The organism is Nocardia sp. PLKS1-43 (assembly GCF_059510335.1).
Window position 1 is genome coordinate 575,861 of record NZ_JCAJZQ010000002.1, and the last position, 115,343, is coordinate 691,203.

Below are 115,343 nucleotides of genomic sequence, written 5' to 3' on the forward strand. Positions count from 1 at the left end.
GAGAACGAATACCTATCGAATCGCCGCCGGTGCAGTCGATCGAGGATCATCGAGCTGTGCGGATTCCGGTACTTCGATGCAATCGAGAAAGGCAGCTACCGCGGGATTCGTTTCGCCCGACCGCCACACCACGTACAAATCCAGCGTCGGTACCGGATCGATCAATTTCACCGCAACCGCAGGGCTGCCGGGTTCGCCCATACCCATGGAAATCGCGCGGGGTAACGACGCGAAACCGACCAGCGGCCGTACCGACACGATGTGCGCGGTCGCGCCCGGATCATCGGCGCGATGGGACACCGACAGCGAGATCTGTGTCTGCGCGGCCGCGTGGAAGATGGCGTCGTACATGGCCGGACATTGCTCGCGGCCGAAAAGCACGCACTGCTGATGCTGTAATTCGATGAACGAGACACCCGCCCGATCCGCCCACCGATGCCGCCGCCCGACGACCGCGACCAGCGGTATCCGGTGCAGCACCCTGCGGTACCGGAACTCCACAGTGCCGGGATGGCCGTAGACGACGGCGATATCCAACGATCCGTCCGCGAGCGCGGCGAGCTGCGGCCCGGTGCGCTTTTCCCACAACGACACCACGACGTCCGGATGCCGCTCGGTCATCCGGGTCAAAGTCCGCGGTAGCACGTGACGGCTGGCGGGCAGGTTGTAGCCGACCGCGACCGTGCCCGCCCGGCCCTCGGCGGTGGCCTTGGCCACCTCGGCCGCGCGGTCCATCCGGGCCAGGATCTGACGGGCCTGTAGCTCGAATTCCCTTCCCGCCGCGGTCAATTGCACCTCGTGCGAGTTGCGGGCGACCAGTTGTACCCCGAGCGACTTCTCCAACTTCTGGAGTTGGGCGGAAAGACTCGGCTGAGTCAGATGAAGGCGCTGCGCCGCACGGCCGAAATGCAACTCTTCGGCGATGGTGATGAACGAGACCAGATGTCGGAATTCCATGACGCCGCTCCTTCCGAGCAATCGCCACGCTAGCCCCGAGAGATAACCAGCGATGAACCGCAGGGGCACGGCGATCACCAACCAGGTTGCGCACCAGTGAATCCCGAGCAGCACGCCCACGAGGCGAATAATTGCGAAGTGCCGACACCGGCAATCAGCTCTGCAATTCACCGAGCGCACAAGGCATCACGACCGGTCGTGACGTGGAACTACGCGTCCTGGACCGAATTCGGAACCGGCTCAGCGCATTCGATGATATACCGTTTTCACCAAGCGTCCAGTTATGCCGTCGCCGGAATCGGGATGATCCCACCGGCGGAGGCAGACCGCGCGATACGTCTCAGCCCCCCGACAGTGCGACGGGCATGGAACGGTAGGCGTGCAGGTTCCGCAGCGGATGCGGGATCGGCGGGCCGTCCAGGCGCAGTGCCGGATAGCGCTCGAAGAGGGCTCGCAGCGCGATGACACCTTCCGTTCGGGCGAGCCTGGATCCCAGGCACCCATGTATTCCGCTGCTGAACGCGAGATGCTCGGGGGCGTTTTCCCTGGCCACGTCGAAGCGCTGGGGGTCGGCGAAGACCGCCGGATCGCTGTTGGCTCCCGCCAGCGACAACAGCACCAGCGACCCCGATGTGATGCGCTGCTCCGCGAGGTCGACGTCACAGTTCGCGACCCGGCCGGTCATTCGCACGGGACCGTCGTAGCGCAGGATCTCCTCGACCGCGTTCGGCCACAGTTCCGGTTGCGCGAACAATAGCTCCAGCTGGTCCGGATGGCTTGTCAGCAGGGCGATCCCGTTGCCGAGCATATTGACCGTCGTCAGGAATCCGGCGTCCAGCAGCAGGGTCGCGTTGGCCACCTGCTCACGCCGGGTGAGTTCGCCGTTCGCCACCAGCAGGCTGAGCAGGTGATCGTCCGGTTCGGCCGTGAGCGCGTCGAGGCGCAGGTCGAAGTACTCTTTGACCTCGGCCAGATCTTCGATGGCGTGCCGATAGGTGGCCCAGGACAGACCCCGTTCGAGCAGCGGCGCACCGGAATCCCCCCATTTCAACAGGGTCGCGTGCATATCGGCCGGCAGGCCGAGAATCTCGGCGATGATCGTGACGGGCAGCTGCGCGGAGAAGTCGGTGATCAGGTCGGGTCGAGGATTCGATCGCAGGCGTTCGACGAGGTCATCGGCGACTTCGGTGATTCGCTGCTCCAGCGCGGCGATCGCCTTCGGGCCGAACGCATGTCCCACCAGGCGGCGGTACCGGGTGTGATCGGGCGGATCGGTCACCAGCATCGAGGGCGGTTCGCCGAGGTTCGGAAGGCCCGGATCCGTTTTGCTCAGCAGCGCGCGGATCGGCTTGGGCAGGGCCGGATGAGTCGGCGTGACGACCCCGAAACGCCTGTCCCGCAGGATGAGCCGGCACAGTTCGTAGTCGGCGGTGACGCGGGCCCCCGACATCCGGGGAATTCGGCCGCGCCGCCGGATCTCCTCGACGTACGGCGAGGAGCCGAGCAGGCGATCCGGGCCGAAGGCGATTTGCCCGAGCGGATCGCCCCGCCGCGCCGACCATCGGAGATAGGTGCGCGGCAGCCCGTGCGTGAGCAGCCACCTGGTCCAAGCGCGAGTCAACATTGTCACCTCCTGCGGCCATCCCACCACTTATGATAGAGAGCCGCTATTTCTTGGGGTTGCTGATCGTCACACTCGGGATCGAGAGAGGTGATAGAGGCCACCATGGACAGGCGCGGCTTCCTCGAGAGTGCCGGTTCGGCTGCGATGACGCTGTGGCTCGCGAGCGCGAACCCGGCCAGGTCCCTCGCGGCGCCCGGCGCCGCCGGCCCCAGTCCGAGAACGCCGGTATATCGCGCGCTGGTGCCGGAGATCTTCGCGCCCGTGCCCGATCCGGCCGACCATGTCCAAGCGATCGTGATCGGATCGGGGTTCGGTGGGGCGGTCACCGCGCTGCGCTTGTCGCAGTCCGGCACGAATGTCGCGGTGCTCGAGCGCGGGTCGCGCTGGCCGAATGATCCGTGGCGCGACATCTTCGCCACCGACACGATCCCCGATGGCCGTGGCTTCTGGCACCGCACCGGCTTCACCGGGGCGAACCGGATCCCGCTGGCCATCGATCCGTTCGGCGGGGTGCTCGATGTCTGCAGCTACCCGGGCATCGATGTGTGGCGCGGAGCGTGTGTGGGCGGCGGCTCGGTGGTGTTCACCGGGGTGATGGTGGAGCCGGAGCAGCGGTTCTTCGAGCACGTTTTCCGGGGCGTCGTCGACTACCGCGAGATGCACGAGGTCTATTACCCGAGGGCCCGGAAGATCTTGCGGCCGAGCCCGATGCCGCTCGACATCTACAACTCCGTGGCCTTCGCGCACTCCCGCGCCTGGGACGAACAGGTCCGCGCGGCCGGCTACCGGCCGCAGCCCGTGGCCGGCGCGTGGCGGTGGGATGTCATCCGCGATGAGCTGGCCGGACGATCGAGGCCGTCCGCCACGGTCGGCTGTTCGAACCTCGGCAATTCCAACGGCGCGAAATTCGATGTGAACCAGAACTATCTGCGCGCAGCCGAGGGCACCGGCCACGCCCGGATCTACCCGGGCCACCGCGTGGACGCCATCGCCGGGGAACCCGGTGCACCGGGCCGCTACCGAGTCGCGGTGACCAAGCTCGCTCCCACCGGCGAGGTGCTACGCACCCGCACATTGACCTGCGACATGCTGTTCCTGGCCGCGGGCTCGATCGGCACCTCCGAGCTGCTGGTGCGCGCGCGGGCGACCGGCGCACTGCCGAACCTGAACGAGGACATCGGCGAAGGCTGGGGCAGCAACGGCGACGTCGCCTTGGCTCGGCCGCTCGACACGTTCGAGGCGGGTTTGCAGGGCGCACCGTCCGCGAGCCGGATTCTCGACGACGCGGGCGGCGCTCCGGTGGCGCTGGAAAGCTGGTTCATCCCCGGCACGACTCCCTTCGACACCACGATTCTCGGGACGCTGGGCATCGTGCTCGACGACACCCGCGGACGGTTCGTCTGCGACCCGGCCGACGGGCGCGTGGACCTGCGGTGGCCGCGCGACGGCTCGGCCGCCGCTCTCGCGCGAGCCCGGCAAGTCAACGAAAACTCCGGCTGTGACTGCCGGTCCTTTTCCCGGACGACCCTGGACGCGGATGCCTCGTTCACCTCTCATCCGCTGGGCGGCGCGGTGATCGGACGCGCGACGGACGAATACGGCCGGGTTCGTGGTTATCGCAACCTCTATGTGATGGACGGGGCAGCGGTGCCCGGCAGCACCGGAACAGTGAATCCGTCGTTGACGATCAGCGCGCTCGCGGAACGCAACATCGAACAGATCATTCGTTCCGGGGGCTAGCGGCAACGGCCGGGCGATACAGTCGACAGTTGTGGACGAGACGCCGGTCACACGTCGTGAGCGGTCGCTCACCCAGCGGGTGGCGATCCGGCTGTTCTACCCGACATTCCGGCCGAGCGACAAGGCGCTGCGCGCGGCCGTCGCCGGCAGGACGGTACTGGTAACCGGCGCCTCGCACGGTATCGGCAAGGCCACTGCCCGCAAACTCGCCGCAGCGGGGGCGGTGGTGATGCTGGTAGCGCGTTCCGGTCCCGAACTGGAACAACTGGCCACAGACATAACAGCCGGCGGCGGCACGGCCCGCGCGTACCCGGCCGATCTGACCGATATGGCCGCGGTCGATCGACTGGGCCGGACACTGCTGGCCGAATACGGGCATATCGATATGGTGATCAGCAATGCGGGAAAGTCGATTCGGCGGCCCATCGCCGAGTCCTACGACCGTTTCCACGATTTCACCCGCACTATCGACGTCAATTATCTCGGCCCGGTTCGGCTGCTGCTGACGCTGTTGCCGCATATGTGCGCACGCAAGCAGGGACATATCGTGAACGTCTCCACCTGGGGCGTGCTCATGCCGCCGAGTCCGCGCTGGTCGGCGTACGGCGCATCGAAGGCGGCCTTCGACGTCTGGTTGCGCAGCATCGCCGCCGAAATCGCCGGCGACGACGTCACCACCACTTCGGTCTACATGCCGTTGGTACACACCAGAATGAGCGCACCGACCGACTTCCGGCACATCGCCGCGTTGACCGTCGAGGAAGCCTCCGACCTCATCGCGTACGCGGTCACCGCGCGACCCCGTGCCGTCGCGCCCTGGTGGGCAGTCCGGGTCCAAGCCTGGTCCGCGGTGCACCGCGACCGCGTGCAGCGTTTCCTGGAACGACGCAATCGATAGATCGCCATCTGGCGTAGGACTTCCGGCACCGGGACAAGTGGACGCCGGTTCACCGAACAGGTATAAATTAATGGTCGAGGAAATCGAAAATATCGGCCCGGAAACCGGCGGTGCGAATGCCGGATGAAAAGGGCATATAGTCGTCTCGTCGGAAGACGAAAGTCACCAATAGATCGCGACCACCGGAAAAATATTCCGGCGTACGGCGATGTACACCGATGCAATCTTCTGCTTATACTGTGGGCGGTCGGGGTTAGAAGGAAACAATGACCGTTCCGCGACTCCCGCTCGACTCCACCCCGGGATCGAGCGAAATTACCGAGCCGGACCTGTCAGCCATACAGCCGATAGCGCTCTCTGCCGGGCAGCAGGGATTTTGGCTGGCGCAGAAATTCAGTCCGGATGTGCCCATATCAGAGGCGCAGTACATCGAGTTCCGAGGTGATCTCGAGATAGATCTGCTGCGCGAGGCAGCGATTCGAGCCGGCCAGGAGTTCCAATCGGGATATCTACGACTTGTCGAGACCGATGGTGCGCCCTACCAGCTGTACGACCCGTCACTGAAGTCGGCGGGACCGGTGATCGATGTGCGGGCCGCGCCGGACCCCGTCGCGGCGGCGTTGGAGTGGATGCGACGGGAGTACACCGCACCGCTGGTGATGACTCGCGACCGATTGGTCGCCACGGCGATCGTGCAAGTCGGGGATCGGCATTATCTGCTGTATTGCCGGAGCCACCACGTCGCACTGGACGGCTACGGCGCGATGATGATCGTGAATCGGATCGCGGCGCTGTACACGGCGGCGGTGCAGGGCCGCGAGCCCGAGCCCAGCCGGGCCGCGGATATCCGCACTCTCTACGAGGCCGACCGCAGTTACCGGGGGTCGAAGCGGTTCACCGATGATCAGCAATATTGGGTGAACAGACTCGCCGGCGTCCGTACGGAGTTCAGCCTGGCCGCCGCGAGCGTGCCCGCCGGCGCGGACAGCGTCGTCGCCGTCACCGAACTGCCGGCGACGACGATGGAGCGGATCGATCGTTCGGCACAGGCACTGGCAGCGAGCCCGGTCGCGGTCGTGGTCGCCGCATTCGGCTGCTACTCGGCCCGCCGGACGGGCCGTGACGAGGTTCTGGTCAACATCCCCGTGTCGGGTCGCACGACCGCCGTACTGCGGCGTTCCGGGGGCGTATTCGTCAATGTCGTACCGCTGCCGATCGTCCTGGACGTCGGGGACACGGTCGCCACGCTCGCGCGGCGGGTGCAGTCCGATCTGGTGGGTGTGCTGCGGCACCAGCGGTTCGGCCTCGCCGACATCCGTGCCGCCACCGGGACCCCGGTAACGCAGCGGCGGTTCGCGGGACCGGTGGTGAACGTCATGCTTTTCCCGCAGCGGATCCAATTCGGTTCGGTGACAGGGGAATTCCACATCCTCAGCTCCGGTCCGGTCGAGGATCTGCTGGTCGACATGTACCAGACCGGGGATCCGCCGCGAACGATCCTGCAATTGATGGCCAATCCCCGCCTCTACACCGACTCGGAGCTGTCGGGACACTGCGCGCGATTCGCCGAGTTCGTCGACGAATTCGCCGCTGCGGCTCCGGACACCGGGCTCGGGCACATCCATCCCAGCAGCGCCGCGCTCGGCGCCCGGATCCGCCGTCGCCGCGAGAACCAGATGTACTGGCGCTCGGCACTCGCGGACCTTCCCGAGGCCCTCGACCTTCCGTCGGGCCGGGCGCGGCCGGCGCTGACGTCGAATCGGGGCGCCACTGCCCGCTACCCGTTGCGTGCCGGACTGCCGCGGGCGTTGGAAGACCTGGCGCGAGAGCACGATTGCTCACTGTTCACGACGATTCACGCCGCATTGTCGATCCTGCTCGCTCGAATGAGCGGCACCACCGACATTCCGATCGGCACACCCGTCGCACGCCGCGGCACGGCGCGACTCGACGGCATGGACGGAGTATTCGTCGGCCCGCTCGTGCTGCGAAGCCGGATGGACCTCCGAGAATCCTGCGCCGACCTGCTCGACAGCATCCGGCGCCTCGACCTCGAAGCATTCGACCACGCCGATATCCCGGTCGAACAGGCAGTGGCCCGGCCACCCCGAGTCATGCTGACCTCGGGGACCCCGGACCCGCTCGAACCGGGGATGGTGCGCCTGGAATCCCCGGCTGCCGGGCACTCCTGCGAAATATCCTGCGCGGACCTGCGATTCGAACTGTCGGCAGAGCACGACACCGGTGCGGTGACAACCACGATCACCTATGCCGCCGACCTGTTCGAGGCCGCGACGATCGACTCTCTGGCCCGGCGATGGAACCGGATACTCGAATCGCTGGCCGCCGACCCGGCGATTGCGGTCGGCGCGATCGAGGTGCTCGAGCCCGCCGAGCGGGCCGATCTGGTGTCGCGCTCGGGCGATCCAGGCAGCACCGTGACGATGACATTGCCGGATCTGCTGGCCGAGGCGGTGCGGCGGAATCCGGACGCACCGGCGGTCGTGTTCGAGGGGCGGTCACTGAGTTACCGCGAGTTGGACGAGCGTTCGAACCGGTTGGCCCGGTTACTCCTCCGGCACGCTGTGGGCCCGGAAGACGTTGTCGCGGTGGGTATTCCGCGAAGCCTGGATTCGGTGACGGCCGTCTGGGCGGTGGCGAAGTCGGGAGCGGCTTTCGTGCCGATCGATCCGGGCTATCCGGGCGAGCGGAAAGCTCACATGGTGGCCGATTCCGGTGCGGTCGTGGGCGTGACGGTGGCATCCGCGCGTGCGCGACTGCCGGACGGAATCGATTGGCTGCCGGCCGACGAACTCGACGAGTCCCCGGATACCCGGCCGATCTCCGACCGGGACCGGACCACCGTGCTTCGCCCGGAGCATCCGGCGTATCTGATCTACACCTCGGGCTCCACCGGTGTGCCCAAGGGCGTGGCGGTGACACATGCGGGGCTGGCCGCACTCCGCGACGAACAGCGGGAACGCTATGGGACAACAGCACTTTCGCGGACTCTGCACGTCGCATCGCCGAGCTTCGACGCCTCGGTCTGGGAGTTGCTCCTGGCAGCGGGCGCCGGGGCGACGATGGTGATCGCCTCCCCCGGCAGCTACGCCGGCGCCGAACTGGCCGAGCTGCTGCGCCGCGAACGGGTGACGCATGCGGTGGTCACACCGGCCGCATTGCTGTCGATGGATCCGGCCGGTCTGGACGCGCTGCGCGTCGTCGTCACGGCCGGTGACGCGTGCCCGCCGGAGCTGGTGCGGCGCTGGGCCGCCGACGGTCGTTCGCTGATCAACGCCTACGGCCCCACCGAGACCACGATCATGACGAACCACAGCCTCCCGCTCGCGGAGGATGATCCGGTGACGATCGGTGGTCCGATTCGCGGTGTGGCGGAATGGATTCTGGATCAGCGGTTGGAGCCGGTGCCGGCCGGTGTCGCGGGTGAGCTGTACGTGGCGGGGCGATCGCTCGCCCGCGGGTATCGCGGCCGGCCGGGACTGACGGCGGAGCGCTTCGTCGCGTGTCCGTGGGCGCCGGGTGAGCGGATGTACCGGACCGGAGACGTGGTTCGATGGACTGCCGCCGGCACGGTCGAGCATCTGGGCCGATCGGACTTCCAGGTGAAGATTCGAGGTCTGCGGATCGAGCTGGGCGAGATCGATGCGGCTCTGACGGCTCACGCGGCCGTGCAACGCGCGGTGACCATCGGTTTTCGCGGGGATTCGGGGGCACCGTCGCTGGTTTCGTATGTTGTTGCCGCACCGGATCATTCGATCGATACCGCGATGTTGGGCAAGTATCTGGGCGATCGGTTGCCGGCGTACATGGTTCCGGCGTCGATCATGGCGTTGGATCGCATTCCGTTGACACCGGCGGGCAAGGTGGATCGCCGGGCGTTGCCGCAGCCGGTGTTCGATGGCGACCTACCGTACCGGGCGCCGGAGACCGCGACCGAGCAGATCGTTGCCGGGTGTTTCGCGCACACTCTGGGTGTCGACACGGTGGGCGTCGACGATTCGTTCTTCGCCCTCGGCGGAGACAGCCTGACCGCGACCCGCATCGCCGCGCGAATCGGGGCCGCGCTGGATACCGATGTCCCGGTCCGATTGCTGTTCGAGGCGTCCACGGTCGCTGCCCTCGCGGCTCGCATCGACAGCCGCTCCGGTACCGGGCGACGACGCCCGCCGCTGATCGCCCGGCCGCGTCCCGATCTCATTCCGCTGGCCCCGGCCCAGCAGCGGATGTGGTTCTTCAACCAGTACGACCCCGGCTCGGGCGCGTACAACGTGCCGATCGTCATCCGGCTGCGCGGAGAGTTGCACGTCGAGGCGCTGCGAGCGGCCATGATCGACGTGCTGGACCGGCACGAATCCCTGCGAACCCGGTACCCGGATCACGACGGAACGCTCATCCAACTGATCGAACCCGTCGAGGCGGTGGACCGCGAACTGCCTCTGGAGTCGGTCCCGCCGGACCGGTTGGTCGCGGCGCTGACCGAATTCGTCACCGAAGGCTTCGACGTGAGCGTCCGGCCGCCGGTGCGCGCCCGGCTGTTCCGCACGGCCGGCGCGCAGGAGCATGTGCTGGCCGTGGTGGTACATCACATCGCCGCGGACGGCTTCTCGATGACGCCGCTGGCCCGGGACGTCGCGGCGGCCTATTCCGCCCGTCTGCGCGGCGCGGCCCCGTCGTGGACTCCGCTGCCGGTTCAATACGCGGACTACGCGCTGTGGCAGCGAGCTGTGCTGGGCGCGCCGGACGAACCGGAATCACTGTGCGCCCAGCAGATTCGCTTCTGGACGCGAACGCTGAGCGGAGTTGCCGAAGAGCTTCGCCTGCCGTTCGACAGGCCGCGCCCGGCCGTGATGTCCAACCGGGGCGCCACCGCGAGCTACACCGTGCGTTCGGACACCGTACGCGCTTTGGAAGCCATTGCCCGGCAACATAATTCGTCGTTGTTCATGGCGATCCACGCGGGATTGGCGGTCCTGCTCGCCCGCATGAGCGGCAGCACCGACATCCCGATCGGCACCCCCGTCGCGGGACGCGGGGTCGCCGCGCTGGACGACATGGTCGGAATGTTCGTCAACACACTGGCGTTGCGCACCGAGGTCGATCCGCACGAATCCTTCGCCGACCTGCTCGACCGGATCCGGCACATCGACCTCGAGGCTTTCGACCACGCCGATGTCCCGTTCGAGCAGGTGGTGGACCGGCTCGTGACGCATCGGTCCCAGGCTCGCCATCCGCTGTTCCAGGTGATGCTGGCGTTCCACAACCTGGAGCCGGTGACGCTCGGACTGCCCGGCCTGGACCTGTCGGTGGTCGACCTACCCGTGCAGGCGTCGCGCTTCGACCTGCAATTCGTGCTCGCACAGGACCACGACAGCGGCGATATGACCGTCGCTGTCACCTTCGCCACCGATCTATTCGACGCCGGGACGATCGACTCTCTCGCGCGCCGCTGGATCCGGATCCTCGAATCGGTCGCCGCCGACCCGGCGATCGCGGTCGGGGCGATCGAGGTGCTCGAACCCGCCGAGCGAGCCGATCTGCTGACCCGGCACGGCCCGTCTCCGGCGGACCCGGTCACCCTGCCCGAATTCCTCTCCGCAGCAGTCGAATCCGCCCCCGATGCGCCGGCGGTCGTGTTCGAGGGACGGCGATGGAGTTACCGCGAGTTGGACCAGCGGTCGAACCGATGGGCCCGGCAGCTGATCGAGCGGGGCATCGGTCCGGAGGATGTCGTTGTGATCGGCATGCCGCGTTCGGCGGATACGGTGCCGGCGGTGTGGGCGGTGGCCAAGGCGGGCGCCGCGTTCGTGCCGATCGATCCGAACAATCCGGTCGAACGCGTCGGCTACCTGCTCGCCGATTCGAGGGCGGCCGTCGGGCTGACGGTGGCATCCGCGCGTGCCCGGCTCCCCGAGGGCGAAATCGACTGGTTGACACCGGACATCCTGGACCAGGGCGATGCCGGGCCGGTCGCCGACGGCGATCGGACGCGTCCATTGCGCGTCGACGACGTCGCCTACGTCATCTACACCTCCGGATCGACCGGAGTGCCCAAGGGCGTCGCGGTGACCCATCGAGGACTGCAGAACTGCGCGATCGAACACATCGCCACGCTGGGCATCGACACGGGAAGCGAACCCCGCACCCGCACACTGCAACTGGCTTCGCCGAGCTTCGACGTCTTCGTCCTGGAGCTACTGTTGGCGCTGCGCTCCGGCGCGACGATGATCGTCGCGGCCGGTGACAGCGTGGTGGGCGACGACCTCGCCGAACTCCTGGACCGCGAACACGTCGGCCTGGCATGTCTGACCCCCTCGACCCTGTCCACGATCGACCGGACCCGTTGGCCGCTACCGGATCTGGGCCGTCTGATCGTCGGGGGCGAGCACACCGGCACCGAGCTGGTCGAGCAGTGGGGCGGCAACCGGAAGCTGTTGAACTCCTACGGGCCGACCGAGGCCACCGTCACCGCGACGCTGACCTCTGCCATGGTCTCGGGGCAACCGGTCACGATCGGGCACCCGATCCGCGGCGTCTCGGCGTGGATACTCGACGGGCGATTGGAGCCGGTGCCGGTCGGCGTGGCCGGTGAATTGTACGTTGCGGGTGGATTATTGGCTCGTGGGTACCACCACCGGCCGGGTTCGACCGCGGAACGTTTCCTCGCGTGTCGATGGTTGCCGGGTGAGCGGATGTACCGGACCGGTGATGTGGTCCGCTGGTCGCCCAGTGGTGCGATCGAGTATCTGGGCCGGTCCGATTTCCAGGTCAAGATCCGGGGGCTTCGGGTCGAGCCGGGTGAGATCGATTCGGTGCTCGCCGGTCACGAGACGGTCCGTCATGCCGTAACGATCGGTTGTCACGCCGAATCGGGGGCTCAGGCGCTGGTGTCGTATGTCGTTGCCGCGCCGGGGCATTCGGTCGATACCCGAGCGTTGACCGACCATCTGGCCGGTCGCGTGCCCTCGTACATGGTCCCGGCGGCGATCGTGGTGCTGGAGCGGATTCCGTTGACGTCCTCGGGCAAGCTCGATCGCGGGGCACTGCCCGATCCGGTATTCGCCGACGACACACCGTACCGGCCACCTCGAACTCCGATCGAACACCTCATCGCCGACGAGTTCGCCGCTGTGCTGGGCATCGACACCGTCGGCATCGACGACTCCTTCTTCGCTCTCGGCGGCGACAGCATCATGTCGATCCAGCTGGTGACGCGGGCCAAGGCGGCGGGTGTGGTGTTCTCGCCGCGAGATGTGTTCGAGCGCAAGACGGTTGCCGGACTGGCCCAGGCCGCGATCCGGGACAGCGCCGCGGCGTTGTCCCTGCCGGCGGAACTGCCCGGCGCGGGGGTGGGCCCGTTGGCGCTGACACCGATCATGCGCTGGTTGCTCGAGCGGGCGGGGCCCGGATTCGCCCGCCTCTCGCAGACGATGTCACTGGATCTGCCGCCCGGGATCGACCGGCGCCGGCTCGCCGAGGCCGTACAGGCGGTACTCGACCGGCACGACATGTTGCGCGCGCGACTCGGCCGGAGCGCAGACGGGTACTGGACATGGGATGTGCTGCCGGTCGGCACGATTCGATCCTACGACGTTCTGGTACGAGTGCCGGTGGCAGGGCGGCCGAGCCGCGGCGAGTTGCACGCACTGGCGGCGGCCGAGGTGGATGCCGCCGCGGATCGGCTCGATCCTGCCGCCGGGATCGTGGCGCAGCTGGTCTGGTTCGATCCGGCGGACACCGCGCAGCAGGGCGCGATGCTGGTCGTGGTCCACCGGACGGCGATCGATCGGAACTCCTGGCGGGTACTGGCGGCGGACCTCGCGGCCGCGTGGGCGCGGATCGAATCCGGCCGGCCACCCGATCTGGCCCCGACCGGGACGTCGATGCGGCGGTGGGCGTACGGGCTGGTCGAGGCGGCCCACAGTGCGGAACGGGCCGCGGAACTCCCGCTGTGGCAGGCGATGGCGGCCGGGGACGATCCGTTGATCGGGTCGCGGCCGCTCGACCCCGCGATCGATACGGTCGCGACGGCCCGGACGATCCGGCTCGATGTCGACTCCGAGGTGACCGAGGCGCTGCTGACCCAGGTGCCCGCGGCTTTCCACAGCGGTGTCGAGGACGGGCTGCTGGCCGCCCTGGCGGTGACGATGATCGGGTGGCGGCGCGAGCGCGACACGGCAACCACCACCGGACCGCCGGCGGAGATCGTGATCCGGCTCGGCGGGCACGGCCGTGCGGCGGATGTGGTCCCGGGCTCGGACCTGACCCGGACGGTCGGCTGGTTCGACACGAATTTCCCACTGCGCCTTGCACTTTCGGACATCGACCTGGACGACGCGGGCGGGCCGGCGATGGGCGCCGCGCTGAAGTCGGTCAAGGAACAGCTGCGAGCCGTGCCGGACCACGGAATCGGCTACGGCTTGTTGCGGTATCTCAACGAGGGCACCGCACCGATTCTCGCGAGCGCGCCGCCGCAGATCGCGTTCGGCTATGCCGGGCGCGCCGAGGGTACCGCCGAGCAGATGCCGGCGGCGGCGTGGACCCCGGTGCCGATCGGCGAGGGCGGGGGTGCGGACGGGCTCGGCGCTACCACGGATCCGGATATGCCGGTGCCGGCGGTGCTCGGCGTCCACGCCGTCGTCCTCGACGAACCGACCGGATCGCGACTGCGAACGACCTGGACATATCCCGCCGGCGTGCTCACCGCCCACCAGGTGCGCGAGATGGCGCATTCATGGCGCCGGATGCTGACCGCCTTGGCGGAACACGTCCGCCGCACCGGGAGCGGGGGCCACACGCCATCGGATCTGGACCTGATCGAACTCGGCCAGACCGAAATCGAAAAGCTCGAGGACCGGTATCCGGCGCTGAGCGATGTCTGGCCGCTGGCCCCCTTGCAACAGGGCCTGCTGTTCCACGCGCTGGTGTCCGAGCAGTCGGTGGACACCTACCTCACACAGCTGGTCCTGGAACTGCGCGGCCGGGTCGACGCACGGCGGCTGCACCGAGCCGCACGCCTGCTGCTCGCCCGGCACGCGAACCTGCGCACCGCCTTCGTCACCGATGCCGGCGCCGGACCGGTGCAGGTGGTCGACGACGAGGCGGAGGCTCCCTGGTCGGAGCTGGATCTGTCCGGGCTGGAGGAGAGCGCGCTCGAACGCGAGTGGGAGCTGCTGCTGGCCGCGGACCGCACCGCCCGGTTCGATCCGGCGCGTGCCCCGCTGCTGCGCTGGATGCTGGTCACGATCGGACCGGAGCGGTACCGGCTGGTGCTGACCGATCATCACCTGGTGCTCGACGGCTGGTCGACACCGCTGCTGCTGAAGGAGCTGCTGGTTCTGTACGCCGCCGATGGCGACGTGGCGTCCCTGCCACCCGTGCGCCCCTACCGGGACTTCCTGGCCTGGGTCGGCCGGCAGGACACGGGGGCGGCACTCGATGCCTGGGCCCGTGCGTTCGGCGGCGCCGACGAGCCTACCCTCGTGGCCGCGGCCGATTCCGGTCGCCGCGACACCGAATCACGGGATGTCGCAGGCGAACTCACCGAGGAGCAGACCGCGGCGCTGAGCGCCCGCGCACGGTCCCGCGGCGTCACGCTCAACACCGTGATCCAGGTGGCGTGGGCGATCGTGTTGGGCGCGTTGACATCCCGGAAGGATGTGACTTTCGGCGCCGTCGTGTCCGGACGGCCCCCGCAGATCGCGGATGTCGAATCGATGATCGGTCTGTTCATCAACACGGTTCCGGTGCGTGTTCGTCTCGACACCACCGAGACCCTCGGACAGTTGCTCGACCGGGTCCAGGCGGAGCAGGCCGCGCTGCTCGATCACCAGTTCGTCGGCCTGGCCGAGATCGAGCGGGTGGCCGGGCCCGGGGCGGTGTTCGACACGATCACGGTGTTCGAGTCCTTCCCGATCGATCGCCACGGGGTGAGCGAGGACACCGACATCGCGGGCATGCGACTGGTCGACGTGGTGGGCGTCGACGCGGCGCACTACCCGCTGGGCGTGGTCGGGCGCCTCGACACCCGGCTGCACCTCGAGATCAAATACCTGCCCCGGTTCTTCGATCACGACACGACAGCCGCGATCCTGCGGCGGCTCCTGGGCATTCTCGACGCCGTCGCGGCGGACCCGGACCTGCCGCCGGCCCGGCTCGACCTGCTCACGCCGGAGGAATATCGCGAGTTCGCGCCGAGGTCGGGCCCTCCCCCGGTCCCCGAGCAGGTTCTGCCGGAGTTGTTCGCGGCCACGGTATCCCGGGATCCGGACGCGATCGCGGTGGTGTTCGGGAACCGGCAGTGGACGTACGGCGAGCTCGACGCGGAGTCGAACCGATTGGCGCGATTGCTTATTCGTCGCGGCGCCGGGCCGGAGACCAGCGTCGCGATCGCGTTGCCGCGCTCGTACGAGTCGGTGCTGGCGGTGTGGGCGGTGACGAAGTCGGGGGCGGCATTCGTCCCGGTGGATCCGCGCAACCCGGAGGACCGGGTCCGGCACATGCTCACCGACTCGGGCGCGGCGACCGGAATCACGTTGTCGGAGTGGCGGAATCGGCTGCCCGGCTCGGTGCGCTGGCTGGTCCTGGACGATCCGGCGGTCGAGGCGGAGGGGTCGGACTGCCCGGCGATCGCGGTGACCGATGCCGAGCGAGATCGGCCGGTCCGGATCGATGACGCCGTCTACGTGATCTACACCTCGGGGTCGACAGGCGCGCCGAAGGGCGTGGTCGTCCCGCACCGAGGGCTGGCGAATCTGGTGGCCGAGCAACGCTCCCGGTTCGGGATCGGGGTGGACGCGCGAGTTCTGCACGCCGCGTCGCCGAGCTTCGATGTCGCTGTCCTGGAACTGCTCTGGGCGTTCACCTCGGGCGGAGCACTGGTGATCGCGCCGTCGGCGGTCCTCGGCGGAACCGAACTGGCACAGGTCATTTCGCAGCACTCGGTGACCCACGCGGCGCTGACTCCCACGGCCCTGGACACGGTCGCCCCGGCCGGGCTCGGGAACCTGGGGACGGTCGTGATCGGCGGCGAGACGCCGCCGCCGCACCTGGTGGCGCAGTGGGCTCCGGGCCGGAAGCTGTTCAACACCTACGGCCCGGCGGAGGCAACGATCCAGACCGATGCCGGTACGCCGCTGGCGCCGGGTGAGGCCGCGACGATCGGCGGGCCGATTCGTGGCGTCCAGGAGGTCGTGCTCGACGCGTGGTTGCGCCCGGTGCCGCTGGGAGTCGTCGGGGAGCTGTACCTGACCGGTCCGGGCCTGGCGCGCGGCTATCGCAACCGGACGAGCCTGACCGCGTCGCGGTTCGTCGCCGACCCGTTCGCGGACCGCGGGCAGCGCATGTTCCGCACCGGGGACCTGGTGCGATGGCTGCGGTCGCCACAGGGCGGTCCGACCCTCGACTATGTGGGCCGGACGGACTTCCAGGTCAAACTGCACGGCTTCCGCATCGAGCTCGGCGAGGTCGAGGCGGCCTTGCTGGCGTGTGCGGGGGTGGCACGCGCGGTGGCGGTCGTGCGCCGGAGTCCGGCCACCGGCGATCGGCTGGTCGGCTATGTGGCGCCCGAGCCCGGCGCCGACCTCGATCCGGCCGCGGTACTCGCGTTCGCCGGGCAGCGGTTGGCTCCGCACATGGTGCCGGCGATCGTCCTGGTGCTCGACGCGCTGCCGGTGACCGAGACGGGCAAACTCGATCGCGCCGCGCTGCCCGAGCCCGACTTCGGCACGGGCCGAAGCGAATTCCGCGCACCGGTCACCGAGACCGAGACGACGTTGGCCGAGCTGTTCGCCGGTGTTCTGGGGGTCGACACGATCGGACTCGACGATTCGTTCTTCGCCCTGGGCGGGGACAGCATCATGTCGATCCAGTTGGTCACCCGGGCCCGGGCGGCGGGGCTGGTGTTCTCGGTGCGAGACGTGTTCGAGGGCAAGACGATTGCCGGTCTGGCCCGGCTCGCGGTCCCCGAAAGCGCCGCGGTGGCGGCACTTCCCGAAGAACTGCCCGGCGGCGGCGTGGGGTCGATGCCGTTGACACCGATCATGTGCTGGATGCTCGAGCGCGGCGGTTTCGACCGCTTCTGCCAGTGGGTGCTGCTCACGCTGCCGGCCGGCATCGACCGGATCGCGATCGCGGCGACCGTGCAAGCGGTGATCGACCGCCACGACATGCTGCGGGCGCGGCTGCGGCCCGAGCCCGCGCATCCGTCCGGCTGGGCCCTGCAGGTGCAACCGGCCGGTGTTTCCGCCGCGGGACTCGTCCGGCGGGTGCCGGTGGACGAGTCGCCGGACAGCAGCGCGTTCGCCGCGATCGCCGACCGCGAGGCACGGTCGGCCGCCGAGCGCCTCGATCCCGCGGCGGGAGTCGTGGTGCAACTGGTCTGGCTGGACTGCGCCGAGCGGCCCGGGCGACTGCTGGTGGTCGCGCATCACCTGGTGGTCGACGGAGTCTCGTGGCGAATCCTGGTTCCCGATCTCGCCATCGCCGGAGCCCAGGTCGGTGCGGGGCAGCAACCGCGGCTCGCGGCCGTGGGGACGTCGATGCGCCGCTGGGCGCACGCCCTGGACACGGCGGCGGCGGACCCCGGCGAACTCGACCGGTGGCGTGCCACGCTCGCCGCCACCGACCCGCCGATCGGGACGCGCCCGCTCGACCCGGCAGTGGACCGGCAGTCCACCGTCGCCACCGTGCGGGTGACACTGCCCACCGATACGACCCGTGCCGTACTCACCACGCTGCCGCAGGTGTTCCGCGGCAATGTGGAGGATGCCCTGATCGCCGCACTCGCACTGGCCCTGACCCGATGGCGCCACCGGCACGGCCAGGACATCGCCGGGGCGCTGCTGACCCTCGAAAGTCACGGCCGCCACGACACGGTCCTGCCCGGCGCCGATCTCACCCGGACCGTGGGCTGGTTCACCACGACGTACCCGGTGCGGCTCGACCTGTCCGGTATCGATGTCGAGGACGCGTTCGCGGGCGGCGCTGCCGCGGGGGCGGTCGTCAAATCGGTCAAGGAACAACTCCGCGCGGTCCCGCGCCACGGCATCGGCTACGGACTGCTGCGCCATCTCAACCCGGAGACCGCCCGCATCCTGAGCGCGCTGCCCGTCCCCCAGCTGAGTTTCAACTATCTCGGCCGGTTCGACACCATTGCGGGCGCGCTGCGCGAGAGCGGGTGGATGCCCGCCGGTGGCGAGGCCGACGGCGGCACCGTCCAGCACCCCGACGCCCCGGTAGCGGCTCTGCTCGGCGTCAACGCCGTCACCGTGGACACACCCGACGGCCCCGCCCTGACCGCGGCCTGGGACTACCCGTCCGGCCCGATCAACTCCGCGGAAGTCACCGGCCTCGCGGAACTGTGGCGCGACGCGGTGACGGCCCTGGCCGGGCACGCGGCGCGGCCCGGAGCCGGCGGGCTGACGCCGTCGGATGTGGACCTGGTCGACCTCGACCAGACCGCGATCGACCGGCTCGAGGCCGAATACCCTGCGCTGCAGGACATCTGGCCACTCACGCCGCTGCAAGCGGGGCTGCTGTTCCACACCGAACTCGCCGACGGAAGCCGTGCCGACTACATCGTGCAACTCTGCGTCGAACTCGGCGGGCGGGTGGACTCGGACCGTTTCGGCCGCGCCGCGCGGACGCTCGTCGGCCGGCACCCGAATTTGCGGGCCGCGTTCGTGCGCGACGTCGACGGCGAGCCGTTCCAGGTGGTGCACTCGCATGTCGACACGCCGTTCACGGCGATCGACCTGACCGAGAGCGAGGACGCCGCCGCCGCACTCGACGAGCTGATGGCGGCCGACCGGCAGGTCGACACGACCGTGCCGCCCCTGCTGCGGCTGACACTGGTCAGCACGTCCGCGGAACGGCACAGACTGCTGCTGAGCATGCACCACATTCTCATCGACGGCTGGTCCACCCCGCTGCTGCTCCGGGAACTGCTGATCCTCTACGCCACCGACAGCGACCTCGGCGCACTGGGCCCCGTGCGTCCCTACCGCGACTATCTGGCGTGGCTGAAAACCCAGGATCAGCAGGCGGCGCAAACCGCGTGGGCGCGGGCCCTGGAGGGCATCACCGAGCCGACGCTGCTGGCCCGCACGAATCATGGCGGCCGCCGCACCGACGCCCGGGATGTCCGTGCGCAGCTGAGCGAACGCCGCACCGCGGCGCTGACCGCCCTCGCCCGCCGGCAGGAGACCACACTCAACACCGTCATCGAAGCTGCCTGGGCGATCGTGCTCGCCGACGCGACCGGACGCGACGACGTCGTATTCGGCACCACCGTGTCGGGCCGTCCGCCACAGATTCCCGGCGTCGAATCGATGATCGGACTGTTCGTCAACACCGTGCCCGTCCGGGTCCGTCTCGACTACGGCGAAAGCCTGGCTGAGCTGCTCCGGCGCATCCGCACCGAGCAGACCGCGCTGCTCGATCACAACCACCTCGGACTCGCCCGGATCCAGCAGGCGGCCGGATCCGGCGCGGTCTTCGACACCGTGGCCGTCGTCGAGTCGTACCCGGCCGACACGAGCGGGTTGTCGCAGGACACCGATATCGCCGGGATGCACGTGCTGGAGATAAACGGCCGAGAGGCCGCGCACTACCCGCTGGGTCTGATCGTGCACCTCGGCGACCGGCTGGAGCTGACCTTCAAGTATCTGCCGGAACTGTTCCCGCACAACGAGATCGAAGCTCTCGCGCGCCGGGTGCTGCGCGTACTCGACGCCATCGCCGAGGATATCGATACCCCGCTGCAGCGAGTGCGGTTGCTCTCGGCCGATGAGCTGGCCGCACTGGTTCCCGTTCGCGGTGATCCCGACGCGGCGACGGTGATGCTGCCGCAGGTGCTGGCGGCCTCGGCGAGATCGGACGCGGACGCGGTGGTCTGCGACGGCGAAACGCTGTCCTACCGCGAACTCGACGAGACCTCGAACCGGTGGGCCCGGGTACTGATCGAGGCCGGAGCAGGACCGGAATCGCTTGTGGCCGTGGCGTTACCGCGCTGCATCGACGCCGTGATCGCCGTCTGGGCGGTGGCCAAGACCGGGGCCGCGTTCGTCCGGATCGACCCCGCCCAGCCTCGAGACCGGATCACCAGCATTCTCGCCGACGCCGGCGCGATCGCCGGGCTGACGGCCCGCGCCCATCGAAACCAGCTGCCGGACAACACCTTCTGGCTCGTCCTCGACAGTCCCGGATTCACCACGGAGGCGGCATCGGCATCGGCCGCCGCGATCGACGATCGCGAGCGCACCGCCGCGCTGCGGCCGGAGCATCCCGCCTACCTGACCTACACCTCGGGCTCCACCGGCGTCCCCAAGGGGGTCGTCGTGACCCACGCCGGGATCGCGAATCTGGCCGCCGAAGCGCGGGAACGGTTCGGCCTCACCGCGGCGTCTCGAATGCTGTCCGCGGCCGCACCGAGCTTCGACGTGTCGGTCCTGGAATGGCTCACCGCCACCGCTGCCGGAGCCACGCTGGTGCTCGCTCCGGCGCATGTCGTCGCCGGCGGCGAACTGGCCGAACGGATCGACGCCGCCGGCGTCACCCATGCCGCCTTCACTCCGGCCGTGCTGGCCTCGCTGCCTCCCGGCGGACTCGACAGCCTGCACACGGTGATCCTCGGAGGCGAGACTTGTCCGCCGGAGCTGGCGAACCGATGGGCACCCGGCCGCACACTGATCAACAGCTACGGGGCCACCGAGACCACCGTTCTGAGCTGCCGCGACACCCCCCTGACCAGCCCCGCCGACGGTCCGCTGCCGATCGGCGGCCCGGCTCGCGGCTTCCGCGCGGTGGTGCTCGACCGCCGGCTGCGCCCGGTCCCGCCCGGAGTGACCGGCGAACTGTATCTGTCCGGACCGGGCATCGCCCGCGGCTACCACCGGCGACCCGCGTTCACCGCGGCCCGGTTCGTCTCCGACCCGTACGGACCGGCCGGGACCCGCATGTACCGCACCGGCGATCTGGTCGCCTGGACCACCGATCGGCGTTTGCGTTTCGTGGGACGCAGCGACCTGCAGCTCGAGGTCAACGGCCAGCGCGTCGAGCCCGGCGATATCGAAACCACGCTGTGCACTCATCCGGACGTCGCCCGGGCCGCCGTCGCGGTCCACCGTCGGCCCGACGGCACCGACCAGCTCACCGGCTACGTGGTACCCGCTCGGGACACCACCCCCGACGCCGCGTCGCTGATCGCGCACCTGGCGACCCGGTTGCCCGCCTACATGGTTCCCACGACCATCGTCACGCTGGACCGGCTGCCGCTCACCAGCACCGGCAAACTCGATCACAACGCCCTGCCCGCACCCGATCCGCGGCGGCAGTCTCGGTTCCGGCCTCCGTCCACTCCGCTCGAGGCCGCCATCTGCGACGCCTTCACCCGGATACTGGAGATCGAACGGACCGGAGCGGACGACGGCTTCTTCGATCTGGGCGGCAACTCGCTGGCCGCCACCCGCCTGGTGGCGCGCCTGGCCGAGTCGACCGGCGTCACCGTGCCGCTGCAGTGGCTCTTCACCGATCCCACACCGCGTGCACTGGCCCGCCGTGTCGAGAGCCGCCGCGACGGCCCCGGCGAGCGGGACTTCGCCGAGCAGGATCTTGCCGAGGCGCTGGCGGTCGTGCTGCCGCTGCGGACCGGTGGCGCCGACGCGCCTCTGTTCTGTATCCATCCGGCGATCGGATTGGCCTGGGGTTTCAGCGGACTCGTGCGGTATCTCGATCCGGATCGTCCCGTCTGCGGGCTACAGTCTCCCGCGCTGACCGACCCTGCCGTCCGGTTCGACACACTCGATCAACTGGCGACGCGCTACGTGCGGGAGATCCGGTCGGTCCAACCGCACGGCCCCTACCACTTGCTCGGCTACTCGCTCGGCGGCACCATCGCGCACGCGATCGCCGTGCGGCTCCGTTACGAGGGCGAATCCGTGGCCACCCTGGCGATGATGGATACCCGTGTCGTCACCGCCGACAGTTTCCGCACGCCCACCCCCTCGGTGGCGACGATGCTCGCGGAGTTCGGCGGCTTCGCCGTCGCGGACGGCCCGGCCGAGCCGACGATCGAGGCCGCCGTCGAATTGCTGCACCGGCAAGGCGGTCTGTTCACCGGCGTGACCGCCGAGCATCTGATCAGGTTGCAACACGACTACTCCCGGCTGGTCGAGCTCACCTGGAACCATCGACCAGCTCTGTTCGACGGCGATCTGATCTACTTCAACGCCGCGGACCGCCGCGCCGAGGACGTCACCGCTCCGGCTCGCGCGTGGAGCGAATTCGTCACCGGACGCATTGCCGAACACCGGATTCCGGTCCAGCACGAACGGATGACCGAGCCGGATTCGCTGCGCGCCATAGGTTTCGTGCTCACTGAGCACTTCCGGTCGACCCGCACCACTTCCACAGACTCACTCAGCCCAGCAAGGACGAGCCGATCATGATCACCGACCGAATCGTCGGAACACGTTCCGGCGTCGAACCTGCCAACCTGTTCGCCGAGGAGACAACGGGTACGGATCTGCCTGCTCGCGCTGCCGAACTGCGCCGGTGGACGCTCGAATACCTCTGCCGGCCCCACCCCGACCTCGGCCGGCCGGGCCCGGTCTGCCCGTACACCAGCCACGCTGTCGCACAGCGATTCCTGTGGGCAGCATTCATCCCGGGGAGGGATATCGACCGCGACCTCATCACCGCGATCATCGACGACCTGTACGACCTGTTCCCCGGCCTGCCACCGCGGAACGAGCCCGATTCCAGACTCAAAGCCGTCCTCGCGGTGTTCCCGGACCTCACCGAATACACCGATATCGAATTCGTGCAACGCGACCAGAAATCCCGGTTCGTCGCACAAGGTCTGATGCTCGGACAGTTCTATCCGGGCTGCACCGTCGCGGGGCTGCACAACCCGGACTTCCCAGCTCTCGACTCACCCCTGCCGTTGCTCGCGATCCGCCATATGGTCCCGACCGATTTCCCGTTCCTCAACGCCCGCCGAGAATGGATGGACTGCTATTTGAAACTCTTCGCCCCGGCCATTCCCCACTTCATCGCCACAACTATGTCCGAGAGACTCGTCCGGGCATCCGACGCTCCCGCACGAACTCGGTCCTGACGGTCCTCCCCCGACTGGCGGCTGGTCGGGGCCGGTCGGAGACCTGTGCCGAGCCGGCGAATCGACCTCGCCCGGCACCGTGTCGGCGAACGATAAATTCTCAGCTTTTATCCGGCATCGCGGCGCCGGGTAAGTCTAATATTGTCCATGTCGGGGGTCGACCAATTCGACACAATGGCGAGTCATGACCCCACGGCATAACCGGCCGGAAGGAGATCTCGCCGGAAGAAGGTAATGACGATGACCGAGAATTCGCGCCGAATCACCGCATTACGATTACTCGCCGAGGTCGCCCTGGTGGCCGCCGCGGCAGCTGTTCCGGTAATGGCGGCCTCTCCCGCCATCGCCGCCGCAGCGCCAGGTCCCGAAGTCGCACGCACCGACCACCACGGCGGCTATGGTCCGGGCCACGGCAACGGCAATAGCTGGGGCAATGGGTATGGCGGCGGTAATGGCTACGGGTACGGCGGTAATAGCTACGGCAACGGATATGGCTACGGCGGCAACGATTATGGCGGCAACGGGTACGGCTACGGCGGAAATAGCTACGGCGACGGGTACGGCGGCGACGGGTACGGCGGTGATGGTTACGGCGGCAACGGCTTGTTCGGCAGCAGCTGACCGAACGGCGTGACCCGCCCGTGACAGGCGGGGCGACCGCCGTACTCCCGGCACTCCCCGGCCGCGCAGACGCTACAGTGCCAGAAAATCGACGATCGACGAGAGCAGCGGATGCGCGAATCACAGCTGATGGCCAATGACGCGGCCTTCTACTATCTGGCGCGGTCGGGGCGGGCGACCGACTGGCCGATGTGGTGGGTGTTCGACAGTGGCGATGCCCCGGCGCCGACCGGTGCGCAGGTCACGGCGTACTTCGGTGCGCGTGCGGCGGCGCTGGAGCCGCTGCGGCGGCGCGTCCACGAGGCGCCGGGCGGGCTCACGCACCCGTTCTGGGGTATCGATGACAGCTCGATCGAGAGTCATATCGTCACGCACCCCGAGGGTCTGGACTGGGCCGCGTGCCAGGACCGGATGGCGCAGGTGCTGACCGAACCGCTGGACGCGCGGATATGCGCCTGGCGCCTGCACGTCTTCCCCGGGGTAACCGGCATCGAGACGCTGACCGGGGCCGGCACCGTCGTGATGGTGCACACCAGCCATGCGCTGATGGCGGGCCCGTCGATGACCTCGCTGGGCGAGGCGCTGTTCGCGGCCGACCCCGCGCCGGTGCGGATCGACGGGCAGCCGGCCGCCGCGCGACGTCCGCGGATGTGGCCCGCCGCCCTGGCCGATGCGGTGCGGATACCTTGGCGCACAGTGCGTTTCATGGCCGGAGCCCGCGCTCTGAACCGGTGGTCCGTACCCGAGGGACAGGACGACTGGCCGGTGATCTCCGCGCGCACCAGGACGGTGCTGAATCAGCGCATCGGCGCGGACCGCGCCCTGCGCACGGTCCCGCTGGAACTCGCGTCGGTGCGCGCCCCCGGCATCACCGTCACCTCGGCCGGATTGACCGCGATATCCCTTGCGCTGCAACGCTATTTCGAGAAGCACACGCTCCCGTGCCCGGAGGACCTCTCGGCCTTCGTCACGATCGCGATCCCCGGTGTGCGGGTGCTGGGGGTCAACCGGATCGGCGCCGACGTGGTGGACCTGCATCCCGGCGAGCCGGACACCGCCGCGCGTGCCCGCGCGGTGGACGCCTCCCTGCGCGCTCGCCGCGGATCGGCCTCGAGTCCGCGCGAACTGGCCCGGCTGGAGCTGATCGACCGCCTGCCCAGCCGCATCTACCGGGCGAAGTTCGGCACGCTGCCGCCCGCGGATCCGGCTCCGCTCGCACCGGCGCATACCATTCTGACAAGTATCAGATGCGATTCGGACACCGCACTGTCGTTGCTGGACAGCCGATTTCGATTCGCCGGCATGCTGCCTCCGGTGTACCCGGACATCGCGCTGGCGCACTCGTTCGTGGGTGCGGGTGAGGTCTTCGCGGTCTCGGTGGCCTGCGATCCGGCGATCGTCACGGATCTGGACGTCTACTGCGACCTGCTGCGGCAGGCCTTCGACGAACTGACCGCCCTCGACTGAGAGCCCCCCGCGGCGGCCGTCGCGAAAACGCTGTGCGCCAAGCCTTTCAGCCGTCGACGCGGTGTCCTGCCTGTGCCAGCGCGTCCTTGGCCTCGCCGAGTCGGTGTTCGGGCACCAGGACCAGGTCCGCGTGGTACGTGGAGGTCACGAAGACCGGGATGCCGGCCTCGCTCAGCGGTCCGACGACCGCCGCGGGCATGGTGGTGTCCCGGCCGTACTTGCCGGGGTCGCCGTACAGGCCGATCCAGACCTCTCCTTCGGCCCACGGCGGCGCATCGCGGACCACGGTCAGGCCCTCCGGCGCCCGCACCAGCGCGATCCACTCGTCGTCCTCGGGAAACGTTGCCCCGGCGACGTATTCGACCGCGAACCGGGAGGGGACGACGTGCAGCCGCTGGACGCTCATCCGGCCATCCTAGGACGCGCCACCGGCGACCGGCCCGCGGGAGGAGGCCCGCCGCGGTGCTCATTCGGCGGGATGAACGACACTGGAATACGCACGGTCCGGCGATCCAACAGCCCGAGGAGGTGCGTGATCATGGTCGACGACGTCGAGAAACGCTGGCACGACCCGGGGATGTACCGGCGGGCGGTCGGGTACTGCGTGGGAGTGCTGATCGTCGCGGCACTGCTGTTCCTGGCGATCGACGAGTGGGCGAGCCGCCGGGAGAGTTGTGCGCAGTCCGCGCGCACCTTCTGCGACGGGGCCTCGCAGGGAGCCATCCTCGGCGGTCCGGGTCTGGTGCTGGTCATCGGCACGCTCGGCGCGTTCGTCACCACCTACCGCATCTGGCGCAGGCACCGCGCCTGGCCCATCTGGCAGGGGGCGGGCTGGTTCCTGATGGTCGTGACGCTCGCCTATCTATCGATCGGCACCGGCAGCGTCATGGGCTGATCGCCAGGGCAGGCTTCGAACCGGCATGGCGGATCGGCGGATTCGCGCGATCCTCCGCGGTCCGAAGGCGGGCCCGGCATGCGCCCGAGCGGAATACGGCGGATCCGCTCTCGCGCGGCCTTCGGCCTGGACCGCCGCCTGCGAGTGTCGGCAGGCTGATCGCGGGGCGGGACGTACCCGTCATCGCTAGCGAACAGGAGTTCCCCATGATTCTCGTGACCGGAGCGACCGGCACCGTGGGACGGGCGGTGGTCGATCATCTGCTGGCCGCGGGCGTGCCGGTGCGCGCGCTGACGCGGCGTCCGCGAACCGCGGCCCTGCCCGAGGACGTGGACGTCGTGCGCGGCGACCCGGCCGATCCGCGCAGTCTCGGCGGGGTCATGGCCGGAGTGGATCGGGTATTCCTGCTGACCGCCGGGCCGGATCTGGCCGAGCACGATGCCAACCTGGCGCGAGCCGCCGCCGACGCCGGGGTCGGCCACATCGTGAAACTGTCCTCGGGCCGCACCGGTGACCCGGCCGCCGACGATCCGATCCCGGCCTGGCATCGCGCCGGGGAACAGGCGGTCCGCGCGAGCGGGGTGGCATGGACCATGTTGCGGCCCTTGGGTTTCATGTCCAACGCCCTGCACTGGGCCACAACGGTGCGAACGCAGAACACGGTGCGCGCGCCGTTCGGGCAGGGGCGGATCGCCGTCATCGATCCCGAGGACATCGCGGCGGTGGCGACCGTGGTGCTCACCGGATCCGGCCACGACGGGCGCGTGCACACCCTCAGCGGCCCGGAACCGCTCTCCCCCGCCGAACAGACCTCGATCCTGGCCGAGGTGCTGGACCGGCCGCTGCGCTTCGAGGAGACCACGCCGTCCCAGGCGCGGGCCGGGCTGCTCGGCGCGGGCCTGGACGACGCGATGGCCGATGCGGTGATGGCGTTGCGCGCCACCGCGCTCGAGGCCTTCACCTCGGTGGTGCATCCCGGCGTCGAGGAGATCACCGGCCGCGCGCCGCGCACCTTCCGGGACTGGGCGCGGGCACACCGGGACGAATTCGCCGCTGCCTGAACGCTTTCGGGCGACGCGGCTACGCGGGGATGCCCATCACCGCACGCGGGCGGACAGCAGAGCAGGGCCGCCGGCGCATATCGTGAATCGGCGGCCCTGTTCCGGCATACTCAGGCGCCCGACGGCTCCCGGCGCCGCACCAGGCTGTTCACCACCGGATATCCGGCGCAGACCAGGACGGTCCACACCACGCCGACGATGATCGCCGTGCGACCGCTGTCGGTGAAGAACAGCAGCACCACGACCAGTCCGAGGAAAGCCAGGGCCAGCACGGTGCTCACCGGCGCACCGGGCAGGCGGTAGTCCGAGGCCGGAAGTTCCCCGCGCCGGACGCGCGCGCGATAAGCCATGTGGCACACCAGGATAACGCCCCACACCACGATGATGCCGATGGTGCTGACCGAGGTGATGTAGGCGAACGCCTGTTTCGGGGAGATCACGTTGACGATCACGCCGATCACCATCGCCGCCGCGGAGACCATGATGCCCGTGTATGGCACCTGCCGACTGCTCAGCGCGCCCAGCCCGCGCGGCGCCTCACCGTGTTGCGCGAGGCTGCGCAGCATACGGCCGGTGGAGTAGATGCCCGAATTGCACGAGGACAGCGCCGCGGTCAGCAGCACGAAATTGATCAGGTCGGCCGCGCCCGGGATGCCGACCTTCTCGAAGACCGCCACGAACGGGCTTGCGCCGGAATGGAAGTTGGTCCAGCTCAGCACCGACATGATGATCACCAGCGCGCCGACGTAGAACAATCCGATCCGCAGCGGCAGGGTGTTGATCGCCTTGCGCAGCGTCTTGCGGGGTTCGCGCGCCTCCCCCGCGGTCACACCCACCAGTTCCACGCCGACGTAGGCGAACACCACGATCTGCAGCGCCAGCAGGGCCTGCCAGGGGCCGTTCGGGAAGACACCGCCCTGGGACCACAGATTCGTCACTGACGGGTTCGGCGCATGACCGAATCCGATGATCAGTACGCCGATGCCAATCACGATCATCGCCAAGATCGCGAAGATCTTGATCGCCGAGAACCAGAACTCACCCTCGCCGAACACCTTGACCGAGATCAGGTTCGCGCCGAAGAGCACGGCCAGAACCACCAGCGCGGTCGCCCACTGCGGCACCGCGAACCAGCGCTGGACGTAGTTCCCGGCGACGGTGATCTCGGCCATGCAGGTGCTCACCCACACCGCCCAGTATGTCCAGCCGGTCACGAATCCCGCGAAGCGCCCGAGGAACTCGTGCGCGTACTCGGCGAAACTGCCCGATACGGGTCGGTAGGTCAGCAACTCCCCCAGCGCCCGCATGATCACGAAGATCGCGATACCCGCCACGAGGTAGCACAGGATCAGCGCCGGCCCGGCCTGCTGGATGGCGCCACCGGCGCCCCAGAACAAGCCGGTGCCGATCGCGCCGCCGATCGCGATCATCTGGACGGTGCGCGGGTTCAGGCCCCGCTTGTAGCCTTCTTCCTCATCCACGGGTTCTGCGGTCACCGTGCCCGGCGCCGCACTCCGGTCCATCGTCATGCGACGAACGTACCGGGCGAGCGTTCAACTCGCAGTACGCCATATCGAATGTTGCACCTCGTGACGAGGCAGCAATCCGTTGGTTCACTCCGTGACACCACACGGTGATCCACTCCACACGACCGTCGATTGCATCCGGAACAGTTGTAGTTTCACAATGCTTGTGTGCCTACAACTGTTGCGGGGTTGAGCGCGCGCGGCAAGACCATCGTGCTGGTGACGTGCTGCCTGAGCCTGCTGATCTCGTCGATGGACTCGACCATCGTCAACGTCGCGATCCCGTCCATCCGCGGCCAGATGCACGCGCCGCTGTCGCGGTTGCAGTGGATCGTGGACATCTACACCCTGACCCTGGCCAGCCTGCTGATGCTCTCGGGCGCGACCGCCGACCGGTGGGGCCGGCGGCGAATGTTCCGCATCGGCCTGAGCATCTTCGCGGCCGGCTCGCTGCTGTGCAGCCTCGCACCCACCATCAATGTGCTGATCGGCGCGCGTTTCGTGCAGGCCATCGGCGGATCGATGCTGAATCCGGTGGCGATGTCCATCATCACCACGGTCTTCACCGACCGGGTCGAGCGAGCCCGCGCCGTCGGCGTCTGGGGTGCGGTGGTCGGCGTGTCCACGGCGCTGGGGCCGATGGTGGGCGGGGTGCTCATCGACGCGCTGGGCTGGCCGTCGGTGTTCTGGATCAACCTGCCGATCTGCGCGGTCGCGCTGGTGCTCACCACGCTGTTCGTGCCGGAATCCAAGGCGTCCAAGGCGCGCGGCATCGACCCGCTCGGGCAGCTGCTGGCCATCGTGGTCATGTTCACGCTGGTCTTCGGGCTCATCGAGCACAAGCCGATCATGCTCGTCAGCACCGCGATCGCCCTGGCCGCGTTCTGCTACGCGGAATGGCGGCATCACACACCGTTCATCGATCTGCGTTTCTTCCGCAGCTTCCCCTTCGCCTCGGCGACGATGATCGCGGTGTGCGCCTTCGCCTGCCTGGGCGCGTTCCTGTTCAGCGCCTCGCTGTATCTGCAAGGCACACGGCATTATTCGGCCGTGCACACGGGTCTGCTGTATCTGCCGATGGCGCTGGGCATGCTGGTGTGCTCACCGCTGTCGGGGCGGTTGGTCGGGCGCTACGGCACGCGGCCGTCGCTGGTGATCGCGGGGACGCTGCTGGCGATCTCCACGATCGCGCTGACCACGCTGCGCGGCGATACGCCGGTGTGGGCACTGATCCCGATGTTCGCCCTGTTCGGCATGGGCTTCGGCACCGTCAACGCCCCGATCACCACCGCCGCGGTCAGCGGTATGCCGCTGGACCAAGCCGGCGCGGCCTCGGCGGTGGCCTCGACCAGCCGCCAGATCGGGGTGAGTCTGGGCGTGGCCTTGTGCGGCCTGTTGGCCGGTGCGAGCCTGTGGTGGGTCCTGGCCGTTCTGGCGGTCGGTGTCATCGTGCTGGGCGTTTCGGCCAGCACCGGCTGGGCCCGGCGCTCCCAGCAGGGGGTCGCCTACCTGCTCGAACAGAAGGTTCCCAGCCATGCCGGATGACGTCCCGACGCCCGACGAGGTGTGGCGGATGCTGCTGCACGTGGTCGGGACCCGCGACAAATGGAAGCGGGCCATCACCGAGCGCACGGGACTGCCGTTCAGCCGGATCAAGATCCTGCGCCAGCTGCGCTGCGGACCGATGACGGTCAAGGAACTCGCCGCCGCGGCCGCGATGGACGCGCCCGCGGCCACGGTCACCGTCAACGATCTCGAGGACCGCGGCCTCGTGCTGCGCTCGGTGGATCCGGCCAACCGGCGCACGAAGGTCGTCTCCATCACCGAACTCGGCAGCGCGGTGGTTGCCGACGCCCTCGCCACGCACGATCCCGCACCGGAAACGATTGCCGCACTGTCGGAATCGGATCTGCGCACCCTGCGCGACCTGTTGCGCAAACTCGACCGCTGAATCCGCGCGCCGGGTCCACAGCAAACCTCGAGCTCGAGCGCTCGCACACCGCCGCAGCGGCGGAATAGGGTGTGCCCCATGACCCCCTTGCAGCAGTACATGGCCGAGGAGATCGCGACCGACCACGCGGACGGCATTCTCGATCGTCGCGAGGCGTTGCGCCGCCTGGGCATGATGGGGCTCGGGGCCGCCGCGGCCTCGGCGCTACTGGCCGCGTGCTCGTCGAATCAGAGTGACAGTCAAGCACATTCGGCCGCTACCTCGCCGGTCACTGCCACCTCGGGCCCGCCCGGCGCGGCGGGCGCGCTCGAATCCAGCGCCGTCACCTTCGCGGGCCCGCAGGGCCGCACCCTGCACGCGGCCTGGGCGCAGGCGAAACAACCGCGTGGCGGCGTGCTGGTGATCCACGAGAACACCGGGCTCACCGATTTCATCCGCTCGGTCACCGGACGTTTCGCGGGTATCGGCTACAGCGCGCTGGCGGTCGACCTGCTGTCCGAAGAGGGCGGCACCGCAACGTTTTCCGAGCCCGCGGCGGCCACCGCGGCGCTGAGCAAGATCCCGCAGGACCGGTTCGTCGCGGATCTACAGGCCGGTGTCCAGGAGCTCGCACGCCGGGTGCCGGACAAGAAGCTGGGCGTGACCGGCTTCTGCTTCGGCGGCGGGCTGACCTGGATGCTGCTCACCGCGGGCACGCCGAACATCGCCGCGGCCACACCGTTCTACGGCCCCTTCCCCGCCGACGGAGATCTGTCCCGGTCCGAGGCCGCGGTGCTGGCGATCTACGGATCCCTCGACGCCCGGGTCGGGGCCACCCGCCCCGCCGCCGAGGCCGCGCTGCGGAAAGCCGGCCTGCCGCACGAGACCTTCATCGCGCAGGGCGCGGACCACGCCTTCTTCAACGACACCGGCCCGCGCTACAACGCAGCCGGGGCCGCGGAGGCGTGGCGGCGCGTCACCGACTGGTACGGGCGCTATCTGGGCTGAGTTCCGGCGCTGTCCGGGTCCAGGCCCGACAGCACGTCGCGGACCAGGCTGTCCACATCGCGGGTGCCGTCGACGGTGCGACCGTACTCCCGCGCGGTCAGCGGCTGCAGGATGGCCAGTTGCGAATCGAGCAACTGCACGTGCATGAAATGCCCGGTGCGCGTGGTCATCCGGCGGACCAGCTCCGCGCGCGGCACGTCCAGGGCGACGAAGTACAGTCCGGGGACGGCGGCCCGGAGACGGTCGCGGTACTCGTGTTTGAGGGCCGAGCAGCTCACCACCGCGCCGTGTTCCCCGCGAGCGGACAGCCAGTCCCCTATCGCGTCGAGCCACGGCAGGCGATCCGCGTCGTCCAGCGGGATGCCGGCCGTCATCTTCGCGATATTGGCCGGCGGATGCAGATCGTCGCCGTCCGCATAGGCCACACCGAGCGCGGTCGCCAGCCGCCGGCCCACCGTCGTCTTCCCGGATCCGGACACGCCCATCACGGCGATACGGGGCTGCGCTGTGGTCATGGGTGTGACGATACGCAGGACACGCGAGCGTCTCGAAGCCGTCCATCCGATGCCGCACCCCGGGGTTCAGACGGAATCGGACATCTCGATTAGGCTCGGTTCGTGGCGCAGGAGAAGACTCCGGAGTGGGCGGCCGACAAGGGTTCCGGCTTCGAATTGGGCACCGACGGGCCGCGCGTGATCATGACCGGCGTGGACGGCACCGAGGCGTCCTGGCGCGCCGCCGCCTATGCCGGGGGCCTGGCCAGACGGCAGAACGCGCTGCTGGCGCTGGTCTACGTGCAGCCGTACATGGCGATGTCCGGGGTGTACGGCGCGGATGTGCAGGGCGCGACCGCGGAGGTCGCCGACGATCTCGCCCGCGAGATCTCCGCACACGCCGAACGGGTCAAGAACGTCTACAACACCCGCTGGAAGTTCTTCACCCGGCGCGGCGACCCGTACACCGGGCTCGCCCAGGCCGCCGACGAACTCAAGGCCGACGCGGTGATCGTCGGGGCGTCGGAGAAGGCCGGGCACCGGTTCATCGGTTCGGTGGCGGTCCGGCTGGTCAAGGCCGGGCGATGGCCGGTGACCGTCGTTCCGTGATCCGGCTCAGATGCGGGTCAGTTCGAACAGCCGGAAAGGGCGTTCGGGGACCATACCCTGCTCCATCGTGTAGCCCGGCCAACGCTCGATCGCACGCTCCCAGGCCCGGTCTCGCTCCGCGCCGCGCAGCCGCCGGACACGCACCTTGAAACGCTCTCCGCGACTGTGGATCTCGGCGTGATCGGCGGCGCACAGATTGGCCGACCACGAAGGATGTTGCGGCCGGCCCCAATTGGAGCCGACCAGCAGGAAGTCATCCGGCCCGTCGGGCACGTACAACAGCGAGACCGTGCGCGGGAGACCGGATTTGCGGCCCAGGACGGTCAGTTCCATGGAGGGCAGACCCGCCACGTCCAGGACGCCGTGCCGGCCCCCGGTGATCCGGCGCACGAGGCGCTCCAGCACGATGATGAATGGGGCGATTCGCATTACCGCCCGACGACGCCCGAGCGTACGGCCTACCGCGGGTAGCGGGTTCCTCAGCACGCGATTCACCGTATCCCTCCGTAAACTCGTGGCGATGTCGCCGAGTGTAACGGGCCGACTGCCCCGCTTATTCCGCCGCGAGCGTGCCTACCGTCATGTGCCCGTGAGGAATTCGCTCATCGCCCCCGCGACGGCGACGGGCTGGTCGATCATGGACAGCACGTAGGCGTCGTCGATTTCGCGCAACCGCCCTTCGGGAAGCAGGCCCGCCAGGCGGGAACCGTGCTCGCGCGGCATGACCTTACCCGCCGAGGACCACAGCACCAGCGCTTGGCCCGCGAAATCGCGCAACGCCTCGGTGGCGGCGATCAGCTCGGCGCGCGGCGGCAGGGATTTTCCGTATTTGCGCAGATCACGGCGGATTTTCGGATCGCGCAGACCCGGCTCGGTCCAGCCATGCACCAGATCGTCGGGCAGCGGGCGGCGCGCCATCCAGCCGAGCATCATCGGCAGCCGCCGCAGCGGGGCGATACGCAGCTGACGCAGCGCCAGTGCCAGCCCGCCGGGCGCGTAGACCGCGATCACGGTCATCTTTCCCGGCAGTCCGGGCGGGAAATTGTCGAATGCCTCACAGGGCATGACGATGAGCCGGGAGACGCGTTCGTCGAGGCCGTATGCGGTCAGGAACAGCCCGCCGCCCCAGTCGGTGTGTACCAGGGTCACCTCGCGCAGATCCAGCGCCTCGAGAAAATCCGCGATCACCTGATTCAGGCCGCGCATGCTCAGATCCGCGTCCGGGCGCATGGGTTCGGGATGGGCGCCGAGCGGCAGCGCCGGGCGGATGTACCGGAAACCCTCCGGCAGCAGCGGCAGCACCCGATCCCACTGGGTGTGGTTCATCAGAACCCCGTGCAGCAGTACCACCGGCGGGCCCTGCCCCTCTTCGACGTAGTGCACCCGGCCCGCTGCGATCTCGACTACCGGCATCCGATCGATCCCTTCGCTAGAACAGTTGCTCTAGAGCATGTGTTCTAGTGTGGTGGTATGGCGGAGAACATGTCAACCAGCACCCGCGAACGCATCCTCACCGCCGCGACCGAGCTGATGCGCCGGCAGGGGTACGGCGCGACCACCGTCAAGGAACTCACCGTCGCGTCCGGTGCGCCGATCGGATCGCTCTACCACCATTTCCCGGAGGGCAAACAGCAGATCGCCGGGGAGGCGCTGCGCACCAGTGGTGCGGCCTACATCCAGCTGCTGCCGCTGCTGATGGATCCGTACGAGGATCTGCGCGAGGCGGTTCCGGCCGCATTCGCCGCCGCGGCAGCGGATATGGCGCAGTCCGGATGGATGAACATGTGCCCGGTCGGCACCGTCGCCGGCGAGATCGCCGACAGTCAGCCCGCGTTGCGCGAGGTGGCCGCGGAGGTCATCGAATCCTGGATCGAGCAGGGCGCCGCCTACCTCGAGGGCCGCGGCCTGCGCCCCGACCCGGCCCGCCGACTGATCCTGGCCATGCTCAGCGCGCTGGAGGGAGCGTTCATCCTCGGTCGCACACTCCGCTCCCCCGAACCACTGCACGCGGCCGGTGAGGCCATGAGCGCGCACCTCGAGATCGCGTTGCGGGACCAGGAGTCCTCCCCCGCCTGAGCGGCCCGGCCGGACGAGTCGAGTCAGCTACCTCCGCAGAGCCGGCGCCGCGCGGCATCCACCACCCAGCCGGGCATTCGACGACTCGAAAACCTCGACGCCCGAGAGCAATTCGCCTGCGCCGACCGCGCACACACGGTCGGCGCCCCACAACGTCGAACTCACCCCGCAGCCAGCACCCGCTGAGCCCGAACCGGAAACAACTACGCCACCGCGAATTCCGCTGACGTGCCGGTGAAACGGGCGCGCTTACCCGCGGCGTCGCGGGAATCGCCGGTGTAGCGGATGCGGTAACGTCCCGTGGGGGTACCGGGTGGGACGGTCCATTGGATGCGGACGATCGACGCGGCGGGTTGCCCGTCCGGGCGCCGCCAGTGCAGTTCCGTGCACCAATCGTTGTCGTCCTGAACTCGTCGCCAGTCGCCGCCGTTCGCGCGCTGGATTTCGAAATAGGTTCCGCCGGTGTGGAAGTCGTTGTTCGGATGCGCACCGCAGAACTCGGCCGCGACGGTCTGTCCCGCGACGCCGTTCGCGGGCTGGGCCAGCACATCGCCGAAGGCATGCCCGGCGACGGGTACGTCCGGCGGTACCGGCGGCAGCAGATTCGGCTGCGGCCCGGAGGTCCAGTCCAGCGGCGCGGGACCCCGGCCGAGGTCGGTGCGCGCGGCCAGAGCCCTGGCCAGCCGGTCGAATTCCTGCATGTAGGCCGGGAGCGTCCAGCGGCCGAACTGGGTCTCGCCGCCCTCGTACTGCTGCGAGACGTACTCCTCGGGTGTGGTCACGTATTGGCTGTAGCCGTTGGCGTACCCCTGCATCAGCACGTTCTCCAGCGGCACGCCGAGCGCGTGGGCGACCAGGCGCCGGATCCGCAGTCCGGCCACGATGGTGTATTCCGCTGGGCCGCAAGCCAATACCAGATCACCGATGCGGATGATCTGAAGCATCAGTACCTGCGGATTCCACGGCCGCGGCGGCAGGATGCCCAGCGGAGCGGCGATCAGTTTGGGCGCCTGCGCATCTCGCATCCACTGCTCGATCGGAGCGTCGAGGCCGCCGAGTGCAGCCACCATCGGATTCGAATCGCCCTCGCTCAGGAACGACAGCTGACTGTTCCAGTTGTCCTCCTCGCTGGTGGCCATGGCCGAGGCGCCCATCATCGCCGGCGCGGTGCGGGCGGGTTTGCCGTCGGGGGTGTAGGAGCCGTCGACGGCGATATCGGCCATGTTCACGTAGTGCGCCACCGCGTCCACACCGCCGCGGCTCATCGGGCGCGCGGAGTCGAAGGCCGCGCGTCCGGCCCGATATTGCCGCTCGCCGATGATCGCGCAGTTGAGCCGGTTGTCCTCGGTCGGCCCGGACGGGTGCATGGGAACGCAGTTCAGATTGGGCGTCATATCCCCCGCGTTGGTCTGGGCGAACGCCGCCAGGAAGCGCGGCTGACCGTCGCCGTGCCGCACCCCCATCTCGTCGTGCTCCCAGCGATAGCTGGCATAGCCCTTGTTGTCGCCGGAGATGAGGGTATTGCGGTCGGTCAGCGAGGTGCCGTGGGTGGCGAACCAGGTGATCGCCCCGACGTCCCGGCCGCCCTGACGCAGCCGCAGCACCGTCACCGCGGGGTCGATCGCATCGGGAAATACGGCCTTGTCCGGCGGCGGATCGAGTTCGAAGGCGACCCGGGAGCGGTTCGCGCTGGCGTCGTGGAGTTCGCCGTGCCCGAGCATGATCGTGCCGGGCGCGAGCCGCTCGTGCGCCCGCACGAGCGCGGTGACGATCCCGTTCACCTCGGCCTCGAACGAGTTCTGTTGAAAGCCGTACGCGGCAAGGGAATACGCGTATTCACAGGCGGTCCCGCCGCAGGAATTGTGGTTGTGCGTGGCGTTGAGGTCGACGTTGCGCTCGGTGTACAGATCGCCGAATCGCGCGGCCAGCCGCCGCAGCACCTCGAGCTGCACCGACTGGAACAGGCACGCGTTGTCGGTGGTGACGAAGGCGATGCGATCCCCGCCGGTCCGGTCCACGACGATGTAGGCACGCGCCCAACATCGCGTGAGCAGCCCGGTGGCGACCTGATCGGCCTCGGAGTAGCCCATCATGCCCTGTCCCGCGGGCGCGCCGGTGATGTCCCCGATTCCACATCCGATCAGGTACCCCTGGCTGTCCGCCCGATGTGGCTGCGCACTCGCGGGATTCGCCGCGGACATACCCGCCGCCACCGCCGCGGCGGCCGTACCGGCCAACACCGATCGACGCGAGACCGTCACCGAGACTCCTTCGTGTCCACACATGCCGTATTCCGTTCGGCGAAGCGTACTGGTCAATTGTCCAGTACGCCAGCCGCCCGGTACATCACCGCGGGAACACGCCGATCGGTCCGGGAAACGCCTCCCCGAAACGCCTTCGCGCACAACGACGAACGCCCGGCCGGATCGGATCGCCGATCTGGCCGGGCGTTCGTCGGCCGGCGCCCGCTCACGGAACACCGGACGCTCGTGCCGGAAGGGGGTCAGACGTTGCCCGCGTACGTGGCCGCACTGCCGAGAATGCCCGCGGCGGCGCTGCCAGTGGCACTGAGTCCGGCGATGATGAGAGCGAGAAGCATGAGAGCGACCTTTCGATTGTCTGGAGACATCCGAAAAGTACAGCCGCGCAAGAGGAGTGACAATGGCCGTTCCCCTTCTCTGCCCGAATTCCAGGCCAACTGACAGGCGGTTCCCAGCAAAGCCGCGATCGGGCGTCGCGCGGGCTCGGCCGTTCTCGGCGGTCAGCGGGAGATCGCTCACCGAGGCACTCGCGTGCGGGGTGTACGCGCCCGGTTCCACCCGCGGGCGCGTAAAGCTTGACCTTCGGGTTACCCGAGGCTTGATGATGACCCGCGTGACCGAATGTGATTTCCAGGACGAGCCGGACGAGTTCGTCACGATCGGGGTGCTGGCCCGCGCGAGTGGGCTCACGGCGACGGCGCTGCGGTTCTACGACGACTGCGGGTTGCTGCCGCCCGCGCGGGTGGATCCTGCCAGCGGATACCGGTACTACACCCCGGGGCAGCGGGAGCGGGCGACGACCATTCGGCGACTGCGGGAGATCGGGATGCCGCTCGATACCGTCGCCGAGGTGCTGGCGGGCGACGCCGAGGCCGGTGCGCGGCTGCTGGACGCACATGTCGCGGGGCTCGAGCAGCGGGCTCGCGAGGCCGCCGCGGCGGTCGAGACCATCAAGGACGCGCTGCGGGCCGAACGGGATCCGCATCTCGTCGTCGTGCGGGGCAACGAATTCGCCGAGGCGATCGAGCAGGTCCGGCCCGCGGCCGCGCGGGACACCGCGATCGCGGTGCTGACCGGAATTCTCGTCGAGGCCGACGCCGACTCGGTGGTACTGATCGCGACCGATCGTTATCGGCTCACCGCCCGGTCCCTGGTTCCGCTGCGCGCCGCGGCGGACCCGTGGTCGCTGGTCGTACCGGCCGGGGACCTCGACGCGCTGACCGCCCGCCTGCGCGAACGGGAACAGGTCCCGCTCTCCTCTTCCGGGACGGATCTCGTGCTCACCGGCACCGAAATCCGTTGTCCGGCAATCACGGAGCCGTTTCCGGACTATCGGCACATGCTCGCCGCACTGCCCCCGGCGCGCACTCGCGTGGTGGTGGACGGCGATCTGCTCCGCGAGGCGGTCGACCAGGCCGGGGCGCGAACCCTGCACTGCGCGATCGATGCCGTCTCGCTGCGAACCTCGACCGCGCCGGACGGACCGGAACGCCGAATCCCCGCGTCCGTCAACGGCATTCGAACCACGCTGGCCTTCGATCCCGCCACCCTGTCCCCCGCGCTGCGCACAGCCGTCGGCCCGGAGATCATGCTCGACATCGCCGCACCGGACCAGCCGGTCGTCATTCGCTCGGCCGCCGCCGGAGATCTCACCACCCTCGCCATGCCCACCCGCGGAAAGGATCATCCGTGACCTCCACAGCCGGACCCGACGACACCATGACCGCGATCACCGTCGCGGTCCAGCACGGCCACGCGGGAGATCCCGACGCCGCTCGTGCGGAACTCCTCGGCCTCTGGGACAGGCTCGGCCCGCTGGGCGACCCCCTGCACCGCTGCACCCTCGCGCACTACCTGGCCGATCTGTACGACGACGCCGCGCAGGCGCTGATCTGGGACGTGCGCGCCCTCGACGCGGCCGGAGCGCTCACCGACGAGCGAACCAGGCGGCACCACCCGACGCTGCGCGTGCGCGGCTTCTACCCCTCCCTGCATCTGAACCTCGCCGACAACCTCCGCCGCCTCGGTTCCTTCGACGCCGCGGACCAGCACCTCGAGGCGGCCCGCGCATATTTCGACGCGCTCGGCGCGGACCCCTACGGTGACGGCATCCGCTCGGCCGCCGACGAGGTCGCCGCGGCGGTGCGCGCCCGTTCGACCCAGCGCCGGGACAGCGCGCCCAACGGGCGGTCGTGAATTCCGCCGCACGGCCCGATCGCCACTCATTTGCTCAAAAGTGTTGTACGCCAGTACTTTATGACCATTAGTTGAATCCGGCGTCAACTTTGATACGGTAGCGAGTACCGCGACCGCGGTGCAGACACTCGGCAGGCGAGGTGGGCGCGAGAAGTGAGTACACGGACTCCGGTACCGGACTGGGCGGCCCTGGGCAGCAGACAGATCGCGGTGAACGGGATCGAACTGCGAGTCGTCGAACACGGCGAGGGTCCGCTGGTGGTCTTCTGTCACGGTTTCCCCGAACTCGGATTCTCCTGGCGACACCAGGTCTTCGCCTTCGCCGAAGCCGGATTCCGCACCCTGACCCCGGATATGCGTGGTTACGGCGGCAGCTCGCGGCCGGACCGGATCGAGGACTACGCGATGGCGGCCCTCTGCGGCGACCTGGTCGGCCTGCTCGACGCGGTCGGCGCGCAGGACGCGATCTTCATCGGTCACGATTGGGGCGCGTCGGTCGTCTGGCAGACCGCGCTGCGGCATCCGGATCGGGTGCGTGCGGTGGCCGGCCTGAGCGTTCCGGTCGCGCCCCGGCCCAAGGCGCCGCCGATCTCGATCTTCCGCTCCCGGCTGGGCGAGGACTTCTACATGTGCTGGTTCCAGGAGCCGGGCGTCGCGGATGCGGCCCTGGCCGCCGACGTGCGGCGCACCCTGCTGCGCGACCAGGTGATCAGCGCCGGGGACCTGACCGGCGACAGCGCGAACCCGCAACCGCCGCAATGGCTTTCCGAGTCCGAACTGCGGTACTACATCGACGCGTTCAGCACGACCGGGTTCACCGGCGGGCTCAACTACTACCGCAACCTCGACCGCGACTGGGAACTGTCCGCCGATCTGGCCGGGGCGAAGATCACCGCGCCCGCCTACTTCATCGCGGGCGCGGACGACGCGGTGCTGCGTTTCACCCCGCTCGCCAAGATGGACGCCGTACTGACCGATCTGCGCGGCACCCTGCTGCTCGACGGCGCGGGCCACTGGATCCAGCAGGAACGGCCCGACGAGGTCAGCGCCGCGCTGATCGACTTCGCCCGTGGTGTGGCCCGGAGCTGATCCGGCCGCCGAACTACAGTTGCATTCACTCCGATGCCGCAGCGGTGCGGCACGCATCGATGGGAGACCCGATGGACCTGTTCACCGGTTCCGAACGCGCTCAGCGGTATATCGCGGACCTCACGGCCTTCATGGACGAGCGGATCTACCCGGCCGAGGCCGTCTATCAGGAGCAGATGCGCGCCGCCGGTGACCCGCACCATCACCCGCAGATCCTCGAGGATCTCAAGGCCGAGGCGCGCGAGCGCGGCCTGTGGAATCTGTTCCACCCGCATCCGGAATGGGGTCCGGGCCTGACCAATCTCGAGTACGCGCCGCTGGCCGAGATCATGGGCCGCAGCCCCGCGCTGGCCCCCGAGGCGTGCAACTGCGCGGCCCCGGACACCGGGAATATGGAAGTGTTCACGCTGTTCGGCACCGAGGAGCACAAGCAGCGCTGGCTCGAACCGCTGCTGGCCGGAACCATCCGCTCCGCGTTCGCGATGACCGAACCGGGCGTGGCGAGTTCGGATGCGACCAATATCGAGATGAGCATGCGCCGCGACGGCGACGACTACCTGCTCGACGGCCGAAAGTGGTTCGCCTCCAACGCTTTGCACGCCAACTGCAAGGTGCTGATCGTGATGGGCAAGACCGATCCCGAGGCCCCGCCGCACCGGCAGCAGTCCATGCTGGTCGTCCCGATCGACGCGCCGGGCGTACAGGTGGTCCGGAATCTGCCGGTGTTCGGCTACTCCGATCGCGAGGGCCACGCCGAGATCGTCTTCGACAACGTGCGCGTGCCGGGCAGCGACGTACTCGCCGGTCCCGGTGAGGGTTTCGCGATCAGCCAGGCCCGGCTCGGGCCCGGCCGCATCCACCACTGCATGCGCGCGATCGGCATGGCCGAGCGCGCCCTGGAACTGATGTGCCGCCGCGCGGAATCGCGCACCACCTTCGGCGCGAAACTCAGTGAGCGCGCCAATATCCAGGACTGGATCGCCGAGGCGCGCATCGAGATCGAGCAGACCCGCCTGCTCACCCTCAAGGCGGCCTGGATGATGGATACCGTCGGCAACAAGCAGGCGCGAGTGGAGATCGCCGCGATCAAGGTGGCCGCGCCGAATATGGCGTTGAAGATCGTCGACCGGGCGATTCAGCTGCACGGCGCGGGCGGGGTGACCGAGGATTTCCCCCTCGCGAGCTTCTGGGCGCACCTGCGCACGCTGCGTCTGGCCGACGGACCCGACGAGGTGCACAAGCGCAGTATCGCGCGGGCCGAGCTGGGTAAGTACCGACGGCGTGGCGACGCGAAGGCGTGAGACTCCTCGCCGCGGCCGCGCATCCGGGCCGCGGCCCGCTCACTCCCGGTCGAGCTGCAGGGCGTTGACCCAGAGCGCGGTCAGCGTCCGCACCAGCTTCTCGAAGGCGATCCGCTGGTCCAGCACGAAGACCAGATAGGCCATCCGGCTCACCATCCCCGACAGCGCGTGCGCGGTGATGGTCGGATCCAGGTCGGCGGCCGCCCGGCCGGACTTCTGCAGGGCGCGGATCATGCGGGCGTTGCGCTGGACGAAGGCGCGGCTGCGTTCGATGCGCATCCGCCGGAAGTTCTCGTCGACCTGGGCGACCTGTTCGAAGACCGCCATCAGGCGGGCATTTCGCTTGTAGGACAACAGGTATTCGCGGTTCGCCGCCTCGATCAGGGCGCACGGATCGGTGATGCCGCTGCGCTCGCGCACGTGCGGATGCAGCATCTCTTCCTGCACCTGCTCGACGACGGCGGCGAAGATCTCGTCCTTACCGTCGAAGTAGGTGTAGAACGAGCCCGAGGCCACACCGGCGGCCGCGGAGATGTCGGAGATCTTCGCCTCGAGGTAGCCGTCGCGTTCGAACACCTGCCGCGCGGCCGCGATCAGCGCCGCCCGGGTCCGCACACCTCGCTGGGTACGGGGCGCGGGGCGACCGGACTCTCCCTCGCCCGCAACGGATTCCGATACCACCCCGATCACCTGCTCCCGGCTCGCCGACACCCCGCTCCCGGTCGCCACGGTATCACCGCGGCCCTCGAATCCGACGTCGGCTTCGGAAAGCAGAACGGTGGGCACATTTGCGTGTGATATACCGACATTCGCATACCGCACGCCGAGCCGGAAGGACCGCATGGACAAGCTCACGGACCTGCTCGAGTTCGAGACGATGCTGCTCGGCCGCTACAGCCTGACCTCGCAGCGCGGTGCGGGACGGCTGGACCGCAGTGCGTACACCCTGCTGTACCGGCTGCGGATGGAGGGTGCGATGTCCATCGGCCAGTTGAGCGAGGCGCTGGGGCTGGACGCCTCGACGGTGAACCGGCAGACCGCGGCCATGCGCCGCGCGGGGCTGGTGGACCGGATTCCGGATCCGGACGGCGGTATGGCTCGCAAATTCCAGGTCAGCGAGCAGGGGGCCGCTCAGCTCGAGGCCGATCGAGCCGCGGCGGTCGGCCATCTGGACGCCATCCTCGCGGACTGGTCCAGGGCGGACCTGGCCGCGCTGGTCGGCTATCTCGAACGCCTGAACACCGATATCGAGCGTTATCACGGGCGTCCCTGGCCACGTCCGTGAGCGGATCTAATCCGGGGCGTCCGCGGTAGTCGCACGGGCCGGAATGTGCCGGGCGAACACCGCCCACAGCGCGATCCCGGCGATCGTGGCGCCCATACCGATCTCGCAGACCCGAAGCCAGCCGCCCGATTCGTAGGCCGTGCCGGCGGTGACCGATCCGACGACGCCGCCGAGGAAGTACATCACCATGTAGGCCGTGGTCAGGCGGCTGCGAGCGGCCGGATCCAGTGCGTAGATCGCGCTCTGATTGGACAGTTGGATGCCCTGGATGCCGAAGTCGAAGACCAGCAAGGCCGCGATCAGCGCGATGATCGAATGCCCGCCCCAGGCCAGCAGCGCCCAGCTGGCCAGCAGCACGACCCACACCAGCGTGGTCACCACGCGCAGATGTCCGCGATCGGACAACCGGCCCACCACCGGTGCACCCAGCGCCCCGGCCACACCGGCGATGCCGAACAACCCGATCACGACCTCCGAATAGTGATACGGGCTCCCGTGTCCCCCGGCGAGCAGGAATGCCAGTGCGGTCCACACACCCGAAAAGCAGCCCATCGCAACGAAACCCAGCACCATGCGATGCCGCAGCATCGGATGCAGACGGATCAGCGACAGGATCGAGACGAGCACCTCGCGATAACGTTCGCCGGCAGCGGCCCGGCCGGTGGCGGGAGTGAGCAAGTAGACGCTCACCGACATCACCAGCTGGATCGCCGCCGCCGCGATCAGTACCGTGCGCCAGCCGCCCAGTTGCGCGATCGCGCCGGAGAGCACCCGCGAGGACAGGATGCCCAGCAGCAGCCCGCTCATCACCGTGCCGACGACCTGACCGCGACGCCCCGGTTCGGCCAGTGACGAAGACCACGGCACCACGACCTGCGCGGCGGAGGCGGTGATCCCGGTGACGAACACGGCCACCAGCAGAATCGGGAAGTTCGGCGCGGCCGCCGAAACGACCAGCGCCAGCACCGACGCGGCCAGCAGGCCCGGCACCATCCGGCGGCGTTCGAGGAAATCACCCAGCGGGACCAGCAGCGCCAGCCCGCACAGATAGCCCACCTGAGCGCCGCTGACCAGCAGCGCCGCGGTGGCGGTCGAGATGCGCAGATCACCCGCTACCTGGTGCAGCAGCGGCTGAAGATAGTAGAGGCAGCCCGCGGACGATCCCGCGGTCACCGCGAACACGAGCACGAGCAGACGGGTGAGCCGGGCCTGCTGCGGCGCGGCGACGGTCGAAACACTCACTCCATCCATGGTCCGGTACCGAGTCGATCAACGGAAGCGATGGATTTCGATAGCCCCATCAACGAGGCAGATGGCAAGTCTAGGCTCGCAGGATGGAGTTGCGTCAGATCGAATGCTTCCTGGCCTGCCGGGAGGCCGGCTCGTTCACCGCGGCGGCGCGTTCGCTCAATCTGGTGCAGTCGGCGGTGTCGACGAGCGTGGCGAAACTGGAACGCGAACTCGGTGCGCGGCTGTTCGATCGCACCCCGCGCGGATTGGAACTCACCGAGGCCGGACGTGCCATCTCCGGACCGGCGACATCGATGGTGCGTGCTCGGCGGGAGGTCACCGACGCGATCGCCGCGGCCCGGGGCGAGGTGCGCGGCGAGGTGGTGATCGGCAATCTGATGAATATCCGTTCCCTGGACCTGGCCGCCGTCCTGGCCGATATGCACCGCCGATATCCGGCGCTGACCTTGCAGATGCGCCAGAGCATCGCGGGCGTGCGCGGCAATATCGCCGGACTGCTCGAGGGCAGTCTCGATATCGCGCTGCTGGCCGGTTCCGCCGACGAGATACCCGGGCTGTGCCTGTATCCGATTCTCGAGGAGACCTTGGTGCTGTGTGTGCGCGCCGACCATCCGCTGGCCGGGCGGCCGTTCCCGCCCGGCGCGCTGGCGGGCACGAGGTTCATCGACTATCCGCCGGGCTGGGGCATCCGGAGTATCGCCGATGAACGATTCCCGTTGCGCCGCACGGTTATCGAGGTCGCCGATCAGGAATTCGCGCTGGAGCTGACCGCTCAGGACTTCGGGGTCACGCTGGTGCCGCGCTCGGTCGCCGAACGGTGGACCGGCCTCGTGCGCATCGAGCCGGCGGACGGGCCGATCCCCTGGAAGCTGGCCGTGGCGCACGATACGCAGCGCACACCGTCATATGCGGCGCACACCGTCATCGAGACGCTGCGCGATCTGGCGTGAGACGCGCATCCGGTCGGCAAGACCGCCCTGCTCCGCCCTGGATCGCCGGCAGTCGCCCGCACCTGTTGGTCCCCGCTGTCACCCCGCCGCCGGGACCGCGGGGATCCGACGGGGATCGGCGAGGACATCGATCTCGACGATCCGGCCGCCCGCGACGACGAATGCCAGGAGAGATGCCGATCGCCCGTCGACGGTGACGAGCACCCCGGCCGCACCGTTCACCAGGACCGGGTGCAGCACCGCGCGGGGGTGCGCGAATCGCACCGCCTGAGCAGCGGCGTCATCGGAACTATCCGTCTCCCAGAGCTTTCCGGTCCCGAGATCACCGCGCAGGACGACGTCCGGGGCGAGCACTCGCACCAGCGCGGCGATATCGCCGCGGCGAGCGGCGGCGAAGAAGGCGTCCACCACACGACGCTGATCAGCCGGACCGCCCTCGGGCTCGGGCGCCGCGCGGACTCGCCGTCGCGCCCGGCTGGCCAGTTGGCGCGCCGCCTCGGGCGAGCGGTCCAGGATCGCCGCGATCTCGCCGAACGGCACGGCGAAACTGTCGTGCCGGACGAAGGCGACCCGTTCGGCGGGATCGAGCCGATCCAACCCGACCTGCAGCGCCATGCCGATCGAATCCGCAAGCAGCGCTTGGGTTTCCGGTGTGCTGTGCCCGTCGGCGGTGACGATCGGATCGGGCAGCGCATCATCGGCCTCGCGCACCGATCCCAGCATCCGATAGGCCATCGCCCGCAACCGGGCCCGGCTCTGCTCGAGTTCGCGCGTGAGCGAATCGGTCATCTGTCACATACTCCGGACGTCATCCGCCATAGCCGTGAGAGGTATGGCCGTATCGACCCTGCCTTCGCCCGGCACGCGCATTCGCTCGACCGTCTACTGGACCGCCACCGTGCTCATCGCCGCCGAACTCGGCGTGGGCGGCGTCTGGGATGTGGCGCGCATCCCACGTATTTCCTGGTGCTGCTGGGCGTTTGGAAGATTCTGGGGGCGCTCGCGCTGCTGGTTCCGGGACGCCCGCTGCCGAAGGAGTGGGCGTACGCGGGCGCGTTCTTCGTCTGCACCAGGGCCATCGCGTCTCATCTGACCGAGCGATACGCGCTCGGCGAGGTCGCGGTGCTGACGGTGATGACCGCGCTGACGGTCCTCTCGTGGGCGCTGCGCCCACCGGGCCGACGACCGGGACCGCCCGTTCGCTGAGGGCGTGAGAAGTTCCCCGGTCCGGTCCGTCGCGTCAGGATATCCTTACAGCATGGCGAAGGCAGACGTACCGGACGAGGGCGGGGCCGCGTGGCGGCGGCTCACCTCCCGTCGCGGCGGACCACGAACAGGTGACGAGGCGCTCACCGCACTGGCCGATATCGGCGCGGTGCGCAGACTGTTGGATCAATGGGAACTGGGCGCGGTGCGCATCGCTCGCCGCCGGGACAAGTCGTGGGCCGAGATCGCGACCTATCTGGGTGTGACCAGGCAGTCGGCCTGGGAGCGCTGGCGCGATCTGGACTCCGAACCCGAGCGCGGCACCTCCAGCGGCCGCACCGAGAGCATCGAATCCGCCGATCCGGCACCGGAATCGGTCGAGGTCACCGAGTGGGAACGGGATCTGCTCGACGCCGGTACCCGGCGGCGGCGTGCGAATGTCGAGGTCCCCTCGGTCGTCGGACTCGAATGGGCCGCCGCGTTGCACGCGCTCACCGCGAAGGGCTTGGTCGCCGCGAACGCCGATCCTGATGCGCCGCTGCCGGATGCGGCCGAATCGGGCTGGTTCGTCACCGACCAGAGCCCGGAGTCCGGCGCGCGAGTGTCGGCCGGTTCGGCGGTGCGACTGTGGTTGCGGCGCAACGGCGGTGCCGGTGTGCGGGAACCGCGTCAGCCGTCTCCGCCGCCGTTGCGATCGATCCCGGAACTACCCGAGCCGACCGGCCGGGCCGCGAGCTGACCGACCCCGGCGGCCGGCGCCGAAACCGGCCGCCACGCTCGTGATTCCGCGTCGTCGGCACCGGTTGGCAGCAAGCTGGCATCGCCATCTCGAGGTCCACACAGGCAGCGCGCCGATCAATGAAGTATGGACTCGATATTGCCGCGCTCGGCGCGACGTGGATGGCTGTGGGTCGTCATCGGCGCTGTCGCCGTCGTGGCGATCGTCGTGGGCGTCATCGCGACGCCGCTGGCTCGGGCAGCGGCGCACAATTCGGTTGCCGCACAGCGCGGTAGCGCAGCCACCGCATCGGCGGTCGCCGCGCCCGTGCCGAGCCTGCCGATCCCGCAGCTGCCGAGCGGTTCCGCCGGAACCGCGCCCAGCGCGCCGCAGGTGTCCCCGGAGGCGTTCGGCCAGAAGATGCAAGCCGCGATCCAGGCCGCGTCTCCCGGCACCCGGGTCGGCATCGATGTCGTGGACACCGCTACCGGGGCGACGGTCGCCGACCTCGACAGTGGTCAGCAGTTCTACACCGCGTCCGTGGTCAAGTTGCTGATCGCCCTGGACGAGCTGAATTCGCAAGGCTGGCAAGCCGATTCGGCGACCGCTGCGCAACTCGAGCAGATGCTCTCGGCCAGCGACGACGATATCGCCGATACACTCTGGGACGCCGACGGAGGCGATGCCATCGTCACCCGCATGGCCGGTCTGATCGGCCTCACCGGCACCAGCGCACCGGGCGATTCCAGCCAGTGGGGCGAAACACTTACCACCGCACAGGATGTGGTGACCGTGTACCGGTATCTCAACACGGTCCCGCAGGCCGCCCGCGATGTCATCATGACCGGTCTGCAGGGCGCCGAGCGGACCGCCGCCGACGGCACCGACCAGTACTTCGGCATTCCGGACGGCCTCACCGGCGCGGACTGGGCGATAAAGCAGGGCTGGATGTCGCTGGCGGACTCCACGACTCTCGACACCACCGGCCTGGTCGGCGCGGGAGCGGGGCAACCGCTGCGCTACGTCGTCGTCGTGCTGAGTTCCCAGCCGGCGAACATCAGCTGGAGCGCGGGTGGCGCCGCGCTCACCGCGGGCGTGCGAGTGCTGCAGGGGACAGTGGACTGAAGCGCGTGACCGCCTGGCGGCTCCCGCGACTACCGGCGCAGCGTACGAACCCATTCCCGGCTGGTCACCAGGCAGCGGTCGCGGACCGCGGCGAACAGTTCGACACTGCGCACACCGGGCCAATCCGGCGGCAGCATCGACGGCGGCAGACCCGGATCGATGTACGGGATGATTCGCCATTCATCCAGCAGCGGAACGAATTCCGCGAATGTCTCGCGCGGCGTCCGGCCGCGGGCAGTGGCCGAGTCCGCGTGGCGGCCGAGGAATTCGCGATGACGTGCCGCGATCGCGTCCAGATCCCACCAGCGGGCCGCGGCCTCCGCCGGCGAGTCCGGAACCTGTGCCGAGGTGGCCAGGAAAGTCGTCACGTAGCCCGAGAGCCCCAGTGCGGCAACGATATCGGTGACCTCGGCGGTGAGGTGCTCCGGCGCGATCCACAGTCCAGGGGAGACGGTCCCGCAGCCGATCCAGCCGAGCCGGCGACGCAGCTGATGCCGTGCGGCGCGCAGCGTCTCGGGGATGGTGAACGAGATCAGCCGCCACGGGTCGGCATCGGTCATCTGCCGGAATCCGAAGATACGGCGATCGCCTCGCGCGTACATCGCCTCGGCCTGCGCGGTCAGGCCGTATCCGGCGCGGCCGTCGCGGACCTCGGAGACCAGTACGCCCCGCCGTTTGAGCCGGTTCACCGCGATCCGGGTTGCATCGGCGGGAACGCCCAATTCGCCCATCAGCTCGACGAGTTCGGCGATGGCGGTCCAGCCGCCCAGCTCGCCCCGGTACGCGCCGAGAACGGTGCGGATCAGCGAGGTGGCGCTGCCCGGACGGGAGTCGAAGTCGTCCAGGACCGCGTGGTCAGGCGAGGAGTTCGTCACGGATCGCCAGTATGCCCGCGGCCACCTCGCCGAAGCCGGTACTCAACGGGCTCAGCCCGATTCGCAGTCCGCGCGGCGGCCGGAAGTCGGGAATCACGCCGCGGCGCCACAGGTTCGCGGTGATATCGGCGAACCGCGGATGGTCGATGATGACGTGACCGCCGCGCCGCGCCGGATCCAGCGGTGAACCGATCTCGACCCCGAGCGGAATCAGCTGCTCGCGCACCAGCTCCAACGCGTATTCGGTCAGCGCGACGGACTTCTCGCGCACGGCGGCCATGCCCACCGCACCGATGAGCGCGAGCGTGTCCTGGATCGCCAGCATGCCCAGAATCGGCGGCGTGCCGCTGATCACCCGCCGAATTCCCGGTGCCGGTCGATATCCCTGCGCCATCGCGAACGGCTGCTCGCGCCCCATCCAGCCCCACACCGGTTGCCGGAACCGGTCCTGATGTTCGCTCCGGACGTAAGCGAAGGCCGGCGATCCCGGGCCGCCGTTGAGATATTTGTAGGTACATCCGACGGCGAGATCCACTGCCCAGGAATCGAGTTCGAGCGGTACCGAGCCGACCGAGTGACACAGGTCCAACAGCAGCAGCGCACCCGCGTCGTGCGTCACCTGTGCCATTTCGCTCGCGTCCAGCAGATATCCGGAGCGATAGGCGACGTGTCCGAGGACAACGAGCGCCGTACGTTCGCCGACCACCGCGGCCAGCTCCGCTACCCCCACCCCGCCGCGCGGATCCGGTTCTATCCAGCGCAGAGTCAGATCATGTTCCTGGGCAATGGATTCCATGATGTATCGATCGGTCGGGAAATTGTCCCGGTCCACGACGATCTCGGTCCGCCCGGGCCGCAGCGCGATCGCGCCGCGGGCGAGTTTGTACAGCAGCACGGTCGTGGAATCGCCGATGGTGGTCTGCCCCGGAGCTGCGCCCAGCACGGTGTCGGCGAGCATGTCCCCGATCGTGATCGGCAGCTCGAACCACTGTTCGTCCCAGCCGCGAATCAGCCGCCCGCCCCAGGCGTCGGTGACGAACGAGCTGATCCGCTCGGCGCTCGCCCGCAACGGGCGGCCCAGTGAATTTCCGTCCAGGTACGCGACCACCCCCGGATCGTCCGAACCGATGAACAGATCGCGGCAGGCGCGCAACGGATCTCGCGCATCCAGCTCGGCGGCGCGGGCGAGCAGTGCTGTGGTCATCGACTTCCGATCTCCGTGCGGACCGCGAACAGTTCGGGAAAGAAGCTCAGCTCCAACGCTTTCCGCAAGAATCCCACACCGCTCGATCCGCCGGTGCCGGGTTTGGTCCCGATGGTGCGCAGAACCGTGCGCATATGACGGAAACGCCAGAGCTGGAAATTCTCCTCGAGGTCGACGAACTCCTCGAACGCCTCGTAGGCCGCCCAGTGCTCGCGATGATGTTCGTAGACGAAGCCGATCAGCGGTATCAACTCCGGATTCATCGTGTAGGGCGCGCGCAGCGCACGGGTCAGCGCGGACTCGGGCACCGCGTAGCCGAGCCGGGACAGACAGCGCCAGAACGCGTCGTACAGACTCGGCTCACCGAGCAGCCCGCGCAACAGCGCGTGAGCCGCGGGGTCGGCCTCGAAGACCTCCAGCATGTCCGCGTTCTTCGCGCCCAGCACGAATTCGACCGCGCGGTACTGATAGGACTGGAATCCCGAGGCATTGCCCAGGAAGCCGCGGAACTGGGCGTATTCGGTGGGTGTGAGCGTCGCGAGGACCGACCACTGCTCGGTCAGCGTCCGCTGGATGTGCTTGACCCGCGCCACGCATTTGAGTGCCGCACCCAGATCGTCCTCGTCCAGAGCCGCACGCGCGGCGAGGATTTCGTGCAGGACCAGTTTCAGCCACAGTTCGCTGGTCTGATGCTGGATGATGAACAGCAGCTCGTCGTGGTGTTCGGGCCTGCTCACCGGCTTCTGCGCGCTGAGCAGCGTGTCCAGATCCAGATATTCGCCATAACTCGGGCGCGAGCGGAAATCCCGGACGACGCCCGGCTCGATGGCTCTGCTGCCGGACCGTGCACCCATGCTGACCTCACCGATGTCGACTACCATCTGATATTACACAAATATGACGGCCGCCGCATATACGTAACCAGGAGTCGCTCGTGCACCCCTCCGCCCCGCCTGTCGACATCGTCTTCGCCCCCGGCACCGTGGCGGACCGCCGCACCGTCGCCGAAACGGCCGACCGGGCACTCAGCACCCGCGGATTGACCGGTGACGTCGTCTTCGCCAGGGACGCAGCACATTTCGCCGACGCGGTGACCGCCGCGGCGCGCCGCGGCGAATTCATCGTGATCCCCGGCGACGGAGTCGGGTTCACCGCGCCACCGGCCGGAGTGGTTCGCGTCGACCTCGGACGCGCGCCCGCCGACCGGTCCCCCGCGGTTCGCGCACACATCCGCGAACGCGGTCTCGACGGCCTGCGCTTCGCGATCGACAGCTGGTACCACCACCGCCTGCACCCGGCCGACCGCGTGCGCTACGGCGACCACCACGAACAGCACGCCGACCTGCGCGTCCCCGACGGGCCCGGCCCGCATCCCGCCGTCGCACTGTTCCACGGCGGCTATTGGCGGTCCCGCTGGGCCGCGGATCTCATGGACGCCCTCGCGATCGACCTGACCGCGCGGGGATATCTCACCTGGAACGCCGAATACCGCCGTCCCGACGAACACGGCTGGGCGGCGACGACACACGACGTCGCCGCCGCCGTGCGGGCACTCGCCGAGGTCGACGGAGCCGATCCCGCGCGCATCGTCCTGGCCGGACATTCGGCCGGGGCGCAGCTGGCGCTGCGGGCCGCGGCCGACGCGGTCGCCGGGCACGCCGCCGTCCGCCCGATCCTCGCGGTCAGCCTGGCCGGCGTGCTGAATCTGCGCCTGGCCGACGACCGCGGACTCAGCGAGGGCGCGACCGCCGCCGCCCTGGGCGGCCACCGGTCCGAATGCCCGGACGTCTATCGATGGTCCTCCCCCATCGACCGGCTGCCGCTCGGGCTGGCACAGCTGGTCGTCAGCGCGGTGCACGACGACCCGAACCTGTTGGAGATGAGTCGCGAATACCATTCCACGGCACAGGCATTCGGCGATCCCGTGACGTATCTCGAAGGTCCGGGCAACCACTTCGCCGTGATCGATCCCGCGGACGACCTCTGGCTGCGCACGGCAGCCGAGATCGCGCGAGCGGTACATCATGACAGATAAACTGTACAGGCTGAGCTGACTAATCTAGACTGGCGAGCACATCCAGCCGACGGAAGGAACACCACCATGCGCTTCGCCGTCCACTACATCGACTTCCTGCCGGGCGATCCGGCCGCACTGGGCCCGACCCTGTCCCGCACCGCCGTCGCCGCCGAACAGGCCGGCGCCGAGATCTTCACCCTGGCCGACCACTTCTTCCAGATGGAGGCCGTGGGCAAGGCCGAGGACCCGTTCCTCGAGGGATACACCAGCATGGGTTTCCTGGCCGGGCGGACCGAGAGGATCACCCTGACCATGCTGGTCACCGGTGTCACCTACCGCCATCCCGGCCTGCTGGCCAAGATCGCCACCACCCTGGACGTACTGTCCGGCGGACGGTCCATGCTGGGCCTCGGCGCGGCCTGGTACGAACGCGAGCACACCGCGCTGGGCGTGCCGTATCCGCCGCTGCGCGACCGGTTCGAGATGCTCGAGGAAACCCTGCAGATCTGCCTGCAGATGTGGAGCGAGAACGACGGCCCGTACCAGGGCAAGCACTATCAGCTGGCGGAGACCATCTGTCAGCCGCAGCCGATCCGCCGCCCGCCGATCCTGCTCGGCGGGAGCGGCGAGAAGAAGACCCTGCGCATGGTCGCCCGGTACGCCGATGTCTGGCATACGAACGCACCGGTGGACGAACTGCCGCACAAGATCGGGGTGCTGCACCGGCACTGCGAGACGTTCGACCGTGACCCGGCCGAAATCCGCATCCACACAGGCAATTTCACCGATCCGTTCACGGACGTCGACGCCTACCTGAAGAACGCGGAGGCGTGCGCGGCGCTGGGGATCGAGCTGATCAACGTCGGCCCGGTCCCCGGCACCCCGGACCCCGCGGGATGGGTCGAACGGTTCGGCGAGCAGATCGCACCTCGCCTCGCCGAGATCGGCTGATCGAGTCCGGCGAACGCCTTCCACGACCCGCGGCGACCGGATGGAACAGCGGCACGCGGTCCCATCCGGCCTGGTCGGCACCCCTGCGGTCGAGCTGTCGGCCGGTATCGGAACGCTACGGGGATTGTATGAGACCCCGAGTCCCATATATCCTGGAGTCACGAGCCGGTGCATCGCGCCCGCAGGAACCGGGGCGGATGCCCGGCACAGGCTCAGGAGGCACCGATGACGTTGTCCGATACCCGCAGCGCCGATCCGTTCGGCGCGCACTACCGTGACATGCTGGCGACCCTGTCCGACGGATCGGTGCGCCGGAATTTCGATCCCTATCTCGACATCGATTGGGACAGCCCGGAACTGGCGATCGACCCGGACGACCCGCGCTGGGTGCTCGATCCCGAGATCGATCCGCTCGGCGCGACCGACTGGTACCGGGCACTGCCCTTGGAACGGCAGATCGAGATCGGCAGATGGCGCGTGGCCAATGTGGTCAAGGTCGGCCTGGCTTTCGAGACGGTGCTGATCCGCGGCCTGATGCAGTACGTGCTCAAGCTGCCCAACGGGGCCGCGGAGTTCCGGTACTGCATGCACGAGATGACCGAGGAGTGCAACCACATCCAGATGTTCCAGGAGCTGGTGAACCGGATCGGCGTGGACGTGCCCGGTATGCGCCCGGTCTTCCGGGCGTTGTCGCCGTTCATCGGCGTGGCGGGTGGATACGCGCACGTCATCCTGGTCATCGGCATCCTGGGCGGCGAGGAGCCCATCGACCACTACCAGAAGGCGATGATCCGGGCCGGTGACCGGCTGCCGCCCGCCGTGCTGCGCACGATGCAGATCCACATCGCCGAGGAGGCCCGGCACATCTCCTTCGCTCACGAATTCCTCACCGCGCACATCGAGAAGATGAGCCCGACCGGGAAAGCGATGTGCGCCTTGGCGTTTCCGCTGGCGATGCGCTGGCTCGCGGGTGAGATCATGGCCCCGCCGCAATCCTTCGCCACCCGCTTCGACATCCCCCGCGAGGTCTTCCGCGAGGCATTCTGGCGAGCGCCGCGGTCCCGCCGGATCCTGGCCGGCTACTTCGACGACGTCCGCAAACTCGCCGACGACCTGGGTCTGCGTCCCCCGCTGGCCCGCAAGGTCTGGCAGTTACTGCACATCGACGGCGACTCGTCGCGCTACCGCAGCGAACCCGCGCGCCGGCTCAACCCGCCCACCGCCCGCTCGGCCGCCGCATCCTGACACCGCCGCCCGGCCGGACCGAGCCCGCACCGTCGCTCGGCCCGGAAAGTCGTTGTGGCCGAGCAGGATTCGAAATGGCCCGGGCCGGGCACGCAACGGTCGTGCGCCGACCGGGATCAGTCCTGCGAGCCGGACGCGGCCAGCGTTTCGATGAGTTGCAGCAGCGGGAGATCCGGATCCAGCACGACACCGTGAGCACGGGCAACGCCGTCCAGAACGTTCCAGGCGTAACCCGCCAGCTCGGCGATCAGGCGTTGCCGGGGCAGGGCCGGGTCCGGATCCCGGGACCAGCGGGTGACCGTGGCCTCGGTCATCGACACGATGGCGAAGGCCATGGTGTCGACCACGGGCGGATCGGCGACGCCGACGATGCCGCCCAGGCCGGTGACCAGGCGCGCGGCGCGGCGGGTGATGCTGCTCAGCAGACCGCTGAGAGCGTCACCGCCCTCCTCGTCGCCCTCGGCGGGACCGGTGCGCAGGAATTCGTGCAGGCGCGGGTGGTCGCAGATCCAGTCCACGACGACGCCCACCGCGCGGGTGAGAATCTGCGCGATCGAACCCTCGCCGATGTCCAGGGCCGTGTCCAGGGCGTCGGTGAAGCGGTCGCCGATCGCCGAACGCACCCGGCGGTCGAGTTCCTCCCGGCCCGAGAATTGCCGGTACAGCACGGATTTGGCCAATCCCGCGCGTGCGGCGATCTGCCGGGCCGAGATGTCGGCGCCGGCCGGAGTCTCCTCCACCAACTCGATCGCCGCCTGGACGATCCGCGCCCGGCGTTGGTCGTTGTGCGGCTGCCAGCGCGTCTGCCGTCCGCCCGCCACCTCCGGGGACGCCGCTGCTGTGGACACCCCAGAAGTGTAGGCCGCCCGCGCCCGCGCGGCGTACCTCTCGGCGAGAGCTCAGCGCGTTTCCCGCCAGCGCGCGATCGCGCGCCCGGCCTCGGTGACCGGCGGTTCGCGGTACATCCACTCCCGGGCCAGCCGGTGCCAATTGTTCGTGCAGTTCAGCTGCCCCAGTGCGGCCAGGGTGAACAGATCCACCCGCCGCGAGAACACGTGTTCCGGCGGCAGGTGTTGACTGCGCATCCCGCGGAACTCCGACGAGCGCGGATCGAGCGCGAGAACGACCGCGCCGGTGGCGAATTCGGGATCGAGGGTGATCTCCTCGTCGAGCAGATGCCAGCCGGTCGCGGCCCAGACGTAATCCAGGCATTCCTGAACGGTCACGCCCGAATCCGGATCGATGATCTCCCGGCTCACCCACCAGTCGTACAGATCCTCACCGCGATATTCGGCCGCGGCCTGCAAGGCGGCGCGTTCGAGTTCGACGTGAGCGGGATCCATGCTGTGATACAGCCCGAAATCCACGAAGGCCAAACGCCCGTCCGCGGCGAGCAGGATATTGCCCGGATGCGGATCGCCGCAGAATTCGTAGTCCGTGAACACCGGCTCGATGTAGAAGCGATAGATCAGCTCACCGAGTCGATCGCGTTCGGCGCCGGGCAGGTCCCGGAGCCGGTCGAAGGACTCTCCGTCGACAAATTCGGACACCAGAACGCTTGGCCCGCAATACTGTTCGATACTGTCCGGCACCACGATGTACGGGTGGCCGCGATAGCGCTCGGCGACGCGATGCTGATTGCGGGCCTCGCGCGGATAGTCGAGTTCGCTGCCGATATTGCGGGCGATTTCATCCAGAACGTCACTGTCGGCCGCGCTCGGCAGAATGGATTTCCACAACCTGCTGAACATCGCGAGATTGCGCATATCCGCCTCGACGGCCTCGTCCACGCCGGGATATTTCACTTTGACCGCGACCTCGCGGCCGTCGCGCAGGGTGGCCCGGTAGACCTGGCCGATCGAGGCCGCGGCGATCGCGGTCTCGTCGAAATCGGCGAACACTTTCGCCAGCGGGCCCAGATCCGCTTCGATGACCGCACGCATCCGGTGGAACGGCTCCGTGGGTGCGTGGTCCCGCAGCTCGGCGAGCTTGCCGCGGAACATCTCCCGATGTTCGGCGGGCAGCAGATCGACATCCAGCACCGAGAGCATCTGCCCCAGTTTCATCGCGGCCCCGCGCAACCCGCCGAGCACGGTGACCAGTTGCTGCGCCGCCTGCAGCGTGGACCGTTCGGCCAGGACCCGGCGGGCCTGCTCGGTGCGGCCCAGCATCGACAACCGTGTGCCCACCCCGCGGATGGTCTGTTCGGCGGCCAGCCTGCCCAGCTTGCCGCCACGCGCCAGGCGGCCCTTCGGCACCCGAGCACTCATTGTGCGAACCTCCCTCACCCGAGCCACGACGCGCGGGTTCGCCACACTCTTCGCACTTTCGGCGATATCGGCAACCCCTGCCGACCTAAACTGAGCGCTGCTCATCTTCTCCGACCCAGGCAGGAGGTAGTGATGCCACCGAAGGCCGCCGGCCAGCGTCGCCGTCCGACCCAGGAACGTTCCAGGGCGACAAGGGAACTCATACTCGACACCGCCGCCCGGCTGTTCGGCGAACGCGGCATCGCGGAAACCTCCACCAACCGGATCGCGGCCGAGGCCGGGATCAGCATCGGCACCGTCTACCGCTACTTCTCCGACCGCGCGGTCATCGTCGAGGAATTGCTGCGCCGGCTGCTGGAGAGCGTGGAACAACGGCTCACCAAACACGCACTGGGACTGCCCGGTCAGTCCATCCTGGAACAGGTGACCCGCATCCTGGAGGTCATCACCGACGAACTGGTGGACAACGCCCGGCTGGTGCGCGCCCTGGTGGCCGGAGTGCAGTTCTACAACAGCGGAATTCCCGAGTTCGAGCCGCGACTGCGGTTGCTGATCAAGGTGATGGTCATCCAGATTCTCGGCCCCGGCGACGATCACCGCTACGACACGATCAGCTTCGTGCTGATGAACACCTGTTTCGCCGCCGTACTGCGCGCCTCGGCACTCGAGGTGGACAGTACCGAACGGCACGAGGCCATCGCCATGACCGCGCAGATGATCGCCGCCTGGTGCGAGGCACAGCTCGCCGAACAGGCGGCGTGACCCGCGTCCAAAGATGAGCACTCCGCCATCTCTCGGTACCTCCGCCACTCCGCAAGGCTGCCCGAACAGCGCCATTCGACCTGGTTGAGGCGATAATCGGCAGCCGCTGAGAATTACCCGAAGAGGAGTAGAAGGTGAGCTATCGCTCGGATTACCGTCTTCGATAGGGCATACGTCCGGTAACAGCAACGGAGCCGGCCGGGCGGACGCCCGCCCCGCGTGCAATCGGCGCGGGGACGACGGTGACAGGAGGTCACACGTGACGATCGACAGCCTCGCCCGCCCCGAACTGCGCGCGGTGAAAAACCCGACGGCGGCCCCGTCGGTGCGTGCAGTCGACACCCTCGCCCGCACCGTACTGGCCCGTCTCGCCGAAGCCGCCGAGATCTGCGAGCAGTCCGAGCAATTCATCGCCGCGGACATCAAGGCGGTCGTGCGGGCCTGCGCCGAATCGCTGGTCCAGGGCATGACCGGTGGCCCGCTGCCCGGCCCCGAACGCCTGGAGAACGCCGCCGCCGGATGCGCCCGCGCCGACATCCCCATCGATGCGGTCCTGTCCGCGGTTCGTGCGGGTTTCACCGTGGCGCTGGATCAGATGTTCGAGCGCACGAGTCCGGCGAACAGCCAAGGCGTGCTCACGGCCACCACCACGATCCTCGAGCTTTCGAAGGTGTTCACCTCCGCGGTGGGCATGGCGTACGTCCGTGAGCGCCGCGCCGAGGCCGCCGAGCAGCAGACCGCCGCGCACAGCCTGACCTCGGCGCTGCTCGCCGGTACCAGCACCGCGAAGGCCGGAGCGCGCGAATTGCCGGTCGCCGACCGCTATTTCGTCCTCGCCGTCGGTTTGGCGGCCCATCCCGACGAGAGCCGGCCGCATCTGGACCGGCAGGTCGTCGCCCGGCGCAAGCTGCGGCGCGTGCAGGCCGAGCTGGCGACGACGCTCGCGGGGCAGGCGCTGTCGCTGCTGTCCGTCGACGGCGGCACCGTTCTCGTACCATCCACGGCCGCAACGGATTCGGATCTCGACGGCCTGGTCGGCGACCTGTCCCGCGCGGCCCAGACGCCGATCACGGTCACCGTCGTCACCGCCGGGCCGCAGAAGGTTCCCGGAGCCGCCCACCTGGCGCACGAACTGCTGGACACCGTGCACCATCTGGGGCTGGGCCCGGGTCTGTACCGATTCACCGAACTGGCCCTGCAGTACCAGCTGACCCGCCCCGGAATCGGCCGCGACGCGCTCGAAACCCAGCTCACCCCGCTGGACGAGCATCCCGACCTGCTGGAAACCCTGCGGATCTACATCGCCGCCAATCTCAGCCGCGTCCGCACCGCACGCCTGCTGGACGTACACCCGAACACCGTCGACTACCGCCTGCGCCGCATCGCCGGTCTCACCGGATTCGACCCCGCTCAGACGACCGGCCTGTGGTATCTGCACTCCGCCCTGGTAGCGCGCATGGGCCGGCACCCCCGCCCGGCCGCACCGCTGCGAATGCCCGCGGGCCACGAGGTGAGCCTCGACAGCGACTGCGCCTGAATCGCTGAACCGCTTGTCCGCCAGCGCTTCCGCGCACCGGCAGCGCCGTCGGCAGCGAGCGGCCACATCCCGCTGGGGTACCCTCGGCTCGGCGGCAGCGACCACGGCGGTCCGGCCGGTTCGGAACGTACCCGAGGGGGGCTCATGCGCAGTTCGGACACAGTGTCCGGTCGGGACCCACGATTGCCCGGTTCGGCATCGCGCGACGCCGACCGGTCGATACGACGGTGAGCCGCCGTCGGATCGTGGTGGCCGGAACCTCCGGATCCGGTAAGACGAGGCCGGCTCGCCGGATATCCCGGGAGCTGGGCGTACCGCACATCGAACTCGACGCCATCTACCATCAGCCCGGCTGGACTCCCATGCCCGAGCGGGAATTCCGGGCCGCGGTCACCGAGCGGATCGCCCCCGACGCGTGGGTGATCGACGGCAACTACCAGAGCAAACTCACGGATACGGTGTGGCGCAAGGCCGATACCGTCGTCTGGTTCGATCTGCCGCGCGCGCTGGTCACCCGGCAGATCGTCCGGCGGACACTCGGCCGGGCACTCACCCGGCGCACGCTGTGGAACGGCAACCGGGAGAACTGGCGCGACCTGCTCTCCCTCGATCCCGGGCGATCGGTCATCGTGTGGTCCTGGAAGACACACTCCGGCAATCGAATACGTTACGAGGCCGCGCAGTCCGATCCCGCCTTCCGGCACATCGAATTCATCCGCATTCGATCACATCGCGACGCGGACGCATTGCTCGCCGGTCTGCGTCGCTCGAACCGAAGGTTTCGCTGTCCGTAGCTCACCCCGGCTGCGCAGGCCGCACCGCTCGGATACCACGCCGACATGGTGGATCGACCGAGCGGGAGAGGTCACGGGACAGCGCGGCCATCATCGTACGGCCCAGGAGCGGACCCGGGTACCCCGTCGGCACGGTCACGCCCGGTCAACGGTCGCGGGTGCGGCGAAGCCCGCATGCGAGCGCGGGTCGGGCTCAGGCGCCCGCGGCCACGCGAGCCGGGGCGAAGCGGCTCTCCACGGGCTCCAGTCCGTAGTGCCCGCGCAGCGTCGTGGCGGTGTACTCGGTCCGGAACAGGCCGCGCTGCTGCAGGATCGGCACCACACGGTCGACGAAATCGGTGAGCCCGCCCGGCAGATACGGCGGCATGATGTTGAATCCGTCGGCCGCACCGCCCTCGAACCAGGCCTGCAACTCGTCGGCGATCTGCTCCGGCGTTCCGGCGAAGGTGCGGTGTCCGCGACCGCCGCCGAGCTTGCCGATCAACTGCCGCACGGTCAGGTCCTCGCGTTCGGCGAGTTCCTTCACCAGGGTGAATCGGCTCTTGCCGCCCTGGATGTCGCTCTCGGCGGGCAGCGGCGGCAGCGGTGCGTCGAGGGCGTGCTCGGTCAGATCGACACCGAGCATGCTCGACAGCTGCCGCAACGCGTAATCGGGCGAGATCAGGTCGGTGAACTCCTGTTCCAGCGCGCGGGCCTGCTCGGCGCTATCGGCGATGAACGGAACCAGTCCCGGCAGCACCTCGAGCTCGTCCGGCGACCGGCCGTATCGGGCCAGCCGGGACTTCAGGTCCTGGTAGAACCGGCGTCCCTCGTCGAGGGTGCGCTGCGCGGTGAACACCGCCTCGGCATGCCGAGCGGCGAATTCCTTTCCGCTCTCCGATGATCCGGCCTGCACCAGCAGCGGACGCCCCTGCGGACTGCGCGGCGAGTTCAGCGGGCCCCGCACCCGGAATCGCTCACCGCGGTAATCGATCGTATGCACCTTGTCCGGATCGGCGAAGACGCCGGAGCCGGTTTCCAGTTCGAGGGCATCGGATTCCCAACTGTCCCAGAGGTTCAGGGCGACATCGAGAAATTCCTGGGCACGCTCGTAACGACGCGCGTGTTCGGGAATGGCGTCGTAGCCGAAGTTGTACGCCTCCTCGGCGTTACCGGAGGTGACGATGTTCCAGCCTGCCCGGCCGTGGCTGATGTGGTCGAGCGAGGTGAATTTGCGTGCCAGATTGAACGGTTCGTTGTAACTGGTCGACGCGGTCGCGATCAGCCCGACGTGCTCGGTCGCCGTGGCGATCGCCGAGAGCAGCGTGATCGGTTCGAACACCGCCGGGGCGTTGCGCTCGATGCGCGGGCCCACGGCGAGGTTGTCCGCGAAGAACACCGAGTCCAGCCGCCCGCGTTCGGCGATGCGGCCGAGCTCCCGGAAGTGCTCGACATCGAGGAGGCGATGCTCTTCGGTGCGCGGATGCCGCCAGGCGGCCTCGTGGTGGCCGACGCCCATCAGGAAGGCGTTGATGTGAAAGGTCTTGCGCGGTCTGGACATTCGAGGTGAATCCTTCGTCGGGGCTACTGGCCGGAGCTGGTGCGCCAGCGCGAGAGCCGGCGTTCGACGGCCAGGAGTACGCCGTTGAAGACCAGCCCCACCAGGGAGATGGCGATGATGCCGGCGTACATGTCGGGGATCTGGAAGTTCTGCTGGGCCGCGGTGATCAGATAGCCGAGACCGGCTCGGGCGCCGACCATTTCGGCGGCGATCAGCACCAGGATCGAACTCGAGGCGGCCATTCGCAGACCGGTGAAGATCGAGGGCAGCGCCGCGGGCAGGATCACTTTCTGGAACAACCGCACCGAGGAGAAGCCCAGCGAGGTAGCGGATTTCACCAGCAGCGGGTCGGCCGTACGGACACCGGTGATGGTGTTGAGCAGGATCGGGAAGAAGCCCGCGTACAGCACCAGCGCGACCTTGGAGGTCTCGCCGATGCCGAGGATCAGGATGAATACCGGCAGCAGTGCCAGAGCGGCGGTGTTGCGGAACAATTCCAGGATCGGGCCGAGGAATTCGGCCACCGGCCGGTACCAGGCGATCGCCACGCCCACGGGCACCGCGGTCACCACGGCCAGCGCGAAACCGACCAGAGAACGACTCAGGCTGGTGGATACGTGCTCCCACATCTGCCCATTCCGGATCAGCTCCGCGAAGGACTGCACCACCGTGGAGAACGGCGGCAGGAAGACCGGGTCGACCAGGCCGATCCGGGGCGCGACCTCCCACAACGCCAGGAACAGCGCGATCGCGATCACCGGCTTGCCGAACCGCCACGCGGCCCGGCCCGCCACCCGCGCCAGCCGTGCGGCCGGGGACCGGCTCGGGATTGTGCCGGGCTGTCTTACCGCAGGCGTATCCGGCTGCGCCGCAACGGCATCCGCGTCGTCCGAGTTCGCGACAGGCGAGCGCTTTCCGCTGTCTTTCGGTTGCGTGACAACGGCATTCGCGGCCGACGGGGGGTCGGTCCGCTCGGTCTCGTCCCACGCTCTCGCGGCATCGGCTTGGATATCGATCGCCTGATCGGTGCTGGACAGTGCACTAGACATGCGCGGGCCTCCTGTCGTTTCCCTGCGTGGACGCGGCGACGCCCTCGAGCTGTTCGGCCCGGGTGACTTCGGTGTGCAGCAGCGTCCAGATGTGGTGCCGGATTTCCCGGAACCGCTCGGAGGAGCGGATATCGGTCTCGGCGTCCCGATCCTGCTCGTTCCCGCGGTCGAGATCGACCTCGACGATCGCCTTCACCCGCCCCGGGCGCGAGGTGAGCACCGCGACGCGCTGGCCCAGATACACCGCCTCGTCGATGCCGTGCGTGATGAACAGGATGGTCTTACCGGTGCTGCGCCAGATCCGTAGCAATTCGTCCTGCAACGTTTCCCGGGTCTGGGCGTCCAGCGCGGCGAACGGCTCGTCCATCAGCAGCACCTCCGGGTCGAAGGCAAGGCTGCGGGCGATTGCCACGCGCTGCTTCATACCGCCGGACAGCTCGTGCGGATAGCGATCACCGAACTTGTCGAGCCCCACCAGCTCCAGGTAGTGCTCCGCGATCGAACGACGCTCCCGGCGGCGAATCCCCTTGGCCTCCAAGCCGAATTCGATATTGCCCCGCGCGGTTCGCCACGGCAGCAGCGCGTACTGCTGGAACACGATGCCGCGATCCAGTCCGGGCCCGGTGATCGGCCGCCCGTCCAGGAGCAACTGCCCGGCGCTGGGCTTGCTCAGACCGCCGAGCAGATCCAGCAGTGTCGATTTACCCGAACCACTGGGACCGACCAGCACCAGGAATTCGCCGTCGCTCAGTTCCAGGCTGATGTCTTCGAGCGCGGTGAAACTCTCCCGCTCGCCACGTACCTGGAACTCCTTGCGCACCCCGCGCAGAACCAGTTTCGTCGATGTGCTCACTTCGCCACCTCCTCGCCACTGGGTCCGCTCGCGGGCGGATACGTGCCGTTGGCATAGGGATTGAACTTGTTGGTGTAGATATCCTTCGCGGCGACCTTGCCCGCGGGCAGCTGGTGGTTGCGCACCAGCCAATCGATCCAGATCTGCAACTCCTTGTCCGCGATCACCGCGCCGGGAACGGGGATGCCGGAACTCTTGTAGTACTTCAGCAGGCCGGCATTCTCGTTGCGGCCGCGCTTGTGAATGATGTCGGCGAAACGGGCCACCACCTGATCACGCGGTGTCACCTGCAGCCAGCGGATGGCGCGGGCGGTGCCCTGCACGAAATCCTTGACCGCGTCCCCGTGCTGCTGTATGAAGTCGTTGCGGAAAACGTATGTGCCGTAGTCGAATTGACCGAACAGGTTCTTGTCGGTGTAGAGCGTGTGCACCCCGCCGCGAGCGACGGCGTTCTCCAGGAACACCCCTTGCAGGGCGGCCACGTCGACCTGTCCGGTGCGCAATGCCTCCTCGGTGCTGGTCGGCGGCAGCACGACGAATTGCACCCGGGCGATCTCCGCTTCGCTCAGGCCCTGCTCGTGCAGCCACTCGCGGGTGATGAACTCGTGGTGCGCGCCGAGGGTGTTGACCCCGACCTTCTTGCCGATCAGATCCCGCGCGGTCGTTATCCCGGAGTCGTCGCGCACGAAATACCCGGTGTAGGACCGCTCGTCGGCCCCGTACGAGCTGAGCACCGAGGTGACCGGCGCGCCGCCCGCGATCAGTTTGACCACCGCGCCGTTGAACGCGCTGCCGAATTCGACCTGTTTGGTCGCCGCGGCCTGGATATTCGCCGGGCCGCTGGTGGTGTCGCCCTGCCACTGCAATCGGACCTTGGTGAAGAACCCGAGATCCGCGGCCAACTCGTAGGGCTGGACGGTGCCGGTGGAGCCCTGGTACCGCAGGATGGTCTTACCGTCGGAGGTGGTGCTCACCCCCTGAGTGCCGCAGGCGCTCAACGCGACTGCGAGCGGGACGGCAAGCGTGCAGGCGAGGGTGCGGATCGCGCGCGATCGCCGTAATCGAAACAGCATGGAGCGGTACTTTCACTGAATACGCCTGTGGTACAGCGTGTTACGGATCTACTGAGGTATCGGAACTACATCGGGCGTCCGGATCGGCGCATGCGGCGCCGCACCGGGGCCGACTCCTCAGCCGCGACAGGTGGCCGAGGCCAGGCGCATCAGGTCGACGGTGCGGCGCCGGGTCAGCGGAACGATCAGGGTCATCCCAGCTCCTTTGCAACCGTGGGGAATTCGCGATGATCCGGGTAGATCATCATGGTGCGGGGCGGCCGGAGGGTCCGGCAAGATTCTTTTCACGGTATGGAAATCAGCGTGATTCGAATTCGGCGAGGGCATCCGGCCCGACCAGCGGGCCGATGCGATGTGCGATACCGCGCATGGCCGGGATCACGCTGCGGATCAGTTCGTCGTCCAACCGGGCCGAGCGGGCCTGGACCCCCAGCACACCTCGGACCTGCCGATCGGGGCCGACAACGGGTACCGCGATGGATCGGACCGGATCGTCGGTCTCGATCAGTTCGCTGGCGAATCCATTGCGCCGCACACGTTCCAGCTCGGCGTGCAGGGTGCTCGACCTCGCCGGGCGGGAATCCGATTGCGCGGCTTTCTCTTCCAGCACGGTGTGCACCGAGGAGAAGGCCAGCAGCGCCTTGCCGACCGCGCTGGTCCGCAGCGGCGCACGCGATCTGGGCACCTGATTCGGGCAGAAGTACACCGGCGGACGCGCCTGGAAGACGGTCACCGCCTCGCGGTCCTCCACCACGCTCAAACTCACCGTGATGCGGATACCCGCCGCGAGCGCGTACAGATGCGGCGCGGCCGAGTCGAGCCCGAACCTGGACAGTGCGGGCCGGGCGAGCATGGCCAGACCGGAGCCGATGCGATATCGATCGGTCGCCGCGTCCTGCTCCAGCAGCCGCCCGCGGACCAGCGCCTGCGCCAGCCGATGCGTCGTGCTCACCGGCAGGCTCGCCAGCTGAGCCAGTTCACTCACCGACAGCTCGGGATCGTCTCCCTCGAAGCAGTTGAGCACGTGTACCGCACGGTCGACGGCGCGGGCACCCGAACGGGGTTCCTCGTTGGCGGCCATGGTTCCTCCCGGCGTTTCGACGCGACGTAACGACGAACTATGGCCGCGCGCCCGGCCCGCGACAAGAGTTGTGCGCAGCGAGAGCCCAGACCTGGCCCGGTCGCCGGGTGGTGTGGCGGCGCGACGATTAAGGTTTGTGCTGAGAACTCGATGTGAACCACTGCGAGGAGTCGACCGGGTGCTGCGAGATGTTACCGTTGCCGCCGCGGTGGCCGTGCTGACCGTGGCCACCGCGCAGCCCGGTGCGGCCGCCCCGCTGCCGTGGGCGCCCGCGCCCGTTAACGCCTGTGGCGAAACGGGTTTCGATCCGGTGGCCCGGACACCGAAGCCGACCGCGACGCCCCCGCAGCCCGCGCCCGCGCAGCCGCCCACCCTCCAGGTCCAGGTGCTGCAACCCAAGATCACGCCGGTGAAGGTGCCCAAGCAGTTGCACAACACCCGGATCGCACCGGCGGCGCTGCCTGCCGATCTGTGCGCCAATCCGTGCCCGCAATTGGCCGAGGGGCGCACGCGGACCTCGTATCCGATTCCGCCGGGTACGCCGACGTGGCCGGAGGGTCCGCCGCCGCCGGCCACCACGACGACGCCGACCACCACCCCGCCGACCACGACGCCGCCGCCGGCCGAGACTCCCTCCCCGACGCCCTGGCAGCTGCCCAAGTTGCAGTTCGTACCGCACCCGGAGACGATCCCGCTGCCGGTCACCCTGCTCGGCCCGGACGTCACCGGCCCACGTCCGCAACCGATTCCGCCCGTGGTCCATCCGCCGGTGCAGGCCGCGCCCGTCACGCGCGCGCCCGCGCCGTTCCGGATCGGCGACGTCTATCCGGTCACTCAGCTGACCGGACCCGGATCGCAGAACCGCACCGATGTGCGCTGGCAGGTGGACGACACCGATCTGGGACTGATGTGGGAATCCGCGCCGGGACGGATCGCGGTCGCCTTCGGCGATACCTTCGGCACGGGCTTCCACGACGGCGGGCCGAGCGGCGGAGACTGGCGCAGCAACGTGATCGGCTTCAGCTCCGACCACGATCTCGCGCACGGGATGAATATCGACTCCATGGTCTCGGACGCACCCTGTCACGCCACGGAGGTGCTGGGCAGCTACAAGGTGAACAACTTCGAGATCACCGTTATCCCGACCTCCGGATTCGCACTCGGCGATCGGCAGTATCTGAGCTACATGTCGGTCGCGCGGTGGTCCGAGAAACCGGGCCGCTGGTGGACCAACTACGGCGGTCTGGCCTATTCCGACGACGGCGGGCAGACCTGGGTGGACGACGAGAACGTCCGGTGGGACAACGTCTTCGGCCAGGGGCAGTTCCAGGTGGTGGCGATGGCGCCGCACGACGGGTACGTCTACATGTTCGGCACCCCCAACGGGCGTTTCGGCACCATCGCCCTCGCGCGCGTCCCGCAGGCGGATGTGCTGAACAAAACGGCCTACCAGTACTGGATCGACGGTTTCTGGCGGCCCACTTTCCAGCCGCCCACGCCGGGCGGCAACGGGATCGAACTGTCGGCCAGCCCGATCATGTCGGGTATCGCGGGGGAGGTGTCGGTCCGCTACGACACCGCCGCGGGCCGCTGGGAGATGAGTTACCTCGACGTGGACAACAACGTCCTGGTGTTGCGTCGATCCACCACCCCGCAGGGCATCTGGTCGGCACCGGCGACCCTGCTGCACACCGAGGACTACCCCTCCGGCTACGGCGGCTTCATCCACCCGTGGTCCACCGGCAACGATCTCTACTTCACCCTGTCCGAATGGCGGCACTACAACGTCTATCTCATGCACGCCTCGATCGGCTGATCCGCCATTGCGAAAGTGACACAAGCCGATAGAGACGTACGGCAGGAGCCACCATGACCCTCGAACATCGTTCGGTCACCGGCGTGGGAGACCTCGACCACCTGGCCGCGCTGGGCGACCTTCTCGCGAGTACGGGATTGTCGGCGGCCGACGCCGGGGGTGAGATCAGCTTCGAGGGGCAGGATCCGATTCTGGCGGCGCGGCATCGGCTCGGCGCGTGCATCGGCATTCCGCTGATGGGTGCGGCGGTCGGCGCTGTCGCGGTGCACCGCCGGCGCGGCGGGCCCGCTCAGGATCTGCGCCTGGATCTGCGCCAGGCCGTGCACGGCATCACCCCGCACGCGTACTGGCACCCCACCCTCGCCGGTGAGCTGCCGCCGTTCCCGCTGGTGGCGGACAATCCCTTCCTGCTCGCCCCGTATCGCACCGCCGACGGGCGCACCGTCATGGCCTCGGGGGTGTATCCGCATCTGGCCGCGAAGTGGTGCCGATTCCTGGACGTCCCACCGGATTACGCGAAGGTCGCCGCGGCGTTCGCCGCCCGCGACGCCTTCGAACTGGAGGAGGCCGCCAACGCCGCCGGACTCCCGCTGTGTGTCGCGCGGACCCCGCGGGAATGGCTCGCGCATCCGCAGGGCGCGTTGCTGGCCTCCCGGCCGGTGATCGGGCTGCATCGCACCGGCGAGGCACCGGTAGCCGATTTCGGCTCGGCGGCAAGACCTTTGGACGGCATCCGGGTGTTGTCGTTCACCCACGCCATCGCCGGTCCGACCGTCGGGCGCACCCTCGCCGAACAGGGTGCGGATGTCCTGTGCGCGACCCGTCCCAACGACTACGAACACGATTTCATCTACGCCGAGGCCAATGTCGGCTCCCGCAGCGCCTACGTCGATCTGAACACCGAGTCCGGCCGCGAGCGCGCCGACCGGCTGCTGGCGGATGCGCACATCGTGGTGAACAACCATCGCGGCGACAAACTCGAGAAGCTCGGGCTGGATCCGGTGCGGCTCGCCGCGCGCTATCCGGGGATCATCGTCGTCTCGGTCACCTGCTACGGCTCCGAGGGTCCGTGGCGCACGCGCGGCGGCTTCGACATGAACGGCTCGGCCGCCTCCGGTCTGATGAGTATCGAGGGCGGCGAGCACGCGCCGAAACTGCCTGTCACCGGCATGATCAACGACTTCGTAACCGGTTATATGGGAGCCATCGGGGCGCTGGCCGCACTCGTGAAACGCACGACCGAAGGCGGTTCCTGGCACGTCACGGTGAATCTCACCCGCACCGCGATGTGGTATCCGAGCCTCGGCCTGGTCGATCCGGCCGACGCGGGCTCCGACGAGCGGCACACCCTGCGCGAACCGGCCGCCTACGATGCCGCGAGTCCGCTCGGTGACGTGCACATGCTCGCCCCGCCGGTTCGGTTCTCGCACACCGTCCCCGCCTGGCCTGACCCGCCGCTGGTGCCACGCGGCTCGAGCCGCCCGGAGTGGAACACCGTGTGAGACCACCTTTTCCGTCGGCGCGATCGAGCGGATTGGGCAACAATGTCCCCGGAAGGTCGACCCGAACAAAGGATTACACAGATGCGACGACCAGCATGGATACGTGCGGCGGCAGCCGTGGCACTCGCGGCTCCCGCGGCGTTCGCGGTGCTCGTGATGCCCGCGGCCTCGGCCGCACCCGCGTTGGCGACGCCGGACGTGCAATTCAACGCGTCCGCGCCGGGCACGGTCACCGCGACCGTGCACAACAAGAACACCCAGCAGGGCACCGTGTGCTGGGCGACCGACATCGACAACAAGACCGTCTTCGGCAGCGGCGGTCAGGATTCGTACGCCGGACCCGGGCGCACGATCACCGTATCGATCCGCAATCTGCCGAACGGCCCGATCCACGTGCAGGCGTTCTGCGCGTACCACACCCCGCCGCTGGGTTCGCACGACTACACCTCGTCCACGACGCCCACGACCGTCACCGTCACCGGCGGCGCGCCCACCGGCAGCGCCGGATAGTCTCCGGGCCGCACCGATGCCCGGCCGGGCTCGCGACGTCTGCACGTTCGCGAGCCCGGCCGTTCCGTATCGATATGGGGGGCGTATGCGTTGGGGCTCAGTCGGTTTCGATCTTCGCCCGGTAATTCCGCAGGACCACCGCCAGGCAGCCCAGTGCGACCACGGCACCGGCCACGAGCATGACCGGATAGCCCAGGCCGGTGGCCTGATCCAGCAGGGCGAACAGCGCGGGCAGGCCGAAGCCGATGTAGCAGACCGAGTAGAAGACCGCGGTCAGCCCCGCCAGATCCCGCGGTTCGGCGATGCGCTCGACCTCCTGCAACCCGGCGACCAGGCCGATGCCGTTCCCGGCTCCGAGCACCGCGGCCGCGATCAGCGCGGTCCACAACGTCAGCGTGCTCGCTGCGACCGCCGCGAGCACCATTCCGGCCGTGACCAGCACCAGCGCCAGCGCCGCGATCCGCGCCACGCCGGGACGATCGATCCGCCGGGCGACGGACTGGATCAGGAATCCGCAGCCCAGGGTCAACACCGTGAGCAGAGCCGAGAACCCGATCTGCAGGCTGTGCGCCTGTCCGGCCAGCAGCGTCGGCAGGACCGCGTAGGCCGTGCCGACCGAGGCGAACACCCACACCGCCACCGGCAGGGCGACGCTCAGGAAGCGGCGATGTCCGGGCGACGGGATACGCAGATCGTCCCGCAGGTTTCCGGAGTTCGACTGCCGCACAACAGTTTCCGGAACACGCAACGCCCAGGCCGCGCCCGCCGCACACAACGCGACGTTCACCAGATACGGCAGCGAATGCGGCCACGGAGCCCACTGCGCCAGCACCCCGGCCACACCCGCGCCGAGGGCGAATCCCGCGGTCAGGCTCATCGCCGACCGCCGCGCACCGGTACCGACCGCTGCCGCCGGCGAATACGGCGGCTGGGACAACTCCTTGACCCAACTGCCGCCGACGGCCATCGCCATGCCCAGCGCAACGCCCGAGAGCACCCGGCCGATCGACAGCGCCGCCACCGAATCGGCTCCCACGGCCAGCAGCAACGACGCCGCCGCCGCGATGAACGGCGCGGGGCACATGAGCCGGCGCCGCCCGAACCGATCCGACAGCGGACCACCGATCAGCAGCGCGGGCACGATGCCCAGCACGTAGTCGAACAGCAGCACGTCCACCGTGGTGACCGACAGGCCGTGATTCTTGTACATCACCAGCAGCGGCGTGAATTCGTTACCGCCCCAAGCGATCACGAACATCGCCGCGGCAACGCCGCGCCAGGCCCCGGGCGCGGCGACCACACCGGGCGCGCGCTGGGCCTGCGCCACCGAACTGGTCATCACAGGCCCCGCAGTTCCAACAGGTGCACCCCGGACAGATGCTCGACGAGCAGCGCGGCGAAGCCGTCGGCGTCACCGGACTCGATCGCGTCGGCCAGCCGGGCGTGCTCCGCCACGATTTGCGCCGCGTTACCCGAACGACGTTGCACCGCAAGGCTGTTCATCCGGCGTTGCCGCTCCCGCAGCGAATCGTAGAACCCGGTCAGCAGCGGATTGCCCGCAGCGGCCACGGCCCCGCGGTGGAATTCGGTGTCCATGGCCGCGAACCGCTCCAACTCCCCCGCCGCGGCGAGTTCGCGCTGCGATTCGACCACCGAACGCAATTCCGTCGACAGCGCGGTCCGATCGGCCGTCGCCAGCGCCCGCACCGCGGCCGTCTCCACCACGTACCGAGCGTGCGCGACATGTTCGGCCTCCCCGGGCGGCACCGGCACCACGAGCGCACCGCGCTTAGGGTACAGCCGCATCCACCCTTCGGCCTCCAACCGCAGGAACGCCTCGCGCACCGGAGTGCGCGAGGTCCCCAGATCAGCGGCGACCTCCCCCTCGCTGATCAACTCCCCACCGGGCAACGCACCGCCCAGGATCCGTTCCTTGACCTCCCGATAGGCTCGCTCGGCGGATGAATACTTCATAGACACAAGATGTATCTTACCGGCCGGCCGAGGCGCGCGGTCAGCGGCCCAGCCCATTCGTGCACCCGTCGGTCAGCCACCGGGCCCCGCCCGTAGCCTGCCGACCCACCCGTGCACGTCGGCCAGCCGCCCGACCACCCGTGCACAAGTCGATCGGCACCCAGCCCACCCGCGCACGCGAACATCGCACCGGCAGCGGGACCCTCGACTGGCACCTGCGGTTCACGGATGCATGCGCGCGCCCTTGCCCACCTTGTCAACGACGTTGCGCGGGCCGTAGACGGCGATCCCGACCAGGTCGAGCGCGTCGGTGCCGACGGCGCGGACCGCGGCTCGGTTGTCGGCGTCGTTGCCGGTGGCGAACAGGTCCGAAGTGAAGATCGCCATCTGCAGGCCGCGCGCGAGCGCCTTGGTGTGCGCGGACCGCAATGTCTCCTTGGATGCCTCGAAGACGAGGACCGGTTGCCGGAACATCGACTGGTAGACCGCGCCGTCGGCATCCTCGTACGGTTCGCCGACGACCTCCGGCCGGGCCGTGCCCAGACCGCTGACCAGGAAGGCGGTCACATTCAACCGCTGCCATGTCTGCAGGTCGTCGCGCAGCAGGACCGCGATCTTGGTATCGAAACGCACATTCTCCATATCCACGACTGTGCGCCGGGCGGGTGCGCGAAGGCTTGTACGATCCTGGCATGGTTACCGGCGGCCCACTCGAGCAGGTCCGGGCCTGGCAGCCGCGAGTACCAGGCATCGTCGAGGTGTTCCATGCCCGGTTCGTCGAGCACGTCTACCCGATGCACGCCCACGACGCCTGGACCCTGCTCATCGTCGACGAGGGCGCGGTCCGCTACGACCTGGATCGACACGAATACGGCGTGCTGGGATCGGCGGTCTCACTGCTGCCGCCGCACGTCCCGCACAACGGTCAGGCCGCGACCGAGAACGGCTTCCGCAAGCGGGTGCTGTACCTGGACACCGGCCACCTGCCCGAGACGATGATCGGCTCCGCGGTCGACACCCCGACGTTCACCGATCCGCTGCTGCATCTGCGCATCCGCCAACTGCATGCCGTACTCACCACTCCGGGAGAGGAATTCGAGGCCGCCGGACGCCTGACGCTGATCCACGATCGTCTCGACACCCTGTTGCGCGGCATCGAACCGCCGGTCCGCCACGCCGATCCCCGGCTCGCGCACCGCCTGCGTGACCTACTGGATTCCCGTATCACACAAGGCATTTCCCTGGAGGAAGCCGCCGCCGAACTGCACGCGGACCCGACCCATCTGATCCGCGCCTTCGGCCGCGAGTTCGGTATGCCTCCGCACCGGTACCTGATCGCGCGCCGGGTCGATCTGGCCCGGCCGCTGCTACTGAGCGGCATGCCGACGCGAGAGGTGGCCGCCGCCACCGGTTTTCACGACCAGCCGCATCTGACCCGGCACTTCAAACGCATCCTCGGTACCACACCGGCCCGATACGCGCGCAGCGGTCCCGCGCACTGAGCGGCCACCCTCCCCCTTCGGAAAGCTTTCGATCGCCGGCTCGAACAGTTCGATCGGATTACCCGACGGGTCCTCGGCGACACCTGCTCATCCCGACACCGACGACGGTCGCTCCCTGCCGCCCATCACGGCGCCGATTCAGCGGCAGCCGGATCGAGCCCGATCAGCCGGAGCGCGAAATCGGCGTAGCGGTCGGCGAGTTGCTCCGGTGAGGCGGGGCCGTCCAGCCGGAACCATTGCGGCAGTGCGGTACACATCGTGGCGATCGCGCGGCCCGCGATGTGGATCCGGTCCCGGCTCAGACCGTGCGCGTCGGCGGCCGCGGCGATCGTCTCGTCCAGCAGGTACTGGATCTCGTTGCGGGAAGCGGTGATTCGCGTTCGATTCGGCGCGGTGAGGCTGCGCATCTCGCTGGCGCCGATGAATGCCAGCTTTCGGCGGTGAGTGTGGAACAGGGCGAGAGCTTCGACGGTGTGCGCCACTCGGCCGGCCGGTGTCGTGCCCTCCTCGCGCGCCGCCGGAACGCGCCAGTGCAACTCGGCCATGGTGAGATCCAACGCTCGCACCAGCAACTGCTGCTTGTCCGGGTAATGGTGGTAGACGCCCGGCACACTCATCCCCGCCCGCTCCGCGATGGACCGCATGGTCGCGCCGTGATATCCCGTTTCCACGAAGGAATCGACGGCCGCCTCGAGTACGGGATCCATTGCCAGCGGCAGGAATTCACGCCAATTGCGCTCGGTCTGCGCAGTAGCTGCGACGGCGCGGGCGCGCACCGGGCGGCCGGGCTCGGGTACCGGGTCGGGCTCACCGATCAGCCGCGGCACCGTCGTGCCCAACTCCGCGGCCAGCGTTCGCAGCCGGGGCACGGAGACACCGGTCCGGCCGTTCTCGATGGCGCTGAGCGTGGCCGGGCTGACGCCGATGCGCCGCGCGGTCTCGCGCAGGGAGATACCGGCCGCGGTCCGCGCCGCGCGCACCCGGGTGCCGATATCGCCCGCGGAAGGGGCCCCGTCGTTCATCTGTTCAGGATATCCGAACGGCGGACTTGTCGGCTACTCGGCTTTTGACAGCGGTAATCGCCGCATGGCACTGTTCCTACGGACCCCGGCCGAGCGAACGTTCGGGCCGGCACGGTGAGGAGTGACTGTGGCGATCGATCTGTCCCATCCGGCCGAAGTTCGCGAACTGGCCGAGCGCACACGCGCCTTCGTCCGCAGCACCGTCCTGCCGATCGAGGACGCGCACGGCGGTGATATCGCCGCGGCGGGCGGGGACGCGATCCGCGTCGAGCTACAGCAGGCCGCACGCGAGGCGTGCGTGTTCGCACCGCACGCGCCGGTCGAATACGGCGGTCACGGTCTGGGCATGTCGGATCGGGCGCCGGTATTCGAGGAGGCCGGATACTCACTGTTCGGCCCGACCGCCCTGAATATCGCGGCCCCGGACGAGGGCAATGTGCACATGCTCGCCCACATCGCGAACCCGGAGCAGAAACAGCAGTTCCTCGAACCCCTCGCCCGCGGTGACGTCCGTTCGGCGTTCGCGATGACCGAACCGGCTCCCGGGGCGGGCTCGGACCCCTCGGCGCTGGCCACCCGCGCGGTGCGCGGCGAAGGCGGCTGGCGGATCAACGGCCACAAATGGTTCATCACCGGCGCCGACGGCGCGGGGTTCTTCATCATCATGGCGCGCACCTCCGGTGAGCCGGGCCAGCGCGGCGGGGCGACGATGTTCCTGGCCCCGGCCGACACTCCCGGCATCCGGGTCGAGCGTCACATCGAGACCTTGGACCGGTCGATGATCGGCGGCCACTGCGAGGTGGTCTTCGACGACGTACTGGTCCCGGATTCCGCGGTGCTGGGTGCGGTCGACCGCGGTTTCGAATACGCGCAGGTGCGGCTGGGCCCGGCCCGGATGACGCATGTGATGCGCTGGCTGGGCGCCGCACGGCGCGGCCACGACGTCGCGGTGACGCATGTGGCCGAGCGGCAGGGCTTCGGATCGCGGCTGGGCGACCTCGGCATGATCCAGAAGATGATCGCCGACAACGAGATCGACATCGCGGCCACCCGCGCACTGCTGACCCAGGCGTGCTGGGAACTCGATCGAGGCGAGACCGCGGCCAACGCCACTTCCATCGCGAAAACCTTTGCCGCGGAGGCGATCTTCCGGATCGTCGACCGCAGCGTGCAGATGTGCGGCGGACTCGGCGTATCCGGGGATCTGCCGCTGGCACGGCTTTCCCGTGAGGTGCGGCCGTTCCGCATCTACGACGGCCCCTCGGAGGTCCATCGCTGGGCCATCGCCAAGCGTGCCGTCGGTGCGGCTCGCCGCGCACGCCGCGAAGCCGAGTGATACGGCGGCACTGATACCCCGGATCGACCGGAGCGACATCTCCGCCGGCGGGCGAGGAAACCGACTGGCCGCGTCCGCATCCGCGATGTTCCGGCGACGGTGAGCGATCACGACCTGCCTCCGAGCGGTCTCGGCATTTGCCTCACGCCGCCTCGCGTCCCTGTGCGGCATCCCATTACCCGGGGCTGCGACCAGGTAATGGGATCTCGTTGGCGGTGGTCGCCGAACCGCCGAAGGCGGCTCTGCCTATCCGGCCCGGCACACGGCGAACAGGGCGGCATCGGCTCCGTTGTGGAGAACCCGACGCGCCCAACATTTTCCGGACCGCACCGGCACCGAGCGAGTTGCGGCCATCATCCTGTCACCTGCGGCAAGATCCGGTTTTCGTGGTCGGAAAGCTTTCGAGCGACGGAGGCCATGTGCGACTGTATATTTCACGCAGCAGTCTCCGAGCATGCGATCCGCGCGACGGTGCTGGACCGCGCGGACGGCCGCGGACAGGCAAGCCGCCCGAAGCGGTATCGCATTCTTTCCGGGCGGCTGCGTTCGAACCGGGACGTGTCGAGGAGTGGGCCATGACCGAGGCCGAGCGGACGGCCGCGTCGGACAATCCTGTTCCACCAAAGGAATTCGACGAGCATGAGCGTGGCCGTCCGCGGATGGCCCGACGGCCGGTATTCGCTGTCGCTGCGGTGGCGGGGGCCGTACATCTGCTGGTGGCCACGCGCTTCGGTTGGCATCGCGACGAGTTCTACTACGTCCTGTGCGGCAGACACCTGGACTGGGGTTATGTCGATCAGCCGCCGCTGGCCCCGCTGCTGGCACGACTGGCAGCCGATGTGCCGGGCGGCGTACTGCCGCTGCGGCTGCTGGCGATAGCCGCGCAGATCGGTTGCGTCCTACTGGCTTCCGTACTTGCCGCCGAATTCGGCGGCCGGCGCCGCGCCCAGACGCTGGCCGCTGCTGCGGTCGCCGCCTGCCCGGTATTCGTCGCGGCCTCCATGCTCTTCGGCACGACGGTGCTCGATCAACTGGGCTGGCTGGCGGTACTCGTGCTCACCGCCGCCGCCCTGCGAACGCGCACGACCCGCACCTGGCTCGCCGCGGGACTGGTCGCCGGTATCGGATTGCAGACCAAGGAAACTCTCGCGGTGCTGCTGATCGGTATCCTCGTCGGCCTGGTGGCATTCCGGCGAGATGCGCTCCGCGGCCGTGGCCCGTGGCTGGCCGGGGGCTTGGCGATCCTCATCGCGGTGCCGAACGTCATCTGGGACGCGCGGCATCAGTGGGCGAATCTGCAAATGGCGCAGGCGCTCGCCGACCAGCAGGGCGGGCCGCTGGGCGCGCTGTCCCGGGTGCCGACGCTGGTTCTGCTGCTGGCCGGACCGCCGCTGATCGCCCTGTGGTATTCAGGTGTGCGCCACCTGATTTCGCGGGGCGGCCGCGACCACCGCTGGCTACTGGCGGCGGCCGTGGTGATCCTGCTGTTGTTCACTGTCGGCGGCGGCAGGGTCTACTACGCCGCCCCGGTGCTGGCGGGCCTGTTCGCGGCCGGGGCGGTACGAGTCGAGAGCCGCGCGACCGAACGCCGGCGATGGCGATGGCCGCTCGCGGTCGCCGTTTCCGCGATCATCGCGATCGTGATCGGCCTGCCGGTGCTCCCGCCGCGGGCGGAGACGGCGTTGCGGCCGGTCAACCCGCAGGCGATGGAGACCTACGGCTGGCCGCGATTCGTCGGCCAGATCGCCCGCGCCGCAGCGCCTTTGCCCGCCGACGTCCCCATCTTCACCAGCAACTACGGCGAGGCCGGCGCGGTGAGCGTCCTGGGTCCCGCGGCCGGACTGCACCGCACGGTGCTCAGCGGCCACAACAACTATCTGCTCTGGGGCCCGCCGCCGGGCCGACCCGACACCGTGCTGTGCGTGGGCCAGTGGAATATCGCCTACCTGCACCGCTTCTGGTCCCAGGTCACCGAGATCGCCCCCCTGACCCTGCCGGACGGACTGGTCGACCAGGAGACCGCCCAGCACGCGGCCGTCTACCTGTGTACCCGGCCACGCGGCACCTGGGCGCAACTGTGGCCCGATCTGCGGCACCTCGACTGAGTCTCGCCCGCGCCACGATCACGATAGGCACATCGCCTGATGCTCAACGGCTTTCGGCGAATCGGAGTCCGACTCACCTCTGCCACAGTCGTATCGAAGCGCAGGACCACGAATCGAGCCGTAGCTCAATCGCTTCCGATGCACGGTAGTCGCCACCCACAGTCCGGAAGTATGCGAGGGGCACCGGGCGGCCTGGTTCACTCGGTACGCGATAGCCGAACACGAGGTGAGGCGGGCCCGCTCCGGACCCGCCCGCTCCCCTAGCTGTAGTCGTAGAAACCGCGACCGGTCTTGCGGCCCAGGCGGCCCGCGTCGACCATGCGGCGAAGCAGCGCCGGAGGCGCGTAGTGCGGTTCGGCGAATTCGGCGTACAGCGACTCCGACGCGGCGAGGGCGATATCGAGGCCGACGGTGTCCAGCAGGGTCAGCGGCCCCATCGGGTAGCCGCAGCCGCCCTTCATCGCGGCGTCGATGTCCTCGGCCGACGCATAGCCCGATTCGAGCATCCGCACCGCCTGACACAGATACGGGATCAGCAGCGCGTTGACGATGAATCCGGAACGGTCACCCGCCTGCACGGTGGTCTTGTTCAGCGTGTTCTTCGCGTAATCGGTGACCGCGGCGGCGGTCTCCGGCGAGGTGACCAGCGTCGAGATGATCTCCACCAGCGGCATCACCGGCACCGGATTGAAGAAGTGCATGCCGAGCACCTGCTCCGGACGCTGGGTCGCGCCCGCCACCTTGATCACCGGAATCGACGAGGTGTTGGTGGCCAGGATTCCGGCGGGCTTGACGATCTTGTCGAGCTTGCCGAAGATCTCGTACTTCAGCGATTCGATCTCCGGAGCCGCCTCCACCACCAGATCCCGGTCGGCGAAGTCGTCGATGTCCAGCGTCACCCGCACCCGGGCGATCGCCGCGTCGGCGTCGTCCTGGCTGATCCTGCCCTTGCTCACACCGCGCGAGATCGAGGCCGCGATCCGCTTCTGTGCGGCATCGACCAGCTCCTGCGTCGTCTCGAGGACCAGGACCTCACTTCCGGCCTTCGCGCATACCTCGGCTATGCCCGCGCCCATCGTGCCGCCACCGATCACACCGATCAGCTTCACAGTCACCACTCCAAATCCTGTTCGACAACAGTTCCCGGCCCAGGGCCACAGCTCAGAATACGAAGGGCCGGTCCGGCACACACATCCCGCCGTCGTATGGGACATTCCTCACAACCCGGGCCGTAATTTGCATTCTCCGAAATTGAGAAGATAATCTCGATCTAACGAGAAGCTTATTCTCTCAGGATCAGCGGCGGTCGGGCCGGAACCGATGCGCAGGCCACGGGCGGAAGGATCCCGCATGACCGTCACCGACAACGACCTCCCCATCCTCGCCGACGGCGATCCACAACCGGTCGTCGCCGAGATCGACGGGATTCCGATCTCCGGACTCCTGGCCCGGGCCCGGAATCCGCGCGCTGCCGTCGTCGCACTGCACGGGGGCGCGACAACGTCGCTGTACTTCGACTGCCCGGGACATCCGGAACTGTCCCTGCTGCGCACCGCGGCCGCCGCGGGATTCACCGTGCTCGCGCTGGACCGGCCCGGTTACGGCAGATCGCACCCGTATGCGGCGACATTGGCGGACCCCCGGCTGCGTGTCGAGTTGATGTACCGCGCGATCGACCATCATCTGGACGCGGCATCGCGCGGCGCCGGGATATTCCTGATGGCCCATTCGGCCGGGTGCGAGACCGCGGTCCGGATGGCCGCCGACGCCGAGCGCGGGCCACAACTCCTGGGCATGGAACTATCGGGGACCGGACGGCAGCGGCAACCCGCGGCCGAGGAGATCCTGGCCGTGCGGCCCCGGCCCGACAACGTGAAGGTGGGCCGGTTGCTCTGGGAGCCCGCGCGGTTGTACCCGCCCGAACATGTGGGCGGCGGGCTGATCGGCGCCGGCGGGCCGGGGTTCGAGGGACGGCTCGTCCAGGAATGGGCGACCACGCACTTCCCGGAACTCGGCCCGCGAGTACGGATTCCGGTGCGCTTCACCGTCGCCGACCACGAGAAGGTATGGCGCAACGATCCGGCCGGGCTGCTCGAGGTCGCCGAACTGTTCCCCGCCGCTGCGCGACTGGTGCTGAACATCCAGCGGAACTCCGGACACAACATCAGCATCGGGCACACCGCGACGGCCTACCACCTCGAGCTGCTGGCCTTCGCCGCCGAATGCGTGGTCGCCCGGGAGACGGGCGAATTCAGCAGCCCGGCAATACAATTCGACGGTATGCCCGCCGAGCGCAGCTGACTCACCGGCCCACGCCGCGGCCCGGTCGGCGTCGCGGCTCGAAACGCTGGTTCCTCGGGCCACGCACGATCATCGGGGCGAACACCCGAACGCCACCCTGGACGGTGATATCCGCACGGTGATGGTGCTGTTTCCGGCCTACGGCCTGCTCTGTCTCTGGGCGAGGGATCTGGACCGATACGCGGGCCTGATCCACCTGCTGATGCTCGTCTTCTTCGCCGGCGGGCTGGTCCGGCTGCTGACCGTGGCGTACGCCGGCTGGCCGAACTGGTTCTACATCGCCACGATCGCGGTCGAAATCGGTGTGCCACCGAACTATTCACCGTTACTGCGGCAGGTCACGGGACGTTCGATCGGCGCGGACCTGAGCGAGCTGACCCGCTAGCGCTCGGTTCACCGGCTGATCCGCCTGGGAACCGTTGCCGCGGTGAGCTTCTCCGGATTGCGCACGGCGTAGAAGGTGGTGATGACGTCGTTCACCACCTCGATCAGATAGATCCCTTCCAGCCTGTCGCGCGAGTAGACGGCCATCGCGGGGGTGCTGTTGCAGTTGACCGTCTCGATCCGCAGCCCCGCCGCACCCTCGGCCTTGCGGAACAGGTCGATCAGGTACCGGGCGACCCGGGCCGCGCCCAGCACCGGCCGCCGCGCCGCCACGGCCTTGCCGCCACTATCGGCGATGAACGCGACGTCCGGGGCGAGCAGCGCGAGCAATCCGCGCGTGTCACCGCTGGTCGTCGCGGTCATGAACTGTTCGGTGATCCGGGTGATCCGCGCGGCGTCCACGGGCTCGAAACGTCTGCGCCGCGCCCGCACGTGCTCGCGGGCGCGGTGTGCCACCTGACGCACGGCCGGCACGGATTTGCCGACCGCGGCGGCGATATCCGGGTAATCGAACCCGAAGACCTCGCGCAGTACGAAAACCGCGCGCTCGTCGGGGCCGAGGGTTTCCAGCAGGACGAGCATGGCCATCGACACCGATTCGGCCAGTACCACATCGGCCGCGGCGTCCGGCTCGGCGAGTTGCAGCGGCTCGGGCAGCCACGGGCCGACGTAGTCCTCACGTCTGCGAGCGCCGGCCCGCAGCGCGTTCAGCGCCTGGCGGGTCACCAACCGGGCCAGATACGACCGGGTGTCCCGGACCCTCGCCAGATCCACCTCGGCCCACCGCAGATAGCTGTCCTGCAGCACGTCATCGGATTCGGTTGCCGAGCCGAGGATTTCATAGACGATCGTGAACAGCAGCGGTCGCAGCAGGGTGAACCGCTCGGCATGCTCGTCGGCGATCACGCGGAGGTCACCGCCGACGCGTTCATCCGCGAGTCCGGCCGCGGTCCGCCCTTGATCCACGTCAGCGAACCCGGTTCGCGGGCCTCACGCCGCATCTTTCCCACGGCGAAATTGCAGGTCACCTCCTTGATCTTCGCCCCAGCGCGACCGCCGATGTACAGATTGATCGCGGTGTCGTCCTTGTGCGCGAGCTGCCGAACGCCGGTGCGGCGGCCCAGGCTCAGACAAACACCGGTCAGTGCCAGATCGATCACTCCGGGGTCGGATCCTTCGATATGACTCAATACGGTGTCGGCGGCCTGCGCCCCGAGCGCGCCGGCGGCCTGGCTGCTCATCCGCAGCGGCTGTCCCGACGGCGCGGCGGCGTCGCCGGTCGCGACGATGCGGTCGTCGTCGACGCTGGTCAGCGTCTCGTCGGTGAGCAGCCGGCCGATCGCGTCGGTGCGCAGCCCGCTCGCGGACGCCACCTGCGGCACACCGAATCCGGTCGTCCAGATGGTCAGGGCGCTCGGGCGCACCGCACCACTGGTCAGAACGACCGCATCCGCGCGTACCTCGAGCACCGGGTCCGATTCGAGCATCGTGACACCGTGTCGCGACAACCACCTGCGGACATACCGGCGGCCCGGGGCGCTCAGCGAGGGCATCAGCGTCCCGCCGCAGACGAGAGTGACTCGCCAACCCCGCTCGGCCAGTTCGGCGGCCGTCTCGACACCGGTCGGCCCGCCGCCGACGACGGTGATCGACGCGTCGGCGGACAACCCGTCCAACCGGGTGCGCAGACGTTGTGCGGACTCGAATTCACCCATGCGGCAGGCGAATTCGCCCCCGCCGGGCACAGCCGGCACCGCCTCGGTACTGCCGACCGCGTAGATGACGTGGTCGTAATCCAGCCTCCGCCCCGACGCCAATCGCACCGTGCGAGTTGTGGTGTCGATACGCGTGGCACGGTCGACCACCAGCTCGATCCCCGCCCCGAGCAACGTCCCGTAATCGATCGTCGCCGCACCGGTTCCGGCCACCAGCTGATGCAACCGCACCCGATCCACGAAGGCCGGACGCGGATTGACCATGGTGATCCGAACATCTCCCCGCTTGCGCAGCCGGTTGGCCGCGACCGTCCCCGCATATCCGCCCCCGACAACTACGACGCTGTGCTCTGTCCTGTATTCGGTCATGTCCCCGAGACACCGCCGGTCGCCGGAATATGACATAGCGCGAATGTGATATACATCACCGTCCTGAAGCCGGTCGAACCCGCGCCGGCCTCCGATCTCGAACCACACCGTCGAGCGTCGGTCACCCGCCCAGTCGACCGTCCGACGCGTCGTGCTCGGCGAGGGCACAGGCGCACTACCGGGTTCGACAACCGGAATGTGCAGCCGCCCGAATTCCGCGAGCCGCGCGAAACCTGTTCGGCGGCTGGATGGTTCCCCCTGGTGAATCCAGCTGCGGAGCACCTCGATGATCTGCGATATCGATCGAATGCCGAACCGGCTCACGGCACAGCCATAACGAGGCCCAGGCCCCGAGCCGCGATGCTTTCACCCGAGGATGTCGGCCCGATCCGCAACCGCGACCGATCCGCGTCCGGCACCCCATACAGTTCGCAGATCACCCGCACCGGGAACCGAAGCGTGAATCGCGGAACGAGATCCACCTCGCCCTGCTCGTCCGCGAAGCCGTCGATGAGTACGGGACAACGCCGCCGGGCACCTGTGTGTACCGCGAAACATTCTCGGCAACAGCGGTATTCGCGCGATGATCAGGCGGCGAGTTCGACGCCGAGGATGCGGTCCAGGGCGTGTGCGCCCGAATCGGTGAGTTGCAGGGTGCGGCGGGTGTGGTGGCGGACCAGCCAACCGGCCGACTCCATCCGGGTCAGCAGGGCCGCGCCGAGGGCGCCGCTGAGGTGGTGACGCTGCTCGCTCCAGTCGACGCAGAAGCGCAGGAGCGGGCGGCGCTGGGAGCGGGCGGCGGCCAGGTCGACGCCCAGGGCGGTGAAGACCGGTTCGGCCTCCGGCCCCAGCTGGTACGGATGAGTACGGACCGGAGCGGACAACCGGTCCCCGTCGGCGCGTTCGACACCGCGCAGACCGTCACCGCGGATCAGCGCACCGTGGTCGAGCAGCGCCTCGGTGACCGCGACGCCGAGCCGACCGGCGAGGTGGTCGTAACAACTGCGGGCCCGGCGCAAGGCCGCCGCCCGGGTGGATTCCCGCAACGAACGCACCGGACGGGTCGGAGCCAGCGCCGCCACCGCCTCGAGCGCGATGCCGACCTTCGCGTCGGCGAGCCGGTAATAGCGGTGGCGGCCGGAACGTTCCACGCTCAGCAGGCCGCCGTCCACCAGCCGTGCGAGATGTTCGCTGGCCGTGGAGGCCGCCACGCCCGCCTCTGCGGCGAGCACCGAAGCCGGTAGCGCGCGGCCGTCGGCGAGGCTGATCAGGACCCGCGCCCGCGTCGCATCGGCCAGCAGCGCCCCGATCGACGCGACATCGGCGTATCCGTGCAGTGGCCGGTCATCCGTCATGGCACCAGTCTGCACCCAGGACACTTCGGCGCACACCGAAGTATCATTGCCGCCGCTGCCCGAACAGCTGAATTCCACAGCGCGCACGGCGTCGCGGATCGAACGGCCATCTCGTGGCTACCGGCGGCATCGAGATCTCCTCGTAGCGATCGGCCGGGCCGACAGGCCGATGAGGTGCACGCCCATTCTTCGGCCCATACCGAAGCTTTTCGGCGAAACACTTGGCGGCATGAGCATTTCGAAACCGATCACGCGGGACTCGTCTCGGATCAGGCCCGGCCGGGTGCTGGGAGTGATGTGTGCGGGCATGTTCCTGGTGCTACTGGACGTCACGATCGTCAACGTCGCGTTGCCGAGCATCGGACACGGCCTGCGTTCGGATGTGGCGATGCTGCAGTGGGTCGTCGACGGATACGTGGTCGCCATCGCCGGACTACTCCTGGCCGGCGGCACCATCGGCGACCGGATCGGGCACCGCCGAGTGCTGCTCACCGGCTTCGCGGTATTCGGCGCGGCCTCGCTGATCTGCGCGATCGCACCGAATATCGGCGTACTGATCGGCGCGCGAATCGTCCAGGGAGTGGGCGGGGCGCTCCTGCTGCCCGGCACGATGGCGGTCATCGTGGAGGTGTTCCCGGATCGCGGCGCGCAGGCGCGGGCGCTGGGCACCTGGGCGGCGATCTCCTCGCTGGCACTGCCCGCGGGCCCACTGCTGGGCGGACTGCTCACCGGCTGGCTCGGCTGGCGCCCGGTGTTCTGGATCAATGTGCCGCTGACCGCGTTGGTCATCGTCGCGACCCTGCGCACGGTGCCGAACCGTCCGGGCCAGGAGCGCGAACGGATCGATCCGGCCGGCCTCGCCGGATTCGTCGTCGGTCTCGGCGGGCTGGTATTCACCGTCATCTCGATCGGGCACCGCGCCGGGTGGCCGACGATCATCACCGCGGCCGTGCTGACGTTCGCGGCCCTGGCCACCGCGCTGCTCTCGTCCGCACGCGGCGCGAATCCGGTGCTTCCCCTGGACCTGTTGCGCCGCAGGGATTTTCTGAGCCCCAATGTGGTCGCACTGACCATGAACCTGATCTTCAACGGGCTGCTGTTCGTCACCATGTTGTATTTGCAGGACGTCCTGGGCTGTTCGCCGCTGGTGGCCGGGCTGGCGGTGCTGCCGCTCGCGGTGCCCCTGGTCGTACTGGCCCCGGTATCGGGCCGGATCACCGCGCGGCGCGGGCCGCGCACGGCGGTCGCGCTGGGATGCGCGATCGCGATCGTGGGCACCCTGTTGCTGACCCGGTTGCAGGCAACCGGCGGAATCGGCTGGCTGCTGGCCGGATTCGGCATCCTGGGCTGCGGCGCCGGACTGGTGACCGCTTCGGTGGTGGCGGCGGTGGTGCGTGCCACGCCTCCCGACCGCGCGGGGCTGGCGACCGGAACCTCCAACACCGCACGGCAGATCGGCACCGCCAGCGGCGTCGCGATCTTCGGCGCGATCGCGGGATCCCCTGCCGGGCCGCACTTCATCGCCGCGATTCATCTGCTGACCATCGCGTCCGCCGTGGCCTGGGCCGGGGCGCTGGCGGTCACCGCGTACGGCGTCGCGGGACGTCCCCGGAACGAGTGATCCGGGCGTCCTCGCCGCCCGACACAGCACCGCTTCCCACCCGCCGAACGCCCGCCGGGATAGGCTTTTCGAACGAACGAGCGAAAGCGTGTCGTGTCCCGGCCGGAGCCGAGGCCGAGGGCGCGGCGCAAACGCCCGAGCGCAGCGTCGGAGCGAGGATACGGAGTTGTGAAGATGAGCCGGACCGTGGACGGGCATACCGGCGTGCCCGACGATCTGCGCGACACCGTCACGTTCGAACTCGAGCAGATCGACGAGACGGTGGCCGCGATGGTCGCCGAGCAGGCGCAGGAGCGTCCGCGCGACGGTGAGCTCATCACTCAGCGGCTCGGCCTGGACGGCGAACGCCCCGAGACGCTCACCCTCATCGGGGCGCGATACGAACTGTCCCGAGATCGGGTGCGCCAGTTGTACACTCGCGCCGTCGGCCAGATGATCCGGCGGGCGCAGGCCACTGGGCTGCCCGATACCGCGATCTTTGCCGCTCGCTATCCGGTCGGCTGGGGCGATCAGCGACTGGTGCGCACCCTGCTCGGCGAGATCTACGCGACCGACACCGATATCGCCGGACAGGATCTGGCCTACCTGCGACTGCGGCTGGCCGGCCACGCGCTGATGGACGCGAAGCGGGTGGCGGGCTTCGTCTTCCAGCAGATCGCCGGATGGCAGCAGCGCGGCCGCTGGCACGCCGTACCGCGATTCACCGAACCCGTTGCCGGACAGCTCATTCCGCTACTCCGGCGGACGGACTGGGCGAGCGGCGCGGCCACGCCGCTGCCCGAGTCGCCACTGACCACGGTCGATACCGACGACGACGCTCGCGGCTCGATCTTCGCCGAAAAGCTCGGCCGCGAAACGAGTTTCGACACGGCCCTGGAGGCGCGGCTGCTGCGCATGCTCGACGAGAGCGAACAGGTCGCCGCCTACACCGAACGACCGCTCGCGGTCGACTACCGCCTCGACGAGATCGACCGGGTGCATTACCCCACCGCCGCCGCCCGGCTCACCGACGGGCGGGCGCTGCTGATCGATGTCGTCCCGCTGGCGCGGATCGCGGTGTACGGCAATCGAATCAAGCTGGCGGCCGCCCGCGCCGCCGCACACGATCGCGGCTGGGGCCATCTGGTGTTCACCGGCAGCCGGCTGGGCGAGCCGGACCTGCGCGCGCACACCGTCTCCGCGGCCGCGGAGAACATCCTGCGCAACCGCCTGGCCGAAGGCCCGGTGGACTGGACCGAGTTCCGCCGCTATCGCGACGAGACCGAGATCGGGCTCACCGATTTCAGCGCCATGGCGCTGCGCCACGGCTGGCGCTGGGAGCGCGGCCCGTTCCGGCTCAGTGCAGGATCATCGCCGAAGCGATGAAGGCCACGATGACCAGCAGGGCGAAACAGGCGATCAACTGCCAGTGCATCACCGCCGTGCGCTGCCGCGCGATCGTCAGGCGCAACGTGGCATCGATCCGGCCGTGGTCGGCCAGGCGGCGACGCGCGCTGTCGAGTTCCTCGGCCACCTGCTCGGTCCGCTCGAGCCGGTGCATGAGCTTGTGCACCTGCTTGGCCTTGTCCCGAGTCGCCTTGCGCGCCAACGCCAGTGCGGTGCGCTGATTCACCAGTTCCTGCCGCTGCTGCGCGATCACGGCGGCCTGCGCCCGCGTGTGCTGCTCCCACGTGCTCACCGTCGCCCAACCTCCTGCGGTCTCGTCGCGATATCCGAAGGCAACCTTCGCGGCGACCCACTCCTGCATGAATTCCCGCACCGTCCACGGCTGCTCCCGAGGCCGCGCGAACCCGTTCGGCCCGGCCTCGAGCAGGCCGGAGACCAACCGGTAGTCACAACCCTCGGCGGCGAAGTCGTCCACCGCCACACCCGGCACCTGCGCGACCCAGAATCCCGGCGGGCACAGCCACAGCACCTCGTCGACGCCGACCGCGCGCAGCCGGGCCGCGCGCTCGAGCGCGAAGCCGACATGTACCGGCGCACTGCACACCTCGATCGCACATATTCGAGAGTCCTTGCGCCACAACAGTCCTGGGGTCTGGGCACCCACCGCCTTGTCCACCTCGGCGTCGTCGGCGCCCTCGGCCAGCAGCCGCCCGCGCAGCCAGTACTTGAACCGCTGCACATCCCAGTGGCAGTCGCCGCAGCCGGGCTCGCGGCACCGCACACCCGGCTGATGTCCACGCGGATTCGGTTCCACCGCAGGAAGTTCCGCGGGTTCGGGAGCGGTCAGCAGTAACGCCTGCCCCGGTCCGGCGTCAGTGCGCCTGTCATGTTCGACCATGCCCGCACCTCGCCGCTCGGTTCCGGCCCGCGCCAGTGGCCCGGCCGTGCCGACTACCCGCTCGCTACGCTCGCCCATGCGATCCATCGCCCCTACACCGTCACCGGCGGCACATCCGAAACCGCCCCCTCTAGAGTGCCGTAAAGATCGCCGGTCGGCACCGCGTCCTGCCCACTTTCGTTATGCAACCGGGAGCCGCGCGTGATCATGAGACCCGCGCGCGGCAACCGAACGGTGTCACAGGCAGCGAATTCGACCTTGGCGCACCGAACCCCGGCCGTTACGCTGCGCTGATGACCCCCACCGAATACATGAATGTATCGTCGCCGCTGCGCGCCGCGCGGCAGGCCAATTCGGTGGCGTTCGCACTCCAGGGCTTCTTCCTGGCCGTGATCCTCACCGAACTGCCGCAGGCACAGTCGCGGTTCGGCCTGAGCGATACCCTGATCCTGGTCGCGGTGGTCGTCATCTCACTGCTGGCGGCGGTGGGAAGCGTTGTGGCCGAACAGCTTGCGGTTCGCTGGTCCAGCCGGGTGACGTTGCGGACCGGACTCGCGCTGATCGCGGTCACCGGCGCGGTCATCGCCTTCGCACCGGACAAGGCGCTGCTGTTCGCGGCATTGAGCGGGTACGGCGTCGCCGTGGGCATCGTCGACGCGAGCACCAACATGCAGGCGGTATTCATCCAGCACGGATACGGGCGGTTCGTGTTGTCGTCGTTCTACGCCGCGTGGAGTGCGGGATCGATCCTGGGCGCACTGTTCGTCTCCGGATGCGAGAAATTCCACGTCACGTGGACCGAGGCGGTATTCGTCGCGGCGTTGGTGGTGCTGGTGGCGGGGTTCGTATTCGGACCGCGGCTGTTGGGCACCCGGCAGGCCGAGGCCGAACCCACCGAGGCCGAGCGCGCGGCGATCGTTCCGCTGCGGGCCTATCTGGCCCTGGGTATCGCGATGGCGTTGGTGTTCGCCATCGATCTGGCGGTCGGCAACTGGTCGGCGCTGTATCTGAAGAACGAACTGCTGTCCTCCTCGGCGACCGCCGCGCTGGCCCTGGCCGCCTACCAGGGTGCCTCACTGCTGACCAGGCTCACCGGCGATCTGTGGGTGCGCCGGTTCGGGCCGCGCGCGGTCGTGCTCGTCGCGGCCCTGATCGGCGTGATCGGACTGCTGGTCGTGGTGAGCGCACCCGGACCGATAGCCGCGCTGATCGGATTCCTGATCGCCGGAATCGGCCTGCCCGTGATCGCCCCGCTGTGTTTCAGCGAGGCCGGACGACTCACCGGCGGCCCCGGACTCGACGCGGTGATCGCTCGGCTGAACCTGTTCAACTACGCGGGGACCCTGATCGGCGGCGGCGTGGTGGGCGCGGTGTCCGACGTGGCGAGCCTGCGCATCGGCTTCGTCATACCGCTGCTGTTCGCCGCGGTGCTGGTGCTGTTCGCCCGCACGTTCCACGCACGAACCGCCCGCACCGCGCGCGAACCGGACGAATCGGCCTGACCGGCACGCCACCGCCCCGTCCGGTGGGCCGGTGTGATGCGATGGATCACGTGAACGACGACACGATGGTCACGGTGGACCGTGCCGGCCTCTGGGACGCGGAGGCCATCTCCGACGTCGCTGCCGCCACGTTCCCGCTCGCGTGTCCGCCCGGACTCGCGGTGGCCGATATCGAGACCTACATCGACGAGACGCTCTCGGACGAACGGTTCGGCGACTACCTCAGCGATCCGGATCGCACGGTGCTCAAAGCTGTATCCGGCGGGCAGATCGTGGGCTACACCATGTTGATCGGGGGTGACCCGACCGATCCGGTCGTCGCGCGGGCGGTGGATCTTCGGCCGGTGCTGGAAATCAACAAGATGTACGTCCTGGCCGGGCACCACGGCAGCGGCGTATCGACCGCCCTGATGACCGCGGCCCTGAAACACGCACGCGACAACGGTTACGCGGGCGTGTGGCTGGGCGTCAACCAGGACAACGCCCGCGCCCAGCGGTTCTACGCCAAACGGGGATTCCGGACGGTCGGCACCCGCACCTTCACCGTCGGCGGCTCGGTGTGCCACGACTACCTCATGCAGCTGGCCCTGGAACCCGCCTCGTCGGACTGAGCCCGGCTGCCTCGCGCCCCCGGCTGTCACAGCCACCGCCCACCGGGTGCCGCCCGGCCGATCAGCGCAGCAACTTGGCCTTCAACGCGGCGATATCGGCGTCGGTCAGCTTCAGTCCCTGGTGGAGGTAGTTGTCGAAGCTGCCGTAGGACTTGTCGACCTGGCCGAAGGCCGCGTCGAGTGCCGAGAGGGCGACACCGTCGACCAGATCGCCGTCGCGGGCATTGCGGTAGTAGTTCGACAGCAGATAGTCGTAGCCGACCGTCTTTCGGTCCACGCCCAGGGCGGTCAGCAGCACCGCCGACATCCAGCCGGTGCGATCCTTACCCGCGGTGCAGTGGAAGAGCACGGCACCGTCGCCGGAGCGGGAGATGTCGCGCACGACGTCGGCGAAGGCCTGATTCGCGCCCGGCGCGGTGATGAACGCCCGGTACAGGTCGGCTCCGGCGAACAGGGTCGAGACGAGCACCTGCGGCGGCGCCTGGCCGATGACGTCGTTCCAGTGCGCGGTCGCGCCGGCCGGAATCCGGTCCGGGGACAATACACGCTCGTAACCGGTGCGCAGATCGTGGACGGAACGAACCGCACGGGTGGTGAGGGCGGCCAGGTCGGCGTCGGTCGCCTTGGCCAGCTCGCCGCTGCGATACACCAAGCCGGTGCGCACCACACGGCCGTCGGTGGTGCGATAACCGCCGAGGTCGCGAGCGTTGACCACGCCCTGCAGTGGGACGGCTCGCTGGCCGGTGGTGGCCACGACCGATGTGGTCGCCACGGGCGGGTCCGCGGCCGCGGCGCTGCCCACCGCGAGCCCGAGGGCGATCGTCGCCGCGGCGGCCAGAGCGGCTACGACACGGATCGAACGATGGACCATCACAACTCCGATCTGCTCGGGTCGGCGATCCGCGCGAGATCGGACGCCGCCATCCTGGACGACCGTCCGGGACTTCGATGCCGCACGTGACGGTACCGCGCGATCAGCCCGCGGGCACCTCGTACCGCGAGAGCGCGAGCAGCCGGGAGATCGCCCGCAGGTACTTCTTGCGGTAACCGCCGTCGAGCATCTCCTGGGAGAAGATCGCGTCCAGTTTGGCGCCGGACACCGTCACCGGAATTCCGGCGTCGTACAGGCGGTCGGCCAGCACCACCACGCGCAACGCCACCGCCTGATCGGTCACCTCGTGCACGCCGGAGATGAACACCGCGCTCACCCCGGAGATCAGCGCACCGAATCGCGAGGGGTGCAGGGTGCTCAGATGCCGCAGCAGCGCGTCGAAGTCGTCGAGCGTGGAACCCGGTGTGGCCGCGGCCTTCTCGGCCAGCAGCTCGGGCGCGGCCGGCTCGGGGGCGGGCGGCAGGTCGCGATGCCGGTAGTCCGGACCGTCCACCCGCACCGTCTCGAACAGCGATCCCAGTTTCTTGATCTCCCGCAGGAAATCCTGCGCCGCGAAACGGCCCTCACCGAGCTGGCTGGGCAGCGTATTGGAGGTCGCCGCGACCGACACCCCGCGCGCGGTCAGCTCGGTCAACAACCGCGACACCAGGGTGGTGTCGCCCGGATCGTCGAGCTCGAATTCGTCGATGCACAGCACACTGTTGCCCGCGAGCCGATCCACCGCGTTCGTGAAGCCCAGCGCGCCCACCAGATTGGTCAGCTCGCCGAAGGTGCCGAACGATTTCGCCTCGGGCGAGGCGTGGAAGATCGAGGCCAGCAGGTGCGTTTTGCCGACGCCGAAGCCGCCGTCCAGATACAGGCCCGCACCCTGGGCGTGCTTCTTCTTGCCGAACAGACTCCTGCGGTTCGCGGCCGCGTGGATCGAGGCGACCCGCGCGGCGAAATCGCGCGCCTTGCGCACGGCCTCGGCCTGGGTGGGCTCGTTCGGGTCCGGAATGTAGGAGTCGAAGCTCACCTCGTCGAATGTGGGCGGGGGCACCATCTGGGCGATGAGCTGATCGGCCGGAACCTCCGGATGGCGATCGACGAGGCGTTGCTGCACGCAAGTAGCGTACTGACGTGGTGTGATCGGTGTTTATGCAACGTATGCCCAATGCGATCCAGTTCACAACCCTGGGTTCCGACGACCTCGTGCGGCTCTACGCCTACCCGGCCTCGCTCGAATCCCCTTGGATCCGAGTCAACTTCGTCACCAGCATCGATGGCGCGGCGACCGTGGACGACCGGTCGGGTGGGCTGGGGAGTCCGTCCGATCACGCGGTGTTCCAGATCCTGCGAGATCTGGCCGATGTGGTTCTGGTCGGCGCGGGGACCGCACGTCAGGAGAATTACGGCGGCGCGCGGACCGATGCCCATCGACGCCTGCGGCTGTTCCACCACGGTCTCGGCGGCAGCCCGGACGGCTCGCCGCCCCCGATCGCGGTGGTGACCGCCGGCGCCGCGCTGGATCCGGTGGGACGGCTGTTCACCGACACCGACCGGCCGCCGATGATCCTCACCACCGTCAGCGCGCCGGCCGACCGCAAGCGCGCACTCGCCGACGCGGGCGCGGAGGTGATCGAGTGCGGCGAAGCCGCGGTGACACCAGCGGAAATTCGCGCGGTCCTGGCGCAACGCGGACTGCTGCGCGTGCTGTGCGAGGGCGGCCCCTCGTTGTTCGGCGACCTGATTGCCGCGAGTGTCGTGGAGGAACTCTGCCTCACCGCATCGCCGCTGCTCATCGGCGGTACCGCGAGCCGAATTGCGGTGTCTCCCAAGGCGTTGCCGACCCCGATGACCTTACGTCACGCGATCCTGGACGAGGACGGCACGATCCTGACCCGCTGGGAACGCGCCCGCACCCAAGGCTGAAGGCACCCGCCGGACCTGGCAGGCTGTAACGCATGCGCAGGACTCGAGCCGCACTGCTGGCATCGTCATCGCTGACGATCCTCCTCACCGCCGCCTGCGGCGCCGGCCCGTCCGATCGTCCGGGAATCGCCGAGGCCCGCCCGCATTCCGGCGGCTCGGCCGCAACCACCTCCTCTGCCCCCGCGGCGCCGCCGTCGGCCGAGACGCCCAAGACCGATCTGGGCTGGCACGACTGCGCGGCGTCCACGTTCAACGCGCTGGGCCTGGGCGCGCCACCGGGCGGACTGATCTTCGAATGCGCCGACTACTCCACCCCGATCGATGCCGGGGGCGCGGTACTGGGCACTTTCCGCAACGCCGCCGTACGCGCCCGCCTGCCGCAGACCCCCGTGAACGCCGCGCCGCTGGTACTCACCTCCGGTGCGGACCGCTCCTCCACCGCGACCCTCGCCGGACTCGTCACCGGCCCCAACTCCGCGGTGCTGGCCGCACATCCGATCGTCGCGGTGGACCGGCGCGGGGTCGGCAGTTCCCAGCCGATCAACTGCCTGACCGACGACACCAGGCGCGGCCTCGCGGACAACGACCAGTTCGCCGGGGGCAACCAGATCGCCGCGATGGCCAAGGTCAGCCAGGACGCCACGATCGCCTGTCAGGATTTCCTGCAGCCCTATCAGGGCACCTTCGATGCCGGGCACGCCGCCGACGACCTCGATCAGCTGCGCAAGCAGTGGCAGGTCGACCACATCGCACTGCTGGGCGCGGGTGACGGCTCGCGGGTGGCGCTGGCCTACGCCGCCAAGTACGGCGAACACCTGGCCCGGCTCGTCCTGGATTCCCCGGTTGCCGCCAAGGCCGATTCCGCGACTCGCGCCGAACAGCGCGTCAAGGGCTCCGAAGCCGCGCTGACCGCCTTCGCGCAACGCTGTGCCGCACTGAACTGCGCGCTGGGCAGCGATCCGCGCGGCGCGATCATCGCACTGGTCAACCGGGCGGCCGCGGGGCAGCTCGGCGGCATCTCCGCGAACGCGCTACTGACCGCCGTGTCCGGATTCCTCGCCGATCCGCGCGCCGATCAGGCCAATCACACCGCCGACCTGGCCGATGCGTTGTCCGCGGCGGGCCGCGGGGACAACGACGCGCTGAACCAGCTGATCGGCAAGGAGTCCGCCGCCACGGACGCCGACGGGCAGTTCGTTTCGACCTGCAGCGACAACCAGAAACCGGCGACTCCGGATCGGGTGCAACAACTCCAGACCGCCTGGGCCAAGCAGTACCCCGTCTTCGGCAAGGCCGCGGCGATCGGTCTCATGGCATGTACCGCCTGGCCGACGCCGAATCCGGCGCAGCTGCCCACCACGTTCCCCCTGCCCACCCTGGTTCTGGGCAACGACGCGAACCCGATCGCGGGCAGCGACGCGCGTCCCTCGGTCACCGGCGTGCTCGGCGCGGCGGGCGCGCGCAGCGCCAGCGTCACCTGGCAAGGCTGGGGTTATCCGGTGTTCACGCACTCGGCGTGCGTGCAGCAGAACCTGGTCGGCTACCTGAAGGATGCGACGTTACCCGCCGACGGAACGGCCTGTCCCGCCTGATCGCTCGCGCCGCCGATCCGGACCGAACGACTACGCCGGTGGTCCGTATCGCTGCCGAGATGCCAGGGCCGCGTTGTGCCGTCACCCGGCGATCCGGCTCGCGGGACCGCGGACGGCGGCGCCCGAGCGGAGCGGAGACGGCGCCCGAGCCACGGTTTCGGCGGGTCCGAGCAACGGTCCGGGTACTTTCCGGTGTACCGTGCCCCAGTGTTCCTTCGTCAGCTCGAGCCGCGCACCGCTCGTACGACCTCCGAGGTCCTGAACTTCGCGCTATGGCCTTTCGCGGTCATGACCGTACTGCATCAGGTCTTCGTCAAGGCGACGAACTTCAACATCACCGACGATTTCGCACCGGTCTACAAGGCGTCCCTGGCGTTTCTGAACGGACGCTCGATATACGCCGAGAACTTCGACCTGGTGGATCCGCACTACCTGTATCCGCCGGGCGGCACCCTGTTGATCGCGCCGCTGGCGATCATCGACCCCGAGAAGTCGAAGTGGTGCTTCGTCGGAGTCAACGCGGTGGCTATGCTGATCGCCTGGTACCTGCTGCTCGCGCTGTTCAAATTCAGCATCAAATCCTATGCCGCGCCGCTGACGCTGCTGCTGATGTTCGCCTCCGAAACCGTCATCAACACACTGGCTTTCGGCAATGTGAACGGATGCATCCTGCTTGCCGAGGTCGTCTTCATCATCCTGCTGCTCGCTCGGCGGGAACTGTGGGCCGGCGCGGTGATGGGTTTGGCGATCACCGTGAAACCCACGATCGCGCCGATGTTGCTGATCCCGCTGATGCGGCGGCAGTGGAAGGTCTTCCTGCCCGCGCTCGGCGTGCCGATCGCGCTGACGGCCATCGCACTGCCGCTGATCAAGGATCCGATGGACTACCTGCATCGGACCCTGCCGTATTCGATTCAGGCCCGCGACTACTTCAACAGCTCGATTCCCGGCACCGCGGCCTACTGGGGGCTGCCCTCACCACTGGTCTGGAGTATCCGGATCGGGATGGGCGTGCTCGTGCTGATCTCGCTGTGGCTCCTGTACCGGTACTACCGCCACGACGAGCTGTTCTTCATCTGCACCAGTTCCGGCATTCTGCTGCTGGCCGAGTTCCTGATCAGCGGGCTGGGCCAGCAGTACTACTCGATGCTGCTGTTCCCGTTCCTGATGACGGTGGTGCTGCGCAATTCGGTGCTGCGGAACTGGCCCGCCTGGCTGGCGATATTCGGCTTCACCACCTTCGACAAATGGCTGCTGGACCACTGGCAGAGCCTGGGCCGGGACCTCGAGTACCTGCGAATCACCTTCGGCTGGGGCCTGCTGCTGTTCGTGACGTTCTGCGTACTCGGCGACCGGTATCTGAGCGCGCGGCGCGAAGGCCGGCTCGACTCCGGCATCGACCCGTCGTTCCTGCAGCCCGGCCACAATCCCGCGCCCCTGCCAGACGCTCCTCAGCCGCCACGGACCGGGGCTCCGCAGACCAGTGCGACCACCGAGCTGGTCGATCCGGACGACGAGCAACCCAGCACCGCACCGGACGAGGCGGGCGTTCTACGCTGAACGCCGGCCGGCGTTCCAGTCTCATTAGAATCGGCCTATGAGTTCCGAGTCCGAGACGTCGCTGCCCGCACCCAAGATCGTGCTGACCCCGCAGGAATGGCGGGCCAAGCTCAATCCGCAGGAGTACGCGGTACTGCGGGAGGCCGGTACCGAGCGGCCCTACACCGGCGAATACACCGATACCGAAACCGCCGGCGTCTACGCATGCCGAGCCTGTGGCGCGGAGCTGTTCCGCAGCACCGAGAAGTTCCATTCGCACTGCGGCTGGCCGTCGTTCTTCGATCCGGCGGATTCGGACGCCGTGCTGCTGCGCACCGACGACTCGCTGGGCATGCGGCGTGTCGAGGTGCTGTGCGCCAATTGCCACAGCCACCTCGGCCACGTCTTCGAGGGGGAGGGATACCCGACCCCGACCGACAAGCGGTACTGCATCAACTCGATCTCGCTGCGCCTGCACCCCTCGGACGACGCAACACACTGAGACGACGGGGGTACAGTACGGCGCGTAACCGGTACCGCGCATGACCCGATTTACCGGGGCACGCGATGCTTGGTTCGAACCGGTATGCGACAGCGATCAGGGCAGCGAGGCGATCAACTGCTCGAGTTCGACGCGCGGACCGGTGAAGAAGGGAACTTCCTCGCGCACGTGCCGCCGGGCCTCGGTGGCGCGCAGATCGCGCATCAGATCGACGATGCGATGCAACTCGGGCGCCTCGAACGCCAGAATCCACTCGTAGTCGCCCAGGGCGAAGGCGGGGACGGTGTTGGCGCGCACGTCGGGGTAGTCACGAGCCTCTTTACCGTGGTCGGCCAGCATCTTGCGACGTTCGGCGTCGGGCAGCAGATACCAGTCGTACGAGCGCACGAACGGGTAGACGCACAGATAGTTGCCCGGCTCCTCACCGGCCAGGAAGGCCGGGATGTGGCTCTTGTTGAACTCGGCCGGGCGGTGCACCGCGGCGTTGCTCCACACCGGGGCACTGGCCCGGCCCAGTTCGGTGGTGCGGCGCAGATCGGCGTATGCGGCCTGCAGATCCTCGATCCGGTCGGCGTGCCACCAGACCATGAAATCGGCGTCGGCGCGCATTCCGGCGACGTCGTACAGGCCGCGCACGACCACGCCCTTGTCGGCGAGACCGTCGAAGAAAGCACGCGCCTCCTTGATCGCGGCCTCCCGGTCCTCGCCCAGAACCCCGGGCTGCACCTGGAACACCGAGAACATCAGATACCGGATGGTGGAATTGAGCGCCTGGTAATCGAGTCGTGCCATACCCCTATCGTGCCACTGCGGATGGCCGGGAGACACAGCCGCACCGCTTACCGGCGAAAACGCCGCCGACACCGGGTGCGGATCCGGGTAGCGGGTGCGGGAATCCGATAGTTGTGGACTTGTAACTCCTTGAGTGCCAACCTTTTTCACATGACGACACCCATCAGCCGCGTCGATTCAGCGCGTTCGGCCGGCGAGTATTTGCTCGGCGGCGGCCGTTCCCGATGCCGCGCAGGCCGGAACGCCGACACCGTGCAGGTAGGCGCCCGCCACCGCGAGCCCGGGTGTCGCGGCGACCGCCGATTCGATCGCGGACACGATCTCGGTGTGCCCGGGGGCGTATTGCGGCAGGCCGCTACGCCAGCGCTGAACCGCGGAGGCGACCGGCCGGATCGAGATCCCGGTCACGGTCGCCAGATCCTCGGTCGCGGCGGTGACGAGTTCGGTATCCGAGAGCGCCAGCAGGCTGTCGTCACCGAACCGGCCGAACGAGGCACGCACGATCGCGACGTCGCGATCGGCCAGATGCGGCCACTTGCGACTGGAGAGCGTGAAAGCCTTGGCTCGCAACGATTCTCCCGTGGCGATCAGGATGCCGGAGTTCTCCGGCAGCGGGGTGTCCGCCGGCAATGCCAGCGCCACCACCGCCGAGGAGGACAACTCGATCCGCGCGGCCGCGCGGGCGGCCTCGGGCAGCGACGTGGCCAGCAGATCGGCGGTGACGGGTGCCGGTGTTGCCAGGACGACCGCGTCGCACTCCCCGACCGGCTCCAGCCGCCAACCGTGCGAGGTGCGCGTCAGGTCCGCCGCGGTGGTATCGACGTCGAGTTCCGGGTCGGCGGCGGCCAGCAGCGCGTCGAGCAGGACGCGGTAACCGTCGCGAATGCCGCCGAAAACCGGTGCGTCCGAGGGCGGTGGCAACGCTCGCGACACCGCCGCTGTCAGATTCGGCGCGCCCGCGTCGAGGGCCGCGGCCAGACCCGGCAGGGCGGACCGCACCCCGATCGAATTCGCCAGTCCCGCATACACTCCGCCCAGCAGCGGCTCCACGCTGCGGCTCACCACCTGTGCGCCGAAGCGCTCGGCCACCAGGTCCGCCACCGAGACGTCGTCACCGGACGTCCAGTGCAGCGGCCGGTCCGGCTCCGCGGCGATCTGGCGCAGCGTCGCCTCGTCCACGAGTCCGGCCAAGGAATTCGCGTGTGCGGGAATGCCCATCAACGTGCCCGCCGGCATCGGATGTGCCGCACCGCCTGCCCAGATCAGCGGCCGCCGGCCGGAGGGATGCACCAACTGGTCCGCGAGCCCCAATTCGCGCAGCAGAGCCGGGATTTCGGGCCGCCGCCCGACGAATGCTTCCGCGCCCAGATCCACCGGACCGCCCGCGAGCACACCGGTGTGCAAGGTTCCCCCGATCCGCTCCCGCCGCTCCACGAGCACCAATTCCAGCTCGGCTCCCAGCGCCGCCCGCAACCGATAGGCCGCGACCAGCCCGCTGATCCCCGCACCGACCACCGCGACCCGCATCGACCACACTCCTCACCGCACCGACGAGCCTGCCTCACCGAGCCCGTATCGAACCTACTCGGCAACCCACCGCCGCCGCGTACGGCCAACCCAGCGCACCCGATGCCCGGCCCCCGGCGCCAGTACGCCACGAATCGACCGCCCGCGCGAATCCACCGCCCAAATATCGAGCGCCTTCGCCCGACATGGCGACAGGACAGTCGATCAGCGCGCCTCCCCACCCGAGCCCCGCACCCTGCCCCACGCGGCAGCTCTGCCCGGCTGCAGCTGTTCCGAGCCGCTATGCTGCCGCGGGCCGCAGCTCCCCGGGCCGAACCCTTCACCAGACCAAAGCCCTCACCAGCCGCAGCTCTCTCTTCCCCCGTGCCGCAACCTCACCAAGCCGCAGTTCTCTGCCCCCGTGCCGCAACTCTCACCAGACCGCAACTCTCGCCCGAGCTGCAACTCTCACCAGGCCAACACTCTCGCCCGAGCCGCCCCCTCACCAGACGGCAGTTCCTGCGAACCGCAGCCTCACCAGGCTGCAGTTTGACCAAGCCGCCGTTCACCCGAGCCGTAGTACTCCGGGCCACAACTCCCCCGAGCTGCAACTCTCCCTTGGCGACAGATCCCTTCAAGCAACAGCTTTCCCCAGGCCACTGCCCTACAGAGGCAAACTGTCGATCATGTCGACCACGGCTGTGAAGGCGCCGGGTCAGTTGGGGAGCACGCCATGGCCGACGACGCGCCCAGGGTGATCGCACCGTGCGCGATGCTACGCACCTCCCGCTCCCCAGAGGCGAAACTTCCACCGGGCGCAGCCCGCCCGAGCCGCAGCCCTCACCAAACCACAACTCCCCAACCTCAACTCTCCCGGAGCCACAGAGCCTTGCAGCCGCAGCTCTCACCGGGCCCCAGATCTTCTCGGACCGCTGCTCTACAGAGGCAAACTGTCGATCAGGTCCACCACGCTGTGATGGCGCCGGGCCAGTTGGGGAGCAGACCGTGGCCGAGGTTGAAGATGCGGCGCGACGCACCGAGGGTGATCGCATCGTGCGCGATGCGACGCACCAGCCGCTCCCCCGAGGCAAAACGCGCACCAGGCCGCAGCTCGCTCGAGCCACAGCCCTCACCAAACCACAACTCCCCAACCTCAACTCTCCCGAGGCCACAAAGCCTTCCAGGCCGCAGCCTCCCACCGAGCCGCAGATCTTCTCAGACCGCGGCTCTACAGAGGCAAACTGTGGATCAGGTCGACGACGGCTGTGATGGCGCCGGGATCGGTGTCGGGGAGCACGCCGTGGCCGAGGTTGAAGATGTGGCCCGTCGCGCCCAGGGTGATCGCCTCGTCGGCCTCGTGGGCGATGCGGCGCACTTCTCGCTCGAGCACCTCTGGTCCGGCGAACAGCGTGGCCGGATCGAGGTTGCCCTGCAACGCCTTTCCGGGTCCGATGCGCCGCACGGCCTCGGTCAGCGGGACGCGCCAGTCCACCCCGACCACATCGGCCCCGGCCTCGCCCATCGCGCCGAGCAGTTCGCCGGTGCCGACGCCGAAGTGGATACGCGGCACTCCCGGTCCGGCGACCGCGGCGACCTCGGCGAAGACCCGTTCCGAATGCGGCAGGACGAACTCCCGGTACTGTGCCAGCGACAGTGCGCCCGCCCAGGAGTCGAACAACTGCATCGCGTCCACGCCCGCGGCAAGCTGGGCGCGCAGGAATTCGATGGTGATATCGGTCAGCACACCGAGCAACTCGTGCCAGGTGTCCGGGTCGGCGAGCATCATCGCCTTGGTGCGCTCGTGATTCTTACTGGGCCCGCCCTCGACCAGATAGGACGCGAGAGTGAAAGGGGCACCGGCGAATCCGATCAACGGTGTATCGCCGAGTTCACCCACCAGCAGCCGCACTCCCTCGGCGACCGCGCCGACCTCCTCGTGCCGCAACCGCGGCAGCGCCCGCACATCGGCGGTCGAACGCACCGGATTCGCCACGACCGGCCCGACCCCGGGCACGATATCCAGATCGATCCCGGCCGCCTTGAGCGGAACGACGATGTCGGAGAACAGGATCGCCGCGTCCACCCCGTGCCGGCGAACCGGCTGCATGGTGATCTCGCAGAGCAGCTCCGGGTCGAAACAGGACTCCAGCATGCCGATCCCGGCACGCACCTCGCGGTACTCCGGAAGGGACCGCCCCGCCTGTCGCATGAACCAGACAGGACGCCGTGTCGGGCTCGCTCCACTGGCGGCGGCGAGGAACGGCGCGTCGGACAACCGGCGACGTATTGGTGTGCTCATCACGGCCATCGTATGCGACCACCGACACCGCCCCTAAGCGCCACTCGAACCCCCGCATCACCCCAATTCTCCGGTTTGCGGCAAGACCTGTGGCCCGGACGCGCGACAGGTACCGGGACCGGTTACCGGACACCGCGCGGGTGCTGAGCCTCGAAATGCCGGAATCCGTCGCCGTGGCGCGAAGGCCGTGTCACGGCGCGCCTCCGGTCCCAGCGAGCGGTTCGGGGATAGGTTCACATTCGTGACACCGCTCGACTTCCGCGACGGCGCCGCACCGACCCCGGGCTCAGCCGGCGAACCCGCCCAGTTTCGCGCCGCGGTCGATGCGATGGGCACCGCATCCGTGCATCCCCGGATCGAGCTTGCACCGATTCGACCACCGCAACGCTTGGCTCCGTATTCCTATGCCATCGGCGCCGAAGTAAAGCACCCGGAAACCAATGTGATTCCCGTCGACTCCGAGGATGACGCATTCGGCCGGTTGATCCTGCTGCACGATCCGAACGGCCAAGACGCCTGGCACGGAGTGTTCCGGCTCGTCGCCTACATCCAGGCCGATATCGATGCGGCACTGGCCGGGGATCCGCTGTTGCCGGAGGTCGCCTGGAGTTGGCTGGTGGACGCGCTGGAATCGCGCGAGGAGTCGTTCACCGCGCTCGGCGGCACCGTCACCTCGACCAGTTCCATCCGGTACGGCGATATCGCCGGGCCGCCACGCGCCTACCAGCTGGAATTGCGAGCCTCCTGGACTGTGGACTCCACCGAACTCGGACCGCACGTCGAGGCATTCTGTGAAGTACTGGCCTACGCGGCCGGTTTACCGCCCGCGGGCATCACTCATTTGCGGCCTCGTCCGCAGAATACCGACGACCAGTTCTGACCGCCACGTAGAGTTCTTGGCTATGTCAGTTGCCGACGAGTCCGCGAAGTTCCAGGGCGAGGACCGGGACGTTGCCGCCGTCCCGCTGCTCGAGCCCGCCGAGGGCGTGCCCCCGGTCACGGATACGGCGCGGGCCGTCGAAGAGGTGGCCGCGCGGTTGGCCGCCGGTACCGGCCCGCTGGCGGTCGATGCCGAACGCGCCTCGGGATTTCGCTATTCCAATCGCGCCTATCTGATCCAGTTGCGCCGCAAGGGGTCCGGCACCGTACTCATCGACCCGATTCCGGTGGCCGACGCACTCGAGCCGCTGGCCGAGGCGATCAACGATCTGGAATGGGTGCTGCATTCGGCCGATCAGGACCTCCCCGGGCTGGCCGAACTCGGCTTGCGCCCGGCGCATTTGTTCGACACCGAATTGGGTGGGCGGCTGGCCGGATTCGAGCGAGTGGGTCTGGCCGCGATGGTGGACAAACTGCTCGGGCACGAGTTGCGCAAAGGCCACGGCGCCGCCGACTGGTCCACCCGCCCGCTACCGGCCGACTGGCTCAACTACGCCGCACTCGATGTGGAACTGCTGCTGGACCTGCGCGAGGCGGTCGCCGAGTCGCTTCGCGAACAGGGCAAGACCGACTGGGCGGCACAGGAATTCGAGCACGTCCGCACGACCGGACCAGCTGCGCCCAAGCCGGACAGGTGGCGGCGCACCTCGGGCATCCATACCCTGCGCCGTCCGCGCCAGCTCGCGGTGGTCCGCGAGTTATGGTCCACCCGTGACAATTTGGCCAGGTCCAGAGATGTCGCACCGGCACGGATACTGCCGGATTCGGCGATCGTGGCGGCTGCGGCCGCGGACCCGAAGAATATTGCCGCACTGCGTGCCCTGCCGGTCTTCGGCGGTCCGCGCCAGCGCCGGTACTCGCGCGATTGGCTCGCTGCGGTGGAACGCGCACGCGCCCTTCCGGATTCGGAGCTGCCCACACTCAGCCAGCCCTTCGACGGCCCGCCGCCGGTGAACCGCTGGGAACGGCGCGACCCGGTCGCCGCGGCCCGCCTCGCCGCGGCCCGCCTCGCCATGAACGAGCTGTCGACGCGCTATGCGGTTCCGGTGGAGAACCTGCTGACCCCGGACCTGCTGCGCCGCCTCTGCTGGGACGGGCTGCCCGAATTCCGTTCCGGCACAGTGCCGGACGATCCGGTCCACGCCATCGACGACTACCTGGCGTGCGGCGGGGCCCGGCCCTGGCAGCGAGAACTCGATGCCGCGCCTCTGGCCGCGGCCCTGTTCGCCGACCGGCCCAGCGCGCCGCACAACTAACGGCCGCCGCCTAGCCCGGCTCGGCGGCGCGGGTCAGACCCCGCCCAGCCAGCCGGTGATGCGCTGTGCGATATCGGGTGCGGTGAGGCCGAGTTCCTGGTGGATCTGCGCCCGTGACGCGTGCTCCAGGAATCGTTGCGGTACACCGATATCGCGGGCAGGCACGTCGATGCCGCCGGCGCGCAGCCGCGCGGAAACCGTGGAACCGATGCCGCCGTGCAGGCCGCCGTCCTCCAGCGTGACCACCAGGCGATAGTTCTCCGCCAGCTTCATCACCGTGTCCGAAACCGGCAGGACCCAGCGCGGATCCACCACGGTGACCGAAATCCCCTCCGGCGCGAGCAGATCCGCGACCTGCATGGCGGTCCGCGCGAAGGGACCGACCGCGACGAGCAGGACGTCACCGTGCACGGTGTGCGCCGAACCGCCCTCGGGCATCCGCAACACATCGACACCGTCCAGCCGCTCCACCGCCGAGATGTCCTCGGCGACAGGGCCCTTCGGGAAGCGCAGGACGGTCGGCCCGTCGGCGACGGCGAGCGCCTCGGCCAGCTCCTCACGCAACGTCGCCGCATCGCGCGGCGCGGCGACCCGGATACCGGGCACGATGCCCAGCACCGACAGATCCCACATGCCGTTGTGGCTGGCACCGTCCTCACCGGTGATGCCGGCGCGATCGAGCACGAGCGTCACCGGCAGCTTCAACAGCGCGACATCCATCACCAGCTGATCGAAGGCGCGGTTGAGGAAGGTGGAGTACACCGCCACGACCGGATGCAACCCGCCCAGCGCCAGACCGGCCGCCGAGGTCACCGCGTGTTGCTCGGCGATGCCGACGTCGAACATCCGGTCCGGGAACCGCTCGCCGAACGGGGTCAGCCCGGTCGGGCCGGGCATGGCGGCGGTGATGGCCACCACGTCCTCGCGCTGTTCGGCTTGGCGGATCAGCTCATCGGAGAACACCGAGGTCCAGCCGACCGACTTGGCCGCAGTGGACTTGCCGGTCTCCGGATCGATCGCGCCGATCGAATGCATCTGATCGGCCTCGTGGTCCTCGGCCGGTTGATATCCGCGGCCCTTCTGCGTGACCACGTGCACCACGACCGGGCCGCCGAAGTCCTTGGCGCGCCGGAACGCAGCCTCGAGCGCGACGGTGTCGTGGCCGTCGACCGGGCCGAAATACTTCAGGCCCAGATCGCTGAACAACTCCTGCGGCGCGACAGCGTCCTTGATCCCGGCCTTGAGCGCGTGCAGCATCGAGTACGCCGACCCGCCCACTCGCGGAATTCCCTGCACGAAGCGTTTGGTCGCGTCGAGCGCCTGCTCGTAGGCGGGCTGCATGCGCAGCGCGCCGAGCCGATCGGCCAGGCCGCCGATGGTGGGCGAATAGGACCGGCCGTTGTCGTTGACGACGATCACCACCGAACGGTCCTGTCCGGCGGCGATATTGTTCAACGCCTCCCAGCACATGCCGCCGGTGAGCGCGCCGTCGCCGACCACGGCCACGACGTGGCGACGCTGTTTGGTCAGCGCGAACGCCTTCGCGAGACCATCGGCATAGGACAGCGAGGCCGAGGCGTGCGAGGACTCCACCCAGTCGTGCGCGCTCTCGGCGCGGCTCGGATAGCCCGACAGACCGCCCTGTTTGCGCAGCCGGTCGAAGGAGTCCCTGCGGCCGGTGAGCATCTTGTGCACGTAGGCCTGGTGGCCGGTGTCGAAGATGATCGGATCGGCCGGGGAGTCGAAGATCCTGTGCAGGGCGATGGTCAGTTCCACCACGCCCAGGTTCGGCCCCAGATGACCACCGGTCACCGCGACCTTCCGAACCAGGAACTCGCGAATCTCCTCGGCCAGCTCACTCAGTTCCGGTGCCGTCAGCCGGCGCAGGTCCTCGGGCGTCTCGACCCGGGAAAGCACTCCCACCGCTATCGCTCCCTACTCCGGAGGTGTCGTCTGTTCCGAACAGTCTACGGAGCCGTCCGGGGAACCGATGACCGGAACAGCGACCGGGCCGCGACACACCGGCGCGTCGTCAGCTACATCACACCGAACTCGCGGCCGCGGTGAGCACGTCATCCGGACGAATCGCCCACGCCGATCGCACCGCGCACGACGGGGCCGGGGCACGGCGACATCACCCGCGGACCGGCTCCATCAGGGCAAGGCATTCGACGTGATGGGTCGCCGGGAAGGCGTCGAAGGCGCGCAGCCGGGTGGGCGCGTAACCGTGGGCACGGTAGAGCGAGATATCGCGGGCGAAAGCCGCGGGATCACAGCCGATATGCACGATGCGCGCCGGTCCCGCCGCCGTCAGCGGAGTGATCACCGCTTTACCCGCGCCGGCCCGGGGCGGGTCCAGGACGACCACATCCGGTGTGGCACGGTGGATTCCGTCACTCAACCAGCGTTCGACGCGCTGTGCGTCCAGGCTCACCCACGGCATATCGGTGAGCGCGGCGGAGCCGTCCGCCACGGCGGACCGCGCCGAGTCGACACCGAGGACCGCGCCGCCCGGGCCGGTGGCCGACCCGATCCGTGCGGCGAAAACGCCCGCGCCGCAATACAGATCCCAGGCCCGCGTTCCCGGCGACGGATCGGCCCACTCCGCTACGACATCCGAATAACATTGCGCCGCACCGCGATGCGGCTGCCAGAACCCGGTCGCCGACACCTCCCAGCGCCGGTCGGCCACGTATTGCACCGCACGGCCGGTGCCCTCGACGACCCGTTCACTCCGGGGCGCGTGCGCCGCCGCTCGCCGAGCAGTGGCGCCGCGACGATCATCCCCGCCGCGACGGCGGTCACCTGCCCGCTCAGCGCGCCGCGCGGCACCGTGCGCGCGCCCACCGGCCCGGTCACGTGTCCGCCGGTCGCCCGCGGCCGGATGTGCCGCTCGCCCGATCTCGTCGCGATCGGGCATGCGCTCCGCGGGAGCCAGTTCGACGATATGCCGGATCCCGTCGCCGTCCACCGCCACCACGAGATCAGCCCCCGGAGTCCAACTCCGCTCGGCTATCCCGGCCATCGCGCCCGAAACCGGTTGGGGGCAGCGCAGATCCGTGATGATCGCGGTACTGCGGAAGCCGTGCACACCGGCACGTCCCCGCGCGTCCACCGCCAGCCGGATCCGGGTGCGCCACCCGACATCCGCGCCTTCGACAGGAAAGGGCTCCACCTCGACATCGGTCTCCCACCCCGCCAACCGCCGCAACTGCTCACGCACCACCGCGGCCTTCAACTCGCGCTGCGCCGCGGGCGTGGCGAAGGCGAAATCGCAACATCCCGCGCCGCCAGGTCCCGACACCGGGCACGTCGCCGGAATCCGGTCCGAGGACGCCTCGAGGATCTCCACCGCCTCCGCCCGGCAGAACGACCCGCCACGATCCTCGCTCACCCGAGCGCGCACCAGTTCCCCGGGCAACCCGTGCCGCACGAACAGCACCCGCCCCTCGTGCCGTGCGACACAGAAACCCCCGTGCCCGGGAGGCCCCAGCCGCACCTCGAAAAGCGAACCCTCCCAGCTTGTTTCACCGCGCCTACGCATCGATACGTCCCTCGCAACCACATCTGCCGCCCCGCCCGCTCGCCGAACACACCAGCACGCGACCGGACCGCGCCCCGGGTCGAGGCCGTCCGCGACCCGGGTCATCCATCGAATGACCTGTCCCACGCCCCGAAGATCTCCCGCCCCGAGCGGGCCCGCTCGCAGCCGGCGAAGCTCGCCCACGCCGGATGGAAGACGCTCCGCGAGCTCGGAAGCCGGGCAGCCCGCTACGGCGGCCGAGCGCATCCGGAGCGCACCCGGAGGCGGTGGTCCGCGTCGAGGGGAACATTCCGGTCAGCATAAAGCGGTGAGAACCCCGGCCCGCAGCGTGCCGGGGTTTCACCGGGCGCGTCCAGGGGAACGTCGGTGCGAGGGCCAGCAGCGGGTACGGTTCCTGCTGAACGAATCAGACCGCACACCACGGTTTCCGGAATGGGGTTGGCACGGTGTACGTAGTGATCATGGGGTGTGGCCGCGTGGGCTCAGCCCTCGCACGCGCACTGGTCCGGATCGGCCATCAGGTGGCCGTGATCGATCGCGACCCCAGCGCATTCCTACGCCTCGGCAAGGATTTCCCGGGCGAGCAGGTGACCGGCGTCGGTTTCGACCGGGACGTGCTCCGGCGCGCGGGCATCGAGAATGCGGGCGCCTTCGCCGCGGTCTCCTCCGGCGACAACTCCAACATCATCGCGGCGCGGGTCGCGCGGGAGACGTTCGGCGTGGAGCGGGTGGTGGCGCGCATCTACGACGCCAAGCGCGCCGCGGTCTACGAACGTCTCGGCATACCCACCATCGCCACGGTGCCGTGGACTACGGACCGGTTCCTGCGCACCCTGATCGGCGACGACAACGCGTCCTCCACCTGGCGTGACCCCACCGGCACGGTCGCGATCACCGAACTGCCCCTGCACGAGGACTGGTTCGGCCGCACGGTGCAGGCTCTGGAGGACGCCATCGGCGCCCGGGTCGCGTTCGTCATCCGTTTCGGCCAGGGGATGCTGCCCACCGCCAAGACGCTGCTGCAGGCCGACGACACCGTCTTCGTCGCCGCCACGTCCGGCCGCGTCGGCGAGGCGGTCGCCCTCGCCGCCACCGCACCCTCGAACGAGGAGGAGTCGTGAAGGTAGTCATCGCGGGAGCGGGCGCGGTGGGCCGCTCCATCGCCCAGGAGCTGTTGCGCGGCGGCCACGAGGTGATGCTCATCGAACGCCGGGTCGATCACATCGATTCCAGCGCCGTCCCGGCCGCGGTCTGGGTGCACGGCGACGCCTGCGAGCTGGAGCTGCTCGAGGAGGCGGGGCTGCAGGATTACGAGGTGGTGATCTCTGCCACGGGTGACGACAAGGCCAATCTGGTGTTCAGTCTGCTCGCCAAGACCGAATTCGGAATCCGGCGAGTCGTGGCCCGGGTCAACGACCCGCGTAACGAATGGCTCTTCGATGGGTCCTGGGGCGTGGATGTCGCCGTCTCGACGCCGCGACTGCTGGCCTCACTGGCCGAGGAGGCCGTCTCGGTGGGCGATCTGGTCCGGCTGATGACGCTGCGGCAGGGGCAGGCCAATCTGGTGGAGATCACGCTGCCGGTGGACACTCCCCTGGCCGGACGTGCGGTGCGGACCCTGACCTTGCCGCGCGACGCTGCCCTGGTGACGATTCTGCGCGGCGGCCGGGTCATCGTGCCGCAGCCGGACGATCCGCTCGAAGGCGAGGACGAACTGTTGTTCGTGGCATCGGTGGAGGCCGAGGACGAACTGCGTAGAGCCTTGGGCGTCAACGGTTTTCGCGCTCCGGCGGTCTCCTGAGCGCTCAGGGAGTTTCCGGCAGCAGTTCGCTGTCCTGCAGCCGCGCGCGCAGTTTGTTCAGCGCGCGATGCTGCATGACTCGCACCACTCCCGGACTGGTGCCGATCGCCTCGGCGGTCTGTGCCGCGGTCCAGCCCAGGATCAGACGCATCACCAGCACCTCACGATGCGCGGGCGCGAGCACCTGCATGAGCTCGAAGGTGGCGTTTCGCCGCTCGGCCGCCAGGGCCATCTCCTCCGGGCCCGGTGCGGTCGAGGGCTGATCCGGGAAGTCGGCCACCGGATAGGCCGTGTGCTGCGCGGCCCGGCGGAAGGCGTCGGCGACCTTGTTCGCCGAGATGCCGTAGACGAACGCGAGAAACGATTTGCCCTGATCGCGGTAGCGGGGAATCGCCTGCACGGTAGCCAGGCAGATCTCCTGAGCGACGTCGTCGGCGGTGACCTGCAGGTTCCCATCCGAACCCAGCCGCGCCGCACAGTAGCGCCGCACCAGCGGATGCACGATCCGAACGATATCGGTCACGGCCCGGTCGTCGCCGGCCGCGGCCGCCCCGATCAGCCGATCCAGCTCCGCGGCGATCCGCCGGCTCTCCGAACGAATGGGCGTCGTGGCGCCGGGCCGCGACGACCCGGCCGTCCGCGTCGTCGATACCGCCGGGTTCTCCTGCGTGATCACTCGGATCATCCCTTTCGCCGATTCTCCATGCCTCACCGAGAATCCTGCTGCGATCCGGACCGAACGGTAAGGCACCCCAGGGGTGGATTCGCCTCACCCGACTTTCACAGCGCCACCGTCTCGCCGCACTGCCGCGCGAGCGAGAAACACCGCCCGACAGTCGGTGATCGCCTGCCCGCCAATCAATTCGACCGACCGGACCTTTCAGTCGGATCCGGCCGACGGTTCGGCGCCTCGTCCTTCGCGGCTGCCCCGGTAGGCGGTCGCCCGCAGGGCAGTCAGAATCGCCGGTGCAAGCGCGACCCCCGCGGGATGGTGAACGGTCGGGTCGATCGCGGCATCGGGTGCGGGCGAGTCGGATCGGGCGATCGAGCGCAGGACGTGAACCGCGCACTCCCGGCCACCGAAGTACCGTTCGAATTCCGGAGCCGCCCGCAAACGCCCGCTGAACCACACACCTCGGGGGTGGAACACCCGAGCGTGCCGCAGGCGGGCGATCACCCCGAACGACTTCTCGACAAGTCTCCCGCAGACTCCGGACAATCGCGCACCGTCGACTCTCACGTTCCTGCTTTCATCGCGACGAACAGGGGCAGTCGGCGCACCGCGCGCAATCGAGCACGGCCCACCGATACCTCGCCGGTACCCGATGACGTTCGACGTATTCGTCCGAGCCGGCCCCGCGGCGCGACCTCGTCCGCCGCGCACAGACCCGTCACGCGATCACATCGCGGCCGCAGGCAGCGGGCCGCGCCGGTATCGGCCGCAACGAGGTTGAAGACTCCACGCGGGCCGAAATCTCCTGCGCCGCAGGGAGTTAGCTCAGTCGCGCTCGACCGGAGCGTGCCCCGCGCGACGCACCGCCCACACCGTGACCAGCAACGCGACAGCGGTCAGCGGCCAGCCCATGACGATGCGGGTGACCGCGAGCAGACCGGTGCTGTTGTCGTTGTAGAAATGCGATTGGACCAGGTAGCGGGCCCCGAAGACGAGTACCCACACCAGTGTCGCGAGATCGTAGAGCCGCAGCGCCCGGCGATCCGAACGCCATTGCGTGCCATGGCCGTTCAGCACGCCCCAGATCACCCCGGCCAACGGCCAGCGCACCACCAGCGAGGCCAGGAACACGCCGGCGTAGAGCAGGCTGGCCCAGATACCGAACAGGAAGAAGCCCTTGGCCGCACCCATCCGGAAGGCGATGAACGCGCAGACGCCCACGCCCAGGAATCCGGATATCGCGGGCTGCACGGGGTTGCGGCGCACCAGCCGCCAGACCAGGATCGCCGCCGCGACGCCCAGGGCCGTCCAGATGGCCGCGGTCAGGCCCCACAGCGCGTTCGCCGGAACGAACACCACGACCGGCAACGTCGAATAGATCAGACCGCTGACCCCGCCGAGTTGCTCGAGCAGCGTGTCTTCGCGATCTTCGGCGGCTTGCGCGTCCGCGTCGCCGGGATCCGCGCCCTGCGCACGGAAGTCGGCCGCGGCGTCGGACCGCGCGCCTCGGGCGGGGTCGCCGCGAAGGGCGTGACGCGGCCCGCGGTCGGCGGGGGCGCGGGACGAGCCGGGCTCGTCGGGGGTCACGGCGTGGCGCTCGTTGTCGGCGACGAGAGCGCCCTCGTCGTTACTGGGTGTCGGCATGCGTCAGGAATTCCCACGGAGTTCGTAGTAGGGGTTGAAGATCACCTTGGCGCCATCGCGTTCGCCGATGCGGCCGCGAACCAGGATACGGCGTCCCGGCTCGATCCCGGGAATGCGACGTCGGCCGATCCACACCAGGGCGATCGCATCTGTGCCGTCGAAGAACTCGGCCTCGAGACTGGCGTTGGCCGTCTTCGGACAGGCCTCCACGCTGCGCAACCGCCCCAGCATGGTGACCTCTTCACCGCGGCGGCATTCGGCGGCCTGACAGGCTCCCGACGCTTCGGAGGTCTCGGCCAGTTCCTGAGCGTCGAGCCGGTCCAGATCGGCGGTCAGCCGGTAGCCCAGACGCCGGAAGTATCCGCTGTCGGGTCCGTCCTTGCGCACTACGGCGCCGGAGCCCGCCCTGTTTCTGCCGGAGAAAGGCATGTCGCGTCACTTCCTGCACTGCTGACGGCGCGGGCGCGCACCATCTTTGTTTCCATACGACCGGCCGGTTGGCCGTACACCGCCACTGTAGAACGGGCCGACCAGGCCCGCCACGGTGCCCGGCCCTCATGTGACGGCCATTGCATCGGCGATGTGGTCCCCCCAGTGGTACCCCGGGCCCGAACCGGTCAACCCACCCCGAAAGGATCCGCTTCGACGAGCCCGCACCCCGGCCGGTCCAGGTGGTCATCGGCGGCTCCGGTCGCTCGAATGCCTGCTCGGACGCCCTGTTCGGACGCTCGCCCCTCGGTCGGCGAGCAGCGTCCGAATGTGCTCGGTATCACCGCGGGCCAGTCCCGACGTCCGGCACGAGCCAACTCGGCGAGCCGTCTCCCACCGACGTGCCCGGCATCGGCCGAGATGCCACCGATTACGCTCAGCCGATGCCCGATCTGTCCCGCCCGGCGATCGTCGTCGGCCTGCCCGGAACCGGCTCCGACGCCGACTTCGCCCGCCGCGCGTTCGAACCCGCCTGTGCCGCAAGGGATCTGCCGTTCATCGCGGTGCAGCCCGATCCGCGGGATGTGGTAGCGAGCTATCGGGCCGCGCTGGACGAGGCCGCCCGCTCGGGCCCGGTGCTGGCGGCGGGGATCTCGCTGGGCGCGGCCATCGCGGTCGAATGGGCTTGCGCGCGAGCCGAATCCGTGTTCGGTGTGATCGCTGCGCTGCCGGCCTGGACCGGGGCCGACACCACCGGATGCCCGGCCGCCCTGAGCGCCGCGGCCACTGCCGCCCAGTTGCGCGCGGACGGCCTGGAGGCCGTGGTCGAGCGCATGCGTCTCAGCAGTCCGGCTTGGCTGGCGCAGGCGCTGACGCAGTCCTGGCGCGGGCAGTGGCCGGATCTGCCCCAGGCGCTCGAGGAGGCCGCCGGGTACGCCTGGCCGACCGCGGAAACCCTTGCGGGACTGGAAGTTCCGACCGTGATCGTCTCGGCTCTGGACGATCCGGTCCATCCGGCCACGGTCGCCGAGGAGTGGGCCGAGCTGATTCCGCGCGCCGAATCGCGTCACATCACCCTGGCCGAGCTGGGTGCGGATCCGGCGGTGCTGGGCGCCCTCGGCCTCGACGGTCTGTCGAACCGCCGGGCCGGGGCCGCCCGGGACAGCTAGTTCAGGCCGAGTTGCTGCATGGCCGACCCCTCCGAACCACGCCGCGGCCGCTCGGGTTCGGGCGTGACCGCCGGGTAACTGCCCGTCGCGTGGGCCTGCGCGGCCGCGGCCTGCGCCGCGAGCGCCTGCTGCTGAGCCTGCATCTGCTGCTGATGTGCGGCCTGCAACTGGTCGGCCAATTCCTGCGGCAGCACCACCGGCAGCGGATCGCGCACCGGCAGCGGATCGTCACCGCGCCGGACCACGGTTTCACTCAGAACGCTGCGGGCCGCGGCGACCAGCGGCTTCCCCTCGTCCACCGCCCCGGACGGCCCGGCCGCGACCAGACGCACCATCCACCGATACCCGTCGACACCGATGAACCGCAGATCGGCGCCATCGGTGACCGCGTGCAGCTCACGACCCCACGGACCGGTCTGCACCGACACCTGAGCGCCGTCGTTGCGCAGTGATTCGGCCAGGTCGGCGGCGACCATACGCCACTGACCGGCCGATTTGGGCGCGGCGTAGGCGGCCACGGTAAGCCGGCCGTACTCGGTGGCCAGATGGACCGCCTGCGGGGTGCCGTCGGGGGTCATCTCCACCTGCAGCTGACCGCCCGGCGGCACCGGCACGATGACCGAGCCGAGATCCAGGCGCTGCTCGGTCACGCCCTCGAGCAGATCGGCCACGTCGTCGAAATCGTAGGGGCCGGTACGCGGCCCTTCGTCCGCCTCCTCGACGTCGTCCTCGTAATACGTTGCCGCGTAGGGCCTTTCACGGTAGGCCGGTTCGTCGTACACCGGCTCGTCGAGCGGGCCCTCGTAGTCGTCGTCCTCGGCGTAGTACTCCGCCTCGTCGTACTCGTCGTCGTAGGCGTAGTCGTCGTATTCGCCCGCGCCGCGGGCATCCCCCCTGGAGCGCTTACTTCGTCCGAACATCCTCATGCCTCCTCGCCGGCCGGGCCTTCCCCACCGGCACTACTCCCATTATCGAGGCTGGCGTGACCGCCGCTGGACCCGTATCCCCCCGCGCCGCGCGCGGTGTCGTCGAGCCGGTCCACGGCCACGAAGTCGACAAGTTCCACCCGCTGCACCAGCAGCTGCGCGATGCGGTCCCCGCGGCGCAGTTCGATCGCCGTGCGGGGGTCGTGGTTGATCAGACAGACCTTGATCTCACCGCGGTATCCCGCATCGATCGTGCCGGGGGTGTTGACGATCGACAGTCCGGTCTTGGCGGCCAGTCCCGAACGCGGATGGATCAGGCCCACCGTGCCGACCGGCAGGGCGATCGCGATGCCGGTTCCCACGAGCACCCGCTCGCCCGGTTCCAGGATCACGTCCTCGGTGGTGCACAGGTCCACGCCCGCGTCGTCCGGGTGCGCACGGGTGGGCACGGGGATGCCGGGATCAAGCCGCAGCACAGGGATGGATGGAGTACCGGTCACATCCTGGGAGCCTACGCGGTCACCCGGTCACCGACTGACCTAGTCTGATGTGGTGTCCGACCAGCCTTCGCAGGTAGCCATGCCGAACGAACAGAGCGCCGCTCCCGTGTACTCCGAACGCCAGTGGGCGCCGTTGTGGTGGTGGCCCGTCGGACTGGGCATCGTGGCCCTGCTGGCGGCCACCCTGCACATGGGCGCGCCGGGAATCCACGCCTGGCTGCCGTACGTCCTGCTGACTCCGGTGCCGGTGTGGGTATTGCTGTGGATGGGCCGCCACCGGGTGGAAGTCGCGCACGATGCGAACGGAACTCTCGAATTACGCACGGACAAGGCTCATCTACCGGTAACGTATATCTCCCGGGCAGCGGTCGTACCGACCAGCGCCAAGAGCGCCGCGATGGGCCGCCAGCTCGACCCCGCCGCCTTCGTGCAGCATCGACCCTGGATCGGGCCCATGGTGCTGCTCGTCCTCGACGACCCGGACGACCCGACGCCGTACTGGCTGATCAGTGCGCGACACCCGGACAAGGTCCTGGCCGCGCTGGGCATCGAGCCACGCAAGGCCTAGCGACGGCCTGTCGCGCGGCCGGGCTAACCCCGCGCAGGTGGATGCCGCGCTCGGCGAGCCGAGCGCGGGCTGGCGGATGTGGATCCCGTGGGCTGTGCGGGGGCTGCGTAGTTCGTGGACGGCAGTTCGCGTGGCCGTGGGCCCTCACGCGGGGCACCGCCCCGTGGTGCGTCTGCGCCCGGTTCAGGCGGCGCAGTCCATGCAGATGAGCTGTCCGCCGGCCTCACTGGCGAGTCGGCTGCGGTGATGAACCAGGAAGCAGCTCGAACAGGTGAACTCGTCGGCCTGCTTCGGGATCACCCGTACGGAGAGCACTTCCTCGGACAGGTCCGCCCCGGGAAGCTCGAACGACTCCGCGGTATCGGATTCGTCGATATCCACGACGGCGGACGCGGCCTCGTTGCGCCGAGCCTTCAGCTCCTCGAGCGAGTCCTCGGAAACCTCGTCGGATTCGGTGCGCCTAGGTGCGTCATAGTCGGTTGCCATGTCGTATCCCCTCGTCCTTACTTCGTATATCCCGGACCGGTTCCCTCCGCGTCGATCCCTCTCGGAATCGGCTCGGCGAGTACCGCCCCGCCGGTGGTGTACGTCACGTGTACACCGGTCGCACACCGGTCCGGATCTGCGGAATCCGTTCCGGATCGCGCTCGGTAAACGCAGGACGTGCCCTGGTTGTTCCCGATAACGCACACCTGATTCACCTCGGTCGATTCGAATCAGGCCGCCAGACAATAGCGGACGTACGGGCAAAAGTCGCAATCAAAACACTCGTGAGTCGAAACTGAGGGTCAATCGACATGTCGGACGAGCACCTACACGATTCGGTGTCCACTCCTGACACGCCCCGTGACCATTACGAGACCCAACCTTTACCCGCATTACCGCCGAACAACCACCCCCTCACCGCCCCACTGCCCCTACGCTGCCTGCTCAACCCAGCCGAGCCCAGCAGCTCAGCCCAGCAGCCCGGCTCAGCCCAGCAGCCCAGCAGCCCAGCTCAGCTCAACACCTACTGACACACCTCGCTACGCCAACCACTGACCACGTCGACCTGGTTTGCGGCGCGGGCTTGCCGCCCGGACGCCTGGCGGGTGCGAGGAACGAGTGCCCGACACGGGGGCCGGGCGGCAAGCCTTGAAGCGCCGCAAACCCGCCGCAGCGAAGCGGAGGCCAATGACACTGCCACGACCAGCCAACTCGTATGGTGTGCATGTGGTTTCACTGATCACCGAAGGCAGCCCGACCGACAAGAAGGGGCGTCCGTTCCTGCGGAGGCG

General features: G+C 68.8%; 95 protein-coding genes (1 of these 95 cut by a window edge). 51 read left to right on the plus strand and 44 right to left on the minus strand.

Annotation, left to right across the window (positions count from 1 at the left end; genetic code table 11):
- Positions 1-12: 12 nt before the first annotated feature.
- Both AC5WS7_RS10545 and AC5WS7_RS10550 read right to left on the minus strand, forming a co-directional pair.
- Positions 13-957, minus strand: a complete 945-nt coding sequence (locus AC5WS7_RS10545) for a LysR family transcriptional regulator (RefSeq protein WP_495954232.1) — start codon at positions 955-957, stop codon at positions 13-15.
- Positions 958-1,297: 340 nt separating this feature from the next.
- Positions 1,298-2,581 carry a cytochrome P450 gene (locus tag AC5WS7_RS10550; protein ID WP_495954233.1) on the minus strand — a complete coding sequence of 428 codons (1,284 nt, stop codon included), beginning with the start codon at positions 2,579-2,581 and terminating at the stop codon, positions 1,298-1,300.
- 87 nt (positions 2,582-2,668) lie between these two features.
- Here AC5WS7_RS10550 and AC5WS7_RS10555 point away from each other — a divergent pair, with 87 nt between their 5' ends.
- The 6 genes from AC5WS7_RS10555 to AC5WS7_RS10580 all read left to right on the plus strand — a co-directional run bounded on the left by AC5WS7_RS10555 (position 2,669) and on the right by AC5WS7_RS10580 (position 25,443).
- The gene (locus AC5WS7_RS10555) at positions 2,669-4,321 is read left to right on the plus strand and encodes a GMC oxidoreductase (protein ID WP_495954234.1); all 1,653 of its coding nucleotides are present in this window, start codon (positions 2,669-2,671) and stop codon (positions 4,319-4,321) included.
- A gap of 31 nt (positions 4,322-4,352) precedes the next feature.
- Complete coding sequence (locus AC5WS7_RS10560; protein WP_495954235.1) at positions 4,353-5,219, plus strand: SDR family NAD(P)-dependent oxidoreductase; 867 nt, start codon at positions 4,353-4,355, stop codon at positions 5,217-5,219.
- 266 nt (positions 5,220-5,485) lie between these two features.
- Entirely contained in the window at positions 5,486-22,684 is a 17,199-nt protein-coding gene (locus tag AC5WS7_RS10565) for an amino acid adenylation domain-containing protein (protein WP_495954236.1), read from the plus strand.
- A complete protein-coding gene (locus AC5WS7_RS10570) occupies positions 22,681-23,355 on the plus strand; it encodes a DUF6875 domain-containing protein (protein ID WP_495954237.1) in 675 nt (224 codons plus the stop codon). The genes AC5WS7_RS10565 and AC5WS7_RS10570 overlap by 4 nt, the downstream gene beginning before the upstream one ends.
- Before the next feature lie 240 nt (positions 23,356-23,595).
- Positions 23,596-23,976, plus strand: a complete 381-nt coding sequence (locus tag AC5WS7_RS10575; protein WP_495954238.1) for a hypothetical protein — start codon at positions 23,596-23,598, stop codon at positions 23,974-23,976.
- Between the two features lie 111 nt (positions 23,977-24,087).
- Entirely contained in the window at positions 24,088-25,443 is a 1,356-nt protein-coding gene (locus tag AC5WS7_RS10580) for a wax ester/triacylglycerol synthase domain-containing protein (RefSeq protein ID WP_495954239.1), read from the plus strand.
- 46 nt (positions 25,444-25,489) lie between these two features.
- On the opposite strand, the gene AC5WS7_RS10585 is transcribed toward AC5WS7_RS10580, so the two are convergent.
- Positions 25,490-25,849, minus strand: a complete 360-nt coding sequence (locus tag AC5WS7_RS10585; RefSeq protein ID WP_495954240.1) for an ACT domain-containing protein — start codon at positions 25,847-25,849, stop codon at positions 25,490-25,492.
- A 132-nt stretch (positions 25,850-25,981) separates the two neighbouring features.
- Here AC5WS7_RS10585 and AC5WS7_RS10590 point away from each other — a divergent pair, with 132 nt between their 5' ends.
- Together AC5WS7_RS10590 and AC5WS7_RS10595 are read left to right on the plus strand one after the other, a co-directional pair.
- Positions 25,982-26,338 (plus strand): hypothetical protein, encoded by a 357-nt coding sequence (locus AC5WS7_RS10590; protein ID WP_495954241.1) that lies wholly within the window; start codon positions 25,982-25,984, stop codon positions 26,336-26,338.
- Positions 26,339-26,544: 206 nt separating this feature from the next.
- Positions 26,545-27,399: an NAD(P)H-binding protein gene (locus AC5WS7_RS10595; protein WP_495954242.1), complete on the plus strand. Its 855-nt coding sequence runs from the start codon at positions 26,545-26,547 to the stop codon at positions 27,397-27,399.
- Between the two features lie 110 nt (positions 27,400-27,509).
- Here AC5WS7_RS10595 and AC5WS7_RS10600 read toward each other — a convergent pair whose 3' ends face one another.
- A complete protein-coding gene (locus tag AC5WS7_RS10600) occupies positions 27,510-28,928 on the minus strand; it encodes an amino acid permease (RefSeq protein WP_495954243.1) in 1,419 nt (472 codons plus the stop codon).
- 165 nt (positions 28,929-29,093) lie between these two features.
- Here AC5WS7_RS10600 and AC5WS7_RS10605 point away from each other — a divergent pair, with 165 nt between their 5' ends.
- From AC5WS7_RS10605 to AC5WS7_RS10615, 3 genes are all read left to right on the plus strand, one after another.
- On the plus strand, positions 29,094-30,470 hold the full coding sequence (locus AC5WS7_RS10605; RefSeq protein WP_495954244.1) for an MFS transporter: 1,377 nt from the start codon (positions 29,094-29,096) through the stop codon (positions 30,468-30,470).
- Complete coding sequence (locus AC5WS7_RS10610) at positions 30,460-30,876, plus strand: MarR family winged helix-turn-helix transcriptional regulator (RefSeq protein WP_495954245.1); 417 nt, start codon at positions 30,460-30,462, stop codon at positions 30,874-30,876. Before AC5WS7_RS10605 ends, AC5WS7_RS10610 begins: the two co-directional genes overlap by 11 nt.
- A 78-nt stretch (positions 30,877-30,954) precedes the next feature.
- Positions 30,955-31,863 (plus strand): dienelactone hydrolase family protein, encoded by a 909-nt coding sequence (locus AC5WS7_RS10615; RefSeq protein WP_495954246.1) that lies wholly within the window; start codon positions 30,955-30,957, stop codon positions 31,861-31,863.
- Here the strand turns inward: AC5WS7_RS10615 and AC5WS7_RS10620 are convergent.
- Positions 31,851-32,378, minus strand: a complete 528-nt coding sequence (locus tag AC5WS7_RS10620; RefSeq protein WP_495954247.1) for a gluconokinase — start codon at positions 32,376-32,378, stop codon at positions 31,851-31,853. The genes AC5WS7_RS10615 and AC5WS7_RS10620 overlap by 13 nt on opposite strands.
- A 102-nt stretch (positions 32,379-32,480) precedes the next feature.
- On the opposite strand from AC5WS7_RS10620, the gene AC5WS7_RS10625 reads away from it, so the two are divergent.
- On the plus strand, positions 32,481-32,966 hold the full coding sequence (locus AC5WS7_RS10625; RefSeq protein ID WP_495954248.1) for a universal stress protein: 486 nt from the start codon (positions 32,481-32,483) through the stop codon (positions 32,964-32,966).
- Positions 32,967-32,972: 6 nt separating this feature from the next.
- Here the strand turns inward: AC5WS7_RS10625 and AC5WS7_RS10630 are convergent, their stop codons facing one another.
- Together AC5WS7_RS10630 and AC5WS7_RS10635 are read right to left on the minus strand one after the other, a co-directional pair.
- The gene (locus AC5WS7_RS10630; protein WP_495954249.1) at positions 32,973-33,395 is read right to left on the minus strand and encodes a nitroreductase family deazaflavin-dependent oxidoreductase; all 423 of its coding nucleotides are present in this window, start codon (positions 33,393-33,395) and stop codon (positions 32,973-32,975) included.
- 150 nt (positions 33,396-33,545) lie between these two features.
- On the minus strand, positions 33,546-34,379 hold the full coding sequence (locus tag AC5WS7_RS10635) for an alpha/beta fold hydrolase (protein ID WP_495954250.1): 834 nt from the start codon (positions 34,377-34,379) through the stop codon (positions 33,546-33,548).
- A gap of 69 nt (positions 34,380-34,448) precedes the next feature.
- Between AC5WS7_RS10635 and AC5WS7_RS10640 the strand changes: the two genes are divergently transcribed.
- Positions 34,449-35,042: a TetR/AcrR family transcriptional regulator gene (locus tag AC5WS7_RS10640; protein WP_495954251.1), complete on the plus strand. Its 594-nt coding sequence runs from the start codon at positions 34,449-34,451 to the stop codon at positions 35,040-35,042.
- A 203-nt stretch (positions 35,043-35,245) separates the two neighbouring features.
- Here the strand turns inward: AC5WS7_RS10640 and AC5WS7_RS10645 are convergent, their stop codons facing one another.
- Complete coding sequence (locus tag AC5WS7_RS10645; protein WP_495954252.1) at positions 35,246-37,303, minus strand: neutral/alkaline ceramidase; 2,058 nt, start codon at positions 37,301-37,303, stop codon at positions 35,246-35,248.
- A gap of 613 nt (positions 37,304-37,916) precedes the next feature.
- On the opposite strand from AC5WS7_RS10645, the gene AC5WS7_RS10650 reads away from it, so the two are divergent.
- The 4 genes from AC5WS7_RS10650 (at position 37,917) to AC5WS7_RS10665 (ending at position 41,889) form a co-directional block, all read left to right on the plus strand.
- The gene (locus tag AC5WS7_RS10650; RefSeq protein WP_495954253.1) at positions 37,917-38,996 is read left to right on the plus strand and encodes a DNA polymerase III subunit beta family protein; all 1,080 of its coding nucleotides are present in this window, start codon (positions 37,917-37,919) and stop codon (positions 38,994-38,996) included.
- A 26-nt stretch (positions 38,997-39,022) separates the two neighbouring features.
- Positions 39,023-39,499 (plus strand): hypothetical protein, encoded by a 477-nt coding sequence (locus tag AC5WS7_RS10655; RefSeq protein ID WP_495954526.1) that lies wholly within the window; start codon positions 39,023-39,025, stop codon positions 39,497-39,499.
- Positions 39,500-39,652: 153 nt separating this feature from the next.
- The gene (locus AC5WS7_RS10660; protein WP_495954254.1) at positions 39,653-40,588 is read left to right on the plus strand and encodes an alpha/beta fold hydrolase; all 936 of its coding nucleotides are present in this window, start codon (positions 39,653-39,655) and stop codon (positions 40,586-40,588) included.
- 71 nt (positions 40,589-40,659) lie between these two features.
- Positions 40,660-41,889, plus strand: a complete 1,230-nt coding sequence (locus AC5WS7_RS10665; protein WP_495954255.1) for an acyl-CoA dehydrogenase family protein — start codon at positions 40,660-40,662, stop codon at positions 41,887-41,889.
- Between the two features lie 39 nt (positions 41,890-41,928).
- Here AC5WS7_RS10665 and AC5WS7_RS10670 read toward each other — a convergent pair whose 3' ends face one another.
- A complete protein-coding gene (locus AC5WS7_RS10670) occupies positions 41,929-42,675 on the minus strand; it encodes a TetR/AcrR family transcriptional regulator (protein ID WP_495954256.1) in 747 nt (248 codons plus the stop codon).
- Between the two features lie 55 nt (positions 42,676-42,730).
- Between AC5WS7_RS10670 and AC5WS7_RS10675 the strand changes: the two genes are divergently transcribed.
- Complete coding sequence (locus tag AC5WS7_RS10675) at positions 42,731-43,174, plus strand: MarR family winged helix-turn-helix transcriptional regulator (protein ID WP_495954257.1); 444 nt, start codon at positions 42,731-42,733, stop codon at positions 43,172-43,174.
- A gap of 6 nt (positions 43,175-43,180) precedes the next feature.
- Here the strand turns inward: AC5WS7_RS10675 and AC5WS7_RS10680 are convergent, their stop codons facing one another.
- Complete coding sequence (locus AC5WS7_RS10680) at positions 43,181-44,425, minus strand: MFS transporter (protein WP_495954258.1); 1,245 nt, start codon at positions 44,423-44,425, stop codon at positions 43,181-43,183.
- A gap of 83 nt (positions 44,426-44,508) precedes the next feature.
- On the opposite strand from AC5WS7_RS10680, the gene AC5WS7_RS10685 reads away from it, so the two are divergent.
- A complete protein-coding gene (locus tag AC5WS7_RS10685; protein WP_495954259.1) occupies positions 44,509-45,375 on the plus strand; it encodes a LysR family transcriptional regulator in 867 nt (288 codons plus the stop codon).
- Between the two features lie 78 nt (positions 45,376-45,453).
- Here the strand turns inward: AC5WS7_RS10685 and AC5WS7_RS10690 are convergent, their stop codons facing one another.
- Positions 45,454-46,164 carry a sigma factor-like helix-turn-helix DNA-binding protein gene (locus AC5WS7_RS10690; protein WP_495954260.1) on the minus strand — a complete coding sequence of 237 codons (711 nt, stop codon included), beginning with the start codon at positions 46,162-46,164 and terminating at the stop codon, positions 45,454-45,456.
- Between the two features lie 177 nt (positions 46,165-46,341).
- Here AC5WS7_RS10690 and AC5WS7_RS10695 point away from each other — a divergent pair, with 177 nt between their 5' ends.
- The 3 genes from AC5WS7_RS10695 (at position 46,342) to AC5WS7_RS10705 (ending at position 48,424) form a co-directional block, all read left to right on the plus strand.
- The gene (locus tag AC5WS7_RS10695; RefSeq protein ID WP_495954261.1) at positions 46,342-46,581 is read left to right on the plus strand and encodes a DoxX family protein; all 240 of its coding nucleotides are present in this window, start codon (positions 46,342-46,344) and stop codon (positions 46,579-46,581) included.
- Between the two features lie 52 nt (positions 46,582-46,633).
- The gene (locus AC5WS7_RS10700) at positions 46,634-47,320 is read left to right on the plus strand and encodes a PASTA domain-containing protein (RefSeq protein ID WP_495954262.1); all 687 of its coding nucleotides are present in this window, start codon (positions 46,634-46,636) and stop codon (positions 47,318-47,320) included.
- A gap of 126 nt (positions 47,321-47,446) precedes the next feature.
- Positions 47,447-48,424 carry a serine hydrolase gene (locus AC5WS7_RS10705; RefSeq protein ID WP_495954263.1) on the plus strand — a complete coding sequence of 326 codons (978 nt, stop codon included), beginning with the start codon at positions 47,447-47,449 and terminating at the stop codon, positions 48,422-48,424.
- A 29-nt stretch (positions 48,425-48,453) separates the two neighbouring features.
- Here AC5WS7_RS10705 and AC5WS7_RS10710 read toward each other — a convergent pair whose 3' ends face one another.
- The 3 genes from AC5WS7_RS10710 to AC5WS7_RS10720 are packed head-to-tail and all read right to left on the minus strand — an operon-like array spanning position 48,454 to position 51,357.
- Complete coding sequence (locus AC5WS7_RS10710; protein ID WP_495954264.1) at positions 48,454-49,299, minus strand: PaaX family transcriptional regulator; 846 nt, start codon at positions 49,297-49,299, stop codon at positions 48,454-48,456.
- Positions 49,280-50,503 (minus strand): kynureninase, encoded by a 1,224-nt coding sequence (locus tag AC5WS7_RS10715; RefSeq protein WP_495954265.1) that lies wholly within the window; start codon positions 50,501-50,503, stop codon positions 49,280-49,282. Before AC5WS7_RS10715 ends, AC5WS7_RS10710 begins: the two co-directional genes overlap by 20 nt.
- Entirely contained in the window at positions 50,500-51,357 is an 858-nt protein-coding gene (locus AC5WS7_RS10720; protein ID WP_495954527.1) for a tryptophan 2,3-dioxygenase, read from the minus strand. The genes AC5WS7_RS10715 and AC5WS7_RS10720 overlap by 4 nt, the downstream gene beginning before the upstream one ends.
- An 80-nt stretch (positions 51,358-51,437) precedes the next feature.
- Here AC5WS7_RS10720 and AC5WS7_RS10725 point away from each other — a divergent pair, with 80 nt between their 5' ends.
- From AC5WS7_RS10725 to AC5WS7_RS10735, 3 genes are all read left to right on the plus strand, one after another.
- Entirely contained in the window at positions 51,438-52,538 is a 1,101-nt protein-coding gene (locus tag AC5WS7_RS10725) for an alpha/beta hydrolase (RefSeq protein ID WP_495954266.1), read from the plus strand.
- Positions 52,539-52,604: 66 nt separating this feature from the next.
- Positions 52,605-53,471 carry an LLM class F420-dependent oxidoreductase gene (locus AC5WS7_RS10730; RefSeq protein WP_495954267.1) on the plus strand — a complete coding sequence of 289 codons (867 nt, stop codon included), beginning with the start codon at positions 52,605-52,607 and terminating at the stop codon, positions 53,469-53,471.
- 225 nt (positions 53,472-53,696) lie between these two features.
- Positions 53,697-54,716 (plus strand): AurF N-oxygenase family protein, encoded by a 1,020-nt coding sequence (locus tag AC5WS7_RS10735; RefSeq protein ID WP_495954268.1) that lies wholly within the window; start codon positions 53,697-53,699, stop codon positions 54,714-54,716.
- A 116-nt stretch (positions 54,717-54,832) separates the two neighbouring features.
- On the opposite strand, the gene AC5WS7_RS10740 is transcribed toward AC5WS7_RS10735, so the two are convergent.
- Positions 54,833-55,564, minus strand: a complete 732-nt coding sequence (locus AC5WS7_RS10740; protein WP_495954269.1) for a TetR/AcrR family transcriptional regulator — start codon at positions 55,562-55,564, stop codon at positions 54,833-54,835.
- A gap of 51 nt (positions 55,565-55,615) precedes the next feature.
- Positions 55,616-56,986, minus strand: coding sequence for an ABC1 kinase family protein (locus AC5WS7_RS10745; protein WP_495954270.1), 1,371 nt, complete (start codon positions 56,984-56,986; stop codon positions 55,616-55,618).
- Positions 56,987-57,118: 132 nt separating this feature from the next.
- Here AC5WS7_RS10745 and AC5WS7_RS10750 point away from each other — a divergent pair, with 132 nt between their 5' ends.
- The 3 genes from AC5WS7_RS10750 to AC5WS7_RS10760 all read left to right on the plus strand — a co-directional run bounded on the left by AC5WS7_RS10750 (position 57,119) and on the right by AC5WS7_RS10760 (position 60,079).
- The gene (locus tag AC5WS7_RS10750) at positions 57,119-57,748 is read left to right on the plus strand and encodes a TetR/AcrR family transcriptional regulator (protein WP_495954271.1); all 630 of its coding nucleotides are present in this window, start codon (positions 57,119-57,121) and stop codon (positions 57,746-57,748) included.
- Positions 57,749-58,007: 259 nt separating this feature from the next.
- Positions 58,008-59,285: a PucR family transcriptional regulator gene (locus tag AC5WS7_RS10755; protein WP_495954272.1), complete on the plus strand. Its 1,278-nt coding sequence runs from the start codon at positions 58,008-58,010 to the stop codon at positions 59,283-59,285.
- Between the two features lie 227 nt (positions 59,286-59,512).
- Positions 59,513-60,079, plus strand: coding sequence for a P-loop NTPase family protein (locus AC5WS7_RS10760; RefSeq protein WP_495954273.1), 567 nt, complete (start codon positions 59,513-59,515; stop codon positions 60,077-60,079).
- A 193-nt stretch (positions 60,080-60,272) separates the two neighbouring features.
- On the opposite strand, the gene AC5WS7_RS10765 is transcribed toward AC5WS7_RS10760, so the two are convergent.
- The 5 genes from AC5WS7_RS10765 to AC5WS7_RS10785 form a co-directional block, all read right to left on the minus strand.
- A complete protein-coding gene (locus AC5WS7_RS10765; protein WP_495954274.1) occupies positions 60,273-61,619 on the minus strand; it encodes an LLM class flavin-dependent oxidoreductase in 1,347 nt (448 codons plus the stop codon).
- Positions 61,620-61,642: 23 nt separating this feature from the next.
- Positions 61,643-62,449: an ABC transporter permease gene (locus AC5WS7_RS10770; RefSeq protein WP_495954528.1), complete on the minus strand. Its 807-nt coding sequence runs from the start codon at positions 62,447-62,449 to the stop codon at positions 61,643-61,645.
- 211 nt (positions 62,450-62,660) lie between these two features.
- Positions 62,661-63,521 carry an ABC transporter ATP-binding protein gene (locus AC5WS7_RS10775; RefSeq protein WP_495954275.1) on the minus strand — a complete coding sequence of 287 codons (861 nt, stop codon included), beginning with the start codon at positions 63,519-63,521 and terminating at the stop codon, positions 62,661-62,663.
- Positions 63,518-64,594 (minus strand): ABC transporter substrate-binding protein, encoded by a 1,077-nt coding sequence (locus AC5WS7_RS10780; RefSeq protein WP_495954276.1) that lies wholly within the window; start codon positions 64,592-64,594, stop codon positions 63,518-63,520. Before AC5WS7_RS10780 ends, AC5WS7_RS10775 begins: the two co-directional genes overlap by 4 nt.
- A gap of 298 nt (positions 64,595-64,892) precedes the next feature.
- Positions 64,893-65,675, minus strand: a complete 783-nt coding sequence (locus tag AC5WS7_RS10785) for an IclR family transcriptional regulator (RefSeq protein WP_495954277.1) — start codon at positions 65,673-65,675, stop codon at positions 64,893-64,895.
- A gap of 178 nt (positions 65,676-65,853) precedes the next feature.
- On the opposite strand from AC5WS7_RS10785, the gene AC5WS7_RS10790 reads away from it, so the two are divergent.
- From AC5WS7_RS10790 to AC5WS7_RS10800, 3 genes are all read left to right on the plus strand, one after another.
- The gene (locus tag AC5WS7_RS10790; RefSeq protein WP_495954278.1) at positions 65,854-67,491 is read left to right on the plus strand and encodes a glycoside hydrolase family 183 protein; all 1,638 of its coding nucleotides are present in this window, start codon (positions 65,854-65,856) and stop codon (positions 67,489-67,491) included.
- 53 nt (positions 67,492-67,544) lie between these two features.
- A complete protein-coding gene (locus AC5WS7_RS10795) occupies positions 67,545-68,993 on the plus strand; it encodes a CoA transferase (protein ID WP_495954279.1) in 1,449 nt (482 codons plus the stop codon).
- Positions 68,994-69,074: 81 nt separating this feature from the next.
- On the plus strand, positions 69,075-69,503 hold the full coding sequence (locus AC5WS7_RS10800; RefSeq protein WP_495954280.1) for a hypothetical protein: 429 nt from the start codon (positions 69,075-69,077) through the stop codon (positions 69,501-69,503).
- A 97-nt stretch (positions 69,504-69,600) separates the two neighbouring features.
- Here the strand turns inward: AC5WS7_RS10800 and AC5WS7_RS10805 are convergent, their stop codons facing one another.
- From AC5WS7_RS10805 to AC5WS7_RS10815, 3 genes are all read right to left on the minus strand, one after another.
- A complete protein-coding gene (locus AC5WS7_RS10805; protein WP_495954281.1) occupies positions 69,601-70,842 on the minus strand; it encodes an MFS transporter in 1,242 nt (413 codons plus the stop codon).
- Complete coding sequence (locus tag AC5WS7_RS10810; RefSeq protein WP_495954282.1) at positions 70,842-71,477, minus strand: GntR family transcriptional regulator; 636 nt, start codon at positions 71,475-71,477, stop codon at positions 70,842-70,844. The genes AC5WS7_RS10805 and AC5WS7_RS10810 overlap by 1 nt, the downstream gene beginning before the upstream one ends.
- Before the next feature lie 222 nt (positions 71,478-71,699).
- The gene (locus AC5WS7_RS10815; RefSeq protein ID WP_495954283.1) at positions 71,700-72,119 is read right to left on the minus strand and encodes a DUF2000 family protein; all 420 of its coding nucleotides are present in this window, start codon (positions 72,117-72,119) and stop codon (positions 71,700-71,702) included.
- A gap of 50 nt (positions 72,120-72,169) precedes the next feature.
- Here AC5WS7_RS10815 and AC5WS7_RS10820 point away from each other — a divergent pair, with 50 nt between their 5' ends.
- Positions 72,170-72,979 (plus strand): helix-turn-helix domain-containing protein, encoded by an 810-nt coding sequence (locus AC5WS7_RS10820; RefSeq protein ID WP_495954284.1) that lies wholly within the window; start codon positions 72,170-72,172, stop codon positions 72,977-72,979.
- A 125-nt stretch (positions 72,980-73,104) separates the two neighbouring features.
- Here AC5WS7_RS10820 and AC5WS7_RS10825 read toward each other — a convergent pair whose 3' ends face one another.
- Positions 73,105-74,001 (minus strand): TetR-type transcription factor C-terminal domain-containing protein, encoded by an 897-nt coding sequence (locus AC5WS7_RS10825; protein ID WP_495954285.1) that lies wholly within the window; start codon positions 73,999-74,001, stop codon positions 73,105-73,107.
- A 127-nt stretch (positions 74,002-74,128) separates the two neighbouring features.
- Between AC5WS7_RS10825 and AC5WS7_RS10830 the strand changes: the two genes are divergently transcribed.
- Positions 74,129-75,337 carry an acyl-CoA dehydrogenase family protein gene (locus AC5WS7_RS10830; RefSeq protein WP_495954286.1) on the plus strand — a complete coding sequence of 403 codons (1,209 nt, stop codon included), beginning with the start codon at positions 74,129-74,131 and terminating at the stop codon, positions 75,335-75,337.
- A gap of 575 nt (positions 75,338-75,912) precedes the next feature.
- Positions 75,913-77,442: a glycosyltransferase family 39 protein gene (locus tag AC5WS7_RS10835; RefSeq protein WP_495954287.1), complete on the plus strand. Its 1,530-nt coding sequence runs from the start codon at positions 75,913-75,915 to the stop codon at positions 77,440-77,442.
- Between the two features lie 260 nt (positions 77,443-77,702).
- Here AC5WS7_RS10835 and AC5WS7_RS10840 read toward each other — a convergent pair whose 3' ends face one another.
- Positions 77,703-78,551 (minus strand): 3-hydroxybutyryl-CoA dehydrogenase, encoded by an 849-nt coding sequence (locus AC5WS7_RS10840; protein ID WP_495954529.1) that lies wholly within the window; start codon positions 78,549-78,551, stop codon positions 77,703-77,705.
- Between the two features lie 241 nt (positions 78,552-78,792).
- On the opposite strand from AC5WS7_RS10840, the gene AC5WS7_RS10845 reads away from it, so the two are divergent.
- Positions 78,793-79,743 (plus strand): alpha/beta hydrolase, encoded by a 951-nt coding sequence (locus tag AC5WS7_RS10845; protein ID WP_495954288.1) that lies wholly within the window; start codon positions 78,793-78,795, stop codon positions 79,741-79,743.
- Between the two features lie 46 nt (positions 79,744-79,789).
- Entirely contained in the window at positions 79,790-80,128 is a 339-nt protein-coding gene (locus tag AC5WS7_RS10850) for a DUF4345 domain-containing protein (protein WP_495954530.1), read from the plus strand.
- Positions 80,129-80,136: 8 nt separating this feature from the next.
- Here the strand turns inward: AC5WS7_RS10850 and sigJ are convergent, their stop codons facing one another.
- The 3 genes from sigJ to AC5WS7_RS10865 form a co-directional block, all read right to left on the minus strand.
- Positions 80,137-81,033: an RNA polymerase sigma factor SigJ gene (sigJ, locus tag AC5WS7_RS10855; RefSeq protein ID WP_495954289.1), complete on the minus strand. Its 897-nt coding sequence runs from the start codon at positions 81,031-81,033 to the stop codon at positions 80,137-80,139.
- A complete protein-coding gene (locus AC5WS7_RS10860) occupies positions 81,030-82,211 on the minus strand; it encodes an NAD(P)/FAD-dependent oxidoreductase (protein WP_495954290.1) in 1,182 nt (393 codons plus the stop codon). The genes sigJ and AC5WS7_RS10860 overlap by 4 nt, the downstream gene beginning before the upstream one ends.
- A 587-nt stretch (positions 82,212-82,798) precedes the next feature.
- Positions 82,799-83,566 carry an ArsR/SmtB family transcription factor gene (locus tag AC5WS7_RS10865; RefSeq protein ID WP_495954291.1) on the minus strand — a complete coding sequence of 256 codons (768 nt, stop codon included), beginning with the start codon at positions 83,564-83,566 and terminating at the stop codon, positions 82,799-82,801.
- 229 nt (positions 83,567-83,795) lie between these two features.
- Between AC5WS7_RS10865 and AC5WS7_RS10870 the strand changes: the two genes are divergently transcribed.
- Together AC5WS7_RS10870 and AC5WS7_RS10875 are read left to right on the plus strand one after the other, a co-directional pair.
- Entirely contained in the window at positions 83,796-85,187 is a 1,392-nt protein-coding gene (locus tag AC5WS7_RS10870) for an MFS transporter (RefSeq protein WP_495954292.1), read from the plus strand.
- 174 nt (positions 85,188-85,361) lie between these two features.
- Positions 85,362-86,552: a hypothetical protein gene (locus tag AC5WS7_RS10875; RefSeq protein WP_495954293.1), complete on the plus strand. Its 1,191-nt coding sequence runs from the start codon at positions 85,362-85,364 to the stop codon at positions 86,550-86,552.
- On the opposite strand, the gene AC5WS7_RS10880 is transcribed toward AC5WS7_RS10875, so the two are convergent.
- Complete coding sequence (locus AC5WS7_RS10880) at positions 86,524-87,549, minus strand: hypothetical protein (protein ID WP_495954294.1); 1,026 nt, start codon at positions 87,547-87,549, stop codon at positions 86,524-86,526. The genes AC5WS7_RS10875 and AC5WS7_RS10880 overlap by 29 nt on opposite strands.
- 215 nt (positions 87,550-87,764) lie before the next feature.
- Between AC5WS7_RS10880 and AC5WS7_RS10885 the strand changes: the two genes are divergently transcribed.
- On the plus strand, positions 87,765-88,973 hold the full coding sequence (locus AC5WS7_RS10885; protein WP_495954295.1) for an MFS transporter: 1,209 nt from the start codon (positions 87,765-87,767) through the stop codon (positions 88,971-88,973).
- 41 nt (positions 88,974-89,014) lie between these two features.
- On the plus strand, positions 89,015-89,584 hold the full coding sequence (locus tag AC5WS7_RS10890) for a GNAT family N-acetyltransferase (protein ID WP_495954296.1): 570 nt from the start codon (positions 89,015-89,017) through the stop codon (positions 89,582-89,584).
- 61 nt (positions 89,585-89,645) lie between these two features.
- Here AC5WS7_RS10890 and AC5WS7_RS10895 read toward each other — a convergent pair whose 3' ends face one another.
- Positions 89,646-90,455, minus strand: a complete 810-nt coding sequence (locus AC5WS7_RS10895; protein WP_495954297.1) for a tyrosine-protein phosphatase — start codon at positions 90,453-90,455, stop codon at positions 89,646-89,648.
- Between the two features lie 103 nt (positions 90,456-90,558).
- Entirely contained in the window at positions 90,559-91,578 is a 1,020-nt protein-coding gene (zapE, locus tag AC5WS7_RS10900; RefSeq protein ID WP_495954298.1) for a cell division protein ZapE, read from the minus strand.
- A gap of 35 nt (positions 91,579-91,613) precedes the next feature.
- Here zapE and AC5WS7_RS10905 point away from each other — a divergent pair, with 35 nt between their 5' ends.
- The 4 genes from AC5WS7_RS10905 (at position 91,614) to msrB (ending at position 96,020) form a co-directional block, all read left to right on the plus strand.
- Positions 91,614-92,387 carry a pyrimidine reductase family protein gene (locus tag AC5WS7_RS10905; protein WP_495954531.1) on the plus strand — a complete coding sequence of 258 codons (774 nt, stop codon included), beginning with the start codon at positions 91,614-91,616 and terminating at the stop codon, positions 92,385-92,387.
- A 32-nt stretch (positions 92,388-92,419) separates the two neighbouring features.
- Positions 92,420-93,979, plus strand: coding sequence for an alpha/beta fold hydrolase (locus AC5WS7_RS10910; RefSeq protein WP_495954299.1), 1,560 nt, complete (start codon positions 92,420-92,422; stop codon positions 93,977-93,979).
- A 207-nt stretch (positions 93,980-94,186) separates the two neighbouring features.
- Positions 94,187-95,539 (plus strand): glycosyltransferase family 87 protein, encoded by a 1,353-nt coding sequence (locus tag AC5WS7_RS10915; protein ID WP_495954300.1) that lies wholly within the window; start codon positions 94,187-94,189, stop codon positions 95,537-95,539.
- 37 nt (positions 95,540-95,576) lie between these two features.
- A complete protein-coding gene (gene msrB / locus AC5WS7_RS10920) occupies positions 95,577-96,020 on the plus strand; it encodes a peptide-methionine (R)-S-oxide reductase MsrB (RefSeq protein ID WP_495954301.1) in 444 nt (147 codons plus the stop codon).
- A 96-nt stretch (positions 96,021-96,116) separates the two neighbouring features.
- Here the strand turns inward: msrB and hemQ are convergent, their stop codons facing one another.
- The 3 genes from hemQ to hemE all read right to left on the minus strand — a co-directional run bounded on the left by hemQ (position 96,117) and on the right by hemE (position 100,626).
- A complete protein-coding gene (hemQ, locus tag AC5WS7_RS10925; RefSeq protein WP_495954302.1) occupies positions 96,117-96,812 on the minus strand; it encodes a hydrogen peroxide-dependent heme synthase in 696 nt (231 codons plus the stop codon).
- Between the two features lie 177 nt (positions 96,813-96,989).
- The gene (locus AC5WS7_RS10930) at positions 96,990-98,339 is read right to left on the minus strand and encodes a protoporphyrinogen oxidase (protein WP_495954303.1); all 1,350 of its coding nucleotides are present in this window, start codon (positions 98,337-98,339) and stop codon (positions 96,990-96,992) included.
- A gap of 1,207 nt (positions 98,340-99,546) precedes the next feature.
- Positions 99,547-100,626 (minus strand): uroporphyrinogen decarboxylase, encoded by a 1,080-nt coding sequence (gene hemE, locus AC5WS7_RS10935; protein ID WP_495954304.1) that lies wholly within the window; start codon positions 100,624-100,626, stop codon positions 99,547-99,549.
- Between the two features lie 232 nt (positions 100,627-100,858).
- Between hemE and AC5WS7_RS10940 the strand changes: the two genes are divergently transcribed.
- Positions 100,859-101,497 carry a DUF3000 domain-containing protein gene (locus tag AC5WS7_RS10940; RefSeq protein ID WP_495954305.1) on the plus strand — a complete coding sequence of 213 codons (639 nt, stop codon included), beginning with the start codon at positions 100,859-100,861 and terminating at the stop codon, positions 101,495-101,497.
- A 22-nt stretch (positions 101,498-101,519) separates the two neighbouring features.
- Positions 101,520-102,812, plus strand: a complete 1,293-nt coding sequence (locus AC5WS7_RS10945; protein WP_495954306.1) for an HRDC domain-containing protein — start codon at positions 101,520-101,522, stop codon at positions 102,810-102,812.
- Between the two features lie 33 nt (positions 102,813-102,845).
- Here AC5WS7_RS10945 and dxs read toward each other — a convergent pair whose 3' ends face one another.
- Both dxs and AC5WS7_RS10955 read right to left on the minus strand, forming a co-directional pair.
- Positions 102,846-104,735, minus strand: a complete 1,890-nt coding sequence (dxs, locus tag AC5WS7_RS10950) for a 1-deoxy-D-xylulose-5-phosphate synthase (RefSeq protein WP_495954307.1) — start codon at positions 104,733-104,735, stop codon at positions 102,846-102,848.
- 211 nt (positions 104,736-104,946) lie between these two features.
- Positions 104,947-106,356: a class I SAM-dependent RNA methyltransferase gene (locus AC5WS7_RS10955; protein WP_495954308.1), complete on the minus strand. Its 1,410-nt coding sequence runs from the start codon at positions 106,354-106,356 to the stop codon at positions 104,947-104,949.
- A gap of 446 nt (positions 106,357-106,802) precedes the next feature.
- On the opposite strand from AC5WS7_RS10955, the gene AC5WS7_RS10960 reads away from it, so the two are divergent.
- Positions 106,803-107,477, plus strand: coding sequence for a potassium channel family protein (locus tag AC5WS7_RS10960; RefSeq protein ID WP_495954309.1), 675 nt, complete (start codon positions 106,803-106,805; stop codon positions 107,475-107,477).
- The gene (locus tag AC5WS7_RS10965; protein ID WP_495954310.1) at positions 107,474-108,157 is read left to right on the plus strand and encodes a potassium channel family protein; all 684 of its coding nucleotides are present in this window, start codon (positions 107,474-107,476) and stop codon (positions 108,155-108,157) included. The genes AC5WS7_RS10960 and AC5WS7_RS10965 overlap by 4 nt, the downstream gene beginning before the upstream one ends.
- A gap of 4 nt (positions 108,158-108,161) precedes the next feature.
- Here AC5WS7_RS10965 and shbA read toward each other — a convergent pair whose 3' ends face one another.
- From shbA to AC5WS7_RS10985, 4 genes are all read right to left on the minus strand, one after another.
- A complete protein-coding gene (gene shbA, locus AC5WS7_RS10970) occupies positions 108,162-108,869 on the minus strand; it encodes an RNA polymerase sigma factor ShbA (RefSeq protein ID WP_495954311.1) in 708 nt (235 codons plus the stop codon).
- 168 nt (positions 108,870-109,037) lie between these two features.
- Positions 109,038-109,397 carry a hypothetical protein gene (locus AC5WS7_RS10975; protein ID WP_495954312.1) on the minus strand — a complete coding sequence of 120 codons (360 nt, stop codon included), beginning with the start codon at positions 109,395-109,397 and terminating at the stop codon, positions 109,038-109,040.
- A gap of 258 nt (positions 109,398-109,655) precedes the next feature.
- On the minus strand, positions 109,656-110,243 hold the full coding sequence (locus AC5WS7_RS10980) for a DUF3159 domain-containing protein (RefSeq protein WP_495954532.1): 588 nt from the start codon (positions 110,241-110,243) through the stop codon (positions 109,656-109,658).
- 234 nt (positions 110,244-110,477) lie between these two features.
- Entirely contained in the window at positions 110,478-110,861 is a 384-nt protein-coding gene (locus AC5WS7_RS10985) for an OB-fold nucleic acid binding domain-containing protein (RefSeq protein WP_495954313.1), read from the minus strand.
- Positions 110,862-111,346: 485 nt separating this feature from the next.
- On the opposite strand from AC5WS7_RS10985, the gene AC5WS7_RS10990 reads away from it, so the two are divergent.
- A complete protein-coding gene (locus tag AC5WS7_RS10990; RefSeq protein ID WP_495954314.1) occupies positions 111,347-112,072 on the plus strand; it encodes an alpha/beta fold hydrolase in 726 nt (241 codons plus the stop codon).
- Here AC5WS7_RS10990 and AC5WS7_RS10995 read toward each other — a convergent pair.
- Together AC5WS7_RS10995 and dut are read right to left on the minus strand one after the other, a co-directional pair.
- Complete coding sequence (locus AC5WS7_RS10995) at positions 112,069-112,992, minus strand: DUF3710 domain-containing protein (protein WP_495954315.1); 924 nt, start codon at positions 112,990-112,992, stop codon at positions 112,069-112,071. The two genes, AC5WS7_RS10990 and AC5WS7_RS10995, sit on opposite strands and share 4 nt — an antisense overlap.
- A gap of 2 nt (positions 112,993-112,994) precedes the next feature.
- A complete protein-coding gene (gene dut, locus AC5WS7_RS11000; RefSeq protein ID WP_495954316.1) occupies positions 112,995-113,498 on the minus strand; it encodes a dUTP diphosphatase in 504 nt (167 codons plus the stop codon).
- A 79-nt stretch (positions 113,499-113,577) separates the two neighbouring features.
- Between dut and AC5WS7_RS11005 the strand changes: the two genes are divergently transcribed.
- Positions 113,578-114,066, plus strand: a complete 489-nt coding sequence (locus AC5WS7_RS11005; RefSeq protein WP_495954533.1) for a DUF3093 domain-containing protein — start codon at positions 113,578-113,580, stop codon at positions 114,064-114,066.
- Positions 114,067-114,249: 183 nt separating this feature from the next.
- On the opposite strand, the gene AC5WS7_RS11010 is transcribed toward AC5WS7_RS11005, so the two are convergent.
- Positions 114,250-114,552 (minus strand): DUF4193 domain-containing protein, encoded by a 303-nt coding sequence (locus tag AC5WS7_RS11010; protein WP_067587334.1) that lies wholly within the window; start codon positions 114,550-114,552, stop codon positions 114,250-114,252.
- A gap of 726 nt (positions 114,553-115,278) precedes the next feature.
- On the opposite strand from AC5WS7_RS11010, the gene cei reads away from it, so the two are divergent.
- Positions 115,279-115,343: the beginning of an envelope integrity protein Cei gene (cei, locus tag AC5WS7_RS11015; protein ID WP_495954317.1), read on the plus strand. The gene runs 613 nt beyond the window's last position; only the first 65 of its 678 coding nucleotides appear in the window; it begins with the start codon at positions 115,279-115,281; its stop codon lies beyond the right edge, outside the window.

Bases quoted from the DNA above. Each gene is read 5' to 3' on its own strand.
- AC5WS7_RS10795 (WP_495954279.1), top strand. From the start codon at position 67,545: ATGACCCTCGAACATCGTTCGGTCACCGGCGTGGGAGACCTCGACCAC.
- AC5WS7_RS10610 (WP_495954245.1), top strand. From the start codon at position 30,460: ATGCCGGATGACGTCCCGACGCCCGACGAGGTGTGGCGGATGCTGCTG.
- AC5WS7_RS10585 (WP_495954240.1), bottom strand. From the start codon at position 25,849: ATGAGCGTCCAGCGGCTGCACGTCGTCCCCTCCCGGTTCGCGGTCGAA.
- AC5WS7_RS10675 (WP_495954257.1), top strand. From the start codon at position 42,731: ATGGACAAGCTCACGGACCTGCTCGAGTTCGAGACGATGCTGCTCGGC.
- AC5WS7_RS10705 (WP_495954263.1), top strand. From the start codon at position 47,447: ATGGACTCGATATTGCCGCGCTCGGCGCGACGTGGATGGCTGTGGGTC.
- AC5WS7_RS10880 (WP_495954294.1), bottom strand. From the start codon at position 87,549: ATGGGCGAGCGTAGCGAGCGGGTAGTCGGCACGGCCGGGCCACTGGCG.
- AC5WS7_RS10885 (WP_495954295.1), top strand. From the start codon at position 87,765: ATGACCCCCACCGAATACATGAATGTATCGTCGCCGCTGCGCGCCGCG.
- AC5WS7_RS10930 (WP_495954303.1), bottom strand. From the start codon at position 98,339: ATGCGGGTCGCGGTGGTCGGTGCGGGGATCAGCGGGCTGGTCGCGGCC.
- AC5WS7_RS10870 (WP_495954292.1), top strand. From the start codon at position 83,796: ATGAGCATTTCGAAACCGATCACGCGGGACTCGTCTCGGATCAGGCCC.
- hemQ (WP_495954302.1), bottom strand. From the start codon at position 96,812: ATGGCACGACTCGATTACCAGGCGCTCAATTCCACCATCCGGTATCTG.
- AC5WS7_RS10575 (WP_495954238.1), top strand. From the start codon at position 23,596: ATGACCGAGAATTCGCGCCGAATCACCGCATTACGATTACTCGCCGAG.
- AC5WS7_RS10750 (WP_495954271.1), top strand. From the start codon at position 57,119: ATGCCACCGAAGGCCGCCGGCCAGCGTCGCCGTCCGACCCAGGAACGT.
- AC5WS7_RS10550 (WP_495954233.1), bottom strand. From the start codon at position 2,581: ATGTTGACTCGCGCTTGGACCAGGTGGCTGCTCACGCACGGGCTGCCG.
- AC5WS7_RS10590 (WP_495954241.1), top strand. From the start codon at position 25,982: ATGGTCGACGACGTCGAGAAACGCTGGCACGACCCGGGGATGTACCGG.
- AC5WS7_RS10835 (WP_495954287.1), top strand. From the start codon at position 75,913: ATGACCGAGGCCGAGCGGACGGCCGCGTCGGACAATCCTGTTCCACCA.
- AC5WS7_RS10910 (WP_495954299.1), top strand. From the start codon at position 92,420: ATGCGCAGGACTCGAGCCGCACTGCTGGCATCGTCATCGCTGACGATC.
- AC5WS7_RS10890 (WP_495954296.1), top strand. From the start codon at position 89,015: ATGGATCACGTGAACGACGACACGATGGTCACGGTGGACCGTGCCGGC.
- AC5WS7_RS10680 (WP_495954258.1), bottom strand. From the start codon at position 44,425: ATGGATGGAGTGAGTGTTTCGACCGTCGCCGCGCCGCAGCAGGCCCGG.
- AC5WS7_RS10595 (WP_495954242.1), top strand. From the start codon at position 26,545: ATGATTCTCGTGACCGGAGCGACCGGCACCGTGGGACGGGCGGTGGTC.
- msrB (WP_495954301.1), top strand. From the start codon at position 95,577: ATGAGTTCCGAGTCCGAGACGTCGCTGCCCGCACCCAAGATCGTGCTG.
- AC5WS7_RS10745 (WP_495954270.1), bottom strand. From the start codon at position 56,986: ATGAGTGCTCGGGTGCCGAAGGGCCGCCTGGCGCGTGGCGGCAAGCTG.
- AC5WS7_RS10640 (WP_495954251.1), top strand. From the start codon at position 34,449: ATGTCAACCAGCACCCGCGAACGCATCCTCACCGCCGCGACCGAGCTG.
- AC5WS7_RS10810 (WP_495954282.1), bottom strand. From the start codon at position 71,477: ATGAAGTATTCATCCGCCGAGCGAGCCTATCGGGAGGTCAAGGAACGG.
- AC5WS7_RS10615 (WP_495954246.1), top strand. From the start codon at position 30,955: ATGACCCCCTTGCAGCAGTACATGGCCGAGGAGATCGCGACCGACCAC.
- AC5WS7_RS10815 (WP_495954283.1), bottom strand. From the start codon at position 72,119: ATGGAGAATGTGCGTTTCGATACCAAGATCGCGGTCCTGCTGCGCGAC.
- AC5WS7_RS10905 (WP_495954531.1), top strand. From the start codon at position 91,614: ATGCAACGTATGCCCAATGCGATCCAGTTCACAACCCTGGGTTCCGAC.
- AC5WS7_RS10820 (WP_495954284.1), top strand. From the start codon at position 72,170: ATGGTTACCGGCGGCCCACTCGAGCAGGTCCGGGCCTGGCAGCCGCGA.
- AC5WS7_RS10860 (WP_495954290.1), bottom strand. From the start codon at position 82,211: ATGACCGAATACAGGACAGAGCACAGCGTCGTAGTTGTCGGGGGCGGA.
- AC5WS7_RS10735 (WP_495954268.1), top strand. From the start codon at position 53,697: ATGACGTTGTCCGATACCCGCAGCGCCGATCCGTTCGGCGCGCACTAC.
- AC5WS7_RS10845 (WP_495954288.1), top strand. From the start codon at position 78,793: ATGACCGTCACCGACAACGACCTCCCCATCCTCGCCGACGGCGATCCA.
- AC5WS7_RS10700 (WP_495954262.1), top strand. From the start codon at position 46,634: ATGGCGAAGGCAGACGTACCGGACGAGGGCGGGGCCGCGTGGCGGCGG.
- AC5WS7_RS10635 (WP_495954250.1), bottom strand. From the start codon at position 34,379: ATGCCGGTAGTCGAGATCGCAGCGGGCCGGGTGCACTACGTCGAAGAG.
- AC5WS7_RS10765 (WP_495954274.1), bottom strand. From the start codon at position 61,619: ATGTCCAGACCGCGCAAGACCTTTCACATCAACGCCTTCCTGATGGGC.
- AC5WS7_RS10825 (WP_495954285.1), bottom strand. From the start codon at position 74,001: ATGAACGACGGGGCCCCTTCCGCGGGCGATATCGGCACCCGGGTGCGC.
- AC5WS7_RS10685 (WP_495954259.1), top strand. From the start codon at position 44,509: ATGGAGTTGCGTCAGATCGAATGCTTCCTGGCCTGCCGGGAGGCCGGC.
- AC5WS7_RS10580 (WP_495954239.1), top strand. From the start codon at position 24,088: ATGCGCGAATCACAGCTGATGGCCAATGACGCGGCCTTCTACTATCTG.
- AC5WS7_RS11010 (WP_067587334.1), bottom strand. From the start codon at position 114,552: ATGGCAACCGACTATGACGCACCTAGGCGCACCGAATCCGACGAGGTT.
- AC5WS7_RS10690 (WP_495954260.1), bottom strand. From the start codon at position 46,164: ATGACCGATTCGCTCACGCGCGAACTCGAGCAGAGCCGGGCCCGGTTG.
- AC5WS7_RS10730 (WP_495954267.1), top strand. From the start codon at position 52,605: ATGCGCTTCGCCGTCCACTACATCGACTTCCTGCCGGGCGATCCGGCC.
- AC5WS7_RS10895 (WP_495954297.1), bottom strand. From the start codon at position 90,455: ATGGTCCATCGTTCGATCCGTGTCGTAGCCGCTCTGGCCGCCGCGGCG.
- AC5WS7_RS10620 (WP_495954247.1), bottom strand. From the start codon at position 32,378: ATGACCACAGCGCAGCCCCGTATCGCCGTGATGGGCGTGTCCGGATCC.
- AC5WS7_RS11005 (WP_495954533.1), top strand. From the start codon at position 113,578: ATGCCGAACGAACAGAGCGCCGCTCCCGTGTACTCCGAACGCCAGTGG.
- AC5WS7_RS10720 (WP_495954527.1), bottom strand. From the start codon at position 51,357: ATGGGTGCACGGTCCGGCAGCAGAGCCATCGAGCCGGGCGTCGTCCGG.
- AC5WS7_RS10785 (WP_495954277.1), bottom strand. From the start codon at position 65,675: ATGGCCGCCAACGAGGAACCCCGTTCGGGTGCCCGCGCCGTCGACCGT.
- AC5WS7_RS10800 (WP_495954280.1), top strand. From the start codon at position 69,075: ATGCGACGACCAGCATGGATACGTGCGGCGGCAGCCGTGGCACTCGCG.
- AC5WS7_RS10780 (WP_495954276.1), bottom strand. From the start codon at position 64,594: ATGCTGTTTCGATTACGGCGATCGCGCGCGATCCGCACCCTCGCCTGC.
- AC5WS7_RS10545 (WP_495954232.1), bottom strand. From the start codon at position 957: ATGGAATTCCGACATCTGGTCTCGTTCATCACCATCGCCGAAGAGTTG.
- AC5WS7_RS10715 (WP_495954265.1), bottom strand. From the start codon at position 50,503: ATGACCACAGCACTGCTCGCCCGCGCCGCCGAGCTGGATGCGCGAGAT.
- AC5WS7_RS10990 (WP_495954314.1), top strand. From the start codon at position 111,347: ATGCCCGATCTGTCCCGCCCGGCGATCGTCGTCGGCCTGCCCGGAACC.
- AC5WS7_RS10805 (WP_495954281.1), bottom strand. From the start codon at position 70,842: ATGACCAGTTCGGTGGCGCAGGCCCAGCGCGCGCCCGGTGTGGTCGCC.
- AC5WS7_RS10865 (WP_495954291.1), bottom strand. From the start codon at position 83,566: ATGACGGATGACCGGCCACTGCACGGATACGCCGATGTCGCGTCGATC.
- AC5WS7_RS10565 (WP_495954236.1), top strand. From the start codon at position 5,486: ATGACCGTTCCGCGACTCCCGCTCGACTCCACCCCGGGATCGAGCGAA.
- AC5WS7_RS10570 (WP_495954237.1), top strand. From the start codon at position 22,681: ATGATCACCGACCGAATCGTCGGAACACGTTCCGGCGTCGAACCTGCC.
- AC5WS7_RS10995 (WP_495954315.1), bottom strand. From the start codon at position 112,992: ATGTTCGGACGAAGTAAGCGCTCCAGGGGGGATGCCCGCGGCGCGGGC.
- AC5WS7_RS10955 (WP_495954308.1), bottom strand. From the start codon at position 106,356: ATGCGTAGGCGCGGTGAAACAAGCTGGGAGGGTTCGCTTTTCGAGGTG.
- AC5WS7_RS10875 (WP_495954293.1), top strand. From the start codon at position 85,362: ATGAGCCGGACCGTGGACGGGCATACCGGCGTGCCCGACGATCTGCGC.
- AC5WS7_RS10600 (WP_495954243.1), bottom strand. From the start codon at position 28,928: ATGACGATGGACCGGAGTGCGGCGCCGGGCACGGTGACCGCAGAACCC.
- AC5WS7_RS10655 (WP_495954526.1), top strand. From the start codon at position 39,023: ATGACCGCGATCACCGTCGCGGTCCAGCACGGCCACGCGGGAGATCCC.
- AC5WS7_RS10945 (WP_495954306.1), top strand. From the start codon at position 101,520: ATGTCAGTTGCCGACGAGTCCGCGAAGTTCCAGGGCGAGGACCGGGAC.
- AC5WS7_RS10630 (WP_495954249.1), bottom strand. From the start codon at position 33,395: ATGCGAATCGCCCCATTCATCATCGTGCTGGAGCGCCTCGTGCGCCGG.
- AC5WS7_RS10665 (WP_495954255.1), top strand. From the start codon at position 40,660: ATGGACCTGTTCACCGGTTCCGAACGCGCTCAGCGGTATATCGCGGAC.
- hemE (WP_495954304.1), bottom strand. From the start codon at position 100,626: ATGGCCGTGATGAGCACACCAATACGTCGCCGGTTGTCCGACGCGCCG.